The 114649-nt window shown below is 69.7% G+C and carries 100 protein-coding genes and 1 pseudogene (2 of these 101 only partly in view); 53 read left to right on the forward strand and 48 right to left on the reverse strand.

Annotated features, from left to right (window positions below; translation table 11 throughout):
• The 4 genes in view from HDC31_RS05235 to HDC31_RS05250 are tightly spaced (at most 39 nt apart) and all read left to right on the forward strand, a layout consistent with a single transcriptional unit that may run on beyond the window.
• Positions 1–842, forward strand: the 3' portion of a protein-coding gene (locus tag HDC31_RS05235) for a glycoside hydrolase family 1 protein (RefSeq protein WP_046749724.1). It extends 328 nt beyond the left edge of the window; only the last 842 of its 1170 coding nucleotides appear in the window; its start codon lies off the left edge, out of view; the stop codon is at positions 840–842.
• Between the two features lie 19 nt (positions 843–861).
• Positions 862–2403 (forward strand): molybdopterin-dependent oxidoreductase, encoded by a 1542-nt coding sequence (locus tag HDC31_RS05240; protein WP_113680825.1) that lies wholly within the window; start codon positions 862–864, stop codon positions 2401–2403.
• A 39-nt stretch (positions 2404–2442) separates the two neighbouring features.
• Positions 2443–4035: a methionine--tRNA ligase gene (gene metG, locus HDC31_RS05245; protein ID WP_179515876.1), complete on the forward strand. Its 1593-nt coding sequence runs from the start codon at positions 2443–2445 to the stop codon at positions 4033–4035.
• 3 nt (positions 4036–4038) lie between these two features.
• Positions 4039–4932 carry a TatD family hydrolase gene (locus HDC31_RS05250; RefSeq protein WP_179515877.1) on the forward strand — a complete coding sequence of 298 codons (894 nt, stop codon included), beginning with the start codon at positions 4039–4041 and terminating at the stop codon, positions 4930–4932.
• Here the strand turns inward: HDC31_RS05250 and HDC31_RS05255 are convergent.
• Positions 4911–6197 carry an MFS transporter gene (locus HDC31_RS05255; protein WP_258546328.1) on the reverse strand — a complete coding sequence of 429 codons (1287 nt, stop codon included), beginning with the start codon at positions 6195–6197 and terminating at the stop codon, positions 4911–4913. The two genes, HDC31_RS05250 and HDC31_RS05255, sit on opposite strands and share 22 nt — an antisense overlap.
• 53 nt (positions 6198–6250) lie before the next feature.
• Between HDC31_RS05255 and rsmA the strand changes: the two genes are divergently transcribed.
• From rsmA to HDC31_RS05270, 3 genes are read left to right on the forward strand one after another with little or no spacing between them, the layout of a single operon-like run.
• Positions 6251–7132, forward strand: a complete 882-nt coding sequence (rsmA, locus tag HDC31_RS05260; protein WP_046749719.1) for a 16S rRNA (adenine(1518)-N(6)/adenine(1519)-N(6))-dimethyltransferase RsmA — start codon at positions 6251–6253, stop codon at positions 7130–7132.
• Positions 7133–7141: 9 nt separating this feature from the next.
• Positions 7142–8209, forward strand: a complete 1068-nt coding sequence (gene mgrA / locus HDC31_RS05265) for an L-glyceraldehyde 3-phosphate reductase (RefSeq protein WP_058632402.1) — start codon at positions 7142–7144, stop codon at positions 8207–8209.
• 7 nt (positions 8210–8216) lie between these two features.
• The gene (locus HDC31_RS05270) at positions 8217–9149 is read left to right on the forward strand and encodes a 4-(cytidine 5'-diphospho)-2-C-methyl-D-erythritol kinase (RefSeq protein WP_113680828.1); all 933 of its coding nucleotides are present in this window, start codon (positions 8217–8219) and stop codon (positions 9147–9149) included.
• A 15-nt stretch (positions 9150–9164) separates the two neighbouring features.
• Here the strand turns inward: HDC31_RS05270 and HDC31_RS05275 are convergent, their stop codons facing one another.
• From HDC31_RS05275 to HDC31_RS05340, 14 genes are all read right to left on the reverse strand, one after another.
• Positions 9165–9626 (reverse strand): Lrp/AsnC family transcriptional regulator, encoded by a 462-nt coding sequence (locus HDC31_RS05275; RefSeq protein WP_046749869.1) that lies wholly within the window; start codon positions 9624–9626, stop codon positions 9165–9167.
• A gap of 285 nt (positions 9627–9911) precedes the next feature.
• Positions 9912–11582 (reverse strand): helix-turn-helix domain-containing protein, encoded by a 1671-nt coding sequence (locus tag HDC31_RS05280; RefSeq protein ID WP_113680829.1) that lies wholly within the window; start codon positions 11580–11582, stop codon positions 9912–9914.
• A gap of 124 nt (positions 11583–11706) precedes the next feature.
• A complete protein-coding gene (menC, locus tag HDC31_RS05285; RefSeq protein WP_113680830.1) occupies positions 11707–12813 on the reverse strand; it encodes an o-succinylbenzoate synthase in 1107 nt (368 codons plus the stop codon).
• Positions 12810–13712 (reverse strand): GNAT family N-acetyltransferase, encoded by a 903-nt coding sequence (locus HDC31_RS05290; protein ID WP_058632405.1) that lies wholly within the window; start codon positions 13710–13712, stop codon positions 12810–12812. The genes menC and HDC31_RS05290 overlap by 4 nt, the downstream gene beginning before the upstream one ends.
• The gene (locus HDC31_RS05295) at positions 13709–14842 is read right to left on the reverse strand and encodes a M20 family metallopeptidase (protein ID WP_179515878.1); all 1134 of its coding nucleotides are present in this window, start codon (positions 14840–14842) and stop codon (positions 13709–13711) included. The genes HDC31_RS05290 and HDC31_RS05295 overlap by 4 nt, the downstream gene beginning before the upstream one ends.
• Positions 14842–18174, reverse strand: a complete 3333-nt coding sequence (locus tag HDC31_RS05300; RefSeq protein WP_179515879.1) for a serine hydrolase — start codon at positions 18172–18174, stop codon at positions 14842–14844. Before HDC31_RS05300 ends, HDC31_RS05295 begins: the two co-directional genes overlap by 1 nt.
• Before the next feature lie 18 nt (positions 18175–18192).
• Positions 18193–19236 carry an ABC transporter ATP-binding protein gene (locus HDC31_RS05305; RefSeq protein WP_179515880.1) on the reverse strand — a complete coding sequence of 348 codons (1044 nt, stop codon included), beginning with the start codon at positions 19234–19236 and terminating at the stop codon, positions 18193–18195.
• Positions 19233–21239, reverse strand: a complete 2007-nt coding sequence (locus tag HDC31_RS05310; RefSeq protein ID WP_179515881.1) for a dipeptide/oligopeptide/nickel ABC transporter permease/ATP-binding protein — start codon at positions 21237–21239, stop codon at positions 19233–19235. The genes HDC31_RS05305 and HDC31_RS05310 overlap by 4 nt, the downstream gene beginning before the upstream one ends.
• Positions 21236–22234, reverse strand: coding sequence for an ABC transporter permease (locus tag HDC31_RS05315; protein ID WP_113680694.1), 999 nt, complete (start codon positions 22232–22234; stop codon positions 21236–21238). The genes HDC31_RS05310 and HDC31_RS05315 overlap by 4 nt, the downstream gene beginning before the upstream one ends.
• Positions 22235–22254: 20 nt before the next feature.
• Positions 22255–23847 carry an ABC transporter substrate-binding protein gene (locus tag HDC31_RS05320; RefSeq protein ID WP_113680695.1) on the reverse strand — a complete coding sequence of 531 codons (1593 nt, stop codon included), beginning with the start codon at positions 23845–23847 and terminating at the stop codon, positions 22255–22257.
• Between the two features lie 64 nt (positions 23848–23911).
• Positions 23912–24838 (reverse strand): serine hydrolase, encoded by a 927-nt coding sequence (locus tag HDC31_RS05325; RefSeq protein ID WP_113680696.1) that lies wholly within the window; start codon positions 24836–24838, stop codon positions 23912–23914.
• Entirely contained in the window at positions 24835–26223 is a 1389-nt protein-coding gene (locus HDC31_RS05330) for a serine hydrolase (RefSeq protein ID WP_113680697.1), read from the reverse strand. Before HDC31_RS05330 ends, HDC31_RS05325 begins: the two co-directional genes overlap by 4 nt.
• A 142-nt stretch (positions 26224–26365) precedes the next feature.
• Complete coding sequence (locus HDC31_RS05335; protein WP_113680698.1) at positions 26366–27712, reverse strand: serine hydrolase; 1347 nt, start codon at positions 27710–27712, stop codon at positions 26366–26368.
• Positions 27709–29196, reverse strand: a complete 1488-nt coding sequence (locus HDC31_RS05340; protein ID WP_179515882.1) for an amidohydrolase family protein — start codon at positions 29194–29196, stop codon at positions 27709–27711. The genes HDC31_RS05335 and HDC31_RS05340 overlap by 4 nt, the downstream gene beginning before the upstream one ends.
• A gap of 180 nt (positions 29197–29376) precedes the next feature.
• Here HDC31_RS05340 and HDC31_RS05345 point away from each other — a divergent pair, with 180 nt between their 5' ends.
• The 5 genes from HDC31_RS05345 to HDC31_RS05365 all read left to right on the forward strand — a co-directional run bounded on the left by HDC31_RS05345 (position 29377) and on the right by HDC31_RS05365 (position 35090).
• Positions 29377–30390 (forward strand): LacI family DNA-binding transcriptional regulator, encoded by a 1014-nt coding sequence (locus HDC31_RS05345; protein WP_046749709.1) that lies wholly within the window; start codon positions 29377–29379, stop codon positions 30388–30390.
• Positions 30391–30652: 262 nt separating this feature from the next.
• Positions 30653–32173, forward strand: coding sequence for a multiple monosaccharide ABC transporter ATP-binding protein (gene mmsA, locus HDC31_RS05350; RefSeq protein WP_218867587.1), 1521 nt, complete (start codon positions 30653–30655; stop codon positions 32171–32173).
• Positions 32170–33540, forward strand: coding sequence for a multiple monosaccharide ABC transporter permease (mmsB, locus tag HDC31_RS05355; RefSeq protein ID WP_113680700.1), 1371 nt, complete (start codon positions 32170–32172; stop codon positions 33538–33540). The genes mmsA and mmsB overlap by 4 nt, the downstream gene beginning before the upstream one ends.
• 62 nt (positions 33541–33602) lie before the next feature.
• Complete coding sequence (locus HDC31_RS05360; protein ID WP_113680701.1) at positions 33603–34718, forward strand: sugar-binding protein; 1116 nt, start codon at positions 33603–33605, stop codon at positions 34716–34718.
• 123 nt (positions 34719–34841) lie between these two features.
• Positions 34842–35090: a hypothetical protein gene (locus HDC31_RS05365; protein WP_058632415.1), complete on the forward strand. Its 249-nt coding sequence runs from the start codon at positions 34842–34844 to the stop codon at positions 35088–35090.
• Between the two features lie 78 nt (positions 35091–35168).
• On the opposite strand, the gene HDC31_RS05370 is transcribed toward HDC31_RS05365, so the two are convergent.
• The gene (locus tag HDC31_RS05370; protein WP_179515883.1) at positions 35169–36674 is read right to left on the reverse strand and encodes an HNH endonuclease signature motif containing protein; all 1506 of its coding nucleotides are present in this window, start codon (positions 36672–36674) and stop codon (positions 35169–35171) included.
• Between the two features lie 60 nt (positions 36675–36734).
• On the reverse strand, positions 36735–37592 hold the full coding sequence (locus HDC31_RS05375; RefSeq protein WP_058632418.1) for a MurR/RpiR family transcriptional regulator: 858 nt from the start codon (positions 37590–37592) through the stop codon (positions 36735–36737).
• A 119-nt stretch (positions 37593–37711) separates the two neighbouring features.
• Between HDC31_RS05375 and HDC31_RS05380 the strand changes: the two genes are divergently transcribed.
• The 3 genes from HDC31_RS05380 to HDC31_RS05390 are packed head-to-tail and all read left to right on the forward strand — an operon-like array spanning position 37712 to position 40235.
• Positions 37712–38608, forward strand: a complete 897-nt coding sequence (locus HDC31_RS05380) for an N-acetylglucosamine kinase (protein WP_058632419.1) — start codon at positions 37712–37714, stop codon at positions 38606–38608.
• Positions 38598–39533: an N-acetylmuramic acid 6-phosphate etherase gene (murQ, locus tag HDC31_RS05385; protein ID WP_113681730.1), complete on the forward strand. Its 936-nt coding sequence runs from the start codon at positions 38598–38600 to the stop codon at positions 39531–39533. Before HDC31_RS05380 ends, murQ begins: the two co-directional genes overlap by 11 nt.
• 36 nt (positions 39534–39569) lie before the next feature.
• Positions 39570–40235, forward strand: a complete 666-nt coding sequence (locus tag HDC31_RS05390; protein WP_058632431.1) for an SDR family oxidoreductase — start codon at positions 39570–39572, stop codon at positions 40233–40235.
• Positions 40236–40322: 87 nt separating this feature from the next.
• Here the strand turns inward: HDC31_RS05390 and HDC31_RS05395 are convergent, their stop codons facing one another.
• Positions 40323–42308 carry a primary-amine oxidase gene (locus HDC31_RS05395; RefSeq protein WP_113681731.1) on the reverse strand — a complete coding sequence of 662 codons (1986 nt, stop codon included), beginning with the start codon at positions 42306–42308 and terminating at the stop codon, positions 40323–40325.
• A 112-nt stretch (positions 42309–42420) separates the two neighbouring features.
• Positions 42421–43005, reverse strand: coding sequence for a TetR/AcrR family transcriptional regulator (locus HDC31_RS05400; RefSeq protein WP_061015579.1), 585 nt, complete (start codon positions 43003–43005; stop codon positions 42421–42423).
• 81 nt (positions 43006–43086) lie between these two features.
• Between HDC31_RS05400 and HDC31_RS05405 the strand changes: the two genes are divergently transcribed.
• Positions 43087–43638, forward strand: coding sequence for a hypothetical protein (locus tag HDC31_RS05405; RefSeq protein ID WP_127012440.1), 552 nt, complete (start codon positions 43087–43089; stop codon positions 43636–43638).
• Between the two features lie 9 nt (positions 43639–43647).
• On the opposite strand, the gene HDC31_RS05410 is transcribed toward HDC31_RS05405, so the two are convergent.
• The 6 genes from HDC31_RS05410 to HDC31_RS05435 are packed head-to-tail and all read right to left on the reverse strand — an operon-like array spanning position 43648 to position 49717.
• A complete protein-coding gene (locus HDC31_RS05410) occupies positions 43648–44865 on the reverse strand; it encodes a multidrug effflux MFS transporter (protein ID WP_257021949.1) in 1218 nt (405 codons plus the stop codon).
• On the reverse strand, positions 44862–45845 hold the full coding sequence (locus HDC31_RS05415) for an alpha/beta hydrolase (RefSeq protein WP_179515884.1): 984 nt from the start codon (positions 45843–45845) through the stop codon (positions 44862–44864). The genes HDC31_RS05410 and HDC31_RS05415 overlap by 4 nt, the downstream gene beginning before the upstream one ends.
• Positions 45842–46849 carry an alpha/beta hydrolase gene (locus HDC31_RS05420; RefSeq protein WP_113680986.1) on the reverse strand — a complete coding sequence of 336 codons (1008 nt, stop codon included), beginning with the start codon at positions 46847–46849 and terminating at the stop codon, positions 45842–45844. The genes HDC31_RS05415 and HDC31_RS05420 overlap by 4 nt, the downstream gene beginning before the upstream one ends.
• Before the next feature lie 46 nt (positions 46850–46895).
• Positions 46896–47864, reverse strand: a complete 969-nt coding sequence (locus HDC31_RS05425) for an aldo/keto reductase (protein ID WP_179515885.1) — start codon at positions 47862–47864, stop codon at positions 46896–46898.
• Between the two features lie 7 nt (positions 47865–47871).
• On the reverse strand, positions 47872–48972 hold the full coding sequence (locus HDC31_RS05430; RefSeq protein ID WP_179515886.1) for a zinc-binding dehydrogenase: 1101 nt from the start codon (positions 48970–48972) through the stop codon (positions 47872–47874).
• Positions 48973–48982: 10 nt separating this feature from the next.
• Positions 48983–49717: an SDR family NAD(P)-dependent oxidoreductase gene (locus HDC31_RS05435; protein WP_113680985.1), complete on the reverse strand. Its 735-nt coding sequence runs from the start codon at positions 49715–49717 to the stop codon at positions 48983–48985.
• Positions 49718–49817: 100 nt separating this feature from the next.
• Here HDC31_RS05435 and HDC31_RS05440 point away from each other — a divergent pair, with 100 nt between their 5' ends.
• The 10 genes from HDC31_RS05440 (at position 49818) to HDC31_RS05485 (ending at position 60499) form a co-directional block, all read left to right on the forward strand.
• Complete coding sequence (locus HDC31_RS05440; RefSeq protein ID WP_179515887.1) at positions 49818–50780, forward strand: aldo/keto reductase; 963 nt, start codon at positions 49818–49820, stop codon at positions 50778–50780.
• A gap of 25 nt (positions 50781–50805) precedes the next feature.
• Positions 50806–51072: a hypothetical protein gene (locus HDC31_RS05445; RefSeq protein ID WP_218867313.1), complete on the forward strand. Its 267-nt coding sequence runs from the start codon at positions 50806–50808 to the stop codon at positions 51070–51072.
• A 112-nt stretch (positions 51073–51184) separates the two neighbouring features.
• Entirely contained in the window at positions 51185–52540 is a 1356-nt protein-coding gene (locus HDC31_RS05450) for an HNH endonuclease signature motif containing protein (protein ID WP_113680984.1), read from the forward strand.
• Positions 52541–52883: 343 nt separating this feature from the next.
• The gene (locus tag HDC31_RS05455) at positions 52884–54413 is read left to right on the forward strand and encodes an ABC transporter substrate-binding protein (protein ID WP_227750922.1); all 1530 of its coding nucleotides are present in this window, start codon (positions 52884–52886) and stop codon (positions 54411–54413) included.
• A gap of 70 nt (positions 54414–54483) precedes the next feature.
• Positions 54484–55425 (forward strand): ABC transporter permease, encoded by a 942-nt coding sequence (locus tag HDC31_RS05460; RefSeq protein ID WP_046749688.1) that lies wholly within the window; start codon positions 54484–54486, stop codon positions 55423–55425.
• Entirely contained in the window at positions 55422–57227 is a 1806-nt protein-coding gene (locus HDC31_RS05465; RefSeq protein WP_179515888.1) for a dipeptide/oligopeptide/nickel ABC transporter permease/ATP-binding protein, read from the forward strand. Before HDC31_RS05460 ends, HDC31_RS05465 begins: the two co-directional genes overlap by 4 nt.
• A complete protein-coding gene (locus HDC31_RS05470; RefSeq protein ID WP_046749686.1) occupies positions 57224–58057 on the forward strand; it encodes an ATP-binding cassette domain-containing protein in 834 nt (277 codons plus the stop codon). The genes HDC31_RS05465 and HDC31_RS05470 overlap by 4 nt, the downstream gene beginning before the upstream one ends.
• A gap of 47 nt (positions 58058–58104) precedes the next feature.
• Complete coding sequence (locus HDC31_RS05475) at positions 58105–58692, forward strand: TetR/AcrR family transcriptional regulator (protein ID WP_046749685.1); 588 nt, start codon at positions 58105–58107, stop codon at positions 58690–58692.
• Between the two features lie 34 nt (positions 58693–58726).
• A complete protein-coding gene (locus HDC31_RS05480) occupies positions 58727–59437 on the forward strand; it encodes an alpha/beta fold hydrolase (protein WP_113680983.1) in 711 nt (236 codons plus the stop codon).
• A gap of 72 nt (positions 59438–59509) precedes the next feature.
• The gene (locus tag HDC31_RS05485) at positions 59510–60499 is read left to right on the forward strand and encodes a methyltransferase dimerization domain-containing protein (protein ID WP_058632910.1); all 990 of its coding nucleotides are present in this window, start codon (positions 59510–59512) and stop codon (positions 60497–60499) included.
• A gap of 116 nt (positions 60500–60615) precedes the next feature.
• On the opposite strand, the gene HDC31_RS05490 is transcribed toward HDC31_RS05485, so the two are convergent.
• The 3 genes from HDC31_RS05490 to HDC31_RS05500 are packed head-to-tail and all read right to left on the reverse strand — an operon-like array spanning position 60616 to position 62709.
• Positions 60616–61962 (reverse strand): amidohydrolase, encoded by a 1347-nt coding sequence (locus HDC31_RS05490; protein WP_113680982.1) that lies wholly within the window; start codon positions 61960–61962, stop codon positions 60616–60618.
• A 58-nt stretch (positions 61963–62020) separates the two neighbouring features.
• Entirely contained in the window at positions 62021–62344 is a 324-nt protein-coding gene (locus tag HDC31_RS05495) for a multidrug efflux SMR transporter (protein ID WP_058632908.1), read from the reverse strand.
• Complete coding sequence (locus HDC31_RS05500) at positions 62341–62709, reverse strand: multidrug efflux SMR transporter (protein ID WP_046749681.1); 369 nt, start codon at positions 62707–62709, stop codon at positions 62341–62343. Before HDC31_RS05500 ends, HDC31_RS05495 begins: the two co-directional genes overlap by 4 nt.
• A 207-nt stretch (positions 62710–62916) precedes the next feature.
• On the opposite strand from HDC31_RS05500, the gene HDC31_RS05505 reads away from it, so the two are divergent.
• Positions 62917–64365 (forward strand): glyceraldehyde-3-phosphate dehydrogenase, encoded by a 1449-nt coding sequence (locus HDC31_RS05505; protein WP_179515889.1) that lies wholly within the window; start codon positions 62917–62919, stop codon positions 64363–64365.
• 57 nt (positions 64366–64422) lie between these two features.
• Positions 64423–65484, forward strand: a complete 1062-nt coding sequence (locus tag HDC31_RS05510) for a winged helix DNA-binding domain-containing protein (protein ID WP_058632907.1) — start codon at positions 64423–64425, stop codon at positions 65482–65484.
• A gap of 45 nt (positions 65485–65529) precedes the next feature.
• Here HDC31_RS05510 and HDC31_RS05515 read toward each other — a convergent pair whose 3' ends face one another.
• The gene (locus HDC31_RS05515; protein ID WP_058632906.1) at positions 65530–66972 is read right to left on the reverse strand and encodes a helix-turn-helix transcriptional regulator; all 1443 of its coding nucleotides are present in this window, start codon (positions 66970–66972) and stop codon (positions 65530–65532) included.
• Positions 66973–67081: 109 nt separating this feature from the next.
• On the opposite strand from HDC31_RS05515, the gene HDC31_RS05520 reads away from it, so the two are divergent.
• Complete coding sequence (locus HDC31_RS05520) at positions 67082–68944, forward strand: phosphoenolpyruvate carboxykinase (GTP) (RefSeq protein ID WP_058632905.1); 1863 nt, start codon at positions 67082–67084, stop codon at positions 68942–68944.
• Positions 68945–69221: 277 nt separating this feature from the next.
• Here HDC31_RS05520 and HDC31_RS05525 read toward each other — a convergent pair whose 3' ends face one another.
• Positions 69222–71108, reverse strand: coding sequence for an ABC transporter ATP-binding protein (locus tag HDC31_RS05525; RefSeq protein WP_113680981.1), 1887 nt, complete (start codon positions 71106–71108; stop codon positions 69222–69224).
• Positions 71109–71185: 77 nt separating this feature from the next.
• Complete coding sequence (locus HDC31_RS05530; RefSeq protein WP_045262938.1) at positions 71186–71392, reverse strand: hypothetical protein; 207 nt, start codon at positions 71390–71392, stop codon at positions 71186–71188.
• 74 nt (positions 71393–71466) lie between these two features.
• On the opposite strand from HDC31_RS05530, the gene HDC31_RS05535 reads away from it, so the two are divergent.
• The 3 genes from HDC31_RS05535 (at position 71467) to HDC31_RS05545 (ending at position 72779) form a co-directional block, all read left to right on the forward strand.
• Positions 71467–72090 (forward strand): HAD-IA family hydrolase, encoded by a 624-nt coding sequence (locus HDC31_RS05535; protein WP_113680980.1) that lies wholly within the window; start codon positions 71467–71469, stop codon positions 72088–72090.
• A 63-nt stretch (positions 72091–72153) separates the two neighbouring features.
• Positions 72154–72405, forward strand: coding sequence for a hypothetical protein (locus tag HDC31_RS05540; protein WP_113680987.1), 252 nt, complete (start codon positions 72154–72156; stop codon positions 72403–72405).
• Complete coding sequence (locus HDC31_RS05545) at positions 72402–72779, forward strand: type II toxin-antitoxin system VapC family toxin (RefSeq protein WP_218867314.1); 378 nt, start codon at positions 72402–72404, stop codon at positions 72777–72779. Before HDC31_RS05540 ends, HDC31_RS05545 begins: the two co-directional genes overlap by 4 nt.
• Before the next feature lie 18 nt (positions 72780–72797).
• Here the strand turns inward: HDC31_RS05545 and HDC31_RS05550 are convergent, their stop codons facing one another.
• A complete protein-coding gene (locus HDC31_RS05550) occupies positions 72798–74258 on the reverse strand; it encodes an MFS transporter (RefSeq protein WP_046749673.1) in 1461 nt (486 codons plus the stop codon).
• A gap of 150 nt (positions 74259–74408) precedes the next feature.
• Between HDC31_RS05550 and HDC31_RS05555 the strand changes: the two genes are divergently transcribed.
• Genes HDC31_RS05555 through HDC31_RS05565 form a run of 3 tightly spaced genes read left to right on the forward strand, consistent with a single transcriptional unit; the run spans position 74409 to position 75276 of the window.
• Entirely contained in the window at positions 74409–74906 is a 498-nt protein-coding gene (locus HDC31_RS05555) for a metallophosphoesterase (protein ID WP_113680979.1), read from the forward strand.
• On the forward strand, positions 74903–75112 hold the full coding sequence (locus HDC31_RS05560; protein WP_211368729.1) for a hypothetical protein: 210 nt from the start codon (positions 74903–74905) through the stop codon (positions 75110–75112). The genes HDC31_RS05555 and HDC31_RS05560 overlap by 4 nt, the downstream gene beginning before the upstream one ends.
• Before the next feature lie 26 nt (positions 75113–75138).
• On the forward strand, positions 75139–75276 hold the full coding sequence (locus HDC31_RS05565; RefSeq protein ID WP_230979364.1) for a hypothetical protein: 138 nt from the start codon (positions 75139–75141) through the stop codon (positions 75274–75276).
• A gap of 30 nt (positions 75277–75306) precedes the next feature.
• On the opposite strand, the gene HDC31_RS05570 is transcribed toward HDC31_RS05565, so the two are convergent.
• From HDC31_RS05570 to HDC31_RS05600, 7 genes are all read right to left on the reverse strand, one after another.
• Positions 75307–75660: a hypothetical protein gene (locus HDC31_RS05570; protein ID WP_046749662.1), complete on the reverse strand. Its 354-nt coding sequence runs from the start codon at positions 75658–75660 to the stop codon at positions 75307–75309.
• A 53-nt stretch (positions 75661–75713) separates the two neighbouring features.
• Positions 75714–76187 carry a 6,7-dimethyl-8-ribityllumazine synthase gene (gene ribH, locus HDC31_RS05575; protein WP_058632892.1) on the reverse strand — a complete coding sequence of 158 codons (474 nt, stop codon included), beginning with the start codon at positions 76185–76187 and terminating at the stop codon, positions 75714–75716.
• Entirely contained in the window at positions 76184–77452 is a 1269-nt protein-coding gene (locus tag HDC31_RS05580; RefSeq protein WP_058632891.1) for a bifunctional 3,4-dihydroxy-2-butanone-4-phosphate synthase/GTP cyclohydrolase II, read from the reverse strand. The genes ribH and HDC31_RS05580 overlap by 4 nt, the downstream gene beginning before the upstream one ends.
• Positions 77449–78078 carry a riboflavin synthase gene (locus tag HDC31_RS05585; RefSeq protein ID WP_179515890.1) on the reverse strand — a complete coding sequence of 210 codons (630 nt, stop codon included), beginning with the start codon at positions 78076–78078 and terminating at the stop codon, positions 77449–77451. The genes HDC31_RS05580 and HDC31_RS05585 overlap by 4 nt, the downstream gene beginning before the upstream one ends.
• On the reverse strand, positions 78078–79139 hold the full coding sequence (gene ribD / locus HDC31_RS05590; RefSeq protein WP_046749658.1) for a bifunctional diaminohydroxyphosphoribosylaminopyrimidine deaminase/5-amino-6-(5-phosphoribosylamino)uracil reductase RibD: 1062 nt from the start codon (positions 79137–79139) through the stop codon (positions 78078–78080). The genes HDC31_RS05585 and ribD overlap by 1 nt, the downstream gene beginning before the upstream one ends.
• Before the next feature lie 285 nt (positions 79140–79424).
• Positions 79425–80288: an Fpg/Nei family DNA glycosylase gene (locus HDC31_RS05595; RefSeq protein WP_113681746.1), complete on the reverse strand. Its 864-nt coding sequence runs from the start codon at positions 80286–80288 to the stop codon at positions 79425–79427.
• A gap of 77 nt (positions 80289–80365) precedes the next feature.
• Positions 80366–80929: a GNAT family N-acetyltransferase gene (locus tag HDC31_RS05600; protein ID WP_179515891.1), complete on the reverse strand. Its 564-nt coding sequence runs from the start codon at positions 80927–80929 to the stop codon at positions 80366–80368.
• Between the two features lie 78 nt (positions 80930–81007).
• On the opposite strand from HDC31_RS05600, the gene mfd reads away from it, so the two are divergent.
• From mfd to HDC31_RS05620, 4 genes and pseudogenes are all read left to right on the forward strand, one after another.
• Positions 81008–84583: a transcription-repair coupling factor gene (gene mfd, locus HDC31_RS05605; protein ID WP_179515892.1), complete on the forward strand. Its 3576-nt coding sequence runs from the start codon at positions 81008–81010 to the stop codon at positions 84581–84583.
• Positions 84584–84618: 35 nt separating this feature from the next.
• The gene (locus HDC31_RS05610) at positions 84619–85242 is read left to right on the forward strand and encodes a gamma carbonic anhydrase family protein (RefSeq protein ID WP_046749654.1); all 624 of its coding nucleotides are present in this window, start codon (positions 84619–84621) and stop codon (positions 85240–85242) included.
• A pseudogene (locus HDC31_RS05615) lies at positions 85239–88253 on the forward strand (aminotransferase); the annotation flags it as partial. The gene HDC31_RS05610 and the pseudogene HDC31_RS05615, both read left to right, overlap by 4 nt.
• 234 nt (positions 88254–88487) lie before the next feature.
• Positions 88488–89855 (forward strand): APC family permease, encoded by a 1368-nt coding sequence (locus tag HDC31_RS05620; protein WP_113681033.1) that lies wholly within the window; start codon positions 88488–88490, stop codon positions 89853–89855.
• Between the two features lie 64 nt (positions 89856–89919).
• Here HDC31_RS05620 and gdhA read toward each other — a convergent pair whose 3' ends face one another.
• Entirely contained in the window at positions 89920–91290 is a 1371-nt protein-coding gene (gene gdhA, locus HDC31_RS05625) for an NADP-specific glutamate dehydrogenase (RefSeq protein WP_113681030.1), read from the reverse strand.
• 132 nt (positions 91291–91422) lie between these two features.
• On the reverse strand, positions 91423–94116 hold the full coding sequence (locus tag HDC31_RS05630) for a phosphoenolpyruvate carboxylase (RefSeq protein WP_058632535.1): 2694 nt from the start codon (positions 94114–94116) through the stop codon (positions 91423–91425).
• A 106-nt stretch (positions 94117–94222) separates the two neighbouring features.
• On the opposite strand from HDC31_RS05630, the gene nhaA reads away from it, so the two are divergent.
• The 4 genes from nhaA to HDC31_RS05650 all read left to right on the forward strand — a co-directional run bounded on the left by nhaA (position 94223) and on the right by HDC31_RS05650 (position 98367).
• Positions 94223–95392, forward strand: coding sequence for a Na+/H+ antiporter NhaA (nhaA, locus tag HDC31_RS05635; RefSeq protein ID WP_113680147.1), 1170 nt, complete (start codon positions 94223–94225; stop codon positions 95390–95392).
• 131 nt (positions 95393–95523) lie between these two features.
• Positions 95524–96129, forward strand: coding sequence for a MazG family protein (locus HDC31_RS05640; protein ID WP_082682688.1), 606 nt, complete (start codon positions 95524–95526; stop codon positions 96127–96129).
• An 84-nt stretch (positions 96130–96213) separates the two neighbouring features.
• Positions 96214–97464: a histidine--tRNA ligase gene (hisS, locus tag HDC31_RS05645; RefSeq protein ID WP_218867592.1), complete on the forward strand. Its 1251-nt coding sequence runs from the start codon at positions 96214–96216 to the stop codon at positions 97462–97464.
• Positions 97465–97545: 81 nt separating this feature from the next.
• Positions 97546–98367: an SGNH/GDSL hydrolase family protein gene (locus tag HDC31_RS05650; protein WP_374939217.1), complete on the forward strand. Its 822-nt coding sequence runs from the start codon at positions 97546–97548 to the stop codon at positions 98365–98367.
• Here the strand turns inward: HDC31_RS05650 and HDC31_RS05655 are convergent.
• The gene (locus tag HDC31_RS05655) at positions 98336–98878 is read right to left on the reverse strand and encodes a glyoxalase/bleomycin resistance/extradiol dioxygenase family protein (RefSeq protein ID WP_046749648.1); all 543 of its coding nucleotides are present in this window, start codon (positions 98876–98878) and stop codon (positions 98336–98338) included. The genes HDC31_RS05650 and HDC31_RS05655 overlap by 32 nt on opposite strands.
• Before the next feature lie 87 nt (positions 98879–98965).
• Between HDC31_RS05655 and HDC31_RS05660 the strand changes: the two genes are divergently transcribed.
• Complete coding sequence (locus HDC31_RS05660) at positions 98966–99757, forward strand: helix-turn-helix domain-containing protein (RefSeq protein ID WP_179515895.1); 792 nt, start codon at positions 98966–98968, stop codon at positions 99755–99757.
• 33 nt (positions 99758–99790) lie between these two features.
• On the opposite strand, the gene HDC31_RS05665 is transcribed toward HDC31_RS05660, so the two are convergent.
• The 5 genes from HDC31_RS05665 to HDC31_RS05685 are packed head-to-tail and all read right to left on the reverse strand — an operon-like array spanning position 99791 to position 106094.
• The gene (locus tag HDC31_RS05665; protein WP_113681025.1) at positions 99791–101020 is read right to left on the reverse strand and encodes an APC family permease; all 1230 of its coding nucleotides are present in this window, start codon (positions 101018–101020) and stop codon (positions 99791–99793) included.
• Positions 101021–101024: 4 nt separating this feature from the next.
• On the reverse strand, positions 101025–102728 hold the full coding sequence (locus tag HDC31_RS05670; RefSeq protein ID WP_179515896.1) for a CocE/NonD family hydrolase: 1704 nt from the start codon (positions 102726–102728) through the stop codon (positions 101025–101027).
• Positions 102725–104023: an MFS transporter gene (locus tag HDC31_RS05675; protein ID WP_113680800.1), complete on the reverse strand. Its 1299-nt coding sequence runs from the start codon at positions 104021–104023 to the stop codon at positions 102725–102727. The genes HDC31_RS05670 and HDC31_RS05675 overlap by 4 nt, the downstream gene beginning before the upstream one ends.
• A 35-nt stretch (positions 104024–104058) precedes the next feature.
• Positions 104059–105087 (reverse strand): alpha/beta hydrolase, encoded by a 1029-nt coding sequence (locus HDC31_RS05680; RefSeq protein WP_179515897.1) that lies wholly within the window; start codon positions 105085–105087, stop codon positions 104059–104061.
• Entirely contained in the window at positions 105084–106094 is a 1011-nt protein-coding gene (locus tag HDC31_RS05685; protein ID WP_046749645.1) for an alpha/beta hydrolase, read from the reverse strand. Before HDC31_RS05685 ends, HDC31_RS05680 begins: the two co-directional genes overlap by 4 nt.
• A 105-nt stretch (positions 106095–106199) precedes the next feature.
• On the opposite strand from HDC31_RS05685, the gene HDC31_RS05690 reads away from it, so the two are divergent.
• The gene (locus HDC31_RS05690) at positions 106200–107204 is read left to right on the forward strand and encodes a LacI family DNA-binding transcriptional regulator (RefSeq protein WP_113680108.1); all 1005 of its coding nucleotides are present in this window, start codon (positions 106200–106202) and stop codon (positions 107202–107204) included.
• Here the strand turns inward: HDC31_RS05690 and HDC31_RS05695 are convergent.
• Complete coding sequence (locus tag HDC31_RS05695) at positions 107185–107655, reverse strand: PaaI family thioesterase (protein ID WP_046749849.1); 471 nt, start codon at positions 107653–107655, stop codon at positions 107185–107187. The two genes, HDC31_RS05690 and HDC31_RS05695, sit on opposite strands and share 20 nt — an antisense overlap.
• A gap of 108 nt (positions 107656–107763) precedes the next feature.
• Between HDC31_RS05695 and HDC31_RS05700 the strand changes: the two genes are divergently transcribed.
• The 8 genes from HDC31_RS05700 to HDC31_RS05735 form a co-directional block, all read left to right on the forward strand.
• The gene (locus HDC31_RS05700; RefSeq protein WP_113680109.1) at positions 107764–108150 is read left to right on the forward strand and encodes a GntR family transcriptional regulator; all 387 of its coding nucleotides are present in this window, start codon (positions 107764–107766) and stop codon (positions 108148–108150) included.
• Positions 108151–108158: 8 nt separating this feature from the next.
• Positions 108159–109229 carry a DUF1648 domain-containing protein gene (locus HDC31_RS05705; RefSeq protein ID WP_058632520.1) on the forward strand — a complete coding sequence of 357 codons (1071 nt, stop codon included), beginning with the start codon at positions 108159–108161 and terminating at the stop codon, positions 109227–109229.
• A complete protein-coding gene (locus tag HDC31_RS05710; protein WP_113680110.1) occupies positions 109226–110176 on the forward strand; it encodes a CPBP family intramembrane glutamic endopeptidase in 951 nt (316 codons plus the stop codon). The genes HDC31_RS05705 and HDC31_RS05710 overlap by 4 nt, the downstream gene beginning before the upstream one ends.
• Before the next feature lie 31 nt (positions 110177–110207).
• Positions 110208–110867, forward strand: coding sequence for an O-methyltransferase (locus HDC31_RS05715; RefSeq protein ID WP_061015571.1), 660 nt, complete (start codon positions 110208–110210; stop codon positions 110865–110867).
• Positions 110868–110964: 97 nt separating this feature from the next.
• Positions 110965–112245 (forward strand): phosphopyruvate hydratase, encoded by a 1281-nt coding sequence (gene eno / locus HDC31_RS05720; RefSeq protein WP_046749639.1) that lies wholly within the window; start codon positions 110965–110967, stop codon positions 112243–112245.
• A gap of 73 nt (positions 112246–112318) precedes the next feature.
• The gene (locus HDC31_RS20500) at positions 112319–112924 is read left to right on the forward strand and encodes a septum formation initiator family protein (RefSeq protein WP_179515898.1); all 606 of its coding nucleotides are present in this window, start codon (positions 112319–112321) and stop codon (positions 112922–112924) included.
• Positions 112925–112971: 47 nt separating this feature from the next.
• Positions 112972–113514 carry a DUF501 domain-containing protein gene (locus HDC31_RS05730; protein WP_179515899.1) on the forward strand — a complete coding sequence of 181 codons (543 nt, stop codon included), beginning with the start codon at positions 112972–112974 and terminating at the stop codon, positions 113512–113514.
• Positions 113511–114649, forward strand: the 5' portion of a protein-coding gene (locus tag HDC31_RS05735; RefSeq protein ID WP_046749637.1) for a S8 family serine peptidase. 169 nt of this gene lie beyond the right edge of the window; the window shows 1139 of its 1308 coding nt (coding positions 1–1139); its start codon is at positions 113511–113513; the stop codon falls past the right edge of the window. Before HDC31_RS05730 ends, HDC31_RS05735 begins: the two co-directional genes overlap by 4 nt.

Consider the following 114649-nt stretch of genomic DNA (forward strand, 5'->3'; position numbering starts at 1 on the left):
TCATGCACTTCACGGTGCCGCAGTGGTTCCAGAAGGACGGCTTCTGGCGCGCGGACGACGCGGTGGATCTGTTCTCCCGCTACGTCGAGACCGTGCTGCCGATCCTCGACGGCGTCGACTACGTGTGCACGATCAACGAGCCGAACATCGCCGCGATGCTGGCCGGGGGAGAGGACGCCGCGAACCTCGTCGCCTACGGTCTCCCGAACCCCGACCTCGCCGTGGCCGACACCCTGCTGGACGCGCACCACCGCGCGTCCGAGATCCTGCATTCGGTGCCGGGAGTCAAAGCCGGATGGACCATCGCCACGCAGGCGTTCCACTCCACCGGAGAACCGGGAGCGGACGAGATGCTCGCCACGTACGGCGACCCGCGCGACCACTGGTACCTGGAGCAGTCGGCCGGAGACGACTTCGTCGGCGTGCAGGCATACACCCGCACCTTCATCGGCCCGGAAGGTCCGCGTCCGGTGTCGGACGACGTCGAGACGACGCTCACAGGCTGGGAGTTCTTCCCCGATGCGCTCGAACTGGGCGTGCGCAGCGCGTGGGAGCGCAGCGGTGGGGTACCGATCCTCGTGACGGAGAACGGCATCGCGACCGCCGACGACACCCGACGCGTCGCCTACACGCAGGGAGCGCTGGAAGGCCTGCACCGCGCGATCGCCGACGGCGTCGATGTGCGTGCCTATCAGCACTGGAGCGCGCTCGACAACTACGAGTGGGCCAGCGGCTTCCGGCCCACGTTCGGGCTGATCGGCTTCGACCACGAGACCTTCGAGCGGTTCCCGAAGCCCTCCCTCGCCTGGTTGGGAGAGGTCGCGCGGCGCAACGGGCTCTGAGCGGGGTTACCCTCGGGTCATGACGAACGCGCAGCACGCGACGAGGGACGACACGCTCCGCTCGGCTGCGGCCGGACTGAGCGCGTCGTTCCTCGCCGTCGGGCTGGCAGAGCTCGTCGCCGCTGTGGTCGAGCCGAGTGCGAGCCCGTTCGCGGTGATCGGGAGCGGACTCATCGACCTCGCACCGAGCTGGGCGAAGGACACCGCGATCGCGCTCTTCGGCACCGGCGACAAGGTGGCGCTGATCGTGGGCATCGCCCTGGTGCTCGTGGTCGTCGCCGCGCTCGCCGGCATCCTGGAGCGGCGACGGTCCGGTATCGGAGCGGTCATCCTCGGCGCACTCGGTGTGCTCGCGGTCGTGGCCGCGATGATCCGTCCGGGCGCTGGACCGTTCGCCTGGCTCCCGGGTCTCGTCGCCGGACTCGTCGCGGTGATAATGCTGCGTCTCCTCGTCGCTCGACTGCGTCCGGTCGCGGGCCTTGCCCCCGACGGTGAAGACCGCAGGCGGTTCCTGATGTGGACCGCCGGAGTCGCCGCAGCGGGTGCCGTCGCCCTCATCGTCGGTAATGTCGCGCGCGGAGCGAGCCGATCGATCGAGGCGGTCCGCGATGCCCTGCGGCTTCCGAAGGCAGCGGAGACCGCGGCCGCGGTTCCTGCCGGCGCGGAGCTCGACATCCCCGGTCTCGCCACGGTCGTGACCCCGAACGCGGAGTTCTACCGCATCGACACGGCACTGATCGTCCCTCAGGTCGACCCCGCCGACTGGTCGCTGCGCATCCACGGCATGGTCGATCGCGAGGTGCGCATCACCTGGGACGAACTGCTCGCCATGCCGCTGCAGGAGGCGGACGTGACGCTCGCCTGCGTGTCGAACGAGGTGGGCGGATCGCTCATCGGCAACGCGCGCTGGCTGGGGCTGCCGATCCGCGAGCTGCTCGCGCGTGCGGGCGTCGACGCGGAAGCGGACATGGTGCTCTCCACCTCGGCAGACGGCTTCACGGCGTCGACGCCGCTCGAGGCGCTCACCGACGATCGGGACGCTCTGCTCGCGATCGGCATGAACGGCGAGCCGCTGCCGATCGAACACGGCTTCCCGGTGCGGATGGTGGTGCCGGGGCTGTACGGCTACGTGTCGGCCACGAAGTGGGTCACGCAGCTGGAGGTCACGAGGTTCGACCGCGCCACGGCGTACTGGACGAGCCGCGGCTGGTCCGACCGCGGGCCCATCAAGCTGCAGTCGCGCATCGACGTCCCGCGCCGCGGACAGTCGATCCCGGCCGGGGACGCGGTGATCGCGGGAATGGCGTGGCAGCAGCATGTCGGGGTCGCCGGGGTGGAGGTGCGCATCGACGAAGGGCCATGGCGCAGGGCGGATCTCGCCACCGCGATCTCCGCCGACACGTGGGTGCAGTGGAGCCTCGACTGGACCGCCGAGAGCGGTTCGCACACCATCGAATGCCGGGCGCTGAGCGCCGACGGCGAGACGCAGACCTCGGATCCGGCCGCCCCCGCACCCGACGGTGCGCAGGGATGGCACCGCATCGACGTCTCCGTCGCCTGAGCGCGAAACCACCTCTCGTGCGGCACCTAGAATTGCTCCATGCCCGCAGGCGATTCCTTCTACATCACCACGCCCATCTACTACCCCTCCGACGTGCCGCACATCGGTCACGGGTACACGTCGGTGGCCGTCGACACCCTCGCACGGTGGCACCGCCAGGCGGGCGATGACACCTGGATGCTGACGGGCACCGACGAGCACGGTCAGAAGATGCTGCGCGCCGCCGCGGCGAACGGGGTCACTCCGCAGGAGTGGGTCGACAAGCTCGTCAGCGAGAGCTGGTTCCCGCTGTTGGAGACCCTCGACGTCGCGAACGACGACTTCATCCGCACCACGCAGGAGCGGCATGAGACGAACGTGCAGACGTTCTTCCAGCGCCTGTACGACCGCGGCTACATCTACGCGGGCGAGTACGAGGCGCTCTACTGTGTGGGCTGCGAGGAGTTCAAGCCGGAGTCGGAGATCGTCGACGGCACCGGACCTTTCGAGGGCCTGAAGGTCTGCGCCATCCACTCGAAGCCGCTGGAGCTGCTGCAGGAGAAGAACTACTTCTTCAAGCTCAGCGAGTTCCAGGACCGGCTGCTCGAGCTGTACAAGACCCAGCCCGACTTCGTGCGCCCCGACTCGGCGCGCAACGAGGTCGTGTCGTTCGTGAGCCAGGGCCTCAAGGACCTCTCGATCTCCCGCTCGACCTTCGACTGGGGAATCCCGCTGCCGTGGGACGAGTCGCACGTCATCTACGTGTGGGTCGACGCGCTGCTCAACTACGCCACGGCCGTCGGGTACGGCTCCGACGAGGAGACCTTCGCGCGCCGCTGGCCGGCGTACCACGTGGTCGGCAAGGACATCCTGCGCTTCCACGCCGTGATCTGGCCCGCGCTGCTGATGGCGGCGGGACTCGACGTGCCGAAGGGCGTCTTCGCGCACGGCTGGCTGCTGGTCGGCGGCGAGAAGATGTCGAAGTCGAAGCTCACCGGCATCGCGCCGACCGAGATCACCGATGTCTTCGGCTCCGACGCGTACCGCTTCTACTTCCTCTCAGCGATCGCCTTCGGCCAGGACGGCTCGTTCTCGTGGGAGGACCTGTCCGCTCGCTACCAGGCCGAGCTCGCGAACGGCTTCGGCAACCTCGCCTCGCGCACGACCGCGATGATCGAGAAGTACTTCGAGGGTGTCGTGCCGCCGGCGGCCGAATACACCGAGAAGGACCTCGCGATCCAGAAGATCGTGGCGGATGCCGCGTCGAACGCGGATGCGGCCATCGCGAACTTCCGCATCGACGAGGCGATCTCGGCGATCTGGACCATCGTGGACGCGCTCAACGGGTACATCACCGCGAACGAGCCGTGGGCGCTGGCCAAGCAGGCGAACAGCGGCGACGAGGAACAGCGAGAGCGTCTCGCCACCGTGCTCTACACCTGTGCCGAGGGGCTGCGTGCGCTCGCCGTGCTGCTCTCGCCGGTGATGCCGCAGTCGACGGAGAAGCTGTGGATCGCCCTCGGTGCCGTCGAGACCCTGGGCCGTCTGCAGGACCAGCCGATCCGCGAGGCCGGAGCCTGGGGCGTGCTGCGCCCCGGCACCAGCGTCAACGGCCTGGCGCCGCTGTTCCCGCGGGTGGAGTCCGCGGCCTGAGCGATGTCGGATACGTATGTGCAGCGCCGTGACGGTGACGGACGCAAGGATCTGAGGTATCCCGCCGCGCCCGAACCGCTGGCCGTTCCGGTGTACGACAACCACGCGCACCTGGAGATCGTCGACGGCGACGAGCCGCTGAGCCTCACCGAGCAGCTCGACCGCGCGGCGGCCGTTGGCATCGCCGGCGTCGTGCAGGCCTCGGGCGACATCGAGTCGTCCCGGTGGGCGGTCGAGGCCGCGGAGTCGGATCCCCGCGTCCTGGCCGCCGTCGCCATCCACCCGAACGATGCCCCGACCTACGCGGAAGAGGGCCTGCGGGGTGGCGTGGGCCTGGACGAGGCCATCGAGGTGATCGACGAGCTCGCCGCGCACCCCCGCACCAGGGCGATCGGCGAGACGGGACTCGACTTCTTCCGCACAGAGCCCGAGCGCCGCGCGCCGCAGTTCGCCTCGTTCGAGGCGCACATCGCGCTCGCGAAGAAGCACGGCATCGCGATGCAGATCCACGACCGCGACGCGCATGAGGCCGTGCTCGAGACGCTCTCCCGTGTCGGCGCCCCGGAACGCACGGTGTTCCACTGCTTCTCGGGCGACGACGCGATGGCCCGCCTCTGCGCGGACGCCGGTTACCACCTGTCGTTCGCCGGCAACGTGACGTTCAAGAACGCGCAGAACCTGCGGGATGCGCTGAAGGTGACGCCGCTCGATCGCATCCTCGTCGAGACGGATGCCCCGTTCCTCACCCCCGTGCCGCTGCGGGGCCGCCCGAACGCGCCTTACCTCGTGCCGATCACCGTGCGTTTCATGGCCGCCGAGCTCGACATCGAGGTCGACGAGCTGTGCGCCCAGCTGGCCGAGAACACCCTGCGGGTCTACGGCTCGTTCGCCGACTGAGTTTCGGGTTCCACGTCTTCGGGCCCGGTCTCGGCGACGGGCTTCGCGCTCACGATCTGCGAGATCGGCTTCCACACCAGCAGCAGGGTGAGGGCCGCCCCGACGAAGGCGAACCACCAGGGCGCGGTGAGTCCCCACACCTGGGCGATCACGCCGCCGAGCGCCTGCCCGACGACCATGCCGCCGAACACCCCGACCATGTTCACGGAGGCCACCCGGCCCTGCAGCTCGGCGGGCACCAGACGCTGTCGCACGGTCGTGGAGATCGTGCCCCAGACGAACGCGTACGCCCCGAAGAAGAACATGATGATCAGCGCGACCCATCCGGCGGTGGTGAGGGCGAACGCCAGGTGCATGAGCACCTCGAGCGACAGCACGACACGCATCAGGGTGGCGAAGGAGACGTGTCGCTCCAACCAGCCGAAGCTGAGCGTCGCGAGGATGCCACCGGCCGCCGACGCGGTCGTGAGGGCGCCGTAGCCCACCGCGCCCATCTGCAGGTGCTCCGTCGCGTAGAGCACGAGCACACCCCAGGGCGCCGCCCAGGTGATGTTGAACACCAGGATGATGAGCACCAGCGTGCGCACGGGCGGGTTGCGCCACAGCCAGCGGAGCCCCTCGGCGATGTCGGTGTGCACCGGCGTGCGCTCGTCGGTCGCGCGCGGCGGCACCGGGGTGCGAGCCATGCGGGAGATGAGGACGACCGCGAGGCTGACGCACACGACTTCGAGCAGGAACGGCCAGGCGGTGCCGGCGGCGAACAGGAAGGCGCCCAGCGGCGGACCGGCGAACTGGTTCGCCACCAGGTATCCGGCCTGCAGGCGTGCATTGCCGATGCCGAGGTCGGCGGGCTTCACCAGCATCGGCAGCAGCGTGCTGCCCGCCGTGTCGACGAAGACCTCGGCGGTGCCGTAGAGGAAGGCCACAGCGAGCACGATCCAGATGTTCGCGACGCCGGTGATCAGGAAGACGCACAGTGCGAGGAGCACGACAGCCCTGGCGGCGTTCGCGAACATGACCAGGCGGCGTCGGTCGAAGCGGTCGGCGATCGCTCCCGCATGCAGGCCGAACAGGAGCCAGGGGAGGAACTGCAGGATCGCGCCGGCCGCCACCAGGATCGGCGACGAGGTCATCGATGCGATCAGCAGGGGAGCGGCCGCGAGCGCGACGCCGTCACCGACGTTGCTCGTCCACGACGACGCGAGCAACCATCGGAAATTGCGGCCCATGCGACGGGGCGCGACGAGTTCTCCGAGGGAAGGCACCAGAGAAGACTACTGAGGAGGGGCGACATCGGAGTGTGGGGGAGAATGGGGGGATGACCGTCACCCTGCTCGGCGCCTCCGAGATCCGCCGCCTCGCCGCCGAGCTCGACGTCACCCCGACGAAGAAGCTCGGCCAGAACTTCGTCACCGATGCGAACACCGTGCGCAAGATCGTGCAGGCCGCCCGTGTGCAGCCGCACGAGCGCGTGGTCGAGGTCGGTCCGGGTCTCGGCTCCCTGACGCTGGCGATCCTCGAGACCGGCGCCTCCGTCACGGCCGTCGAGATCGACCACCGACTCGCGGCCCGGCTCGCGCAGACGGCCGCCGAGCACGGTGTCGAGGCCGACCGCCTCACGGTCGTCGATGCGGATGCGCTGCGCATCACCGAGCTCCCCGGCGAGCCCACCGTGCTGGTCGCCAACCTCCCCTACAACGTCTCGGTGCCGGTGCTGCTGCACTTCCTGGAGAACTTCGCGTATCTCCAGCGCGGCGTGGTGATGGTCCAGGCCGAGGTCGCCGAACGGCTGGCCGCGAAGCCGGGCTCGAAGATCTACGGCTCGCCCAGCGTCAAGGCCGCCTGGTACGGCGAGTGGAAGCTCTCCGGAAACGTCTCCCGCCAGGTGTTCTGGCCGGTGCCGAACGTCGACAGCCTGCTCGTCGGCTTCGACCGGTCCGAGGGTGAGCGCGGCACGGAGGAGGAGCGCCGTCGCACGTTCCAGATCGTCGATGCGGCCTTCAACCAGCGCCGCAAGATGCTGCGTCAGGCACTGTCCGGGATCTTCGGCAGCTCGGCTGCCGCCTCGGAGGTGCTGACCGCCGCCGGTGTCGCACCGACGGCTCGGGGCGAGGACCTCACGGTCGAGGACTACCAGCGCATCGCGCAGCACGCTCCCGCGCTGGACGTGCTCTCCGACGATGTCGCTTCCACCCAGTAATCTGGCACCGTGACCGACTCCCCCCGCTTCCGTCCCGATGTCCCCGAGCTGCACCGTCCGTATGCCGCGGACGAGAGCCGCTACCAGCAGTTCGCCTACCGTCAGGTCGGCACGTCCGGCCTGTACCTGCCCCCGATCTCGCTCGGGCTGTGGTGGAACTTCGGCGACAACATCCCGCTCGACAACCAGCGCGCACTGCTGCGCCACGCGTTCGACCGGGGCATCACCCACTTCGACCTGGCGAACAACTACGGCCCGCCCTACGGCTCCGCCGAGAAGAACTTCGGCCGCATCTTCGCCGAAGACCTCCGCCCCTACCGCGACGAGCTGATCATCTCGTCGAAGGCCGGCTGGGACATGTGGCCCGGCCCGTACGGCGACTTCGCGAGCCGCAAGTACATCCTCGCGAGCGCCGAGCAGTCGCTGACGCGGATGGGCCTCGACTACGTCGACATCTTCTACTCCCACCGTGTCGACCCGGTCACCCCGATCGCCGAGACGGTCGGCGCGCTCGACACGCTCGTGCGCCAGGGCAAGGCCCTGTACGTCGGTATCTCCTCCTACAGTGCGGAGCGTACGGCCGAGGCCGTGGCCGTCGCCAAGGAGCTCGGCACCCCGCTCGTCATCCACCAGCCCGCGTACTCGATCCTGAACCGCTGGGTCGAAGACGGACTGACCGACACCCTGGAGCAGTCGGGCCTCGGCGCGATCGCGTTCACCCCGCTGGCTCAGGGCCTGCTCACCGACAAGTACCTCGGAGACGGCACGGCCGAGCGTGCGCAGAAGCGCGGCTCGCTGCCGGAGGGCCGGCTCACGGACGAGGCCGTGCAGACCCTGCGTTCGCTGAACGAGGTCGCTCAGGGTCGCGGCCAGTCGCTCGCGCAGCTCGCACTGCAGTGGACCTTGCGCAGCCCCGTCGTCGCCTCGGCGCTGATCGGCGCCTCGCGTCCTGAGCAGCTGGATGAGAACATCGCGGCCGTGAACGGTCCCGACTTCACGACCGAGGAGCTCGCCCGCATCGACGAGCTCGCCGGCGCCATCGACGTCAACCTGTGGGCGAAGTCCTCGGAGCTGTGACCCGATCATGAGCCATGCCGCGTTCGCCGATTCCGTGCACGTGCGCGCCCCGGGGAAGATCAACGTCTTCCTCGGGGTCGGCGGCCGGCACGACGACGGCTATCACGCGCTGGCGACGGTCTTCCAGGCGGTCTCGCTCTACGAAGACGTGATCGCGCGCCCCGCCGACGACTTCTCGGTGACGGTCTCCGGAGTGGAGGACATCGATTCCGTGCCGCTGGACGACCGCAACCTCGCGATGCGCGCGGCCAAGCTGCTCGCCGTCGCGGTGGATCATCCGGGCGGGGTGGCGCTCGAGATCCGCAAGAGCGTGCCCGTCGCCGGCGGCATGGGGGGAGGGTCGGCGGACGCGGCAGCCGCCCTCGTGGCGTGCGATGCGCTGTGGGGCACCGGGCTGTCGCAGGCCCGACTGCACGATCTGGCCGCGCGTCTGGGTGCCGACGTGCCGTTCGCGCTGCACGGGGGAACGGCTGTGGGCACGGGGCGGGGAGACCAGCTCAACCCGGCACTCGCCCGCGGACGCTTCGACTGGATCCTGGTGCCCAGCGAGCAGGGGCTGTCGACGCCCGTGGTGTACGAGCGCCTCGACCTGCTGCGCGAGGACGAGGGCGCCCTGGCCGACGACCCGCAGCTGTCGCTGGACGTGCCCATCCCCGTGCTGCAGGCGCTGCGTTCGGGGGACCCGACCCAGCTCGCCGACACCCTGTTCAACGATCTGCAGGCCGCGGCGCTGTACGAACGGCCCGACCTCGCCGAGACGATCAGCCTCGGGGTCGCCGCCGGTGCGCTGCAGGGCATCGTGTCGGGCTCGGGGCCCACGATCGCGCTGCTCTGCCCCGACCCTGAGACGGCGCAGGACGTGCAGTCGTCCCTGCGGGAGAACGGGCTCGACCCGCTGCACGTGCACGGCCCCGTGCCGGGTGCCCGCATCATCGGCTGAGGATCGCGTGCCGGCTCAGTCGGCTTGCAGGAGCGCGCTCACCCGATAGGGGATCACTTCGCGCAGGAACAGGCTCGTCGACGTGCGGAGAATGCCGGGGCACAGCCGCACGACCTCGGCCACGCGGTAGAGGTCGTCGGGGTCCTTCGCGACGACACGCAGCAGCAGGTCGGTGTCGCCGGCGGGAGCGAAGCACTCCAGCACCTCGGGGACGCGACTGAGCGCATCGATCGCGTCCGTGATCTGATGCTGATCGAGTTCGACCAGGATCGAGGCCGCGACACCGCGCCCGAGGGCCTGCGGCAGCACTCGCGAGCTGTGCGCACGCAGGTATCCTCCGGATTCGAGGCGATCCAGTCGAGCGTGCACGGTGCCGCGGGCGAGGCCGAGATCCTGGGCGATCAGGGCGACCGGACGGCGGGGGTCACCGTCGAGCACGGTGAGGATCCTGCGGTCGGTCGCGTCGAGGTTGGCCATTTCGATCACCGTCGCCTTCTGTGCGGAGTCACGATTGATCGGATCGTTCAATCAGAAATCACTCTATGGTCTGAATGATTGCATTGTGGTCAAATCGGTGTCAGATACGCACGATGTCGGTCACGAGCGGACATCACGCGCACCCGAACGACAGGCCACGAGCCTCACGACCAGGGTGCAGAGGGCGACGGGCCACGAGCCTCGACCGGCCCCGTCCCTGCAGCCGCCTCGTTCAGCAAGGGGGCGGGGCGGGCGCACTCTCCGGATGTCAGGGCCGTCTGCGTCTCAGTCGCGGGGGACCAGCAGCCGCAGCTGCACCATGGCCGAGAACCGGGCTTCCGGGTCGGCGAGGTCGAGTCCGCTGATCTCCGACAGGCGACGCAGCCGGTAGCGGAACGTGTTGGGATGCGTGTAGACGCGGGCTGCGGCGACGGCCACATCTCCGAACGCGTCGAGCCAGGCGCGCAAGGTCTCCACCAGGTGCGTCCCCTTCTCCCTGTCCTGCGCCAGCAGCTGCGCGACCGGACCGGTGGGTTGATCGCCCCTGGCGCGGACGAGGTCGGCGAGTTCGACCAGCAGCGCCTCCATCTGCACCGAAGTGAACCGTGCGACCGGTTCGCCGGAAGGCGCCTGACGGACCACGCGCAGAGCTCGGTCGGCATTCGCGCGCGAGGAAGGGATGTCTGCGACCGCCTCCGCCACCGTGCCGACGCCGATGCGGATCTCAGCGGTCGCACCGAGCCGGCCCAGGAAGTCCGTGGCGACGCGCGCGGCGCGGCTGTCCGCGTCGGGATGCTCCGATCCGGGATCGGCATCGCCCTGCTCTGGGCGGATCCCGACGACGGCGTACACGACATCGCCGATCACGGCCACAGCCGAGCGGAGGTACACGGCCCCCAGGTGCACGGCGAACGCATCGGCGATCCGCTGCCTCTCCGCGACACCTCGTGCCCCGGCGGAGGGCTCGTCGTCGATGTCCTCCGTGGCGGACACGGCGAGCACGACGCACCGATGATCGCTCAGGCGCAGACGAGCCGTCGCATCCGCAGCCCCCGGCCCTCCCTCCAGGATCGTGGAGAGCAGGTCGGCGCGCAGTCGGCGCTCCACGTCGGCGCCGGCGCGCAGACGCAGCATGTGCAGGGCCACCAGCCCGGCAGAGTCCTTCAGCGCTCGCACGCGGTCGGGCGAGAGCGGTTCCTGCACAGCCGCCCAGATGGATCCGAGGATCTCGTCGCCCGCACGCACGGCCAGCGCCACGCGAGGGAACGACGGCAGACCCTCGGTGTTGGACACCGGTCCGACGTGGATCGGATCCTCGCTGCGGTACAGCTCCTGGAAGACGCCGCGCTCCTCGAGCTGCCGCGCGAACCGTTCGGGAACCTGCCGACCGAGCACCGTCTCGATGCGCGCCGGATCGGCCTCGTGCTGGCGACCCGAGAACGCGACGACCCGCGAGTTGCGGTCCTCGATCGTGACCGGTGCGTTCAGCAGCGTGGCGATCGCGTTCGCGAGGGCGAAGAGGTCGCCGGAGGGCATGCCGCCCAGCGTCGTCGTTCCCTGATCGCCGACGTCACCCTCGGCGATGAGCGAGCGCAGCATGGCAGCCAGTTGCGCCCACGACGCCCCGCGGGTGAGCGCGAGCACCGGGATGCCCGTGGCCTCGGACGCATCGCGCACCGGTTGTTCGGCCCGCACCGGAGCGCGCAGCATGAGGGCGGAGGCGTGCTGGGCAGCAAGGTTCTGCAGGAGTTCGGCGATCTCATCGGGATCGCTCAGCCCGACACCGAGCACGAGTGCCCCGCGCATCGGCATCGCGTCGTCGAGGACGTCGTGGATGACCACGGTCTCGATCTCGGCCTCGTCGTCGACGGCGCCGCTCACCACCTCGAGCAGGGTGTTGCCGAGGTCTTCGATGACCCGGCCGAGGCTGGCGCGGGGCCTGGTCGTCACGGACATGAGCACAGCGCCCAGGCTAGGGGGCGACCACGGGTGGGGGAGCTGTGGGGCACGACGAAATCGTATCGACTCTTGGTCGGTCTCGACAGGATCGTCGTGCCCCACAAGGGCCGTCAGCCGGCTCTCAGAAGGTGATCCACTCGGTGCGGACCGTCACGGCGTCCAGCGCATCAGGATCGGGCGTCACGCCAATTCCCGGACCCGTGGGAACGGTGAGAGTGCCGTCCTCGACGACGAACGGCTCGGTGATGTCGTGCGCGTAGTACCGTCCGGATCCCGAGGTGTCGCCGGGCAGGGTGAAACCGGGGAGGGCTGCGAGGGCGACGTTCGCCGCACGCCCGATCCCGGTCTCGAGCATGCCGCCGCACCACACCGGGATGTCGTTCGCCGCGCACACGTCGTGGATGCGTCGTGCCTCCAGGTACCCGCCCACACGGCCAGGCTTGATGTTGACGATCGAGCAGGCGCCGAGGGCGATCGCGTCCGCCGCGGCCCTGGCCGACACGATCGATTCGTCGAGGCACACCGGGGTGGTGATCGCCCGGGCGAGCTGCGCGTGTCCGAGAAGGTCCTCCTCGTCGAGCGGCTGCTCGATCAGGAGCAGGTCGAACGGATCGAGCTTGGCGAGGTGCCGGGCATCGCCACGGTGGTAGGCGGTGTTCGCGTCGACCTGCAGCAGCACGTCATCGCCGAAGCGCTCCCGCACGGCGCGCACCGGTTCGATGTCCCACCCGGGCTCGATCTTGAGCTTGATGCGCACGTACCCCTCGTCGAGGTAGCCGCCGACGGCTTCGAGCAGCTCGGGGATGGAGTCCATGATCCCGACCGAGACACCGCAGTCGACCCGGTCGCGCACGGCGCCCAGCTCGCGCGAGAGCGGCACCCCGGCCGCCCGCAGCTCGGCATCGAGGATCGCCAGCTCGACCGCGGCCTTCGACATGCGGTGACCCTTGAACTTCGCCAGGGCCGGGGCGACGCCGCTCGCATCGAGGTCCTCGACCTGCGCGAGCGCCGGCAGCAGGAACCGGGTGATGACGTCGACGCTCGCCTCCACGTACTCGGAGGAGTACAGCGGGTCGTTCATGGCAACACCTTCGCCCCAGCCCTCCGCCTCGTCCGTGACGGCGCGGACCACCAGGGCCTCGCGCACGGTCTGCACGCCGAACGACGTCCGGAACGGCGACACCAGCGGCATCTCGATCACGCGCAGCTCGAATCCGGTGAGCTTCATCCCTGTTCTCCTCTGTCGATGGTGTAGGCGCCGGAGCGGTCGAACGAGAGCACGCGCCCTCCACCCTCCAGCGATGATCCGAGCGTCTCGCGCAACGCCAGACGCCATGCGGTCGCCCGTGCGGGTTCGGTCAGGCGCAAGGTCTCGATGTCGCGTGGCAGCGCCACCCGTACCAAGCGCGCGTCGGTGCGATGCCGCAGCGGCCCGAGGTCGCCGCCCACGCTGAGCAGCGGCTCGACGGACATCTCCTCGGCGTTGATCTCCTCGGTGTCGATCTCCACGATCTCAGGCACCGGCTCCCCGTGACAGGCGGCGACCACCCTGGGGTCGCGCACGTACCAGGTCACGAGCATCCGATCGGTGTCGTCCGCCCCGTTGAGCGCATCGGCCATGTGTCCGTAGAAGTTGCGGTGATACGACGTCGGGGTCGCGGCGAGCTTCACGAGGTTGAAGTGCGCATTGCGGCTGATGAGGGGATCGAACGTCCAGGAGATCTCGTCCAGACCCTCCTCGAGCGCCCACGCGCGCTGGTGCACCTTGAGGGCGAAGCCGACGCTGCGACCGCGCATCCGCGAGGAGACGCCCGCGATGTGGCTGTGCAGCGCACGCTGCTCGGGAGCGGCGAAGAAGCCGAAGCATGCGCCGACGAGCTCGTCGTGCTCGAATGCTCCGCCCACGTAGCTGCCGGCCTTCGACAGCGCCCGCAGCGTCTCGACGTTCACGGGGGAGGCTTCGCCCTGCTTGGTCCAGATGCTCTGGAACAGCTCGGCGACCAAGGTGAAGTCGTCCACATCCTCCAGCAGACGGATCTCCACCCCCGCTTTCGACGCGGCGGCGTTCGCGGCATCGGCGGCCTCCTCCGGCGACGCGGGGAAGGCCGCGGCGTCCGTCAGGCTCATGCCCGTCCTCCGTTCCGCGCCGGCGTGCGTTCTCTGACGGCGAGGATCAGCTCCTGCAGCAGCACGATGCGCTCCGGGATCAGTGCGACGATCACGTGCTCATCGTCGGCATGGGCGCCGCCGCCGACCGCGCCGAGCCCATCCAGCGTCGGCACCCCGAGCGCGGCGGTGAAGTTGCCGTCGGACGCGCCGCCGACCTCGACGCCGTGGAACGGGGTGAGACCGGCACGCTCGGCGATCTCGAGTGCCAGCGCGAACAGCGGTGCCGAGGATTCGGGCTCGAGTGGCGGACGATTCGCACCGCCGACCACGCGCACGGAGGCACCGGGAAGGGTGGCAGGGATCGCACGGAGGGCGGCATCCACCCTGTCCTGCTCCGCGACCGTGCGCACGCGCACGTCGACGGCGAACTCCGCCTCGGCCGGCACCGTGTTGGTGGTGCTGCCGGCGCGCAGGAGCGTGGGCGTCACGCTGGTCCCCACCGACCGGTCGCCGAGCCTCGCGATCGCGAGCACGAGGTGGGCCGCCTCGACGGCAGCGTTCACGCCACGCTCCGGTTCGAGCCCGGCATGGGCGGCACGCCCCGTGACGCGCACACGGTAGAGCGAGACGCCCTTGCGTGCGATCTTCACGGCACCGCCGTCGGCCGAGGCCTCGAGCACGAGCGTCGCAGCGCAGCCGATCGCCTCCTGCTCGATCAGGGCGCGCGAACTCGGAGAACCGAGTTCTTCATCACCCGTGATCAGGATGCTGATGCCGGTGCGATCGGACAGTGCGGCGACGGCATGCAGCGCCATCACGACGCCCGTCTTCATGTCGAAGCATCCGGGTCCGCGGAGCACACCGTCCTCGACGGTGAACGGCAACCGCCGCAGCGAGCCGAGCGGCCATACCGTGTCGTGGTGGCCGAGGAGCAGCACGACCGGATCGCCGAATCGCCAGCGCAGATGCGTGCGCCCGTCGATGACGATGCGTTCCGGGGCGACCCCCAGCAGCCTCTCACCGAGGGCGGCGACGACGTCGGCGCTGCGGGAGACGGCTTCGAGGTCGCCCGACGGCGACTCGCAGGAGACGAGGGTCTCGATGTCGGCGAGGACCAGGTCGAGGTCCGCGTCCGCCTGCACGCGCATCACGACACCTTCGGCGCTGCGCGCACACCGTGGTGCAGGTAGCGCTCGCCGCTGGGCAGGGAGTAGAAGACCACAGCATGCCACCCCTGCTCGCCCTCCGGTCGCATCACGAACTCGCCGTGACGCACCGGGACCAGCGGGTGCTCCTGCACCGGATCGGGGAGCAGGGCGGCGAGCGGGCCGTTGAGCGTGGTGCGCATGCGCAGGCCCTCGTCGTCGCGGAAGATCTCGGTACGGACCCCTGAGCGGTCGTAGATGCCCTCGAACTCGGAGAAGTCGTCGGCGAACGGCTCCGCAGGCGGGGTGAGGCCCGCCGGCACGTGCACATCCGCGAGCTCGGAGAAGATCTCGTCGAACAGTTCGGCGTACAGGTCGTGCGTGTTGCCGCCATTGGTGAGCATCGTCACCGCGAGCTGCTCGTCCGGCAGGATGCGCAGGAACGCCGCCTGGCCGATGGTGTTCCCGTCGTGGCCGTAGAGTCGGCGCCCGTCCCAGTCGAACAGGATCCACCCCACGGCCCAGGCATCGCCGAGGGAGTACGGGTCGGGCATGTCGACCTCCCGCTGCTGCATCCGTCGCACGCTCTCCTCCGACAGCACCCGCGTGCCGTCGGCTGCGAGTCCCCCCGTGAGGTGCATGCGGGCGAAGGCGAGCACGTCGGCGGTCGTGGAGTTCACCAGTCCCGCCGGACCCATCGCGCGCGGGAGCATCCAGGCAGGGGCGAGGGTCGGTCCGTCATCACCCACTTCGGTGTGGCCGCTGGCGGCACGGAACATGATGGCCTCTTCGGGGAGCGTGCAGGAGTGCGTGAGACCGAGGGGCGTCATCAACAGGTCGCGCATCGCCTGGTCCCAGCTGGTACCCGTGATCTTCTCGATCACCCGACCGGCCAGCACGAATCCGGAGTTGCAGTACGACATCGTGGCACCGAGCGGGTGGTTCTGCGCGATGCCGTCGAGCAGCGCGACGTACTTCTCCAGGGTGTCGTCTCCGCGGCCGGTATCGGTGAACACGTCGCCGTCGATCCCGCTCGTGTGGTTGAGCAGGTGACGCATCGTCACGGTGCGGGTGACCTCGGGATCCGACGAGGCGAACTCCGGGACGTACTCCACGATCGGGGTGTCGAGGTCGAGCCTGCCCTCGTCGACGAGCTTCATCACGACCGAGGTGGTCCACACCTTGCTCATCGAGCCGATCTGGAACACCGAGTCGTCGGTGGTCTCGATCCCCGTGCGCACGTTGAGTATGCCGTGGTGCGCATACACGGGCTCCTCCCCGAGACGGAGGATGCCGAGGGTCGCCCCGGGAACCTTGTGCGCCTCGGCCAGGGCGCTCAGTCGCTGCTGCCAGTGCCGGGCGTCGAGTCGTGCGCGCACCGGCTTCCCCGCTGGCGGGGCGTACTGCTCTACCCAATCGATCACCCGCTGCGAGAAGTCGGCGCGGTGCGACGGCGGCCCGGAGAGCACGAAGAGGTGCGAGCCACCGGGGTAGAGCACGAGACGGGTCGGCACCCCGCGCTCGCGCAGCGCCGTGAACCACTGCTCCGCCTGACCCACCGGGCAGCGGTCGTCGGCTGCGCCGTGCAGGATCAGCGTCGGCGTCTTCACCTGATCGACCCGCGTGAACGGCGACTGCGCGGAGATGCGCTCCTCGTCGCGCCACGGCAGACCGCCGTTCTCCTTGGAGGAGAGGTAGTGGCCGAAGTCCGACGTGCCGCCCATCGAGAACAGGTCGGTGACGACGCCACCGGCGACAGCGGCGGCGAAGCGGTCATCGCGCGAGGTGAGGAAGCACGTCATGAAGCCGCCGTAGCTGTAGCCCGTGACGGCGAGGCGCGCCGGATCCGCGACGCCTTCCGACACGAGAGCGTCGATCGGCTCCAGGAAGTCGTTCGCGTCGTTGACTCCCCAGCCGCCGGATACCGCCGAGAAGAACGCGTCGCCGTAGCCGTCGCTTCCTCGGGGGTTGAGGGTCAGGACCGCCCAGCCGCGTCGCGTGAGCACCTGGTGATAAGGGTGGGCGATGTCCGCTGCCCCGTTCCAGGCGTTGTGCGGCCCGCCGTGGATGTCGAGCAGGAGCGGGAGCGGGCCAGCGGCGTCGGGGTCGCGGCGCAGCCAGCCGGTGACGACCGTACCGTCGGAGATCGTGAATCGGCGCTCCTCCGCGGGCACGAGCTCGAACTCGGGAGTGCCGTAGTCGGTGAGGGTGCGCGCCGTGCCGTCGGAGAGGTCCAGGAGCGCGACATCGCCGAACGACTCCGGTGTGGCGAGCACGATCGCGGCGGACGATCCTGCGACCGACAGCCCCGAGACGTTCGCGGTGCCGTTCACGAGAGGCGCGGCACCGGAGCCGTCCTGCGCGACCCGGTACACGTGCGAGTAGCCGTTGTCGCGAAGGCAGAACACGATGTCGCCGTCCTCCGTGAACTGCGGCATGCCGCCGGGGTAGCCCGGACCACCGGGCATCACGTTGCGGTCGAGGCCGGCGGTGAGGTTCCGCGGGTCTCCGCCGTCGACGGGGAACAGCAGCAGGTCCGCGTTGCCGACCTCGGTGTCGGTGCGCCCGGCCGCGAGCACGTGGCGACCGTCGGGGGTCCAGCCCACCGCCGTCGCCTGCACGTCGGCGGCGCTGACCTGCACAGGGGGGCTGTTCGGGTCGGTGGACGAGCACACGAGCACGGGGATCCGCATCGTCAGGTCCGCATCGTCCTCGACGCTCGCGGAGTAGGCGATGCGGGTGCCGTCCGGCGACCAGAAGGGCTCGGAGGCGTGCGAGCGTCCACGCGTGAGCACGGTGATCTTCCCGGAGGCGACGTCGAGCACGTGCAGCTGCTGCACGAGAGTGGAGAGGTTTCCGGCGCCGTCCGCCTTGTAGCCGAGACGGTCGGTGCCGGTCGGAGCCGAACGACGGGCCAGGATGGTGTCCTTGTCCTCGCCGGGGAGGGCCGCACTGTCGACCGGGGCGGTGAAGGCGATGCGGGCACCGTCAGGGCTCCAGGCCGCGGCGCCGGCGCCGAGGGGGAGAGCGGTCAGACTGCGGGCCTCACCTCCGCCTGCAGGGAGGACCCAGAGCTGCGCGGGTCCGTCCTGTGCCCGCAGGAACGCCAGCTGCGCGCCGTCGGGGCTCCACACGGGGGCAGAATCCCCTGTGCCGTGCGTCAGCGGGGCGGGGGCTCCGCCGGAGGACGCCACCTGCCAGAGCGCGCGGGTGTCGCGGTCGCCGTCGCGGTCGGTCGTCCGCAGCACGTAGGCGATGCGGGTGCCGTCCGGAGACAGCGCGGGCTGCTCCGGTGTGCGGACGGAGAGCAGGTCGTCGACGGTGACGCGGTTCATGAGAGCTCCAATCGATGGTCAGTTCACTGTGTCCGCTGAGAGCGGGGACGGTGTTGTGGTCGCGGCCGAAACCAGGGGGATGCTTTGGGAGGTGGGCACAGTTCCGAGCGCGACGTCCGCGTGCGTGCCGGCGAAATGGCATGCGGCTCCGGCTGAACCGGAGGGCAGGGGAGGATCCGCGATCACGCAGATCTGACGATCGGGTCGTGCCGCGGGACCGATCGGGCACCGCGGGTGGAACCGACATCCGCTGGGAGGCGCATGCGGGTCGGCGGGCTCCACGTCGACCGGGGCGAGCGGGTCGACCGCCAGCAGGTCGCCGTTCCTGGTGGGCGCCGCCTGCAACAGGTCCCTCGTGTACGGGTGCTGCGGGTCGGCGAGCACCTGCTCGGTGGGGCCGAACTCCACGATCCGCCCGAGATACATCACGGCGATGTGGTCGCTCAGATAGCGCACGACCGAGAGGTTGTGCGAGATGAACAGCATCGTGAGGTCGAGTTCACCGCGCAGCTCCCGCACGAGGTTCAGCACCGAGCCCTGCACCGACACATCGAGCGCCGAGGTGATCTCGTCGGCGATCACGACCTCCGGTCGCGCGGCGAGCGCTCTGGCGAGGGCGATGCGCTGTCGCTGCCCGCCGGAGAGCGCTGCCGGAAGAGACGGGGCGCGGTCGGCGTCCAGGCTCACCAGGTCGAGCAGTCTGGCGACCTCCGCGCGTCGGGCAGCGGTGCCGCGGATGTCGCGGGGGAGCGCCTCGGCGATGGACTCGCCGATCGTCATCCGGGGATCGAGTGAGGAGAACGGATCCTGGAACACCATCTGGATGGGGCGTCGACGACGGAAGCTCCGCACATCCGCACCGTCGAGAGTGATCGCTCCCTCGCTGATCGGCGCGAGGCCGATGGCCGCGCGAGCCAGCGTCGATTTGCCCGACCCCGATTCGCCGACCAGCCCGACCACGGAGCCGGACGGCACGACGAGGGAGACGTCGTCGACGGCCGTGAGACCGGCGCGGTGCGTTCCGTAGCGCACGCTGACCCGCTCGAATCGCAGTTCGCTCATCTCAGGACCGTCTCTTCCTCTTCGGTGCTCGTGTCTTCAGTGCTCGTCTCGTCAGCAACCGTCTCGTCAGCAACCGTCTCGTCAGCAACCGTGGCGATGGCCACCGGCACCGGAGCCTCGCCGTCGACCGGGTGCCAGCACGCGACCCGGTGTCCCGCTGCGTCGGCCACCAGTTCGGGGTCGCTCTCGCGGCAGAGATCGGTGGCGAGCGGGCACCGGGCGGCGAACGCGCATCCGACGGGGAAGGCCCCTGGCGCCGGCGGGCGGCCGGGGATCATCTTGAGCGGCTCGCTGCGGTCGGCGTCGAGCTCGGGTACGACCTCGAGCAGTGCCCGGGTGTACGGGTGCCTGGCGTCGGTGTGCAGGGTCGCCGCGGGCAGGTCTTCGACGATGCGGCCCGCGTACATGACGAGCACCCTGTCGCAGGTCTGCGCGACCACGGCGATGTCGTGGCTGATCAGCAGGATCGCGGCATCGGTGTCGCGCCGCACTCCCGCGAGCAGCTGGAGCACCTGTCGCTGCACCGTCACGTCGAGCGCCGTCGTCGGCTCGTCGGCGATGATCAGCCGCGGGTGGTTCATGAGACCCATCGCGATCATCGCGCGCTGCCTCATGCCGCCGGAGAACTCGTGCGGGTACTGGTGGGAGCGGCGGGCGGCCGCGGGCACCCGCACCGACTGCAGCCGCTCGATCGCCCGGTCCATGGCCTGCTTCCGCGTGATGTCCTGGTGCTCGGAGGCTGCCTCGGCGAGCTGCGATCCGATGCGCCTGGTCGGGTTGAACGACGTCATCGGGTCCTGGAAGACCATCGCGAGCGACGTGCCGAGCAGGCTTCGCACCGCCCGATCCGTGCTGGTCAGCAGCGGAGTGCCGCAGAAGTCCAGCTGCGCGGCGGCGACATGGCCGGGACGCTCGATGAGCCGGGCTGCGGCGAGGGCGGTCAGGCTCTTGCCCGATCCGGATTCGCCGACCACGCCGATCGCCTCGCCGCGCGACACGGTGAACGAGACGCCGCGCACCGGGGTGACCCACCCGGCAGGCGTGGGGAAGGAGACGCGCAGGTCGTCGACGAGGAGCACCACTTCTTCACCGTCGACCTGCGCGGGCTTGCTGGCATCGAGTCCGGTCGCTCCGGAGAGCGCGACGGTGGGAAGGCGATGGCGGCGCCGAGCCGACCGTCCGCCCAGGGCTGCAGCCGCCGTCTCTCCGAGGAGGTTGAAGGCGAGGCCGGCGATCACCACGGCCACGGCCGGTCCGAGCGCCGCCGCGGGGTTGAGGTAGATGCGGTTGAGGCCCTCGCCGAGCAGGCGGCCCCAGTCGTACTCCGGCACCTGCACGCCCAGACCGAGGAACGAGAGTCCGGCGAAGGCCAGCAGTGCCGAGCCGGCCGCGACGGTCGCGTTCACGATGAGCGGCTCGCCGATGTTGGGCAGGATGTGGCGGATGAGGACCCGCAGGCGCGAGACTCCGGCGACCCGGGCGGCGGAGATGAAGTCGCGACCGGCGATCGCCGCCGACAGGGTCTGGGTGAGACGGGCGAACTGCGGCGCCATCGCGAAGCCGATCGCGAGCACGGCACCGGTGGAGCCGACGCCGAAGATGACGGCGAAGAACAGGGCGAGGAGGAGGCCGGGGAAGGCCACGGCGATGTTGACGAAGCCGACGATCGGGCGTCCGACCCATCGGGGGAGCACCGACGGTGCCGTGCCGAGCAGCGTTCCGGCGACCACGCCGATGACCACCGCGACCACGGCGAGCACCACAGAGAGTCGGGTCGCGACCAGTACGCGGGCGAGCACGTCGCGGCCGAGGGCGTCGGTTCCCAGCAGATGCTCCGCGCTCGGTCCCTGCGTGATCGCGGTCGGGTCCACCTGCTCGGCCTGGGCGCCCCAGATCATCGGGGCGAAGATCGCGCCGAGCGTGACGAGCAGGATCAGACCGAGGGCGGTGATGCCGAGGGGCGAGCGGACGATGCCGGACCATGCCGTGCGTGCGGACATCATGCCTCCCTGATGGTGGAGCGAGGATCGAGGAGCGCGAGGATCACGTCGATCACGAGGTTCACGACCAGCACCCCCACGCCGTAGACGAGCACGATGCCCTGCACGACCGAGTAGTCCTTGGTGAGGATCGACTGCACGATCATGGTGCCGAGCCCCGGCCAGGCGAAGACGTTCTCGACCAGCACGGTGCCGGCGACCATCCCCGTCAGGAGCAGTCCGGTGAGGGTGAGGGTCGCGGTCATGGCGTTCGGGAGCGCATGGCGGGAGTAGATGCGGCGCGGCGCGAGGCGCTTGGCCCGCGCGGTGCGGATGAAGTCCTGGCCGAGCACGGAGAGCACCTCGACCCTGATGATGCGTGAGAACACCGCGATCGGGCCGACCGCGAGCGCCACGACCGGCAGCACGAGCGCGAACGGAGCGGTGTTCCCGGCGACGGGGAACCACCGGAGCGACACCGCGAACACGTACACGAGGCCGACAGCGAGGAGGAACTCGGGGATCGCGGCGAGGATGACCGAACCGGTCGCGAACGCCAGCTCCAGCCCGCGTCGGCGACCGCCGCGGGTGGCGACGGCCATGGTCACCCCGAGCGGGACCGAGACCAGCAGCACGAGCACGACCGCGAACAGGGCGAGCTGGAGAGTCGCGGGGAGCCGGGTGGCGATGATCTCGGAGACGGGCTGGCTGGTGATCATCGAGGAGCCCATGTCGCCGGTGAACAGCCCCCCGATGTAGCGGAAGTACTGCACGATGAGCGGCTGGTCGAGGCCGAGAGCCGCGCGCCGGGCCTCGACGAGCTCGGCCGGGGCGTTCAGCCCTAGCGCCGCGCGCACCGGGTCGCCCGGCACGAGGTGGATCATGAGGAAGGCAGCCGTGACCAGCACCCACACCGAGAGCAGGAACTGCCCTCCGCGCCGGACCAGGAAGGACAACCAGGGGTTGTCCGACCGGGCGGATCTGATCAGTATCGCCTGCGTGGCGGTGGTGCTGGCCATCGGCTGTCTCCGGTCTCCGATTACTCGTACATGCGGATCGACGTGGGGTCGATGCCGTCGCCCTCGGTGAACGTCGCCTTGGTCGCGAAGGTCGACCGGTCGATGTTCGCGTACGGCATGACACTGGTCGTCGCGTACAGGGCCTGCTCGGCGGTGCCCCAGTCGTCGCACCCTTCGCTGCCGGCCTTCGCGGATGCCGCGGTGACGGCCTCCGTGTACTCCGGATTGTCGATCGAGGCGAAGTTGGTGCCGTTCGGCGGCGTCGGGCCCGAGTAGAACGGCACGAGCATGCTCGGCAGCGAGACGGTGAGCGGCGCGGCCGAGATGTCCCAGTCGCCCGTGGAGAACAGGGTCTCGCTCAGCGTGGGCGAGTCCACGGCGGCGACCGTGATGTCGACGCCCAGCTCCTTCCAGGCGGCCTGGGCGAGCTCCGCTGCGGCGTTGCCGGCGTCGCCGAGCTGCGAAGAGTAGATCATGCGCAGGGTCAGCGTCTCGCCGTCCTTGGTGCGCACGCCGTCGCTGCCGGCCTTCCACCCCGCCCCGTCGAGCGCTGCGGCTGCGGCCTTCGCGTCGAACTCGGGCATGAAGCCCTTCAGCACGTCCGCACGGCAGGGGTTCGGCGACACGGTCACGAGCCCGGTGGGCACGCTGGCGGATCCGCTGCCGAGAACCTGGCGCATCTGGTCGAGGTCGAGTGCCTCGAGCAGCGCCTCGCGCACGGCCTGGTCAGCGGTGGGGCGTCCCTCCGCCTGGTTGAAGATGAACTGTCCTGCCGGGGTCGGGATCTCGGTGTGGAACAGCCCGGCGTCCTTGAGGCGCTTGTTGTCCGGACCGATCACGAGGGCGGCGTTGACCTCGCCGGAGAGCAGCAGGTTCGTGGCGGTCGTCTCGTTCGGGATGACGCGGAAGACCACGGAGTCGGGGAGCCCCTTCTGCTTCGGGTCCCAGTCGTCGGGGCCCCAGGCGAAGTCGTCGCGACGGGTCAGCGTGTACTGGCTGTTGGGGACGACTTCGGCCATGGTGAACATGCCGGTGGCCCCTTCGCCCTTGGAGAGCGCATCCGGGTCGTCGATCACCGATCCGCAGACGATCGAGATGCTGCCGATGTTCTCGATCAGGAACGAGTCCGGTCGTCCGCTGGTGACGGTCACCGTGCCGGCGGTGTCGTCGCCCACGGCACTGGTGCCCGGCTGCACCTGCAGCCCGACCAGGGGCGAGCCGTTGGCCGGGTCTCCGATGTGGGTGATGTTCGCGGCCACGTCGGTGGCCGTGAGCGGGGTGCCGTCCTCGCACGTGAGACCGTCACGGAGCGTGAAGGTCGCGGTCGTGGTGTCCGCCTCCCAGGAGTCGGCGAGGCCGGAGGCGATGCTGCCGTCCTCCAGCACCTCGACGAGCCGCGCGTACAGGAAGCGGTCGATCGAGCGCGCGACGGACATCACGGTGACGAAGGGGTCGAGGCTGCCGGGATCGGTGGAGATCACCGAGGTGAAGGTCTTGCCGTCGGCGAGCACGCCGTCCGTGGCATCCCCGCTGGGCGGGGCGCCTCCGGCGCAGGACGTCAGGGCGAGCGCCGCAGCGCCGAGCAGCGCGACCAGCGGGGTACGAGAACGCATCAGAAGCCTCCAGCAGTGTTCGGGATGGTGCAGGTGGGTGGTGCAGGGGGATACGGGTCGGGGATCAGCGCGCGCGCAGGTCTTCGACGGCGGCGAAGGCGGCGCGTCCGATCGAGGCGTCCACGAGCGGCTGTCGGTCGTTGAGCGATGCTGCTCGAGTGAACACGGCCACCGCGTACTGACGGCCGTCGGGGTAGGTGACCACACCGGCTTCGTTGCGCCAGGTCGGGAGTGTGCCGGTCTTCGCGGCGATGCGCACCTCGGCAGGGAACCCGGAGGTGAGTCGGTGCGGCCAGATCTGCAGTGCCATGATGTCGCGCGCCTGACGACAGGCCTCCGGTGCGGCGGCGGCGTCGGTCCACAGCGCGTTCAGCACGGCGGTCACCTCGCGCGGCGTGGAGTGCGACGTCCGCAGCGGCTGCACGGCGTCGAGGGCGAGGATCTGCTCCGCGTTCGCTCCGGTCAACAGGTCGTCCAGGTCGCTGTCGGCCGCGCCGCCGAGGTCGGCGACCACCGAGGCGAACAGGTCTTCGCAGCACCCCACGAGCTGGGTCTGCCGCAGCGCGAGGTCGGAGATGACGCGATCGATGGCCTCTGCGCCCAGGCGGTGGTAGATGACGTCGGTCGCCGCGTTGTCGCTCATGGTCATCATGTTCAGGGCCAGATCGCGCCAGCTCATCTCCACGTCGTCCGCGAAGCCGGCCGTGCCCACCCCTCCGATGCGGTAGCGCGCCGTCACGGTCGTGCGCGCCGCGGGGTCGAGCTCTCCCGCGGCGACCGCGCGGACGAAAGCGGTCAGCACCAGGATCTTGAAGACCGAGGCGAGCACCACCGGCTCATCGGCGCCAACGGTCACTTCAGGACCGCCCTCGACACCGATCTCCCTGGCATGGAGGAAGCCCGTGGCTCCTGCCTCTGCGAAGATCTCGGCGATCCGTCGTTCGACGCCCGTCGTGTCCGTTTCCGGTACGGCGGCCGCGATGCTGCTCATGCGTCCACCCGGCGGTCGGCTCGTCCGGTGTGCAGGTACAGAGCACGTCCGCTGCCGTCGTCGCCGACGAAGGCGTGCGGCATGCGCATCCCGTTCTGCGCTTCGCGGGGGAGCAGGGTGTCGCCGGCCCAGCCGATCAGCTCGACGGGCTCCGGCGCCGGCCCCAGTTCGGCGAAGATCCCCTTCATGGTGCGTTCCAGCCAGATGCGGCCATCGTCGTCGACCCGCACGGTGGAGTCGGAGACCGACGACGAGTACGTGCCGAGGATCCGCTCGAGGTCGATCGCGACCGGGGAGTCGGGGATCGACGGCAGCTCCGGGACCGTGACCCCGGCGAGGGCGGCAAGCACCTTCGACGTGATGGCATGGTACGCATCGACCGTGCGTCCGCCGTTCGTGAGCACCGCCACCGCGACTCCCGCGCCCGGCACCATGCGCAGGAATGCGTTCTGGCCGATCGTGCCGCCGTCGTGGCCGATCACGGGTCCGCCGTCCCAGTCGAAGATCTCCCAGCCCAGACCCCAGGCGTCGCCCATCAGGCCGAGTTCGGGCAGGTCGACCTGCCGTTCCTGCATGGCCAGCACGCTCTGCTCCGAGAGCACCCTGGTGCCGTCGGCGGCGACGCCGCCGTCCAGATGCATGCGGGCGTAGGTCACCAGGTCTCGCGCCGTCATGGCGAGCATCGATCCCGCGGGGGCGTTCGAGCGCACCAGGCTCCACACCGGCGCCGGCACGGGCTCGTCGCTGCCCTCCGCGGGGATGTGCCCGAGCGCCGCGCGGAACATGATCGCCTCCGCGGCCGTGGTGGCGACGTGAGTGAGCCCCAGGGGAGCGGCGAGGTGGGTACGCAGCGCCTGATCGTAGGACGTGCCGCGCAGCACTTCGACGATGCGGCCGAGCACCACGAACGCGGCGTTGTTGTACGAGAACCGCTCGCCGGGAGCGAAGAGCTGCGGGGCGTCGGCGATCGTCGCGAGGTACTTCTCCACCGCGTCGTCGCCCACCCCGGTGTCGTTGAACAGGTCGCCCTCGAACCCGCTCACGTGGCTCAGCAGCTGACGAGGGGTGATCGCGCTCGCCGCCGTGTCGTCGCCGATCGTGAACTCCGGTACCACCTCGCGCACCGGGGCGTCGAGGTCGAGCAGACCCTCGTCGACGAGCTGCATGATCAGCGTGGCCGTCCAGGTCTTCGTGATGGACCCGATCTGGAAGACCGAGTCCTCGTCGGCTTCGACGCCGGTGTTGCGATTGAGGATCCCGGCTGCGGTGGTGAAGATCTCGCCACCGGCCAGGATCGCGACGGATGCGGCAGGGATATGCGCGTCGGCCAGCATCGTGGGAAGGTTCTCCCGCACCCAGCTGCCGATTTCGTTCAGGTCGGACACGTGCGCTCCTCTTCGTCGAGTAGGCCGTCGTCTTCGGGCGACGGCGATGGGGCCGAGACTATTCGGGCGATCCGACGCCTCGTTGGTTCCCGGCGACGAGACTTGCGCAGACCTTGGTGCGGCCGGACGAACGTTCCCCGAGTCAGCGCCGCCGCACGGCGCGCAGGCCCACATGGAGCAGTTCGGGGCCGCCTTCCGTCTCGTCGAGGAGACGACCGACGGGCTGGGCGGCATCCGTGATCAGGGCGCCGTCGGCACGCACACGCAGTCGCAGGGGCGGCCGCGGAGGGATGCCGAGCGCGGCGATGTCCGCACGCAGCACCATCGCGAACTCGAGAGCATCACCCGCGCGGGTCACGTCGTAGTGCCACTGCCCGGCGTCGTAGATGCCCACCACGTCGTCGAGCCTGTCCGCGGGGCCGAGCTCGACCTTCTCCGGCGCCTTCTCGATGCCGCGAAGGTTGCGGAAGCACCAGTCGACGACGGCCGTCCCCAGCGCTTTCCCGCCACCGCTGTTGGTCAGGACCGTGACCGCGAGGTCTTCGTCGGGGGCGAGGACGAACTCGCTGAGCTGCGTGTCGGCGATGTTCCCTCCGTGCATCACGACCCGCGCCGAACCGTGATGGCCGAGCAGCCACGGCAGACCGATCGCATCGACGGGCGGGCCGGCCGCGAGGTGGGGCTGCTGCATCAGGAGTCGCGTGGCGTCGCTGACCGGCGTCGTTCCCGAGGTCTCGCCGCGCATCTGGAAGCGGGCGTATGCGAGCTGATCGCGTACGGACGACACGATCCCGCCCTCCGGTGCGATGTCACGGGTCAGCGGCCAGTGCGGGAACGTCGTCGTCGCTCCTGACCCATCGGGGACGTGACCCACCGCGTGCGGGCGGGCGATCACATCCCAGGGGAAGAAGAACGTTTCCGACATGCCCAGAGGATCGAACACGACGCGCTGCACGGCACGTTCGAACGTCTCGCCGGTGACCCGCTCGATCACACGGCCGAGCAACCGGATTCCCGCGTTGCTGTACGAAGCGATGGTGCCGGGAGGGAAGAGCTGCGGGAGCTCGGCGAAGGTCGCGACGTTGCGGGCGAGGGCGTCGTCGTCCCACCCGGGGCGCTCATCCGCATCGCCGAGGAAGCCGCCGGAGTGCGTGAGGAGATGCCGGATGCGCAGTTCAGCCAGCGCCTCCTCGTCGGCGAGCCGGAGGCCGGGGAGCACCTCGACCACGCGGGTGTCGAGGTCGATGGCCCCGGTCTCGACCAGATGCATCGCGACCGTCCCGGTGAAGGTCTTCGAGGTGGAGCCGATCTGGAACAGGGTGCGCTCCGTCACGGCTGCGCCCGTGTCGACCGCCGCGACACCGGTCATCGAGACGATCTCCCTGTCCCCGTCGATCACCCCGACGACCGCGCCAGGCACGTTTAGGGCAGCGGCCGTCTCATCGAGGAACCCCTGCAGGTCTGCGCTCGTCCCCTGTGCTGTGCTCATGATGCATCCCCCCGCACGGCGCGCCCCGGAAGCGCAGCGGTCACGAGCTCTCCTTCGTGCACGACGCGAGTGCCGTGCACGAACAGCTCCCGTACGCCCTGCGACGGTCGGGTCGGATCGGCGTAGGTCGCCCTGTCGCTCAGCGTCGTCGGGTCGATCACCACCACGTCCGCGTCCGCTCCGACCGTCAGGTGCCCCTTGCTCCGCATCCCGGACGAGACCTCGTCCAGGACGCGGGCGGGCAGGAAGGAGCAGCGGCGGAAGGCGTCGAGCCAGCTCCACGTGCCGCTCTCGAGCACCATGAGCCGGAGCGACTTGGCGAACGTGCCGGCGGTGCGCGGATGCGTGTGCCCACCGGGAGGGAGCGGCCAGTCGCGCTGCTCGTACAGCGTGCGGCCGTCGATCCCCGTCCAGGAGACCGGCATCGCGTCGCTCGCCACGATCGCGTCGGGGTAGGCGAGTGCGCGGTGCAGGTGCGCGCGGTCGAACGGATCGGCCTCGTCGAGGAACGTCACGATGCAGGTCGCTCCGGGGTCGGTCGCCCGCACCTCCCGCAGCCGGGCTTCGTCGGCGATGCGCTCGCCGGTGTCCACGAGCACCAGCGAGCTCGGGGTGATGCCCAGGCCCGGGAGCTTCTCGGGGGCGAGGAAGAACGCGCCGATCGCGGTGCTGCCCGCGCCGTAGGGGTAGGCCTCGACCGTGACGCGGGACCCGGCGGCGCGGCTGCGGTCGATCAGCCCCAGCACGCGGTCCACGTGCCGCAGCGAGGTGCTGTTCACGTGGCAGTGGTGCATCGCGGCACCCGTCTCGGCGGCGGCGCGGACGAGCTCCTCAGAGCCGTCGATCGGAGTGCGGGGGTCGGCTTCGATCAGCTCTCGCACATGCGTGAAGGTCGGAGCGTGCGCGGCGGCGGCGAGGCGAGAGAGGTCGAGGTACTCGTCCGGATCGGAGCGCGGCGCGTACCCCATGAGCACGCCGATGCCGAGGGCACCGGCCCCCAGCTCGTCCTCCAACAACCCCAGCCAGCGGCGGCGCTCCGCGGGGGAGGACGAGCGCTGCCACTCCGGTTTGCCGAGCAGGTCCATCGACGCGGTGAAGTCGGCGACGGGCACCCGGTCGAGGTGCGCGTACGCCCGCGCCTGCGACCAGGAGGCCGAGAATCCGTAGTTCAGCGGTCGGCCGTCCGCGGCGGCACGGGCGAGGGCTTCGGCGATGGGCATGAGTCCGGCTTCGAGGTCGAGTGCCGTGGTGACGCCGTCCATCGCCTGCAGCCGCTGTCCCGCGATGGAGTGCACGTGGCTGTGCAGGTCGACGAACCCCGGCCCGACGATGAGACCGGTGGCGTCAACCACCTCGGCATCGGCCGGAACCGTGAGTCCGTCGCCGAGAGCGGCCACGCGCCCGTCGGCGAGGAGGAGGTCGGTGATCCGGTCGGTCTCCGTCTTCGGGTCGATGACGCGCCCGCCGCGCAGCAGAGTGTCCACGCTGTCACCCTGCCATGCGGGACGAGGGCGATCCGGTGCGGTGCGACGAAACCGGGTGATGGTTCCGGTGCCGCCGTACAACCCGTTCTGCGCGCCCCGGTCCACGGGGAGGTGCACGGGAAGGCGTCGACAGACATAATGTACTGGGGATGTGACCGTGCACACGCAAGGAGGCAAGTGATGTCCACCGCCTCCGAGCGCGCCCGCCTGCCGAGTATCCGCGACGTCGCCCGCCTCGCCGGTGTCTCGCATCAGACCGTGTCCCGCGTGCTCAACGATCATCCGAGCATCCGGCCGGAGACGAAGGCCAAGGTGCTCGACGCCATCTCGGTCCTCGACTACCGGCCCAATCTCGCCGCGCGCGCCCTGGTCACCAGCAAGTCGAACATGCTGGGGATCCTGTCCGCGACGATCGGCGAGTTCGGACCCACCTCGTCCATCGCCGGCATCGAGGATGCGGCGCGGGAGGAGGGCTATTCGGTCTCGACGCTGAACCTCGCCGACACGACGCCGGAGGCGATCGGCCATGCGGTGCGGCAGCTGTCGCGTGAGCAGGCCGATGGGATCGTGGTGCTCGCCCCCCAGGTGCGGGTCTTCCATGTCCTGCGCGGCATGTCCGTCGACATGCCGTTCGTGACGCTGCAGACGGCGTCCGGATCCGACGGCGTGAGTCTGTCGGCGGACCAGGTGGCCGGTGCGAAGGCGGCAACGGAGCACCTCATCTCCCTCGGACACAGCGACATCCTGCACCTGGCCGGTCCCCAGGACTGGATCGAGGCGGAGTCGCGCATGCGGGGCTATCTCGACGGATTGCGTGAGGCCGATCTGCCCACGTTCCCGCCCATCCGTGGCGACTGGACGGCGGACTTCGGGTACTTCGCGGGCAAGGAGCTCTCGCTTCGACGCGACTTCACGGCGGTGTTCGCCGCGAACGACCTGATGGCCATCGGTCTGATGCACGGGTTCCGGGATTCGGGCGTGCGGGTGCCGCACGACGTGAGTGTCATCGGCTTCGACGACATCCCCGTCGCGGCACACGTCGCTCCGACGTTGAGCACCGTGCACCAGGACTTCCCCGAGCTCGGTCGTCGGGCGGTGCGGATCCTGCTCGCGGAGATCCGCGGCGAGCAGGTGCCGGCCTTCGGTCCGCTGCAGACGATCCTGCGCGCCCGCGAATCCGCCGTCGCCCGCTGACTCGTTCCCTGCGGCGCTGCGCGGAGGCTCGCGAACCCATCGAATCCTTTCGATCCGAGCTGTCGCCTGGGGGCTCGCGATCGCGCGCATCTCGGCAGTGTCACGGTCCGGATTCGAAATGCCGATGCCGACTTGACAGCAGTCCCGACGAAGACGACGATATAGCGATGTGAACGGTCACATCGAAGGTGACCGCACGTCGCGAGGAAGATCCGTGAGCACCACAGCAACGTTGCCTACCGTGTCAGGCCCCATCCTGGAGATGCGCAGCATCACCAAGGAGTTCCCTGGGGTCAAGGCGTTGGCCGACGTCTCCATCACCGTCCGAGCCGGCGAGATCCACGCGATCTGTGGTGAGAACGGCGCCGGGAAGTCGACCCTGATGAAGGTCCTGTCCGGGGTGTACCCCTACGGGACCTACGACGGCGAGATCCTGCTCTACGGCGAGGAGCAGCGGTTCAGGGACATCGCGGCCAGCGAGCAGGCGGGCATCGCGATCATCCACCAGGAGCTCGCCCTCATCCCCGAGCTCTCGGTCACCGAGAACATCTTCCTCGGCAACGAGATCCAGCGCGGAGGCCGCATCGACTGGACGGCCCAGAAGGAGCGGGCCATCGAGCTCCTCGCCCGCGTCGGGCTGAGCGAAGACCCCGACGCGCAGATCAAGACCCTCGGCGTCGGCAAGCAGCAGCTCATCGAGATCGCGAAGGCGCTCAACAAGGACGTCAAGCTCCTGATCCTCGACGAGCCGACCGCCGCGCTCAACGAGAACGACTCGCAGCATCTGCTCGACCTGATCCTCGGGCTGAAGGCCAAGGGCATCGCGTCGATCATGATCAGCCACAAGCTCAACGAGATCGAGCAGATCGCCGACGAGATCACCATCATCCGCGACGGCCGCACGGTCGAGACGCTCGACATCTCGCGCGGAGAGATCAACGAGGACCGCATCATCCGCGGCATGGTCGGTCGTTCCCTCGAGAGCCGCTACCCGGATCGCACCCCCGAGATCGGCGAGGTGTTCTTCGAGGTCAAGGACTGGTGGGTGCAGCACCCGACCGTGCCCGAGCGCATGGTCGTCAAGGGCTCGAACATCAACGTGCGCCGCGGCGAGGTCGTCGGCATCGCCGGTCTCATGGGAGCGGGTCGCACCGAGTTCGCCATGAGCATCTTCGGCCGCTCCTACGGCACCTTCCTCTCCGGCACCCTGATCAAGGACGGCCAGGAGGTCGCCCTGCACGACGTCGCCTCGGCGATCAAGCACGGGCTCGCGTACGTCAGCGAAGACCGCAAGGTGCTCGGACTCAACCTGCTCGACACGATCAAGCGGTCCATCGTCGCGGCGAAGCTCTCCAAGATCGCGCACAACGGCGTCGTCGACTCCCGTGAGGAGTTCTCGGTGGCCGAGCGCTACCGCAAGGCGCTGCGCATCAAGACACCATCGGTCGAAGAGGGCGTCGGCAAGCTCTCCGGTGGAAACCAGCAGAAGGTCGTGCTGGCCAAGTGGATGTTCACCGATCCCGACCTGCTGATCCTCGACGAGCCGACCCGCGGCATCGACGTGGGCGCGAAGTACGAGATCTACGCGATCATCAACGAGCTCGCCGCCCAGGGCAAGGGTGTCATCGTCATCTCCAGCGAGCTTCCCGAACTCCTCGGCATCTCCGACCGCATCTACACCGTCTTCGAGGGTCGGGTCACCGACTGCATCCCGGCCGATCAGGCGACACCCGAGGACCTCATGCGCAGCATGACCTCCACGAACCAGAAAGCATCCGCATGACCACCGACACCACCGCAACGAAGCGCGGCTTCCACTTCAAGGACATCACGAAGATGTTCGGGGGAGGGCAGTCGACCCTCCGTCAGTTCGGCATCCTCGGCAGCCTCGTCGTGATCCTGGTCGTCTTCCAGGTGCTGACGTGGATCTTCAAGGGCACCGGACTGACGCTGTCCTCCGGCAACCTGATCAACGTCGTCAACCAGTACTCGTACATCCTGATCCTGGCCATCGGCATGGTGATGGTCATCATCATGGGTCACATCGACCTCTCGGTCGGATCCGTCGCCGCGTTCACGGGCATCGTCGTGGCCAAGGCCATGCAGGACTGGAACCTCCCCTGGCCGCTGGGCATCCTCCTCGGTCTCGGTGTCGGCGTGCTGGTCGGGGCCTGGCAGGGATTCTGGGTGGCCTACGTCGGGGTGCCGGCGTTCATCGTGACGCTGGCGGGCATGCTGTTCTTCCGAGGCGCGAACCAGTGGGTCGGCGACTCGCAGTCGGTGCCGGTGCCGCAGGGCTTCAAGGTGATCGGTGCCGGGTACCTGCCCGAGTTGCCGTTCATCCCGGTGGACTTCAACGTGCTCACGATGCTCCTCGCCCTTCTCGGGGTGGCCTGGATCGTGTTCTGGGAGTTCCGCACGCGTCGCATCCAGCGCAAGATGGGTGCCGAAATGGCGCCGGCGTGGGTGAGCGTCACCAAGGTCGTGCTGATCTCCGCCGTGATTTTGATCGCGGGCTGGCTGTTCGCCACCGGGCGCGTGGGCACCAGCTTCCCGATCTCCGGCATCATCCTGCTCGCCCTGGTCATCCTCTACTCGTTCATCACGAACAACACCGTCTTCGGTCGCCACATCTACGCGGTCGGCGGCAACCGGCAGGCTGCGCGCCTGTCGGGTGTGAAGGACCGCTGGGTCGACTTCTTCGTGATGATGAACATGTCGGTGCTCGCGTCGCTGGCCGGCATGATCTACGTCGCCAGGGCGACCGCCTCCGGTCCCCAGGACGGCAACGGCTGGGAACTGGATGCGATCGCCTCGGTCTTCATCGGTGGCGCGGCCGTCTCCGGCGGGATCGGAACCGTGATCGGGTCGATCATCGGTGGTCTCGTGATGGCCTTCCTCAACAACGGTCTCGCCCTCCTGGGCGCCGGTGCCGACGTGGTGTCGATGATCAAGGGCCTCGTGCTGCTGTTCGCCGTCGGTGTCGACGTCTGGAACAAGCAGCAGGGACGCCCGTCGATCATCGGATTCCTCACGCGTCGCTTCGGCCGCAAGCAGGACCCGGCGACCGACACGTTCGATCCGACCAAGACGAACTACCCCACCAGCCAGAAGTACGAAGCCCCCGCCGTCGAAGAGACGCGCGGATAGTAGGGGCCCAGGCGCGTACCGCACGCGCACCTGGACCTTCACACACCAGAGAAAGAGATCACATGAAGAAGATTCTTCTGTCGGCGACAGCGCTTGTCGTCGCGGGCGCCTTCGCCCTCACCGGCTGCTCCTCGGAGCGCGGTGGCACCGGATCGGGAGCGGGGGAGGAGACCGCCAAGGGCTTCGCCGCCGACGCCACGATCGGTGTCGCCCTTCCGGACAAGACCTCGGAGAACTGGGTTCTCGCCGGTCAGCTGTTCACCGACGGCCTGAAGAAGGCCGGATTCAAGCCGGACGTGCAGTACGCACCGGCCAGCAACACGGTCGCCGAGCAGCAGAACCAGATCCAGGCGATGGTCACCGGTGGCGCCAAGGTCATCATCATCGGCGCGAAGGACGGCAAGCAGCTCGCCACCCAGGTCGAGGCCGCCCGTGACGCCGGCGTCACGGTCATCGCGTACGACCGTCTGATCGAGAACACCGAAGCCGTCGACTACTACGTGGCGTTCGACAACTTCAAGGTCGGTCAGCTGCAGGGTCAGGCTCTGCTCGACGGTCTCGCCGAGCGCGCGGGTCACGAGGCTCCGTACAACATCGAGCTGTTCTCGGGCTCGCCCGATGACGCGAACTCGGCCGTGTTCTTCAACGGTGCGATGGACGTGCTGCAGCCGAAGATCGATGACGGCACGCTCAAGGTCGTCTCGGGTCAGACCGAGATCGCCCAGACGGCGACCGAGGGCTGGAAGGCGGAGAACGCTCAGCGCCGCATGGACTCGATCCTGACGTCGACGTACAGCTCCGAGACGCTCGACGGCGTCCTGTCCCCGAACGACACCCTCGCTCGCGCCATCATCACCTCGGTGCAGGGTGCGGGCAAGCCGGTCCCGGTGGTCACGGGTCAGGACTCCGAGGTCGAGTCGGTGAAGTCGATCATGGAGGGCATCCAGTACTCCACGATCAACAAGGACACCACGCTCCTCGTCGAGCAGTCGATCAAGATGGTCGGCCAGCTCCAGAAGGGCGAAGAGGTCGACGTCAACGACACCGAGCAGTACGACAACGGCGTGAAGGTCGTTCCGGCCTACCTGCTCGACCCGATCATCGTCACCAAGGAGAACGCGGCAGAGGCCTACGCCAACGTCCCGAGCCTCCTCGAGATCGTGAAGTCGTACCAGTAAGACACATCGCTCCGCGACGCTCGTCGTCGCGGAACACGAGCCGTCCGGACCCTCGGGTCCGGGCGGCTCGTTCGCGTTGCGAGGGTGCTCGCGTCGGGTGGCTCCGATGATTACGGTGAAGGTGTGAAGCTCGCTCTGCGTCCGATGATCCCCGCCGATGCGGAGACGTTCGCGTCGTGGGCCGAGGATCCGGTGTTCCGCGCACACGCGGGGTGGAGCCAGGACATGACGGTCGATCGAGTCGCCTCGTGGTGGCGCGAGATCATCGAACACCCCGACCCCCGCTTTCTCGGCGCCGATTCGCGGTACCTGCGGTTCCACTTGTCACGGGCCGATTGGGTACGCGGCAGTCCGTTCAGGTCGGCACGCTGATCAGAAGCGTGCTCCTGAAGCGTGCTCCTGAAGCGTGCTCCTGAGGCGTGCTCCTGAGGCGTGCTCCTGCGAGGTGTCTCAGAAGCGCGGGCGAACTGGCTCGTCCGGTGCCGGCTCGTCTGGCGGTGACTCGTCGGTGAACACCACCGTGTTCTGGGGCGGTGGGCGGTCGATGTACTCGCGCCCGGTCGGGCTCGTCCATTCCAAGACGCCACCGGGGCGCTGCTCGACATGCCAGGGGGAATGGTGTTTGAGCATGTGATGTCGTCGGCAGAACGCGGAGAGGTTCGATTCGCAGGTGGCACCGCCGCTCGCGGCCGCATGATTGTGGTCGAGGTCGCACTTTCGGGCGACGATCCCGCAGCCGGGGAACCGGCAGCGTTGATCTCGGGCTCGAAGGTGTCGTCGCAGCCGCGCGTTCGGTCGGTAGCGATCCACCGCGAGCATCTCGCCGGAGATCGGATGCGTGAGCACCCGATCCCACCCGGAGGCGAGACCGGCGAGTGCTCGAGCAGTCGCCGTGTCGATCGGAACCACACCGTCGAGCTCGGCCGGCGGCGGCACAACGTCGAGCTCGGCCGGCGGCGGCACGGAACCTGCTCGCGGCGGCACGGAACCGGGCACGAACGGGAGCCCCTGTCGTGTGGCATCGTCGCGGCCCATCAGCGTCATCACCGGAACCGTGACCTCGACGCGGGCCTCGATCTCTCCGAGCAGGCCGTCGGCGGTGTCGTGTCCGGTGGGCGTTCCGGTCAGCACGAGGTCGGTCAGCAGGTCAGTGCGCAGCTGATCGACCGTACGCGCCTCGCGGTCGTGCGCCTCGGTGGTGCTTACATCAGCGGTGCTTACATCAGCGGTGCCTTCATCAGCGGTGCCTTCATCAGCGGTGCCTTCATCAGCGGTGCCTTCATCAGCGGTGCCTTGATCAACAACGGCGCTCTGCTGCTTCACCGCATGAGCCATCTGCGAGAGCCGATCGAACATACCGTGCACGAGCACGGCGGGAGCCTGGACGCCGAGCTCGGCCATGCCGTCTTCGAGGTCGCGCACCCAGACCCGACGCCTCTCCCGCGCATCGAGGTGCCTCTCGGTGAGCGTGCGCTCCTGGAACCGCTCCGCGAGCCGGCGGGCCAGCCTGCGCAGCCGGTTGGGGGATTCCCCCGCGGCCAGTTCCACCGCCTCGTCAGCGAACGCCTGTCGATCCGCCGCGTGCTCGAGGTGCGCGCCCGCATCGACGATGACGCGCGAATGCGCCGCGCTGATGCGCCCCTCGCCCTGGGCCCGCCACACGGCCGGGAAGCGTTCGACCAGCCAGGAGGCGTCGGCCATCCGCCGTTCCACCGTGCGGTCGCTCACGCGCTGTGCGGCCCCGATCTCGGCGGCCACGGCGCGGATCGCCATGTCTCCCCGGTCGGGGTGCTCCGCGGCGCGGGCGATGTCGACGGCGAGGCGCCCTGCCATCGCCAGCATGCCGTCGCGAGCGGCGTGCATGCTGCTCAGCGTGGCCTCCGCCGCTTCGAGCGACGCGACCAGATCGGCGAGCATCGCCATCTGGGTGTCCGTCGCGTCGAGCAGTGCGTTCATGGACTCAGTCCATCATGGGCCACCGACATTCCGACGGCGGCGGCACTCGGGTGAGATCGCTCAGCCGCGAAGCTCTCGGGTCGCCTGGCCGGTGCGCTGCAGCGCGTCGACCGTCTCGGCGTAGCGGCGCTTGGCGACGCCGAGGAACAGGCAGTCCACGAGGGTGAGCTGGGCGATGCGACTCACCATCGCCCCCGCGCGGAAGCTCGACTCGCGCACCTCGGTGAACAGCGCATGGTCGGCCGCGCGGGCGAGCGGAGAGTGCTTGGCGGAGGTGACCGCGACCGTGGTCGCGCCGCTCGCACGCGCGGTCTCCAGGAACCGCACGGTCTCGAGGGTCGAACCCGAGTGCGAGAAGCCGATGGCGACCGTGCCCGCGGTGGGCAGCGCCGACACGGCGACGGCCTCGTGGGGGTCGGCGGGCATGTGGGCGTTGCGTCCGACACGGAGCAGCTTGTGGCTGAGGTCCTCGGCCACGAAGCGGCTGGCACCGAGGCCGTAGAGGAGGACGCGCTCCCCGCGGTCGATCGCGTCGACGGCAGCCTCGAGCACCTCGAAGTCGAGCCGCGCGACGGTCTCCTCGATGGCCAGCAGTTCGAGTGATGCGACCTTCGACACCGCTTCCTGCAGGGTGTCCGACTCCGAGATCTCCGACCCGTAGGCGCCCCGTGCCGAGAACTGGGCGGCCTCCTTGCCGAGTTCGGAGGCCAGGGCCATGCGCAGCGGGGCGTACCCGCTGAAGCCGATCGCCCGGCAGAAGCGCACGACCGACGCGACGGAGGTGTCGCACTCCGCGGCGAGTTCGTTGATGGTGCTGTCGATCACGACGGAGGGGTTCTCACGCACGACGAGGGCGATGCGGGCGAGGGAAGGGGTCAGCGTGGATGCTGCCGCCTCGATCGTCGACTGGATGCTCATGCCGTCCTCCGTCGTGGTGAGTGCGAGGTGTGAGGTGCGAGGTGTAAATTCTTTTTGCCGAGTCTACTTCCGATGTAGGCTCTTTTCACAGACGTTTTCGCCGATCCGGAGGAGGGCCCATGGACGCACGCGTCACGGCATCCGTCGACCTCGGCAAGTCGCGGTGCCGCGTCCTCGTCACCGGCCCCGACCGCCGGATCGAGCGTGACGGCGTCGGAGCGCCCGGACTCGCCGCAGCGGGCGGGGTGAAGAGCGCGCTCGAGGCCATCCTGCGGCTCCTGTCGGGCGACGAGGGTCTGGAGCTGGTCGGGGTGGGTGCGGCCGGCGCATGGCTCGCACCCGATGCTGCGCGGGATCTGGCCTCATCGCTCGCCGCGGCGACCGGAGCGCAGACCGCTGTCGCGTCCGACGTGGTCACCGCTCATGCGGGAGCCCTCGACGGCGGCGCCGGCGTGCTCCTCATCGCCGGGACCGGGGCGGCCGCGTTGGGCATCGACTCCGACGGCGCGCGCCTCGTCGACGGCTGGGGCCCTGAGCTCGGCGACCTCGGCAGCGGCTCGTGGCTCGGACGGGAAGCGCTGCGCGCCGTACTGCGCGCGAACGACTCGCTGGGGCCGAGCACGGTCCTCACCGCGGCGATCGCCGATCCGGTCGGTGACGTCTCCGACATCCAGGCGTGGCTCGCGGGCGGCGAGCCCCTTCCGCGGCGCCTCGCGACGCTCGCGCCCCTCGTGCTCGATGCCGCGCAGAACGGCGATGCGGCTGCCTCCGCGATCGTCGACGAGGGCGTCCGTCTGCTCACGGCGACGGCCACCGCCGCTTCCGCGCGCACCGCCGACACCGTCATCCACGGCGGTCTGACCGACCACGTCTGGTTCCGCCAGCAGCTCACGTCGTCCCTGCAGGCAGCCGAGCGTCGGGTCGTGCCCGCGCGCGGCGACGCCCTCGACGGGGCGCTGCTTCTCGCGCGCCGCACCGACCTCCCCCATGAAAGGTTCGTCCACCGTGCCGAATGACGACTCCCGCCTGACCGCCCTCCTCTCCGTGCTGGAGCGCCTCGACACCGAGGCCTCGACGACGGAGCGGGGCGACCTCGACCTGCTCGGCACGGCCGAGCTCGTGCGACGGATGAACGCGGAGGACCGCCGGGTGCCCGAAGCCGTGGCCGAGCGCGCGGAGGAGATCGCGACTGCCGTCGACGGCATCACCGAGCGGTTCCGTCGCGGCGGACGCCTCATCTACATCGGAGCGGGCACCGCGGGCCGCATCGGCGTGCTCGACGCGAGCGAGTGCCCGCCGACGTTCGGCACGGATCCCTCGATGGTGGTCGGTCTGATCGCGGGTGGTGAGGCGGCCATCCGCTCCGCCGTCGAGAACGCCGAGGACGACGACGCGGCCGCCGAGGCGTCGCTGCGCGAGCTCGGACTCACCGAGCGCGACACGGTGGTGGGCATCTCGGCCTCCGGCCGTACTCCTTACGTCGTCGGCGGCCTGACGTATGCGCGCGGCATCGGCGCGTTCACGGTGGCGATAGCGTCGAACGCCGACTCCGAGATCGGGGCCGCGGCCGAGGTCGCGATCGAGGTCGTCACCGGACCCGAGTTCATCTCCGGGTCCACGCGGCTGAAGTCCGGGACGGCGCAGAAGCTCGTCGTGAACATGCTCACGACGCTGTCGATGATCAACCTCGGCAAGACGTATCGCGGCGTCATGGTCGATCTGCTGGCCACGAACGAGAAGCTGCACGCCCGTTCGATCCGCACGGTGTCGCAGCTGTCCGGCGTCGACACCGCGGGGGCGGCCACGGCGCTGCAGGCGGCGGACGGCTCGGTCAAGCTCGCGCTGCTGATGCTCGCCGCCGACGCGACGGCGGATGCTGCGGCGTCCGCGCTCGACGAGGCCGACGGGATCCTTCGCGACGCCATCACCGCGCTCGCCTGATCGGCGCGCTTCCCGCGCGTCCGATACGGTATGCGGATGCCCCTCGCTCTGATCACCGGCGCTGCGCGCGCCGACAGCATCGCCGCCGGAATCGTCCCCCGACTGCGCGCCGCCGGCTGGACCGTCGTCACCAGCGACCTGCGCGATGCCGACCACCCGGCCGACCTCTCCACGGTCGAGGGACCAGAAGCGCTGATCGCGGAGGTGACGGCGACTCATGGACCGATCACCGCGCTCATCCTGAGTCACGCGCACGATGTGGAGTCAGGAGTGCTCGACACCACAGCGGAGAGCTTCGACCTGCACGTCGCCGTGAACGCGCGAGCGACCCTGCTGCTGATCGCGGCCTTCGCCCGTCAGGTCGGCGACGACGGGGGAGTGGTCCTGGCGTTGACCAGCGACCACGTGACCGGCAACCTCCCCTACGGCGCGTCGAAGGGGGCGCTCGACCGCCTCGTCATCTCCGCGGCGCGCGAGCTCGGCCCCCGGGGGATCTCCGCGAACGTGCTGAACCCCGGACCCGTCGACACCGGCTGGATGGACGACGAGACGCGCACGGGCCTGGCCGGCATGACCCCGCTCGGACGCCTCGGCCGGCCTGCGGATGTGGCGGCCGTGGTGGAGTTCCTCGTGTCCGACGAGGGGCGCTGGATCTCGGGGCAGCTGCTGAAGTCCGACGGGGCCTTCTCGGCGCAGTACTGACTGTCGCCGGGCCTGCGACCTGCGGGCCCGGTGCCTGTGCCTGTGCCTGTGCCGGTGCCCTGCAGGCTCGGCTCCGCAGGCGCAGGATCAGTGCTCGCAGGTGCAAGACCCTCCGCCGCAGCAGGCCGATGCCGCACCTCCGTGCGCCTGCGAGGACTCCGGCACGTCCATGGCCGGGTTCTGATCGAGGAACCCTGCGGGCTTGAACCAGAAGCCGGCGTAGTCGACGGGCATGATTGGCCAGTCCTCGGGGCGGGGGAAGTGCGTCAGGCCGAAGGTGTGCCAGAGCACGATGTCGTGTCCGTCGATGTCACGGTCCGCGGCGGCGTACTCCGGCAGTCCGGAGCCGCCCTGGTGGGCGTTCGGGTAGCGACCGGCCGGCCAGATCTGCCCCGGCTCGAAGCGCGTCGCCCACAGGTGCTTCGTCGCGAAGGCGGCGCGCGCGGCGACGGAGGACTCCGGGTCGGCCATCAGCAGCGCGGTCGGCTCCGGGATCAGGTGGTACGCCGTGGGTCGGCCGACGTGGTTCGTCCGCGAGGCGCTCTGCACCTCCCAGACCCGCGCCACAGAGGAGTCCGCGTCGCGCTGCGCCTCCGACTCCGTGCGCAGCGGTGTCTCCGACCATGTGAAGGCGTTGCCGAAGGGGTTGTCCTCGCCCATCGGGATGCGCTGGGCATCCACCTCGACGAGCCGGTTGTCCTCGCCGTCGATCGCGACGTCGAGGCGCGCACAGAACAGGTGCTGGTGGACCGGGGCGAACACGCCGGGCGCGAGTTCGGTCGCATGCCTCTGCCGCACGCCGGGTTCACCCGCACCGGCGAACACGATGCCCGTGGCTTTGGCGACGACCTCGATCGAGCCGTCGAGGCCGAAGTTCCAGTAGAAGCCGTAGTCGTAGTTGCCGATCGTGGAGAAGTACGACACCACGAACCGACGGGAGCGGCGCACGTCGGAGCGACCGGCGAGGTCGGTGTGCTTCCAGAGGATGCCGTAGTCCTCCTCGTGCATGCAGATCACGTTCGGGATCCGTACCGGGTGGCCGTGGTCGTCGGCGACGTAGCCGTCGACGTACCGGATCACACCGAGGCAGTCGCAGCCGAGCTCGAGGTGGTTGGCGTTCTTGCCGAGCAGGTATTCGCCGGCGTCGAAGTAGCTGATCCAGAAGCGTCCGGGAGCGGTGTCGCCGTAGGGGACCACCATCTCCGGAACGCTCGCCCTGCTCAGCACGGATCGTCCCTGGAACGTGACGTCGTGCAGCACGAGTCCCTCGCGGGCGTTGAAGTCGACGCGCATCGACCAGCCCTCCCACTCCACGAGCGACCCGGTGACGGAGAAGCTGGGCCCCTCCGGCTGGGTGATCTCGATGGGCTTCAGAGTGGTGCGCGCCTCGCCCTGCACTTCGGGGTAGTAGTTGCCGTGTCCGGCCGGCACGGGCACGTCGCCATGGTCCTCGACGCGGATCACGCTGTTCGAGGTGAGGTCGATGTGCACGATGAGGCCTTCGACCGGGTGCGCCCACGGGGAGTCGTGCTCATCGTGCTTGAGGAACGTCAGCGAGCGGATCACCCGGCGGCCCACCTCGTCGGCACGCCCGGTGTATCCGGGGGCGAGGGGGCCGCAGAAGGCGAGAGCCATGTGCTCCTCGAGCCCCCGACGCTTCATCGCGGCCTGCCATTCCGGCGAGGCCTTCGCGATGCTCTCCGCGCGCTCGTACTCCTCGAACAGATACTGCGGCTGTCCGTAGGGCGGGGCGTCGTTCGGCACCCGGTGCGTGCGCAGCACCTCACGACGGGTGATCGAGACCACGACCTCCGTGGCGATCCCGGTGGCGATGTCGAGCAGTGTCACGTCGACGCGGCGGTCGACGGCGGATCCGGCGGTCCACGTCGCGAGCTCGTCCTTGGTGGGCTCGTCGGGGAGCAGCATCGGCACGCGGGTGGTCGCCGTCATCAGACCAGCGGCGTCGAGCACCTCACGGGCGGCGGCGATCTCGGTTCCGGTGAGGGGATCGTGCGGGTGCGGAGCGGCGATCTTCCCGATCGACACGGGCTGCGGAGCATGGTGGGACATCATCGACCTCACTATTTTCGAGCGACTGCTCAATAAACGGGTTGGCACGATGATAGGGCCGACAGCCCGTCCTTCGCAACGGGGCGTCTTCCCGACGAGGCGTGCGGAGGGGGTCTCAGGCGCGCCAGGGGGCGAGCGCGGCGTCGAGCACGGCGAGGTGCGCGGCGGCGGACTGCGGCTCCGTGACCTCGACGATCTGCTGCCCGTAGGTGATGGAGCGCAGCAGCGTCACGATCGTCTCGGTCGGGGTGTCGGTGCGCAGCTCGCCGTCCTCGACCGCCTCGCGCAGCGCGAGCCGGGTGCTCTCCTGCCAGGTGGCGAGGGTGGGTACCGCCGCGTCCGGCGCGGGGGCGAGTGCTGCGAGGCGCCCCCAGAATCCGACCACGACGTGCGCCTCGGTGCGGGTGCGCTCATCGATCGGGAGCACCTCGCGCATGAGTGCGTGGAGGCGGGGGAGGCCGCGAAGTCCTGCCGTGGCCGCGGCGATGCGCTCCTCGGTGCGCCGGGTCACCTCGGCCGCGGCTGCGCGCACGACCTCGTCGAAGCCGTCGAAGTAGTGCCAGAGTGCACCCGTCGCGACGCCCAGCTCCTTCGCGACCGCCCGCGATGACACGCTCTCGTGTCCGTCGCGAGCGGCGACGGCGAGCAGCGCCTCGGCGATCTGCCTGCGGCGCTCATCGTGGTCGACGATGCGGGGCATGACTCCATCCTGGCGCATGGCGTCGAGACCTGCGGCATTGCGGTCTAGCATTATTGAGCGATTGATCAATATACTGCGGCTGTGGATCACCTCCTCCCCGCAGCACCGTGGCTGATGGCCGCGGCGGCGATCGTCTCGGCCGCCGCTACAGCGGCGCTCTGGCGCGCCGTGCCCTGGCAGGGGCGGCAGGCATCGCTCATCATGGCTGCAGCCATGCTCGCGCTCGCGGCGACCGACGGCCGCAACCCGCTGGTCGGGCTCGTCCTGGGTGCGGTGCTGCTGGTCTCGGCCATGGTGGGCACGATGGGGGTGCGCGGCACGGCGGCGGCGGCGAGCTGCTGTCATCGAGCGCTGGTCTCCCTGGTGATGGCGATGTGCGCGTTCGACGGAGCGGTGGCGGCAGATCCGGTCGGAGGAGGCGCCTCGGCATCCGTGTCGTCCGGTCACGGCGGGCACGGGCTGTCGGGAGTGCTGTCGGTGCTCGTGCTGGTCGGAGTCGTCGGGGTCGTGCTGTGGACGGTCGTCGCGGAGTGGTTCGTCGCCCCCGTGCATCGAGGTCGCACGGCGCGTCTGCTCACGGTCGAGTCGTGGGCGATGGCTGCCGGCGTCGCTGTCATGTGCCTCGGATTCTGAGCGGAGCTCTCAGACGACCGCGGCCGGGCGCACGAACGCCCACGCGGCGACCGCGGCGACGGCCGCAGCCACGGTCATCGTCACCGCCATCGTGACCGCGTTCGTGCCGCCGACTCCCGCGGCGATCGGCGCGAGCACGGGGCCGAACAGGAACGTCGACATGCCGAGCAGGGCAGAGGCGGTGCCCGCTCGTGCTCCGTGGTGGGCGAGCGCGAGGGTCTGGCCGTTGGGGCCACCAAGCCCCGAGCACAGCATGAAGCCGATCAACGCGGCGACGATGCCCGTGACGCCGACACCGGAGAGGGCGAGCGCCAGGAATGCGGTCGTCGCGACCAGCGTGGCCGAGATGCCGCCGAGGTACACGCGCAGCGGGCCCCATCTGCCGACCACGAGACGGCTGAGCTGGCTGCCGGCGATGCTGGCCAGCGCTCCGGCCGCGAAAGCGAGGCTGAACGACTGCGGGCTCAGGCCGAATTCGTCCTGCAGCACGAACGACGACATCGACAGGTAGGTGAAGAAGGCGACACCGCCTCCTGCTGCGGCGCACAGCACGGCCACGAACAGACGATCGCGGACGACGGCCCCGGCATGGAGTCCGAGCGTGCGCAGACCTCCGCCGTGACGGGCGGCGGCAGGCAGGGTCTCCGGCAGGGCGAGCACGACGACCAGGAGCAGCACGACACCCACCGCGCTGAGCACGCCGAAGATGCCTCGCCAATCCATGATCAGTGCGAGTTGACCGCCGACCACGGGTGCGACGATCGGCGCGGTGCCCGAGACCAGGAACAACAGCGACAGCATGCGCGACAGCTCGACGCCCTCGAACTGGTCGCGGGCGATCGCGAGGCAGATCACGATGCCGGCCGATCCCGCGAGACCCTGCAGGAAGCGGACCACCAGCAGGACCTCGATCGTCGGGGCGAGAGCACACAGGAGGGAGAGCACGGCGAAGGCCGAGACGCCCACCATGAGCGGGAACCTCCTGCCGAGACGATCGCTGAGCGGCCCGGCGACGAGCTGGCCGAGGCCGAGGCCGATCATGCACGCCGACATCGTCGCCTGAGCGAGCGCCTCGGTGGTGTCGAGGGACGCGGCGAGCTGCGGCAGTTGGGGCAGATACAGATCCATCGACAGCGGACCGAACGCCTCCAGCATGCCGAGCACGAGCATGGCCCGCAGCGTGCCCATCCGCGGGCGCGGGGTCGGTCCGGACGAGGTGATGCTCATCCGTCCAGGCGCAGGGTGCGCCGCAGCCAGCTGTCGCGAGCGGCGACGGCCGCCCGTGAGACCTCCGCTTCGGGGGAGAAGCCGGAGAACCCGTGATAGCCGCCGGCCCAGACGTGCAGCTCCGCGCGACTTCCCGTCGCCCAGATGCGCAGGGCGTAGTCGACCGCCTCGTCTCGGAACGTCTCGGCCGCTCCGACCTCGATGAACGCGGGCGCGAGGCCGGACAGGTCGTCGGCGCGCGCGGGCGAGGTGTACGGGGAGACCCGGTCCGTGCCGCGGTCGGATCCGGTGATGGCGTTCCAGGCCGTGTCGTTGTTGTGGCGATCCCAGGCGCCGAACCCGTCGTACTGGCGACTGGAGACGGTGTCGTTGCGGTCGTCGAGCATCGGGCAGCCGAGCAGCTGTCCTGCCAGGCGTGGGCCGCCGCGGTCGCGTGTCATCAGGGCGACGGCAGCGGAGAGCCCGCCGCCCGCGCTCATGCCGGAGGCGATGATGCGGTCCGGGTCGATGCCGAGCTCGTCGGCGTGCGCGGCCATCCACTCCAATGCCGCGTAGCAGTCCTCCGCCTGTGCGGGACCGGGATGCTCGGGGGCGAGGCGGTACTCGACGGCGACGCCGATCACGCCGTGGCGTTCCGCGAGGTCGATGAGCTCGCCCGTGCCGAAGAACCGGGTGCCGAGGACCATGCCGCCGCCGTGGATCGACAGCACGGCCGGCGCCGGTGCATACGCGGGTGCGGTCGGGCGGACGATCGTGACCTCGATGTCGGGGGCGCCGTCGGGGCCGGGGATGGTCCGGTCCTCCCAGGTGACCGCCCGCCCGGCGGCCTGTGTCGCCATGGGCGGGATGATGGTCGCGAAGTGGTCGCGGTTGGCGTGGATCGTCTCGGCGCGCAGCGGGATCACCTCGACGAGGTCGACGAACGCGGTCAGCCCCGGGACGAGCGCGGGGTCGTACGGCACCGGCGCGGGGGCGGTCATCGGGCTTCCAGCCAGATCCGGCGCAGCCAGGAGGCGCGGGTGGCGAGGGCCGCGCGCGAGATCTCGGCATCCGGCATGTACATGTCGAAGCCGTGCGCGCCACCGCCCCACACGTGCAACTCCGCCTGACCGCCGGTGGCCCAGATGCGCAGCGCGTACTCGGTGTCCTCGTCGCGGAAGGCCTCCGCCTCGCCGACCTCGATGAAGGCGGGTGGGAGGGAGGCGAGGTCGGTCGCACGGCTCGGAGCGGCGTACGCCGGGGCTTCCGGGCTGAAGGCGAGGTCGTCGCCGAGCACGCACGACCAGGCGAGCAGGTTCATCTCCCGCTGCCAGGTACCGATGCCGTCGTACTGGCGGCTCGCGACACTGGTGTTCGTGTTGTCGATCATCGGGCACAGCAGCAGCTGCCCTGCCATGACCGGTCCGCGCCGGTCGCGGGCCATCAGCGCGACGGCCGCCGTGAGGCCACCACCGGCGCTGCCGCCTCCGACCACGATGCGATCGGGGTCGATCCCGAGGTCGGCGGCGTGGGCGTGCACCCAGAGGAAGGCGGCGTAGCAGTCTTCGACTCCGGCCGGGAAAGGGTCCTCCGGCGCAAGACGGTACTCGACGTTCACTGCGACGACGTGGTGCTCGGCGACGATGTCGACCACGCGGCCGGTCTCCCAGGAGCGGTGTCCGACGATCATGCCCCCACCGTGGATGTTCACGAAGCCGGGGAGCACCTCGTGCGCGGTGCCGACGGGACGGAACACCGTGATCTCGATGTCAGGGGCGCCGGCGGGGCCGGGGATGATCCGGTCCTCCCACTCGATCGCACGTCCGGCGATCACGGCGTCGTTGTCGGGGAACATGCGGTCGGTGCCCTCGCGCGGGAGGGTGTCGCGGGTCAGCGCTGGCTGCGGGTTCCTGTCGAGCTCATCGAGCACGGCCTGCACCTCGGGGTCGAACGGCACGGGGGTGAGGGTGGGGCGTCCGGTGGCGGTGGCGGTGGGGGTGGTCATGGGTCTCCTTGCGAGGCTTCGGGCGGGCACGGTCGCGGGGCGGTGTTCAGGGGCCCTCGGGGTCGACGACGTCGCGGTCGGCCCAGAACGGTTCGACGAGTTCGCGGAGCGTCGTGGCGCCGACGCGCTCGACCAGCGCGGCGGCGTCGAGGTTCGCCCGCAGCTGCGCGACGCTCGATGCGCCGAAGAGCGTGGTCGTGAGGGCGGGATGCGTGAGGGTGAACGCCAGGCCGAGCTGTGCGGGCGAGACGTCGAGCGATTCCGCGAGCGCCGTGAACGCGGGCACGTCGGCGATGATCCGCGTTCGGATGTCTCCGGGGTCGCGGCCGATCTGCCGGTCGCCGTTCACCTTTCCGGCGAGCACGCCGCCTTCCAGGCAGTCCGAAGCCTGCAGGGTGAGGCCCTGCTCCCACAGGCGGGCGAACGGGGCGCCGTCGGGGATCGAGCGTCGGGACACGCTGTACTTCAGCTGTGCGATCTGCGGGCCGGCGACCCCCTCTCGTGCGGCGAGGTCGATCAGGGTCTGGATGCTCGAGGCCGACCAGTTGTTCACGCCCCACGCGCGGATGAGTCCGGATTCGGTGAGTCGGGCGAGATCGATCACGAGGTCGCGCAGGTCGAGGTCGTCCCGCCGCAGGTCGCCCAGGATCACGAGGTCGGCGTGCTCGACGCCCACCCGCATCAGGGCGTTCTCGAGCTGCGGGCGGAAGCCGTCGGCGTCGAAGGCCTCGAGCCACAGCTTCGACGACAGCAGCCAGTCCTCACGGGCGAGACCGGCGGCGCGGACCATGGCGGAGAAGATGACATCCGTGAACACGGGCGGGGCGCCGGGCGCGGAGTACACGCCGACGTCGAAGAGGTTGACACCGCGCTCCACGGCCTCCCGCAGCATGGCCACCGCGTCGGCGAAGTCCATGCGGTCGTAAGTGTGCCAGGAGCCCAGGGAGAACAGCGAGGCGTCGATGCCGCTGCGACCGATCTCGCGGCGGGGGACGGTGCGGAGGGGAGTGGTCATCGGAGGCTCACATTCTCGGGTCGATGACGGCCTTGACCTCATCGAGGTGGTGCATGCGGGCGATCTTGTCCGAGGCGTCGGCGAGACCGACGGGGGCGCTGAACAGGGCGTCCCACGGGTAGCGATCGGCGAAGGCGGCGAAGAAGTCGATGGCCCTGGCGTAGTCCGAGATGTCGCCGTTCAACGAGCCGACCACCGTGAGCTCCTTGCCCATGATCGTGCTGAGGGCGAAGCCGTCGCCCGCTGGTCCCGTGGAGCCGACGATCGCGATCGTGCCGCGCTGCGCGGCCATGCCGACGGCGTCGGGGCCGACGCTCGGTGCCCCGGCGAAGTCGAAGACGTGGTCGGCGCCGAGGCCGCCGGTGAGCTCGAGAACCTGATCCACGACGGGTCCGTCGCGGAAGTCGACGACGGCATCCGCACCGAAGCGCGCGGCGAGCTCGAGGCGGACGGCGGGAGCGCCGACCGTGATGACGCAACCCGCACCGGCGATCTTCGCGACGGCGGTGGCGAAGATGCCGAGGGCTCCGGACCCCTGGACCACGACGGTCGAGCCTGGACGGATGCGGCCCGCGCGCTCGAAGGCGCGCAGCACGGTCTTCGCCGCGCATCCCGCCATCGACGCCCACGTGTCCTTGACCGTCGGCGGCAGCAGCAGCTTGGCTGCACCGGGGGTGACGTAGGCGTACTCGGAGAGCCCCGCGGTGGCGAACGGGTGCACATCGGCGCGCTGCAGGAATCCGTAGCCGCGGCGCGAGCAGGCGACGGGTTCGCGCAGCACGACGCAGCCGTGGCACTCCCCGCAGGTCGACTCCGACCAGCCGATGCGGTCGCCGGCGGAGAGCGGTCGACCCAGCGCATCGCGGGTATCCGTGCCGACGGCGACGATCTCGCCGACCATCTCGTGCCCGAGGACCATGGGCAGCATGCCGGGGAAGGTCATCCTCCCCTCCCAGATCTCGATGTCGGTGCCGCAGAGCGTGGTGCAGGCGATGCGCACGAGCGCGGCGCCCGGTTCGACCTCGCTCGGGAGGGGGAGCTCCTGCAGTGTGAGGGGTTCGCCGTGGGCGGTGAGCACGGCGGCGCGGGTGAGGGTGGGTATCGACATGGGGGTCCTCTCAGACCAGGAGCTGGCCGCCGTCGACGGCGACCGAGACTCCGGTGATGTGGTTGGCGGCGTCGCTCGCGAGGAACAGCACGAGCGGCGTGATCTGGTCGACCTCGGCGATGCTCCCGAGGGGGATGCGGGACTCCCAGGCGGCTCGGGCGTCGGGGTCGGAGGCGAAGCCGGCCGTCAGCGGGGTGAGGACCGGACCCGGTGCGACGGCGTTCACGCGCACTCCCGAGGCGGAGAGCTCGAGGGCGGCGGTGCGGGTGAAGGCGTCGACCGCGGCCTTCGTCGCCTCGTAGTGTCCGAGGCCCGCGGTGGGCTGGCGGGCGCCGATCGAGGAGATGTTGACGATCGAACCGTGCCCCGCCTCGGCCAGCAGTGCGCCGAAGACGTGGAGCATGAGGAACGTGCCGCGCACGTTGACGCGGAGGACGGCATCCACCACATCCACCGGTACCTCCTGCAGCGTGCCGCCACCAGCGACGATGCCGGCGTTGTTGACCAGCACGTCGATGCCGCCGGACTCCCTGACCCGCTCGGCCGCTGCTCGCACCGACGCTTCGTCGCCGATGTCGAGGGGGAGCGGGGTGGCGCCGATCTCGGCGGCGACGGCAGCGGCTGCGTCGGCGTCCACGTCGCCGATGAACACCTTGTCGCCGGCCGTGCGGAAGGCGGTGGCGATGCCGCGGCCGAGCCCGGACGCCCCTCCGGTGACCAGGATGCGGCGGGGGGAAACGGTCATGTTCGTCCTCACTGACGGGTGTTCTGACGGGATGAGTCCGTTATATTCTACAAACATAGAAAAACACAACCCCGTGCCACGAGACGGCGAAGGAGCCCTCATGCCCGATCCGACATATCCCCGCACACCCCTGTTCTCGGGCGGGGCGCCGGTGCCGCCGCTCGCCCTGGGGTCGTGGAACACCTGGGATCGCATGGAGCGGGACGAGGCGGTCACCCTCATCCGGCGCGCGGTGGAGCTCGATGCGGGGTTCTTCGACGTCGCGTACTACAACATGGGTCCGCACGCCGAGAACTCCCGCACCGACATCCTGTTCGGCGAGGCGCTGCGGGCGAGCGGCGTCGACCGCGCGGACATCGTGCTGTGCGGGAAGCTCTGGCTGTGGGACTGGCCGAACCAGGGGTTCCGTGCGCAGCTCGTGGAGTCGCTGCAGCGGGCCGGCCTCGACCGGTTCGACACCCTCGTGGTGGGCGACTACGTCGATGCCCCCGACCTGCCGCGGCTCGTGGCCGACGTGAACGCGCTGATCGACGAAGGGCTCGTCGGTTCCTGGGGCATCAACAACTGGCGCATCGAACACACGCGGCAGGCTCTCGCGGAATCCGAGGCTCAGGGGGCGGCCGGACCGGTGTTCGCACAGTTGAAGTACGGCATCGCTCGTCGGTCGATGGCGGAAGGCGACGCCTACGGGCCGCTGTTCGCCGACGGCACGCTCGCCCTCCAGGCCTCGGACGTGTTCGAGGGGGGCATCCTCGCCACCGGACGGATGCCGGAACGGAAGATCGGTGCCGACGTCGGCGGGATCCGTGAGCGGATCGCGGCCGTCTACCCCGAGGTCGCGCGGGTCGCCGAGGGGTTCGGCGTGACGCCGGCAGCACTCGGCATCGCTTTCTGCCTGTCCAACCCCGCGACGGCGAACGTGCTGTTCGGCGCCTCACGCGTCGCACAGCTCGAGCTCAACCATGCCGCCCTCGCGCTGGCGCGCGACCACGGCGACGAGGTGCGCACCGCCCTCGCCGACTGCTGGGTCGACCGCGGAGTGCGGGCGGATGGAGCGTGGTGAGTGGTGAGTGGAGGGGGAGTGCGGGGTGGTGTTCACGACTGGCATGATGCGCATGGCGGGAAGCGGAGAGAGGGTGTCGGTCGAGCTGCAGCTGACGGCTGGCGAAGCGCTGGTGCTCTTCGAATGGCTTGCCGCTGCCAACGGGAGTGGTGAGCTCGTGGTGGATGAGGCGGAGCGGCGTGTGCTCTGTGATCTGGAGTCGCAGCTTGAGACGAAGCTCGTCGAGCCGTTCCTCCCCGGGTATCGTGCGCTCGTCGATGAGGCGAAGAGCATTGTGCGGGATACGCCCTGACGGTCGGGTCGGACGTGTGGCGGCCTCGGCCTTGGAGGCGACGGCAACGGAATGCTGTAATGAGATCGAACATAACTTCGAATGTCGAGCGCTGATTCGGTAGAATCGAGGCATGTCGAAGTTGGCCGTGTTGCACGAGGCGATGTCCCGCCTCGATGCGGCGTGGGCCGACGCCGAGAGTTCGGGAGACCTCTCGCGTGAGCAGCTGATCGCGGTGAGCACGTCGATCGGCGTGCTGCAACGCCGGCTGGACGCGGTGCACATCGAGGTCGCCGCATGCATCTCGCGGGAGTCGCGTCCGGAGCTGGGGGCGGAGAGCCTTGCGAAGCAGCAGGGCTTCCGGAATCCGGCGACCTTGATCGCGGCGACTGTCGGGGTGTCGCGCGGTGAGGCGCATCGGCTGGTGAAGGTCGGAGAGGCGGTCGCACCACGCGCCGATCTCCTCGGTGTACCGCTGCCGGCGAGGTATCCACTGATTCGGGAGGCTCTCGACGCGGGCGCACTCAGCGCTCAGGCGGCAGCGGTGATCATCGCGCTGCTCGACCGATGCCGCGTGGTGGTCGGTGTCGAGCGTGTCGCCGAAGCGGAGCGTGTGCTGGTCGAGAAGTCGGCGGGGCTCGCGATCGACGACGTACGGAAGCTGGTCGTGCGGGCGGAAGCCTGGTTGGACCCGGATGGGGTGGAGTCGCGTCTCGAGGAGCAGCGTTCCCGACGATCCCTGACCATCCACGAGCGCGGCGGGATGGTGCATCTGAACGCCGTCCTCGATGCGGAGACTGCCGCACCCGTCGTGACCGCCATCCGCGGCTACGTGAGCGCCGCATTCGCCGCCCGGAAGGATGCGACGGCCCCGGACGCGCCCGATGCCGATCGTCGCACCGTGCCGATGATCCAGGCCGATGCGCTCGCGGTGTTCGCCGGGCATGTGCTCGACTGCGAGGCTCGCGTGCCGTTGGCGGGCGCGACCGTCATCGTGCGGGTGGATCTCGACGCGCTGGAAGCGGGTGCGGGATCGGCCGAGATCGACGGAATCGAGCAGCCCGTCAGCATCGGAGCTGCGCGGCGGATGGCTGCGGGCGGGGGAGTGATCCCGTGCGTGCTCGGTACCGTGAGCGAGGTGCTCGACTGGGGGCGGGAGAAGCGCCTCTTCACGCGGTCGCAACGACTGGCCCTCGTGGAGAGGGACGGCGGCTGCGCCATGTGTGGACTCCCCCCGGAGATGACGAAGGCGCACCATATCCGCTGGTGGAGACGCGACCAGGGGCCGACCGACCTCTCGAACGGCGTGCTGCTGTGCGAGACCTGTCATCACCGCATCCACGACAACGGGTGGGGCATCCGCATCGGTGGCGGTGGCGGTGGCGGTGGCGGTGGTCGCGAAAAGGTGTGGTTCCTGCCGCCCGCCTCGGTTGATCCGGCGCGCACTCCGCGGCTGGGTGGGCGAGCACGCTTCGATGTCGCTGCCTGAGAGGGGCGCTGCCTGAGAGTGGTGCTGCCTGAGAGGGGCGCTGCCTGAGGGTGGTGCTGCCTGAGAGGGGCGCTGCCTGAGGGTGGTGCTGCCTGAGAGGGGCGCTGCCTGAGGCGGGCGTCGGCTGAACGGGGTGCCGATCTGCCGCTATGCCTGCGCGCTCGGACAAGCCCGGTGCGCCCCCGGGCATGGGGTGGGGCATCCGTGGCAAGAATCACCCTTGCGCTCTTTTTCCACACCTGTAGACTAACCAGCGCGACACATCGAGGTGACGCCGGATCCGGCTACCGGCCAGCGGCACTCCGAGCCTTCTTCACCACCCTTGCACCCGAGAGAAGGAACCATGAAACGAATGCCCCTCGCGCTCGCCGCAGCCGTGGCCGCGACCCTCGCGCTCACCAGCTGCAGCGGCGGCGCAACGCCCTCCCCGTCCGACGGCAGTGCTGCCGAAGGCCCCGACGCCCTGAACATCGGCAACTTCCTCGACATCACGTCGTGGGATCCCTCCCTCGCCGACATCGGCTTCGACGGTCCGTACCTCTCCGCGGTCTACGACGCCCTGATCGCCCTCGACGCCGACGGCGAACCGATCCCGTCGCTGGCCACAGACTGGACGGTCGCCGACGACGACCTGAGCATCGACCTCGACATCCGCACCGACGCCGTGTTCAGCGACGGCACCCCGGTCGACGTCGACGCCGTCATCACCAGCCTCGAGTACCTGAAGGCCGGAGCGCGCTCCGGGGAGGCCTACGTCAACGTCGCCTCGTTCGAGAAGGTCGACGACGACACCGTGCGCATCGTGCTCACACAGCGCGATGACACGATCCTCTACTTCATGGGCCTCGGCCGCAGCTACGTGGCCTCGCCCGCGGCCATCGAGGCGGGAACACTCGGCAGCGAGCCGATCGGCTCCGGCCCGTACGTCCTCGACAGCGCCACGAGCGTCGCCGGTGCGGAGTACCACTTCACCAAGACCGCCGACTACTGGGATGCCGAGACCTATCCGTTCTCCGAGCTCGCGATCTACCCGATCACCGACGCCACCGCCCGACACAACGCGATGCTCAGCGGCCAGATCAACGTGCAGTACGGCGACGTCGCCAACCTCGAGCAGGCGAAGCAGCAGGGCTGGAACACCGCGGAGCGCGTCTCCGGCTGGGCCGGACTCGTCATCACCGACCACACCGGCGCGAAGAGCGAGCCCCTCGGCAAGCTCGAGGTGCGCCAGGCCCTGAACTACGCCTTCGACGGCGCCGCGATCCTGGCCGCCGTCGGCAGCGGCGCCGGCGTCGCCACGAACCAGGTGTTCCCCGACGGCGGCACAGTCAACGACCCCGCCCTCAACGAGACCTACGCCTACAACATGGACAAGGCCAAGAAGCTGCTCGCCGACGCCGGCTACCCCGACGGGTTCGCGATCTCGATGCCCATGTCGCCGATCTTCGAGATGTGGAAGCCCTCCGCGGAGCAGGCGCTCAACGAGCTGGGTGTCACGGTCACCTGGGACAACATGCAGATGCCCGACTACCAGCTGAACGCGCCGAACTACCCGATGTTCATCTCGTTCCTCGCGATGGACGGCAACGACGTCGCGACGGTGGCCCGTCAGGTCACCAGCGTGCAGTGGTTCAACCCCGAACCCGACTACGCCCAGAACGAGGTCATCGCCCCGCTCGTCGATAAGGTGCAGAAGGAACGCGGCGACGCGCAGACCGACGCCGTCAAGGAGCTCAACAAGGCCCTCGTCGATCAGGCGTGGTGGTCGGTCTGGTACCAGGCCAACAACATCTACTACACGGCACCCGGCATCCAGCTGCAGCCCGTGGTCGGGATGATGTTCCCCACCCTGCGCTACATCACCCAGGGCTGATGCCCTCCGGGGGCGGCCACGACACGGCCGCCCCCGGGTCCTGCCCCCTCCGACCCCTCCCGAGGTTCTCATGCTTGTGTTCACGGCGAAGCGGGTGCTGTCCGGCATCCTCCTGCTCGTCGCGGTCTCGATCGGCACCTTCTTCCTGGCGCACCTGGCCATCAGCGACCCGACCGCATCCCTGCTCGGCACCACGGCGAGCCCAGCGCAGCAGGCGGCGTTGGCCGAGAAGATCGGTCTCGACCGTCCGCTCCTCGTGCAGTTCTGGGACTGGCTCTCACACGCCGTGCTGCTCGACTTCGGCGTCTCCTGGCGCAACTTCCAACCGGTGAGCGCGCAGCTCGCGATCAAGGTCCCGGTGACGCTGAGCGTCGTGACCTTCGCGACGCTCATCACCGCGGTCGTCGGCATCGGGTTCGGCATGATCACCGGACTCCGACCCGGCACCTGGTTCGACCGCATCATCAAGGGCATCTCCGTCGTGCTGTTCGCACTCCCGGGATTCTGGGTCAGCCTCGTGCTGGTGATGTGGCTCGCCGTGCAGCTGAAGTGGTTCCCGGCCGTGGGCTACGTGCCCCCGACGCAGTCCGTCGACGGCTGGCTGCGCTCCATCACCCTTCCGGCGATCTCGCTCGCGCTGGGCGGCATCGTCGCGGTGTCGGAGCAGCTGCGCAACGCCGTCATCGCGCAGAGCCGACAGGACTGGGTACGCACTCTCCGCAGCCGAGGACTCTCCGCCGCCCGCGTCAACCTGCACATCCTCCGAAACGCCTCGCCGGCGGCCCTCACTGTGATCGCGCTCATGTTCGTCGGCCTCCTTTCCGGCGCGATCGTGGTCGAGCAGATCTTCAGCCTCCCGGGGCTCGGCCAGCTCACGAACCAGTCATCGCAGAACGGCGACATCCCCATGCTGCTCGGCATCACGGTCGTCTCCGTCGTCTTCGTCGTCCTCATCAACCTCCTGCTCGACCTCGTGCTCGGCTGGATCAATCCGAAGGTGCGCGTCGCATGACCACGACAGACATCAGGGTCGCGTTCGACCGCGCGGCGCAGAAGCGGAGGTCGAGCCTGTTCCGGCGGTTCCTCCGTCACCCCGGCGGGTACATCCCGCTCGCGATCTTCGTGCTCATCGTGCTGGTGGGCGTGTTCGCCCCGCTGCTCGCACCGATGGACCCGAACTTCGTCGACCTGTCCGCCGCGAAGGCCGCACCGGGACCGGAGCATCTGCTCGGTGGCGACTCCACGGGGCGGGACATCCTCAGCCGCCTCATCTACGGCACCCGCACGACGCTGTGGGGCGCGCTCATCACGATCGTCACCGCACTCGTGATCGGTGTGCCCGCCGGTGTCGCCGCCGGTTACTTCGGGGGAGCGTTCGACCGGGTCTCCACATGGATCAGCGATGCCCTGCAGTCGATCCCCGGCATGATCATCCTGCTCGTCGTGGCCGCAGGGTCTCGCAACAATTTCGAACTGCTGATGGCCACCGTCGGCGTGTTCATGGTGCCCGGCTACTTCCGCATCGCCCGCTCGCAGACGCTCGCCGTGCGCAGCGAGCCCTACATCGACGCTGCGAGGGTCTCCGGACTCTCCGACGGACGGATCATCTTCCGCCACGTGATCAAGGCCGTCTATCCGCCCGTGATCATCCAGACGGCGCTGACCGCCGGTATCGCGATGGGCATGCAGGCAGGCCTCCAGTTCCTCGGCATCGGCGACTCCAACGTCCCGAGCTGGGGAGCCATGATGCTGGAGGGCTTCCGCCTCATGCTCACGTATCCGCTCATGCTGCTGTGGCCGTCGGCGGCCCTCGGGCTCACGATCGCGGTGCTCGCGATCATGGGGTCGACGCTCGCCGAGCTGGTGCAGGTGCGCACGCCACGGGTGTCCCGTCGTCGGAAGGACGTCGCCGTCTCCGCTGCCGGGTCCGCCGCCCTCTCCGGACCGAATTCCCCGTCCGGCACGGCGCAGCACGCCGCGGAGGCCTCGGCTCTGCGCGTGGAGAACCTCCGGGTCGTGCACGCCACACCGAACGGCGAGACCGAGGTGGTGCACGGGGTGACCCTCGACGTCGCCCCCGGCGAGGTCGTCGGCATCGTCGGCGAGTCGGGATCCGGGAAGTCGCAGACGGTCTTCTCGGTGCTCGACCTGCTTCCGGCCACCGGGCGGGCGACCGCCGACGCGATCTGGGTCGGTGGTGTCGACGTCACGCAGGCGACACCCGCGCAGCGCCATGCCCTGCTGGGGCGCTCCATCGGCTACGTGCCGCAGGAGCCGATGAGCAACCTCGACCCCTCGTACACGATCGGCCATCAGCTGGTCGAGCCGCTGCGCCGCACGCATGGGCTCAGCAAGGCTGCGGCGAAGGAACGCGCCAGGGCGATGCTCGTGCGAGTGGGCCTCACCGACCCCGACCGGGTGATGCGCAGCTACCCCCACCAGGTGTCGGGAGGCATGGCGCAGCGGGTGCTGATCGCGGGGGCTATCGCAGGCAAGCCGTCGCTCCTCGTCGCCGACGAACCGACGACCGCGCTCGACGTCACGGTGCAGGCCGAGGTGCTGGAGCTGCTGCGCGAGCTGCAGGCGGAGTACGGGATGGCGTTGCTCATCGTCACGCACAACTTCGGCGTCGTGGCGGACATCTGCGATCGGGTGATCGTGATGCGCGGCGGCGACATCGTGGAGTCGGGCCCTGTCGACGACCTCTTCGCCGCCCCTGCCGTCGACTACACGCGAGAACTGATCGCCGCGTCGCTCGACGACGCCGAGGGCAGAGCCGAGCTCGACCGCCGCACGACGGGAGTCCCCGCATGAACCCGCTGCTCGAGGTGAACGACCTGGTCGTGGAATACGGTCGCGGACGGCAGGCCTACCGGGCACTGCACGGCGTCTCGCTCGACATCGCACCCGGGGAGTGCCTCGGTCTGGTCGGAGAGTCCGGGTCGGGGAAGTCGACGCTCGGCAAGGCCATCCTCGGGCTCGCTCCCGTCACAGCCGGCAGCATCCGGTTCGACGGGCGCGAGATCAGCCACCTCGGCACCCGTCATCGCCGAGCGCTCGCCGATGACGTGCAGGTCGTCTTCCAGGACCCCTACGGCTCGCTGAATCCCGCCATGACGATCGGCGACATCCTCGCTGAGCCGCTGCTCACCACCGGCATCGGTGCCAAGGCCGCAGAGGCGAAGGTACGGGAGATGCTCGATCGCGTGCGGCTGCCGTCGACGTCGGTGGACCGGTATCCGAGCGAGTTCTCCGGCGGGCAGAGGCAGCGGGTCGCGATCGCCCGCGCGCTGGTGCGGGGCCCTCGCCTGATCGTGTGCGACGAGCCGGTGAGTGCGCTCGACCTCACCACGCAGGCGACGATCCTCGACCTGTTCATCGAGCTGCAGCGCGACACCGGTGTGGCCTACCTTTTCGTCTCCCACGACCTGGGCGTCGTGCGACGGGTCTGCCATCGGGTCGCGGTGATGTACCGCGGTGAGCTGGTCGAGGTCGGGGAGGGCGAGCAGGTGACCCGTGCCCCCGAGCATCCTTACTCCGAGCGCCTTCGGCTGGCCTCGCCTGTCGCCGACCCGCGCGCCCAGCGCGAACGTCGCGCGCAGTGGCTCGCTCTGCGGGAGGTGCGCGATGCGGCGGTACGGTAGCTCCAGGCCGGAACACTCCACGCAGCAGAATCGGCCGGAAGGACGACATGCCGAAGATCATCGACCACGACCAGCGTCGACGGGACATCGTCGAGGTGGCGAAGAGCATCATCCTGAAGGGCGGATTCGAGGCGGCGACCATGCGCAGCATCGCCGCCGAGGCCGGATTCGCGAACGGTGCCCTGAAGCACTATTTCCCCGGGAAGGAGAGCATCGTCGCCGCCACCTTCGAGACCGTGCTGCTCGAGCACGACACCTGGCTCCAGGAGTCGATCTCCGAGGGCGCGACGCCCGAGCGGATGCTGCAGCAGGTGCTCGAGGGTACGCTGCCGAGCAGTGTCGGGGAGATCGCGAGTGGGCGTGTGCTCCTCGCCCTCTGGGAGTACGCGATGTCGAACGATCAGCTCACGGTGCTCTACCGCACGCATCTCGCGCGGTGGCACGCGATGCTCGTCGAGCGGATGGAGGCGGCGCGCGATGCCGGATCCATCCGGGATCAGGACTATGCGGCCCTCGCGAACGAGTTCATCTCGGTCGCCGTCGGAGCGACGGTGATCAACCTCATGTATCCCGAGGGCGAGCGCATCGCCGACTACGAGGACTACATCCGGAAGTTCCTGGCGCGACTCCGCTGACCGCGAGGCGCCGCATTCGAGAGGAAGGCGCCTCATGACCGCACCACTGTCCGTCTCGCACCATCCGGGAGCGGGGCGTCCTGTCGTGTTCCTGCACGGCCTGGCCTCGAGGGGGCGTCTGGACTGGCCCGAAAGCGAGTGGGACGCCGTTCTCGGCGATCGACCGCGTGTGGTGATCGACCTTCCGGCTCACGGCGACAGCATCGCGCTCGGGACCGCGACGACATCGGCCGTGACCGACACCATCGCCACATCGATCCGTGCGGCCGTCGGTGAGCAGGAGGTCGACCTCGTCGGCTACTCGCTCGGGGCGCGGCTGTCATGGGACCTCGCGTCCCGTCACGACATCGCCGTTCGGCGGCTCGTGCTCGGCGGGCTCAGCGCGGGGGAGCCCTTCTCCTTCGTCGACCTCCCGGCCGCGCGAGCCTCCCTCGCGGACGGCAGCGCGCCGAGGGATCCGCTCACTGGCATGATCCTCGGCATGGTGTCGATGCCGGGCAACCGTCCTGCCGACCTGCTCGATCTGATCGAGGGTCTGGCGGCGGAGCCCTTCGTCGCCGATCGCGGCGGGCCGGGCGTTCCGGTCCTCCTGATCGGTGGAGTCGACGACGGGATGGCGGCGGGGATCGACGACCTCGCGGCGCTGCTACCCGATGCACGGACACGGCGCGTTCCCGGCGACCATCTCGCGGCCCTGCACGCACCGGGGTTCCGGACCGCGGTGCGGGAGTTCCTCGCGGATTGAAGCCCCCTCGACATCCGGCTTCAACCATGATCTTTATTTCCAACATTCGTAGATAATTCGAAAGGCTCGCTCATGACCGAAACCCCCACCGCCGACGCGGCGCGGATCCTCGACATCGCCACCGGCTACATGGCCTCCAAGCAGCTCTTCCAGGCCAGCAGGATCGGCCTGTTCGCCGCGATCGCCGACGGGGCGGACACGGCGGCCGCGATCGCCGAGCGGTGCGCGGTCAGCGAGCGCATCGCGACGCTGCTCGCCGATGCGATGACCGCCAAGGGCCTGCTCACCAGGACCGGCGGACGCTACGCGCTCGCCGAGGATGCCGCCGCGTACCTGGTCGGCGACGAGGCGGCGATCGACCTCGCTCCCTTCCTCACGTTCCTCGACGAGATCAGCTACCCGCACTGGCTGCAGTTCGCGCATACGGTCGACACGACCGAGCCGGGCGACCTGCAGATGGACGACGCCCGCTGGGCGACCTTCATGGCCGGCGTCATGACGTACAACCGTCTGCACGCGCAGGAGTTCGGCCGTCACGTCGACCTCGACGGTGCGACCAGGGTGCTCGACTTCGGCGGCCTGTCCGCCGAGTTCGCGCTGTCCGTCATGGCGGACAACCCCGAGCTGCACACCACGTTCCTCTACGCTCCCGGCTTCGAAGACGGCATCGCCGACGCGGTCGCAGCTGCGGGAGTGCAGGAGCGTGCCACGGTCGAGGTCGGCGACACGGCGACCACCGCTCCCGAGGGAGAGTACGACGCGGTCTTCGCGAACCACGTGATCCACCGCTTCTCCGCCGAGGAGAATGCGCAGATCTTCCGCAACCTGCGGGCGGCTGCCGTCGACGGCGCGACCCTGACCGTGCTCGACTTCTTCCTGGACGAGGATGTGGAGCAGCGCGGGCTCGACGCCCTGCACGCGGGCGAGTACCTCGTGATCGACGGCACCGTCGTCTATCCCGAGACCGAGGTGCGCGGATGGCTCGCCGACGCCGGCTGGTCGGTGCGCGACAAGGTCGCGCTGCCCGGCAGCCCGCGGGTGCTCGTGGCGACTGCGGTGTGAGACTCGTCCCGGCGCCGGGTGACCGGCGCCGGGGCACACGACTGGTCCGAGGGGGATCAGAGGCGGGCGGCATGCGTGAACATGCCGCCCGCCGTTTTCGTGCATCGCTTTCGAGATCAGCCGCGCGAGAAGACCGTGCGCCCGTCCACGATCGTGCGGGCGACGCCGATCGTCGCGAGGTCGCGGCCGGGCGTCAGGGGGTCCTCATCGAGGACGGTGACGTCGGCGACCATGCCGATGGCCAGCGAGCCCTTCCATGTCGAGGCGCCATCCTGTCGAGCAGGGTCGACGGTGACGGAGCGCAGCAGCCGGTTCCTGGTGCCCGCGTCGTCCGTGGCGCCCGTGGCGGTGAGCAGCGCGAGGGACGCGTCGAGACCCAGCCGCCAGTCCGGGCTCGCGACGGGGGAGTCGCTCGTGATCGTGGTCAGCGCGTCCGAGGTCAGCATCTCGGCGAGCGGCCATGCGGAGGCGAGTCTGGCTTCTCCCAGTTGCATCGCCGCCCAGGAGTGCGTGTGCGCCGCGATCAGCGGCTGCACCGCGAACCCCGCGCCGATGCGCCCCATCCTGGCGATCTGCTCGGTCGTGGCGAGATCTCCGTGCACGACATAGTGCGGACCCGACGGCGTGGGGTGCTGTGCGTGCAGGCCCTCCAGCACGGACAGGAACTCGGCGATCGAACGGTCTCCCGTCGCGTGCACCGCGATCTGCAGCCCGCGGGCAGAGGCCAGTTCGAGCATGCGTCGGAAGGCGGTGCGGGCGTCGGGCTCGCCACGGGTGAGCAGTCCGCCGGTGGTGCCGTCGGCGTAGGGTTCATCGACCCAGGCGGTCGCCATCGGGGGGATGCCGTCCGCGAAGATCTTCACGCCGGGGATCGCGAGCCATCGAGGGTCGGAGGGCGGTGCGGGGATGCGCACCCCGCGCTCGAAGTCGTCGAGCGTGCTCTCGCCGTCGATCGTGCCGAACAGTCTCAGCAGGGTCACGCGGGAGGTCTGGGCGCGCTCGCGATGCAGCTCGAGGTAGGTGTCGAGCATGTCGGAGCCGAAGCATCCGGTCTCGCCGTCGTCCTCGCCGGGGCCGATCCCCGGCTCGGTGTAGCTCGTGATGCCGAGCTCGGCGAGCAGTGCCCATGCGCGTCGCAGCGCCGACCGGCGTTCCCCCGACGTCGACACGAGCCGTCCGGACGGCTGCTCCTCCGGCGGTGTGTCGGAGAAGAAGAGATGCGGCCACCGTGCCCCCAGCCATGCGGCGTGCAGGTGGGCGTCGTTGATGCCGGGGATCGCGGTGCGCCCGTCCAGCTCGATCACCGCGCGCGAATCCAGAGCCTCCGCCTCCGCACCCAGAGCGACGATCACCCCGTCGCGGACGGCGAGCGACTCCGTGATCGTGTCGGAAGGGTCGAGGGTGCGGATGCGGCCGCCGCGGATGATCAGGTCGGCATCGTCGCCGTGGAGTGACTGTGTCATTATTCTACCAGTGTAGACGCAAAACTGCTGCCGAGGAGAAGCTCATGGCGCGTTGTCGTCAGTGGCCGCCGCCGAACTCGATCATCGCGACTCCGACCGCGATCAGCGCGACGCCGATCGCCATCATGGCCGAGAAGTGATCCTTGAAGATCACCCGCCCGAGCACCGCGGTCAGCGCGACACCGGCGGCGGCCCAGATCCCGTAGGCGACACCCACCGGCATCCCCATCGCGAGGATCGTGCCGAGCAGGGTGAAGGCGGCGAGATAGCCGACGACGATCACGGGGATCCAGCGGCGACGGCGCAGGCCCTCGGATGCGCGCAGGCTCAGCGTCGCCGTGACCTCGCTCGCGATCGCGAGGGCGAGGAACACCCAGGTCACGACGTCGCCTCCGTCGTATCGCGCGTATGGGATCCGAGTTCGACGAGCAGCACGCCGACCACGATCACGCCGACGCCGACGATCTGCACCGGTCCCAGCAGCTCGCCGAACAGCACCGTGCCGAGCGCGGCGGTGAGCACGACGCCGATCGCCGACCAGATGCCGTATGCGACGCCGACGGCCATGCCGCGGTCGAGCACGACCGACAGCAGCCAGAGCGACCCCGTGTAGCCGAGCACCACGACGACGAGCCAGAACGGATGCGTGAACCCCTCGGCGGCGCGGAGGGAGAGGGTCGCACTCACCTCGAGGGCGATCGCGAGCAGCAGGGGCGGCCATGCCGAGCGGCGGGGGCTGGGGGTCATCGCGAGCCTTTCGTGGAGCGTCCGAGGGGGAGAACGCGACGGGTGACCGGGGGATTCCCGCGAGAAGCCGGGCCTGCTCGACCCCGGTCCGCAGCCGTCGGATTCGGCACGTGTTCCTGCGACTTGTACGCTGGATGCATCCCCCGATCCACCCGGCAACTCGCGCGCCGGCGACCTCGGCGCGCGCTCACACATGCAAGGACGCAGATGAACGATTCCGCGGCACACCGCGACGACTGGACAGAGAGCGAAGAGCTGGCGGAGCGGATGATCCCGCTCATCGGGGCACTCCGACGGGAGCACGAGGTCGTCACGTCGCTCCACGGGCATCGTCTGCTCGGCCTGTCGGCGACGGGGCTGGTCGAGGTGCACGAGCGTGTCGCCCAGCTCGGTCACGAGCGTCTGCCGATCGAGGACAGCCTTGCGGTGCTGGAAGCGATCCATGCTCTCGCGCCCGGGGCATCCTCCCTCGACGTCGCCCGCCTGGTCGCCGGCCACGCGGAGAGCGGTCAGCCGTTGGAGGCCTATCTCGCAGATGTGCTCGCTCCGGCCATGGGAGCTGTCGCCGCTGAGGCCACCGACGTCGTGCTCTACGGGTTCGGGCGGATCGGCCGCCTCCTCGCTCGTATCCTCATCGCCCACACGGGAGGCGGGAGCGGGCTGCGTCTGCGTGCCATCGTCGTCCGCCGCGGTGCCGAGAACGATCTCGTCAAGCGCGCGTCGCTGCTGCTGCGCGACTCCGTGCACGGCCGCTTCGCCGGTTCGGTCACGGTCGACGAAGATGCCGAGCAGATCATCGCGAACGGCACCCGCATCCAGGTGATCTACTCCGACGACCCGGCGACCATCGACTACAACGCGCACGGCATCCACGACGCGATCGTCGTGGACAACACCGGACGCTGGCGCGACGAGGCGGGGCTCTCCCAGCACCTGCAGTCGAAGGGCGTCGCCCGCGTGCTGCTCACGGCCCCCGGCAAGAGCCCGCTCAAGAACATCGTCCACGGCATCAACGACGACACCATCGCCGACTCCGACCGCATCATCTCGGCCGCGTCCTGCACGACCAACGCCATCACTCCGGTGCTCGCGGCGATCGATGAGGCGTACGGCGTCGTCAAGGGGCACGTGGAGACCGTGCACTCGTTCACGAACGACCAGAACCTGATCGACAACTTCCACAAGGGCGACCGACGCGGACGTTCGGCCGTGCTCAACATGGTCATCACCGAGACGGGGGCGGCCAAGGCCGTGGCCAAGGCGCTCCCGCAGCTCGAGGGCAAGCTCACCGGCAGCTCGATCCGCGTCCCGACGCCCGACGTGTCGCTCGCGGTGCTGCACCTGACCATCGAGCGTCCCGCGACCAAGGACGAGGTCAACGACTACCTGCGCCGCGTCTCGCTGCACTCCAAGCTCCGTCAGCAGATCGACTACGTGGAGAGCCCCGACGTCGTCTCCACCGATTTCGTCGGCTCGCACCGTGCCGGCATCGTCGACGGCCTCGCCACCATCGCCGACGAGGACACCCTCATCCTGTACGTCTGGTACGACAACGAGTTCGGATACTCCTGCCAGGTCATCCGTGTGCTCGAGGTCATGGCGGGCTCGCACCCGATCGTGCTGCCGGAGCGCCGCGAGGTGACCCTGCAGGGCTGAGTCTCGCCGTTCGCCGGGTTTCGTCGTATCGTCCGGAGTACCCGGCATGATGAGGTCATGAAAACCGCGGCTCAGCGCACCGATCGTCTCCGTTCACAACGCCTCCGTTCGCATCGCCTGACCGCTCCGGCGCGCACCGTGACGGATGCGGCGCAGCACATGCTCGCCGTGCAGAGTCAGGACTTCACGGCCGGTCGGTGGGCGCTCGCCGTGCGTACCCGCGGTGAGCCGACACTGCGCGACGTCGACCGGGCCTTCGACCGCGGCGACATCGTGCGCGCGTGGACGATGCGCGGCACCCTGCACACCGTCCCGGCGCGAGACCTCGGTTGGATGCTCCAGGTCACCGCTGGGCGGCAGCGGCAGCAGGCAGCCACCCGTCACCGTGACCTCGGCATCGACGACGACATGGTCGCCGCTGCCGTTCGCGCCCTGACGCCGCGCCTGCGCGATGGCGGGTGCACGCGTGCGGAGGTGTTCGAGGTGCTGGAGGGGATCGGCATCGACCCCTCCGGTCAGCGCGGCATCCACCTGCTGTTCACCCTCACGATCGCCGGGCTGATCTGCCAGGGACCGGTCGTGGCCCGCGCCGGTGTCGCCCGCGAACAGCGCTTCGTCCTCGTGGAGGAGCACATCCGCGAGCACGCAGCACCCGACGATCCGCTCGCCGAGCTGTTCGTCCGCTACGTCGACGGCCATGGTCCTGCCGGGGTCGCCGACTTCGCGTGGTGGTCGGGCCTCACTCTGGGTCAGTCGCGTGAGGCGGCAGAGCGGGCGGCCTCCAGCGTCGAAGAGGTCGACGAAGGGCTCTTCGTCGCGTGCCGGCCTCCGCGTCGGGCGAGCGGCGCCGCATCGGTCCATGCGCTCGGCGCGTTCGACGAGTACTACATCTCCTACGCCGATCGCACGGCCGTATGCGACCCGGCGTATCTGGCGGCGATCGGGCCGGGGAAGAACGGCATGGTGCGTCCGACGATCGTCGAACAGGGCCGCGTCATCGGCTCCTGGTCGCATGCGAGCGCGACCAGGAGTGCACCGCCAGAGCTCTTCGAGGCGCCAGAGGATCCCGAGGTCGTGGCCGCAGCCCTCGCGCGGTTCGCCCGCTTCGCCGACGACTGAGACGCCTGCCCGAGCCCGACCCGCCCCTACTCGCTGGCGTGGCGCCTACTCGCTGGCGTGGCGGGCGAGGAAGCTGTAGACCTCGTTGTCGTCGACGCCCGGGAACGCGCCGCGGGGGAGAGGGGAGAACATGTGCGTGTGCACGCGCGCGCTCGGCCAGGCCCGTCCGCTCCACCGATCGCTCAGCTCGGCCGAGGGGCGACGGCAGCACGACTCGTCGGGGCACGTCGATACCGCGCGGTCGTTCGTCTCGCGTCCACGCCACCACCGTGCGTCGTCGAAGGGCACCCCGACCGTCACCGAGAACTCGCCGTCGGTCGACGACCCGGTCTGCGTCGAGCACCAGAAGGTGCCGGACGGGGTGTCGGTGTACTGGTGGTGCTCCACCGTGCGGTTCTGCTGCGTGAACGCGGCGCGGGCCTGGAACTTGCGACACACCCGCTGTCCCTCCACGGCACCGGTCACATCCATCGGCAGCGGCAGGTCGTCGTTCTCGTACACACGGGTGATCGCCCCGGTGGAGTCGACGCGCAGGAAGTGCAGCGCCATGCCGAGGTGCTGTGTCAACAGGTTCGTCATGCGCATGCCCGCCGCCTCGTGCGTGACGCCGAAGCCGTCGCGGAAGTCCTCGACGGCGAGGTTGCGGTCCTTCTTCGCCTGTTGCAGGAACGCGACGGAAGCCGTCTCCGGCATCAGGCAGCATGCGGCGAAGTAGTTGATCTCCAGGCGCTGCTGCAGGAAGTCGGCGTAGTCGGTCGGCGGGGTGTGTCCGAGAAGTCGATGCGCCATCGCCTGCAACGCCATCGAGCGCAGGCCGTGACCGCCGGGGATCGAGGCCGGCGGCAGGTAGATCCGCCCGTTCTCGAGGTCGGTGACCGACCGTGTCGAGTGCGGGAGGTCGTTGACATAGATCAGTTCGAACCCGAGCTTCTCGGCCATGATGCTCACGGTGCGGTGGGTGAGTGCACCCTGCACGTGTCCCGCAGCCTTGAGGTGCTTCTCGGCGAGCTTCTCGATCTCGGGGAGGTAGTTGTTCTGGGCGCGCATCCGCAGCCGCAGCTCGGTGTTGGCGCGGCGTGCTTCCTCCGGGGTCGCGATGGCCTCGCGCTCCCGCCTCTCCAACTCCCGGTGCAGGCCGAGAACGGATTCGATCGTCTCGTCGCTCATCCCCTTGGTGACGCGCACGGGGGCGACGCCGAGCTGCCGGAACACCGGGCTCTCCTGCGCGCGCTCCAGGGCGATCTCGAGCGCGGCACGCCGGTTCGGCGGCTCACCGGAGATGAGATCGGTCACCTCGGTCTTGGTCGCTTGCGCGATCGCCTGAAGGAGGGAGAGCTTGGGCTCGCGCTTGCCGTTCTCGATCAGGCTCAGCTGCGAGCCGGCGACGCCGACCAGCGCGCCGAGCTCATCGAGCGTGTAGCCGTTCTCCAGTCGGTGGTGACGGATGCGGTGGCCGAGGGTCGTGAGGTGGATGCCGGAGGACGCCATTCCTTGAGTCTAGCGAAAGAATTCCAGTTCTTATCGCTTGAAATGGCCGAAAGTCGCGTTCGAACCGGAAGAAGATAGGTGCAACGCCCCACACTTCTAAGGAGCAGTCATGGCCATGGCCGAAGTCCTCACCCCTCGCACGTCTCCCGTCTCCCCGACGCGCACGTTCGGGGCGGCTCCGACGTATGACACTCCTGCCATGGCCGAGCTGGCCGCCTGGGTCGAGGAGATCCGGGCGCTCACCCAGCCCGACTCCGTGCACTGGGTCGACGGCTCGCGGGCCGAGAACGACTGGCTGCTGCGCGGACTGGTCGACGAGGGCAAGCTGATCAAGCTCAACCCCGAGTGGCGACCCGGCTCGTACCTCGCGCGCTCGCACCCCAGCGACGTCGCTCGCACCGAGGGGCGGACGTTCATCGCCTCCGAGCGCGAGGAGGACGCTGGCCCCACGAACAACTGGGCGGCTCCGGCCGAGATGCACGCCAAGATGGATGAGATCTTCGAGGGATCGATGCGTGGGCGCACCATGTACGTCGTCCCGTTCTCGATGGGACGCGTCGGCGGCCCGCTCTCGCACATCGGCGTGCAGATCACCGACAGCGCCTACGCGGTCGCCTCGATCGGCATCATGACCCGCGTCGGCGATGCCGTCACGCGTCAGATCGCCGAGGGTGCGCCGTGGGTCAAGACCGTGCACACGGTCGGTGCCCCGCTCGCGCCGGGTGCGCAGGACGTGGAGTGGCCCTGCAACGACGACAAGTACATCGTGCACTTCCCGGAGACGCTCGAGGTCTACTCGTACGGCTCGGGCTACGGCGGCAACGCGATCCTCGCCAAGAAGTGCTTCGCGCTGCGCATCGCCTCGGTGATCGCCCGCGACGAGGGCTGGCTCGCCGAGCACATGCTGCTCATCCGCGTGATCGACCCGCAGGGCAAGGCCTACCACGTGGCTGCGGCCTTCCCTTCGGCATGCGGCAAGACGAACCTCGCCATGCTGCGTCCGACCATCCCGGGCTGGCGCGTCGAGACCCTCGGCGACGACATCGCCTGGATCCGTCCTGGTGAAGACGGTCGCATGTGGGCCATCAACCCCGAGGCGGGCTTCTTCGGCGTCGCACCTGGCACCGGCGAATCGACCAACGTCACCGCGGTCGAGACGCTCTGGGGCAACACCATCTTCACCAACGTCGCGCTCCGCCCCGACGGCGACGTGTGGTGGGAGGGCCTGACCGACGAGGCGCCGGCGAACCTGATCGACTGGGAGGGCAACGACTGGACCCCCGAGTCGGGACGCCCTGCCGCGCACCCCAACTCCCGTTTCACGGTGTCGGCGGCCCAGTGCCCGCAGATCTCCGAGGACTGGGAGGAGGCCGTCCCGCTCGACGTCATCCTGTTCGGCGGACGCCGCGCGAGCAACGTGCCCCTCGTCGTCGAGGCAACCGACTGGACGCACGGCGTGTTCCTCGGCTCGAACATCTCGTCCGAGCGCACAGCTGCCGCTGAAGGCACGGTCGGGGAGCTCCGCCGCGACCCCTTCGCGATGCTGCCGTTCTGCGGCTACAACATGGCGGACTACTTCGGCCACTGGCTCAAGGTGGGCCGCGGTCTGCGCTTCGACCGCGCACCGCGCATCTTCCAGGTCAACTGGTTCCGCCGCGGCGACGATGGCCGGTTCCTGTGGCCGGGCTTCGGCGACAACTCGCGCGTCGTCGACTGGATCATCCGCCGCATCGCCGGTGACGTGCCCGCGGTCGACAGCCCGATCGGACGCCTGCCGCGCGTGGAAGACCTCAATCTCGACGGACTCGACATCCCCGCCGCCGACCTCGACGAGCTGTTCTCCGTCGACGCCGAGGCGTGGAAGACCGAGGCCGATCTGACCGAGGAGTTCTACGACACCTTCGGCGACAAGGTTCCGGCGGCGCTGCGCGCCGAGCTGGCCTCGCTGCGCTACCGCCTCGACAAGGCGTAGCTCCCCAGACCGGTGCCGGTTCGGGGGAGCCGGCACCCTCAGGGCCTCGTGCCCTGCAAACCCGCGAAGGCGGGACATCAGAGACGAACCCATGGCTGAGTGGTCTCCGACGTCCCGCCTTCGTGTTGTTCGGGCGCTGGTCGAGACCCACGCTCGTCGTCGAGACCCACGCTCCCAAGCGTGGGGGAGGATGGGTCTCGACGAGCACGATGGGTCTCGACGCCGCGGGGGCGGGGTGGGGCGAGGGGGCGAGGGTGGGGCGGGGGTGGGGTGGGGATCAGGTCAGCAGCTGGTGCCGGGCGAGATCGCGGTACAGCGGTGTCGACTCCACGAGCTCGGCGTGCGTGCCCTGGCCGACCACGACGCCGTCCTGCAGGACCACGATCAGGTCGCTGTCGACGACCGTCGACAGGCGGTGGGCGATGACCACGAGCGTGCGGTCGGTGGAGACCGCATCGATGGCCTCGCGCATGCGCTGCTCGTTCACACCGTCGAGCGACGACGTCGATTCGTCGAGCAGCAGGATCGGGGCGTCGGTCAGCAGCGCGCGGGCGATCGCGAGTCGCTGACGCTCACCGCCGGAGAGCATCACGCCGTCCTCGCCGACGGGCGCCTCGATCCCGAGGGGGCTGCGCTCGAGCACGTCGCCGAGATTCACGGCGCGCAGCACGCGCTCGCAGTCGGCATCGGTCGCCTCGGGAGAGGCGAGCCGCAGGTTCTCGGCGAGAGTGCCGGCCAGCGTCGGCGCGTCCTGCTCGACGTAGCCGAAGTGGGCGCGCAGCTCGTCGCGCGGATACGTGCGCGCGTCGTGGCCGTGCAGGCGGATCGAGCCGCCCGTCGGGTCGTAGAAGCGCTCGATGAGCGACAGGATCGTGCTCTTGCCGGCGCCGCTGGGGCCGACGAGTGCGACGCGGGAGCCGTGGGGCACGGCGAAGGACACGCCACGGAGCACCTCGTGGTCCTGCACGGTGGCCGTCGCTTCCTCTGCGGACTCCAGGTGTGCATCCGCGAGCAGGGTCCGGGCCTCCTTGGCTGCGGCCGCACGGGCAGCGACGACGTTCGCGGGGTAGTGGAAGCGCACGTCGCGGAACTCGATGGCCGGTGCGTCGGGGGTCGGCGTCTCGCGAGGCAGCGACGCGGCGATTTTCTCGTCGTCCTGCGACTCGGTCGGCAGATCGAGCACTTCCTGGATGCGACCGAGCGCACCGAGGGCCTGGTTCACCGAGGTGATGGCGCCGAACGTGGTGGCCAAGGGCATCACGAGCAGGAACAGGAACATGATGAACGAGATCAAGGAGGCGATCGTGATCGCTCCGGCCGCCACACGGAAGCCGCCGACGCCGAGGACCACCAGCAGCGAGAGCTGCAGGGCGATGCCGGAGACGGGCACGACCATGGAGGAGATCTTGGCGATGCGCACGCCGATCCCGTAGGCGTCTGATGCGAGGGCGGTGACGGCCGTGGTCTCGCGTTCGGTCGCCCCGGAGGCGCGGATGGTGCGGATCGAGCCGACGGCACGCTCCACGCCGGAGGCGAGCTCACCCACCTTCTCCTGCTGGGCGGTCGATGCGGTGCGGATACGTCCGCTCAGCAGCACGACGACCGCGACCGAGATGCCGATCACCACGACGATGAGCAGCAGCAGGATCGGGTCGATCACGAGCATCGCGATCAGTGCTCCGGCGAAGAGCACTGCGCTGCCGACGGCATCGGCGAGGCCCTGGGTGAGCACGGCGTAGAGCAGCGTCGTGTCCGTGCCGACGCGTGAGACGAGGTCACCGGTGCGGCGGGCGTCGAACTCGGAGGTCGGCAGGTGCAGGATGCGGGCGATCAGCTTGCGACGGCTCGAATACACCACGGCGGTGCCGGTGCGCTGGAGCAGGTAGTGCTGGAAGCCGGAGATGATCGACGACACGATCACGAAGCCGACCAGGAGCCAGACGAGGATCCCGATCCCCGTATCGGACTGCACGGCTTCGATGACCTGACCCACGAGGAGCGGCTGCACGAGCGACGTCGCTGCGCCGATGACGCTGAGCACGGCGACCACGATGAGGGTGCGCTTGTGCTCGAAGAGGAAGGGGAGGAGCTGGCGGAACGTCGCGCGGGGGCCTTCGGGCTGTGCGCCACGTCCGCGACGGCGTGCTGTCGCCGAACCGGACATGCGGGACCTCTATCTGGAGATGGTACTTCGACCGTACTTCGTTCGCGGTCGGATCCTATGGAGTGGCTGTAAGAGCTTCAGGAGCGGCCGAAACGGCGGTGGGCCGCCTGTTTGCTCACACCGAGAGCGCTGGCGATGGCCTGCCACGAGTAGCCGAGGTTGCGTGCGCGACGCACGTTCGCCTCCTCGGCGCGGGCGACCTCCTTCCGCACCTCGGCGAGGCGGTGCAGGGCGGCCAGCGGCTCGCTCCCGTCGTCCTGGGCGATTGCCGTCGGCAGTGTCATGATGAACCTCCTGCGTCAATATTTGTTGACGCGGGCCGGGAAGTCAATACATGTTGACGTGACAGTCTGGGGCGATGACTTCGAAGAAGTGGGTCCTGTTCGACATCGGTGGAGTTCTCGAGGTCGTCGACGACGACGCATGGCAGCAGGAGTGGTGGGATCGCTGGCAGGTGGCGAGCGGTCTCGACCGCGGTGTCTTCGATGCGCGCATCGCGGCCGCCCATCTTCCCGCGATCGACGTCACCACGGGGACGGAGTCGGATTTCTGGGACGCGGTGAGCACAGCGCTCGACCTCGATGCCGCGCAACGCAGCGCCATGCGCGCCGACTTCTGGGACGCGTACTGCGGCACCGCCAACGGGGAACTGATCGAGTACGCGCGAACCCTCTCGTCGCGCGCGGGAACCGCGATCCTCTCCAACTCGGCCGATGGCGCGCGAGAGGAGGAGGAACGCCGCTTCGGGTTCTCCGAGATCTTCGATCCGATCTGCTACAGCCACGAGCAGGGCGTCAACAAGCCGGAACGTGAGGCCTACCTGCGTGCGCTCCAGCGCATGGGGGCGAAGCCGGGAGACGTGCTGTTCATCGACGACCACCAGGTGTCGGTCCACGGAGCCGAAGCGGTCGGGATCCGCGCCGTGCGGCATGTCGACAACGCGACGACGATCGCCGCGATCGAGGGATTCCTCGCCGGCTGAAGTTATCCACAGATTGCTCTTTACCGCATGTGCTGAACATGCGACGCTGGAAAAATGGGTCGGATGCTGCAGGTGAGAAACCTTCCGGACGACGTTCACGCACGGCTCAAGGAGCGAGCCGCCGCAGAGCGCATGTCCCTCTCCGACTATGTCGCCGCTCAGCTCACGAGCCTCGTGCAGTACAGGACGAACGCGGAGATCGTCGCGGCGGCCCGAGCAAGGGCTGCCGCGTGCGGCAGTGCCCTCACCCGAGACCAGGTCCTCGAGGCGCGGGACGCGGCGCGCGCCGACCGGGATGCTGAGCACGATCGGTGAGCGCCGGACCGGTGCTCGACGCCTCGGCTGCGATCGAGGCGGTGATCGGTACTGAGGAGTGGCTGGGCGGCGATATTTTCCATGCGCATGCCGGTCTCGACATCGAGGTGCTCTCCGTCCTGCGGCGGCAGGCAATCCACCATCGTCTCCCAGCGCACATCGCGCGCGAGGCGCTGGATGCCTTCAGCGAGTTGGAGATCACCCGCCATCCTCTGCGTCGTCTGATCCCGAGGGTCTGGATGCTGCGCGACGAGATCTCCGCCTACGACGCCGGGTACGTCGCACTGGCGGAGGCGCTCGGCGTGCCTCTGCTGACGCTCGACCGTCGACTCGCGAAATCGGCCGCACGCTACTGCGACGTCATCGTCCTCTGATCCCCGCCCTCGGGTGGACTAGAGCTCGACGGCTGCGGCCACGCCGAGGTCGTCGTCGTAGTCGTGGTCCTTCGTCTCCGGCGAGAGGATCAGCGCGATGAAGGTCAGCACACCCATCGCCGACAGGTACAGACCGACCAGCCATGGCGCCCCGCCGGCCACCTCCCACAGCTTCAGAGCGATGAGCGGGGCCACCGCCGCGCCGAGGATGGAGGAGACGTTGTAGGCGATGGCCGACCCCGTGTACCGGACGTTCGTCGGGAACAGCTCGGGCAACAGGGCTCCCATGGGCCCGAACGTGGCGCCCATCAGCATGAAGCCGAACACCAGGAACGCCTGCGTGAGCGCACCCGTGAACTTGGGGTCGATCGCCGGGAGCAGGAACGCGTTGAAGGTGAGACCGAACACGATGATGGTTCCCGTGACCCACAGCAGCAGCTTGCGCCGGCCAACCGCATCGGCGATGGGACCCGAGAGCAGGGTGAAGACGCCGAAGAACACCACGCCGATGATCTGCATCAGCACGAAGTCGGTGTAGCCGAAGCCGAGTCCCGGATAGAACTGCGCTGCGAACTTGGTGGGATCGAACGAGGCGCCGGTCGCCTCGGCCGCCGCCTTCGCCGCAGCCGAAGCCGTCTCCAGCGACGCGGGCTTGGTGCCGTAGGCGAGGGTGAAGTTCGTCATCAGGTAGAACAGCACGTACGTCGCCAGCATGATGAACGTGCCGAGGATGAGCTGCTTCCAGTGGTGGCGGAACACGGTCGCGAGCGGGAGCTTGCGGATCACGCCCTTCGTCTCGGCCTTCTTGAAGGTGTCGGACTCGACGAGCTTGAGCCGCACCCACAGGCCGATGATGACCATCACGGCGGAGAACAGGAACGGGATGCGCCAGCCCCAGGCGAGGAACGCCTCGGACTTCAGTGCCGGGTTGTCGGCGTGCGGCAGCAGCCAGTTGATCGCGAGGAAGAGGAAGTTCGCGATGATGAACCCGAGCGGGGCTCCCAACTGCGGGAAGGTGCCGTACCAGGCGCGCTTGCCCTTCGGGGCGTTCTCGGTCGCGACCAGGGCCGCCCCAGACCACTCGCCGCCGAGCGCGAAGCCCTGCGCGAGGCGGAGGATCAGCAGCAGCAGTGCCGCCCACCAGCCGATGTCCTGGTAGGTCGGCAGCAGACCGATCACGAAGGTCGCGATGCCCATCGTCAGCAGAGATGCCACGAGAGTGGCCTTGCGTCCGAACTTGTCGCCGAAGTGGCCGAACACCACAGCGCCGATCGGTCGGGCGACCATCGCGGCGCCGAAGACGGCGAACGAGGAGAGGAGCGATGTCGTGTCGTCGCCGGTGGGGAAGAACAGCACCGGGAACACGAGCACGGCCGCCGTCGCATACGCGTAGAAATCGTAGAACTCGATCGTGGTGCCGACCAGGCTCGCGGTGATGACGCGCGAGCGGGGATTCGCCGGCGCAGTGGCAGTGCTCATGTGTGTTCCTCCGATCGAGTCCCCGGTATACCAAGGGACTCGGGCGAGTTTACGCCTTCCTGAGTGTTTGCTGTACGCGCATGTCGCGTGTCATCCCGGAGAGCGCGTGCGGTGCGTAGAGTCGGGGAGGCGGAACGCGGGGAGGACACCATGGCGACGAGGATGCTGCTGCTCGCTGACACGCATGTCCCGAAGAGGGCGAAGCGGCTGCCGGAAGCCGTCCTGCGGGCGGTCGACGAGGCGGACATCGTCGTGCATGCGGGCGACTGGGTGGACGAGGCGACGCTGGACCTGCTCGCGTCCAAGGCACGCATGCTGCAGGGCGTGTTCGGCAACAACGATGGCGATGAGCTGCGCGCGCGGCTCCCCGAGATCGCCCGCTTCGCCGTCGAAGCCGTCGCCGTCGCCGTCGTGCACGAGACGGGGCCGTCGCGGCAGCGCGAGAGTCGCATGGACGAGGCCTTTCCCGACGTCGACCTGCTGGTCTTCGGGCACTCCCACATTCCGTGGGACACCGTGTCGCCGGCGGGCATGCGGCTGCTGAATCCCGGGTCGCCGACCGACCGTCGACGACAGCCCGCCCGCACGATGATGTGGGCCGAGATCGACGGTGCCGCGGTGAAGGTCACGCTGGTGACGCTGCCGTGAGCGATGTTCCCGTGTACCGCGCGCCGATGCGTTCGCGTGACGACCGGGTTCCCGCAGGAGCCGCGGTCGAACGTGCTCTCGTCCTCGGCGTGTGCGGGCTGGGTGGACGCCTCGATGCCGCCCCCGAGGGGCTGACGGACGCGCTCGTCGCGGTCGACCTCCGCCACGGCGAACGCCCGATGCTGCTCAGCTCTGGCCGCCGCTGACCACCGTGCAGCAGCACCCCGAGCGCGTGGGCGCACTCGCGGTGGACGCTCTGCTCGCGGAACTCGAGGGTGCCGGGTCGGCCGGTCTCGACCGACCGCAGACGCCGCTGGTGGGAACGGAGCTCATCGTGAGAGGGAGCACAGCGCCTCCCCGGAAGCGTTGAGCGCTCCGGGCGTCATGTCGACGTGTGCGGTCAGCGCCAGATGACGGCGAGTCCCGCGTTCAGGAGTGCCAGGATGCCGATCAGCCAGAACACGGCCGGCGGCACGGCGTCTCCGCGCTTCTGTCGCGCCGAACCGATGCCGAGGAGCGCGCCGATGATGACCAGCACGACCAGCTTGACGCCGATCTTCACGTAGTTGAGGTCGTAGTCGATGCCCCACGGCGCGGCGAGGGCGAGACCTGCGACACCGGCGATCGCGAGACCGTAGTCCATGATCTTCGTGATCTGGCGCTTACCGCCGAAAGCCTGAGCGGCCCAGGCGCCGAACAGCACGGCGAAGCCGATCAGGTGGATGAACACGACGATATGACGCAGGGTCTCCATGCCCTCACCGTACGAGCGTGGAGCCCTCCTGCGCTAGCAAGGGCAGGCTGACCTCAGCCGCGGAGCTCCCTCGTGACGAGAGCGGTGCGCAGGGCGGCATCGGCCGCCTCGGCGCCCTTGTCCTCCTTGGAGCCCGCCAGCCCCGCGCGGTCCAGTCCCTGCTGCTCGTCGTCGAGAGTCAGCACGCCGAAGCCGACGGGCTTGCCGGCATCCAGTGCGACCCGAGTGAGGCCGTCGGTGGTCGCCGCCGAGACGTACTCGAAGTGCGGGGTTCCGCCGCGGATGATCACGCCCAGCGCGACGACCGCGTCGGCTCCCCCGGCGAAAGCGGCCTGCGCGGCGATCGCGAGCTCGAAGGAGCCGGGCACGCGCACGAGCCGGTGCGTGGCGTCGGCGGCGTCGAGCACGCGCTCCGCCCCGGCGATCAGGCCGTTCGAGATCGTCTCGTGCCAGGTGCCGGCGATGATGACGACGTTCAGACCCCGCCCGTCGATGTTTCCCGTCTCGGGTGCTCCTGCGCCGCTCATTCGTCGTCCTTTCCGTGGGCGAGTGCCTCTGCGAGGTCTGCTTCGCCGATGATGTGACCCATCCGGTCACGCTTGGTCTCCAGGTACTGGTGGTTGTTCGGGCCGACCCCGACGATCAGCGGCACCTGCTCGATCACGTCGAGGCCGAGTTCGCGCAATTGCGCGACCTTGTCGGTGTTGTTCGTCAGCAGACGCACCTTCGATACGCCGAGGTCCGAGAGGATGCCGGCCGCCGCGGCGTAGTCGCGCGCATCTGCGGGCAGGCCAAGAGCGAGATTGGCATCGACCGTGTCGAGGCCCTCCTCCTGCAGGCTGTAGGCGCGCAGCTTGTTGATCAGGCCGATCCCTCGCCCCTCGTGGCCGCGCATGTAGATGACGATCCCGCCCTCCTTCTCGATCGCGTCGAGTGCGGAGTCGAGCTGTGGGCCGCACTCGCACTTCAGCGACCCGAACGCCTCGCCGGTCAGGCACTCCGAGTGCACGCGTACCAGCGCGGTGTCGCCAGGCTCGCCGGAGACGACCGCGATGTGGTCGGTGCCGGTGATGCGGTCCTTGTACGCGAGGAAGCGGAACGTGCCGTGCGTGGTCGGGACGGTGGCGTCGGCGCGCAGGCTCACGCGGCGTCCGCGGTGCGCACTGGGCGTCGCGCCATCGGGGTCGATCTCGTTCAGGTGGGCGATCAGCTGCTCGATCGTGATCACGGGTACGCCGTCTCGCGCACCGAGCTCGATGAGTCCGGGCAGGCGCATCATGCTGCCGTCCTCCGCGACGACCTCCGCGATCGCTCCGACCGGGCGGAGCCCCGCCAGCTTCATGAGCTCGACGGCGGCCTCGGTGTGGCCGCTGCGCTCGCGCACGCCGCCGTCGACCGCCCGCAGAGGCAGTACGTGGCCCGGGCGGATGATGCTGGTCGACGTCGACTCCGGGTTCGACAGCACGTTCAGCGTGTGGGCGCGGTCATGGGCGCTGATGCCGGTGGTGACCCCCTGCGCGGCGTCGACGCTCACGGTGTAGGCGGTCGAGCGGGCGTCTTCGCTGGCGGCGACCATCGGCGGCAGGTTGAGGTGGTCGGCGAGGTCGGCGGGCATCGGGGCGCAGATGAAACCGGACGACCAGCGCACGGTCCACGCCACCCACTCCGGCGTCGCGAGCTCTGCCGAGAGGATGACATCGCCCTCGTTCTCGCGGTTCTCATCGTCGGCGACGAGGACGGGTCGCCCGGCGCGCAGGGCTTCCAGGGCTTCGTCGATCGTGGAAAGGCTCATCGCGAGCCTCCTTCCGGTGCAGCCCGGAACGCGAGGAGGCGTTCCACGTGGCGGGCGAGGATATCGGTCTCCAGGTTCACGCGGTCCCCCACGGCGCGGACGCCGAGGGTCGTCGCGGCGAGGGTCTCGGGGATCAGCGAGACCTCGAACCACGGAGAGGGGTCTGCAGGGGCGGTGACGGCGCTCACCGTCAGCGAGGTGCCGTCGACCGAGATGGAGCCCTTGTCGACGACGAGTGGGGCGAGATCGGCGGGCAGACTGATCCGGAGCACGCTCCACTGCGCGCCGGGCCGCACCTCGAGCACCTCGCCGACCCCGTCGACGTGGCCCTGCACGATGTGTCCGCCGAGTCGGGCGCCCACCGGCATGGCCTTCTCGATGTTCACGCGGGTGCCGATGGTCGCCGACCCGATCGCGGCCACATCGAGCGTCTGCTTCATCACGTCGGTGTCGAAGGTGTCCGCGGTCGAGCCGACCACGGTCAGGCACACGCCGGAGACGGCGATCGACTCGCCGTGCACGGCATCCGCAGCGGCGCGGGGCGCGCGCACGGTGAGTCGCCAGCCGTCGCCCGCGGGGGTGATCGCGGTGATCTCGCCCATCTCCTCGATGATTCCGGTGAACATCAGGCGGCTCCTTCGCTCTGGGGGTTCGTGGTTTGCGCAGGGTCCGCCGCGTCCGCGGGGTGTGCGACGGCGAGCAGGTCCTCGCCGAGAGGTACCCATTCGTCGACGACGAGGCGGCGCGCCTCGCCGATGGATCCGACGCCGATCTCCGTCAGGGCGAGCCGGCGTCCGCCCAGCAGCACGGGCGCGATGTAGGCGAGCACCCGGTCGGCCAGCCCCGCCGCGATGAAGGCGCTGGCGAGCGTCGGGCCGCCCTCCACGAACACGCTCTGCACGCCGCGGGCATGGAGGTCGGCCGCGACGGCATGCAGGTCGCGGGTGTCGAAGAACAGGGGCGTCTGCGGGTGGCGATGCACCGCTGCCGCGGCGGGTGTGGGCCGCGTTCCGATGATCACGGGGATCGGCTGATGCGGGTGCAGAGCTTCACCGTCGCGGGCCGTGAGAGCGGGGTCGTCGGAGAGCACCGTTCCCGTGCCGACGACGATCGCATCGGCCGCTGCCCGGCGACGGTGCACGTCGGTGCGGGCTGCGGATCCGGTGATCCACCGGCTCGACCCGTCATCGGCGGCGGCGCGGCCATCGAGGCTCTGCGCCCACTTGACGGTGATGTGCGGACGGCCGAGTCGCTGGGCGGTCAGCCATCCGGCGATGAGGGCGTGCGCGGCATCCGCCTGTTCGCCGGACTCGACCTCGACGCCGGCAGTGCGCAGACGTTCCGCGCCGCCCCCGGACACCGCGCCGGGATCGTCGAGAGCGTAGACCACCCGTGAGATGCCCGCCTCGATCAGGGCGACGGCGCAGGGGCCAGTGCGGCCGGTGTGGTTGCAGGGTTCGAGTGTGACCACGGCCGTCGCGCCTTCGGCTTCGCCGGGAGCGAGTTTCGAGAGAGCGTCGACCTCGGCGTGCGGAGTGCCGGCGCCGTGGTGCCAGCCCTCGGCGAGCACGGTGCCGTCGGGGGAGAGGATGACCGCGCCGACCTGCGGGTTCGCCCCGCGGGGCCCGCGTGCGGCGAGATGGAGAGCGCGGTCCATCGCGGTGCGCTCTGCCGCGTTCACTGCCATCCGTCGTCCTCCTCTGAGGCTCCGGATTCGGGCAGGGATGGCGGAACGGACGCACGTATGCGTCTCGTGCTGCCTCCCTTCCGGACTAGCGAGGTCTCCCTCGCATCACCGTCGGTCCCGGAATTCCACCGGATCGGCATCTCGATCTCTCGAGACGCTCGCGGACTGTCACCGCCGGTTCGGATTCCCACCGACCCCGGAGCACGTTGTTGATCTGAGTGTAGTCAACGCATCTGCGCAGATTTCATTCCAAGACATGCATCCGGGTGCGCCACGCGCTCGCCGTCACTTGAGAAGCCGGGACAGTCGCCGGTCGGTGAGCACCTTGCCGCCTGTCTGGCAGGTGGGGCAATACTCGAGCGAGCGGTCGGCGAAGAACACGCTGCGGACCGTGTCGCCGCACACCGGGCAGGCCTCCCCCCGGCGGGCGTGCACCTGCATCCCACGGCGCTTCGCATCCTTCAGGTCGGCCGGTGGCTTGCCGGAGGCTTCGGCGACCGCTTCGGTGAGCGTCTCGCGCATGGCATCGAAGAGGCGATCGATCTCGGCACCGTCGAGCGTGTCGGCGATCGCATACGGCGACATGCGAGCGGCATGCAGGATCTCGTCCGAGTACGCGTTGCCGATACCGGCGATGACCGCCTGGTCGCGCAACAGCCCCTTGATCTGCATGCGGCGGCCGTCGAGCAGGGCGGCGAACGTCTCGCGCGTGAACGCCTCGTCGAGCGGATCGGGTCCCAGCCTGGCGATGCCCGGCACCTCCTGCGGATCGCGGACGACATACACCGCGAGCGACTTCTTCGTGCCCGCCTCCGTGAGATCGAACCCGCTCCCGTCGTCGAGCGCGACGCGCAGGGCGATCGGCGACTTGCCCGGCTTGATGAGCGTCGTGGGGAGGGACTCGTACCAGCGCAGCCAGCCGGCCTTCGCGAGGTGGAACACCAGGTGCAGTTCGTCGCCGCAGGAGAGCACGACGAACTTGCCGAGACGGGTGGACGCCGTGATCGCCTGCCCCTGAAGCGCATGGATCGGCGGATCGTACGTCTTCAGCGCGGCGATCGCCGAGACGGTGGCGCGCGTGATCGTGTGCCCCACGGCGCGCTCGCCGAGGAAGGTGGACAGCCCCTGGACTTCCGGCATCTCCGGCATGCGTTCATCCTGTCATCGGCCGCCGACACTGTCACCCTCGGCTGCCGAGGTCATCGCTCGCCGCGCGGTCACGAACCTCAGAGGATGGGCCAGTCCACCGGCGTGCGGTCGTCGCTCGGCAGCAGCCCGGCCATCCAGCCGTCGTCCCGGCCGCGCGGGCCCGTGAGCGCTTGCCGTTGCAGTCCCTCGTACCGGAAGCCGAGTGCGCGCGCAGCGCGGGCGGAGGGGACGTTGCCCGCGACGGCCTGCCAGCGGATGCGCACCAGCCGGAGTCCGACGAACCCCCAGTCGACCACGGCCCTCCCCGCCTCTGCGAGATAGCCCTTGCCCCTGGCCGCCTCCGTCACCCAGTAGCCGAGCTCGGCAGTCGCGCCGGTGAAGTGCTCGGTCATGTTGTGCAGACCGATCATGCCGACGAGTTCGCCATCCGCGTACATGCCCCAGACGACCTCCGACCCGGTGTCCCACTGCGCGGCGACCATGCGCACGAACTCTGCGGCGTCCTCGCGACCGTACGGACTCGGAACGGTCGTCCAGCGCGGGATCTCCGGGTCCTGGCAGGCATCCGCGATCGCATCGATGTCCGCCTCCGTCGGGGCGCGGAGGACGAGGCGTTCGGTGGTGAGGACGACGAATTCCATCCCGACAGCCTAGGGAGAACGATGCCCCTGCGAACGCGGAGCGGCCGGAGTGTCGGTGGGCGCGACTAGTCTTGTCCGGTGACTGTTCCGGGGATTCTGCGCGCCTTGGAAGAGGCGTCTCTGTACCGCGATGCCCTCAGCTGGGCGCGCACCGACGCCGATCTCGGCCTGGTCGACGGGCTCGATGCGCCCGCGCTCGCCGGGCTGCTCGAGAAGCGCGCCGCGGCAGGGCACCCCGCCGCCCTGCTCGCCGTCGTCCCCACGGGCAGGAGGGCGGAGAGCCTCGCGCTCGCGATGCACGCCTACCTTCCGGAGGCCGATGTCCTGACCTTCCCGGCCTGGGAGACGTTGCCGCACGAGCGGCTCAGCCCGAGCCCCGACACGGTCGGCCAGCGGCTGCAGACCCTGCGCCGGATCGCCGAGTGGTCGGGCGATCACCCGCTCGTCGTCGTGGCGTCCGTGCGCGCCGCGCTCCAGCCGATCGCGGGCAACCTGGGAGAGATCGCCCCGCTCGAACTCGCCGTCGGCAGCAGGGGGAACGAACTCGACCTCGTGGTGGAGCAGCTGGTCGAGCGCGCTTATTCGCGCGTCGACATGGTGTCCCGTCGCGGAGAGTTCGCGGTGCGCGGCGGCATCCTCGACGTCTTCCCTCCGACGTCGGAGCATCCGTATCGCGTCGAGTTCTTCGGCGACGAGATCGACCAGATCCGCGCGTTCTCGGTCGCCGATCAGCGCTCGTTGCCCGGCGACGTCACCGGTGTCGATCTGCCTCCCACCCGCGAGCTGCTGCTCACCGCCGAGGTCCGAGATCGTGCCCGTGCCCTGGTCGAAGGCTTCCCCGCGATCTCGGGAATGCTCGAGAAGATGGCTGAGGGTATCCCGGTCGAGGGCATGGAGTCGTTGCTCCCCGCCGTCGCAGGGCCGCTGAAGTCGCTGGCCGAGTACCTGCCCGTCGGCAGCGCCACGGCGATCATCGACCCGGAGCGTTCGAGTGCGCGTGCCATCACCCTCGGCGACACGAATCGCGAGTTCCTCGATGCCGCGTGGAGCGCCGCGACCTCGGGGGCGTCGGCTCCCATCGACCTCGGTGCCGGCGACTTCCTGACGATCGCCGAGCTGCGCGAGGTCGTGCGGGATCGGGACGGCGTGTGGTGGCGGCTAAGCCCGTTCGGAGCCGGGCTCGGCGAGGGCGACGCGGACGCCACGAACCTCGGCGCCGCCGTCATCCCGTCCTTCCACGGCAACGTCGACGGCGCGATCTCCTTCGTCGAGGCGAAGCTGACCGACGGGTGGCGCGTCGTCGTGATCGCGGCCGGTGGCGGTCTGGTCGACCGCGCACGCGACGTGCTCGCCGACCGCGGCCTGGCCGCCCGAGTGGTCGAGACGCTCGGCGATGCACCGGAGGGCGGCGTCGCGACGCTGGTCACCGGGTCCGTGGAAGCCGGCTTCCAGGTGGCGGAGGCGAAGCTCGCGGTCCTCACCGACAACGAGTTCTACGGCCGCACGATCGGCGGCGACCAGCGCGTGGTCAAGAAGCTCGCATCGCGCCGCAAGAACGTGGTCGACCCGCTGCAGCTCAAGCAGGGCGACTTCGTGGTACACGCCACCCACGGCATCGGCCGCTTCGTCGAGATGACCAAGCGCGAGGTGTCCACCGGCGGACGCAACGCCACGAAGTCCATCCGCGACTACCTCGTTCTCGAGTACGCGCCCTCCAAGCGCGGGTACCCCGGCGACAAGCTGTTCGTTCCGACGGATCAGCTCGACCTGCTCTCGAAGTACGTCGGTGGCGAGGCCCCCACGCTCTCGAAGATGGGCGGCAGCGACTGGTCGCAGGCCAAGGGCAAAGCACGCAAGGCCGTCCGCGACATCGCCGTCGAGCTCGTGAAGCTCTACTCCGCCCGGATGAGCGCGAAGGGCCACGCGTTCGGCCCCGACACCCCGTGGCAGCGCGAACTCGAAGAAGCCTTCCCGTTCGCCGAGACCCAGGACCAGTTGCAGACCATCGACGAGATCAAGGCCGACATGGAGCGGCCGATCCCGATGGACCGTCTGCTCTCGGGCGATGTGGGCTTCGGCAAGACCGAGGTCGCCGTCCGTGCCGCGTTCAAGGCGATCCAGGACGGCAAGCAGGTCGCCATGCTCGTGCCGACGACGCTGCTCGTGAAGCAGCACCTCGAGACGTTCACGGAGCGCTTCGCGGGCTTCCCGGTGAAGGTGCGGCCGCTGTCGCGCTTCCAGACCGACAAGGAGGCGCGCCTCACCCTGCAGGGCCTGCTGGAGGGCTCGGTCGACATGGTGATCGGCACCCACCGCATCCTCACCGATCAGGTGATCTTCAAGGACCTGGGCCTGATGATCATCGACGAGGAGCAGCGCTTCGGCGTCGAGCACAAGGACGCGCTCAAGAAGATGAAGACGAACGTCGACATCCTCGCTATGAGCGCGACCCCGATTCCGCGCACACTGGAGATGGCGGTCACCGGCATCCGCGAGATGTCGACCCTGGCGACGCCACCGGAGGACCGGCATCCGATCCTCTCGTTCGTCGGTCCCCGCAGCGACAAGCAGATGGCGGCGGCGATCCGACGCGAGATCCTGCGCGAAGGCCAGGTGTTCTTCGTGCACAACCGGGTGCAGTCGATCCAGCGGGTCGCGAGCGAGCTGGCCGAACTGGTGCCGGAGGCCAGGATCGCGGTCGCACACGGTCAGATGGCCGAGCACCAGCTCGAACAGGTCGTCGACGACTTCTGGGAGCGCAAGTTCGACGTGCTCGTGTCGACGACCATCATCGAGACCGGACTCGACATCGCGAACGCGAACACGATCATCATCGACCGCGCTGACAAGTACGGACTCAGCCAGCTGCACCAGCTGCGCGGCCGCGTCGGTCGTGGGCGAGAGCGCGCCTACGCCTATTTCCTGTACGACGAGATGAAGCCGCTGAGCGAGACTGCCGCCGACCGTCTGCAGACGATCGCGGTCAACAACGAACTCGGCTCGGGGATGCAGGTCGCGCTCAAGGACCTCGAGCTGCGTGGTGCGGGCAACATGCTCGGTGCCGAGCAGGCCGGTCATATCGCCGGCGTGGGCTTCGACCTGTACCTGCGCATGATCGGCGAGGCCGTGGCGACCTTCCGCGGCGACGAGGTCGAGACCGGGCAGGAGCTGCGGCTCGAGCTGCCCCTCGACGCGCGCATCCCCGAGTACTACATCGACAGTGAGCGGTTGCGCCTCGAGGCGTACCAGAAGCTCTCCGCCGCATCCGCTGCGACCGCGAAGGACGATGCCATCGACCTCGTCGTCGAAGAGCTCGTCGACCGCTATGGCACTCCGCCGGAAGAGGTCGAAGGGCTGCTGGCCGTCTCGCGCCTTCGTCGTCGTGCGGCACGGGCGGGGCTGACGGACGTCGTGGTGATGGGGTCGAACCTGCGCATCGCGCCCGCGCGGCTCGAGGACTCGATCAAGGTGCGGCTGCAGCGTCTGTACCCGAAGGCGAAGCTCGTCTCCGGGGGAGAGGCTCTGGTCGTGCCGATGCCCACGGTCCCTGCTGCAGTCGGCGTGGGGCTCGAACCCCTGCCCGATGCGCAACTGCTCGAGTGGGTCGGACAGCTGTTCACGGCGATCTTCCCCGAACCGGTCAAGGCCGAGTAGCGCGGGGCCCCGGGCCGCAGTACTAGTCTGGCCGCATGTTGTACGAGCACCTCGGGGCTCGCCCCCGCATCCATGACACCGCCGTCATCGCCCCCACCGCCGTCGTCTCCGGAGACGTGGAGATCGGGCCGGGCTGCCAGGTGCTGCACGGCGCCGTGATCACCGCCGAGGGAGGCGCGATCACCCTCGGTGAGCACGTCATCGTCATGGAGAACGCGCTCATCCGGGCGACTGCGGCGAACGCGGTGCACATCGGATCGCACACCCTGATCGGCACGCTGTCGAGCATCGCCGGTGCGACCGTGGGGGAGGAGACGTTCCTCGCCTCGGGGTCGCGGGTGTTCAACGGCTCTCTGATCGGATCGCGCTGCGAGGTGCGCGTCAACGCGATCGTGCTCCGCCGCGCGGTGCTGCCTGAGGGCACCGTCGTGCCGATCGGCTGGGTGGCCGTCGGCGACCCCGTGCAGCTGTTCTCGCCCGACCGGGAGGAGGAGATCGCGGCGGCGCAGCCCGACCTCGACTTCCCCGGGCACGTCTTCGGGGTCGACCGGGACACCCCCGACCTGATGGTGCAGCTGACGGAGCGCTACGGCAGCTCGCTGGCACGGCATGCGCAGGATGTGAGCCTCGACGCGCACCGCGGGCAGTCCCACGCATGACGGGCGACGTGGGCCTGGTCCGCCCCGCCGTCAGCACGGCCGACGCCACGCGTATCGCCCTCGACTGCTGGGGGATCGCGGCGACCGCGGAGGAGCTGGGCAGCAACCAGGATCGGAACTTCCTGCTCACCACGCAGGATGGGGCGAAGAGCGTGCTCAGGATCGACAACCCGGTGTTCGGCGATGACGAGCGCGAGGCGCAGCACGTCGCACTCGATGCCTACCGTGACGCAGGCGTCGAGGTCCCGGCGGTCCTCCCGGGGCTCGACGGCGCGCTCACCCAGCGCTGGAACGGCTTTGCCGCGCGGCGCAGCGAGTGCGCGCCGGGCGAGCCGATGGTGGATGCCGGATACCTCGCACCCGTCGTGCTCGCGGAGTTCGGGGCGCTGGCCGGCGCATCCGTGAACGCGCTGTCGGCGCTGGATCATCCCGGCCTCGACCGTCGGCAGATGTGGGACATGCGCGTCGCGTACGAGCAGATCGATGCGCTCGCGCCGTCGATCGCCGATGCCGCGCTCCGGGGACGGGTGCTGCGCGCCGCGGCCAAGGCGCATGCCGCCGTCGAGCCTCTCGCCGACCGGCTCCCCGTGCAGGCGATCCACGGCGACCTCACGGACGACAACGTGATGGGGGAGCGCGGCGACGACGCACGGCTGCACCCGCGCACGGTGCTCGATCTCGGCGACCTCGGGCTTGGCTGGCGCGTCGCCGAGCTGGCGGTGTGCGCGGCATCGATGCTGCACCACGAGCCCGAGCGGCCGTTGCGGGTGCTCGAGACGGTCGCCGCGTTCCATCGCCATGCGCCGCTGAGCGACACGGAGGCGAGAGCGGTCTGGCCGCTCGTGGTGCTGCGTGCTGCCCTGCTGGTCGCGAGCGGGTGGCGTCAGCTGGAGATCGACGGGGACAACGACTACGCGCGTGAGAGGGTCGCGGGCGAGCAGGCGATCTTCGACGCCGCGACACTGCTGCCGCTCGTCGAGATGACAGAGCACGTGCTCGCCGCGGTGGGCGTCGATGAGGGCCCCGGCTTCGATGCGGCGGATGTGGTGACCGATCCTGACGCCGCTCCGCTGGCCGCGCTCCTGCCGGATCTCACCGGTCGCGTCGCCGTGATCGATCCGGGTGTCGAGTCGGCGGACCTCGACGGCGGACGCTGGCTCGAGGAGACGTCGGAGCGGGAACTGGTCGCCGAGGCGATCGAGCTCGGGGTCGCCGTAGCGGTGCTGCCGTACGGGGTGTTCCGACTCACCCGGGCGCGCATCGACGAGGCCGAGTCGGGGGAGACGTGGGCGACGGCGTGTGAATTGCATCTCCCTCCGGGCCCTCGCGTGAGGGTGGCGGCTCCGGCGAGCGGGCGGGTGACGCAACGGGGCGGGGTGGCCCGTCTCGTCCTCGATCTCGACGGTGTTGGAGACGACGGTGTTGGCGACGACGGTGCTGGCGACGGTGCAGGCGACGACGGTGCTGGCGACGGTCACGACTGGGTGCTGCAGATCTCGGGGCTCGACGCGGAGGAGCGGCGCGAGCGCCCCGTGGACATCGGCGAGACCGTGGGCTGGATCGCTGCCGCATTCGAGCCGCGGCGCCTGACCGTCGGCATCCACAGCGATGATGCTCCGGAGCATCAGGCGGACGGTGCGCCACTCGTCGCGCCCGAGCGCGTCCCGGCGTGGAGCCGTCTTACCGCCGACCCCGCACCGCTGCTCGGGCTGCCGTCGTTCGTGCAGCGCGACGACGCGGCCGCGGAACTGCGGCGACGTGAGCGGATCTTCGCCTCCGCGCAGGAGCGCTACTACGAGCGTCCTCCGCAGATCGAACGCGGATGGCGGCACCACCTGATCGACACCACAGGGCGCACCTACATCGACATGGTGAACAACGTCGCCGGCCTCGGGCACGCGCATCCGAAGGTCGCGGAGGCGGCAGGCCGCCAGCTACGCACCCTGGCCACGAACTCCCGCTTCCTGTTCCGCGACCTCGCGGAATACAGCGAACGGCTGCTCGCCCTGATGCCGGAAGGAAGCGGACTCGACACCGTGCTGCTGGTCAACAGCGGCTCCGAGGCGGTCGATCTGGCGATCCGTCTGGCCCAGGCCGCGACCGGACGACGCACGGTCGTCGCACTGCGCGAGGCGTATCACGGCTGGACCGCGGCGAGCGATGCGGTCACCACCAGCGCGTACGACAACCCCTCCGCGCTCGAGACGCGTCCCGACTGGGTGCACGTCGCGGATGTGCCCAACCGCTTCCGCGGCACGTATCGAGGGGCGGATGTCGCCGCCGACTACCTCGCCGACCTCGCGAGCGATCTCGACCGGCTGCAGGACGAGGGGCGGGAGGTCGCAGCGTTCCTCTGCGAGTCGATCCTCGGCAACGCGGGCGGAGTGGTGCTCCCCGAGGGCTACCTGGATGGTGCCTATGCGCAGATCAGGGCGGCGGGCGGGCTGTGCATCGCCGACGAGGTGCAGGTCGGCTTCGGGCGGATGGGGTCCGCCTTCTGGGGGTTCGAGCTCGCAGGCGTCGTGCCGGACATCGTCACGATCGCGAAGCCCATGGGCAACGGTTACCCGATCGGTGGTGTGATCACGTCGAAGCGCATCGCCGACGCGCTGTCGACGCAGGGGCAGTTCTTCTCATCGGCCGGTGGGAGCTCGCTCAGCTGTCGTGTCGGACTCGCGGTGCTCGACGCCATGGTCGAGGACGACCTGCAGCGCAACGCCGCCGTGATCGGCGCCCGCCTCGCCGAGGGGCTTCGCGGCCTCGTCGATCGGCATCCGCTGGTGGCCGTCGTGCATGGGGAGGGCCTGTATCTCGGCGTCGAACTCGTGCGTGACCGCGACACGATGGAGCCGGCGGCCGCCGAGGCCGCGGCGATCTGCGAACGGATGCGGGAGCTCGGTGTGATCGTGCTGACCACCTCCGAGAGATCCAACGTCCTGAAGATCAAGCCGCCGCTGTGCCTCACAGCCGAGAGCGCCGACCATGTCGTCGCGATGCTGGATCGGGTGCTCGCCGAAGGATGGAGACCGCGGCGCGGATCTTCGAATCCCGCGGTACGTCCGATTGTTAAAAGCGCATTTCGAACCGAATTCGCCGTAGCGCAGATGATTCCCTCCGGTCCATACTGTTGCTCAGCGTCGGACGACCCGAAGTCCGACCCATGCGCTGTCCCCCGAGGAGTACCCATGGCCACGAAGACGAAGCCGCTCGCGCAAGGTGGAGGAACGCTGAAGAGAAACCTCGGGCTGTGGGCGATCGTCGGCCTCGGTCTCGGGTACATGACGCCGACCGTCGTGTTCGACACCTTCGGCATGGTCGCCCGAGACACCGACAACGTCGTACCGGCGGCCTACCTCGTGGCCCTGGTCGTGATGGTCTTCACCGCGATCAGCTACGGCAAGATCTCCAGTGCGATCCCGAGCGCCGGGTCTGCATACACCTACGTGCGCGAGTCGATCCACCCGAACCTCGGGTTCATGGTCGGCTGGACGTCGCTCATCGACTACGTGCTGCTGCCGATGGTGAACTGCCTCATCATCCGCAGCTACCTCGAGGCGCTGTTCCCCGAGATCCCCGGGTGGATCTGGGTGGTGCTCTACTGCATCCTCGTCACGAGCATCATCTACCTGACGATGCGCGGCACCTCGAACATGAACATGATCCTGCTGGTGTTCTCGATCGTCGTGATGGCCGTGTTCGTCGTGATGGTCATCGCACAGCTGATGCGCGGCGACGGTGCGGGCACGGTCGCCTCGCTGACGCCGATCTTCCACGACGGCGCCACCATGGGGGCGGTGCTGATGGGAGCCACGATCGTGTGCTTCTCGTTCATCGGCTTCGATGCCGTCACCATGTACGCGGAGGAGGCGAAGGATCCGAAGATCATGCCGAAGGCGATTCTCCTCACCGTGCTGCTGGGTGGGGCGATCTTCCTGATCTCGGGCTACCTCACGCAGCTGCGTTTCCCCGACTGGAACGAGTTCGCCCCCGGCGGCGACATGCAGTTCGTCGAGGACTCGACGCTGCCGATCATCGGCAACCTGGTCGGCGGCCCCGTGCTCATGGCCGTGCTGACCGCGGCCGGTTTCTGCGCGACCCTGGCCTCCGGTCTCGCCTCGCACGCCTCGGTGTCTCGCATGCTGCTGGTGATGGGGCGCAACAACGTGCTGCCGCAGCGGGCGTTCGGCTACATCAACCCCCGCACCCACACCCCGACGTTCAACATCGTGCTGGTGGGCGCCATCTCGCTGCTCGCGATCCCCTTCACGCTCGAGCTGATCGCGGCGTGGATCAACTTCGGCGCGCTGATCGCCTTCACGTTCGTCAACATCTCGGTGATCGCGTGGTTCGCGATCCGCAAGGGCCGCCGCAAGACCCCGGGCGACATCTTCAGCTTCATCGTGATGCCGGGGATCGGCATGATGCTCACCGGCCTGTTGTGGGCGAACCTGCACGAGGACGCGCTGCGCGGCGGTCTGGTGTGGACCGCGATCGGGGTGGTCTACCTCGCGATCATCACCAAGGGCTTCCGCAAGAAGGTCGTCGCGTTCGACGAGAACCAGGCGGTGACCGGGTACAACAAGGTGGTCAAGGTGCCGGTCGACGAGAGTTGACCCGCTCCGGTCGCGATATGTCAGCTCAAAAGGTGGAAACAGCTGACATATCGCGACCGGAAGGTCAGATGACGCCCTGAGCGAGCATCGCGGCGGCGACGCGCTCGAAGCCGGCGATGTTGGCCCCGGCCACGTAGTCGCCGGGGACGCCGTGCCGCTCTGCGGCGTCGAAGGCGGCGCCATGGATGTCGCCCATGATCTCGCGGAGCTTGTTCTCGCTGTCGCCGAAGCTCCAGCGCTGACGGGAGGCGTTCTGGCTCATCTCGAGCGCCGAGGTCGCGACGCCACCGGCGTTCGCGGCCTTGCCGGGGGCGAACAGCACTCCGGCCTTCTGGAAGGCGTCGACGGCGTCGGGCACGCAGGGCATGTTCGCACCTTCCGACACCGCGCGCACGCCGTTGGCGATCAGGGCCTCCGCATCGGCCAGGGAGACCTCGTTCTGCGTGGCGGAGGGCACCGCGATGTCGACGGGCACCTCCCATACGCTGCCGCCTTCCACGAAGCGGGCGCTCGGGCGACGGTTGGCGTACTCGACGATGCGGGCGCGCTCGACCTCCTTGATCTGACGCAGCAGGTCGAGGTCGATGCCGGCGTCGTCGACGACGTAGCCGGACGAGTCGGACGCCGTGACCGCGGTCGCACCGAGCTGGGTGGCCTTCTGGATCGCGTAGATGGCCACGTTGCCGGAGCCCGAGATGCCGACGCGCTTGCCGTCGAGGGAGTCGCCGTGCACGGCGAGCATCTCCTGCGCGAAGAACACCGCGCCGTAGCCGGTGGCCTCGGTGCGCACCTCGGCCCCGCCCCATCCGGTGCCCTTGCCCGTGAACATGCCCGACTCGTGGCGGTTGGTGACCTTGCGGTACTGGCCGAACAGGTAGCCGATCTCGCGGCCGCCGACGCCGATGTCGCCCGCGGGGACGTCGGTGTGCTCGCCGAGGTGCCGGTAGAGCTCGTTCATGAACGACTGGCAGAAGCGCATGACCTCGGCGTCGGAGCGGCCGTGCGGGTCGAAGTCGGACCCGCCCTTGCCGCCGCCGATGCCCTGACCGGTGAGAGCGTTCTTGAAGATCTGCTCGAAGCCCAGGAACTTGATGATCGACAGGTTCACCGAGGGGTGGAAGCGCAGCCCGCCCTTGTACGGGCCGAGCACGGAGGAGAACTGGATGCGGTACCCGCGGTTGACGTGCAGCTTCCCGGCGTCGTCGATCCACGGCACACGGAAGAGGATCTGACGCTCGGGCTCGACCAGGCGCTCGAGGATGCCGCCGTCGACGTATTCCGGGTGACGCTCCAGGACGGGTGCGATCGAGTGCAGCACCTCGTGGACGGCCTGGTGGAACTCCGGCTCGTGCGGGCTGCGGGAGAGCACCGTGTCGAAGACAGGCTGCACGGAGTCGGCGAGCGGATGGAAGTCGGCGGGAGACGTAGCGGTCACGCGGAAGGGCTTTCTGGTGGGGGATGGGGTGCGGGCGATCGTGTCGCGCGCGAAAGCAGAGCCGGGTGAGGCGGAGGTTTCACTCTAGCGTCGGCCACAGCCGCGTCAGCGCACCCGGCGGGAGGGCTCGGGTCACCCGGTGTTCTGCAGCCCGGCGGCGACCCCGCTGACCGAGAGCAGCAGCAGCCGCTGCTGCTCCGCGTCGGCTCCGGAGCCGGTCGGGCCGTGATCCGCCGAACGCAGGGCACGCAGCGCCCGGAGCTGGAGGAGCGAGAGGGCGTCGACGTAGGGGCTGCGCAGCTGCACGGCCCGCTGCAGCACGGGCTTGTTCTCGAGGAGTCCGGTGCCGCCGGTGAGACGGATCACCCAGCGCCGCGTGAGGGCGAGCTCGTCCAGCACGAGCTGGGCCAGGTCGTCGCGGTCGCCCAGGGCGAGGTACTGGCGGGCGATGCGCTCGTCGGTCTTGGCGAGGCTCATCGCGACGTTGTCGATCATGGTGCGCAGCAGCGGCCACTCCCGGTACGCCTCGACAAGAAGTTCCTCGTCGCCGACGGCTTGCAGGGCGGAGCCGAGTCCGAACCAGCCGGCGAGATTGATGCGGGCCTGCGTCCAGGCGAACACCCACGGGATGGCGCGGAGGTCCTCGAGCGACTCGACCGACAACCCGCGTCGTGCCGGGCGCGAGCCGAGCGCGAGCAGACCGATCTCCTCCATCGGGGTCACGGTGGCGAACCACGATGCGAACCCCTCGGCCTTCACCAGCGAGAAGAAGCGCTCACGGGAGGCCGCGTCCATCGCCGAGGCGACTTCGGCGTAGCGCTCTGCCGCACGGCTGGTGCGCTCCTCCTCGGTGGGGGACGACGCCAGCAGGGTGGCCGCGGCGACCTGGTCGATGTGCCGCATCGCGATCGCGGGCTCGCCGTAGCGCGCGAAGATGACCTCGCCCTGCTCGGTGAGCTTGAACCGGCCGTCGACGGAGTGCGGCGGCTGCGCCAGGATCGCCGAGTTGGCAGGGCCGCCACCTCGTCCGAGTGCGCCGCCACGACCATGGAAGAGCGTCAGCTCGATGTCGTTGTCCTGCGCCCAGCGGGCGATCTTCTCCTGGGCTTCGTACAGCGCCAGGTTCGCGGCGACGGGGCCCACGTCCTTCGACGAGTCCGAGTAGCCGAGCATGACCTCGAGCCGGTTGCCGGTCGCGGCCATGCGCTCGCGGAACTCCGGGAAGGTCACGGCCTCGGCGAGGATGCCCGGGGCAGCCTGGAGGTCGGCGAAGGTCTCGAACAGCGGCACGACGTCGAGCACAGGCGCATCGTCGCCGAGCGCGTATCGGGCGAGACGGTGCACGTTGGCGAGATCGGAGGCTGCCTGGGTGAAGGAGACGACGTACCGCCCGGCCGCACGCAGACCCCGGTCGTGCTGGATGTCCGCGATCGCGCGGAAGACGTCGAGCACCTCTTCGGTCTGTGCGCTGACGGCTTCGCCCGCATCGAGCTCGGCAAGAGCCTTCGCGTGCACCTGGGAGTGCTGACGCACCTCGAGCTCGGTCAGGTGGAAGCCATAGGTCTCGACCTGCCAGATGAGGTGCTGCACCCCGCCGAACGCGTGGCGCTTCGCGCCGGCATCCGCGAGCGACGCCTGCACCGCCCGCAGGTCGGCGAGCAGTTCCTCGGGACGCGCGTAGGGCTGGCCGCCGTCTCCGCGGCGGGTGTCGGCGACGCGGCGCGCCAGCACGAGCAGCACGCGACGGTGCGGCTCATCGGGGGAGCGGGTGGCGAGCTCGGCCGCCAGGTCGGGCTCCGTCTGGGCGAAGCGCTCCCAGAGCGCCGTGACCTCGGCGCTCGGCGGCGTGTCGTCGGCGGCGAGAGTGAGGGTCCGGCCGATGCGCCCCAGCGCGCGCTCGAGGCCGCGGAGCACATGGTCCGCCGCGATCTGCGACGCCTCCCGCGTGACGGAGGCCGTGACGAACGGGTTGCCGTCGCGGTCACCGCCCACCCAGGAGCCGATGCGCACGAACGCGGGGACCACCGGAGCGCTCGCACCCGAATCGTCTCCGCGGAGGGCATCGTCGATGCGGCGGTAGACGTGCGGCACCGTGGTGAAGAGCGTCTCGTCGAACACACCCATCACGGTGCGCACCTCGTCGGTCGGAGTCGGCTTCTGCGACCGCAGCGGGGCCGTGCGCCAGAGCGTGTCGATCTCCTCCAGCATGCGCCGGCGCGCACGGTGCTCCTCCGCACCGCCTTCGCTCGCCGCATCGTGTTGTGTGAGCAGCTCGGACAGACGGCGGATGCTCGACGACACCGCCCGACGGCGCGCTTCGGTCGGGTGCGCGGTGAAGACCGGGTGGAAGCGGAGCCCCTCCAGCCGACGTCGCGCCTCGTCGTCGCCCACCTCGGTGCGCAGGCGCGCGTATGCGGTGGCGACGGTGTCCGCGGCGTCCTCGCGACCCGGCTGGCCGGCGCGCTCGCGCAGCACACGCACGCGCTGATGCTCCTCCGCGAGGTTCACGAGGTGGAAGTAGCAGGTGAAGGCGCGGGCGACCTCATCGGCACGGGCGACCGTGAACGACTCGGCGATGGCCGCGGCGCGCTCGAAGGCGTCCGAGGTCTCGTCCTCATAGGCCTGGATCGTGGCGAGGCGCAGACGTTCGACGTCGTCGAACAGGTCGTCGCCACCGGCCTCGCGCAGCACCTGACCGAGCAGCTGGCCCAGCATGCGGACGTCGGTGCGCATGGCATCGGGGATGCCCTGGCCCGCCTCGAATCGGCCGATCACGCGGATGGCCTCGGTGTTCGTGGGTTCGGAGAAGGAGTGTGCGGGGGTCACCCCTCGAGAGTATCCCGCGTGCGAGGGGTCGCCTGCACGCATGACGACGTACTCCGTCACCGCGCCGTCCGGGTGCGCGGCACGCGCGCGACCTACGATGGACGGGATGCGCATCTCAGCGAACCCCCTCCGCGGACAGCAGTTCCCCGCCGTCCTCCTCCTTCTCGCGGCCGGGCTCGGCCTGCTGCTCGCGAACCTCCCGACGCATGATGCGCTCGCCGCCCTCCTCGACGTCCACATCGCCGTGCCAGGCACCGCCCTCGACCTGTCGATCGCGCACTGGGTGTCCGACGGTCTCCTCGCCGTCTTCTTCCTGGTCGTGGCCATCGAGCTGCGCCACGAGCTCACCCACGGTGAACTCGATTCCCCGCGCAAGGCGGTGCAGCCTGCCATCGCGGCCACCGGAGGAGTGCTCGTCCCGATCGCGGTCTACCTGCTGATCGCCGGTGGGGACAGCGTCACGGCACCGGGCTGGCCTATCCCGACGGCGACCGACATCGCCTTCGCGCTCGGGGTGCTGGCGATGTTCGGCAAGGGACTCCCGTCGCGGGTGCGCGTCTTCCTGCTCGCCCTGGCGATCCTCGACGACATCATCGGGATCGTCTTCATCGCCGTGCTGTTCGCCGTCGATGTGCAGTGGCTGCTGTTCGGACTCGCGATCGTGGGCGTGGCCGTGTTCTGGGCGCTGAGCCGACTCCTGCATGCGAAGGGCCACCCCCTGATCGCCGTTGCCATGGTCCTGGTCGGCGTCGTCACCTGGGGTCTGGTCGCCTCCTCCGGCATCCACGCGACGATCGCCGGCGTGCTGCTCGGACTCGTGATGGCACCCGTCCCCGCCGAGCGCACGAGACATGCGCTCGAGCCGACGGTGAACGGGGCGATCCTGCCGCTGTTCGCCTTCGTCGCGGCGTTCGTCGTGATCCCCGCCGTCTCGATCACGCAGCTGTCCCCGGCATTCTGGGCGATCGTGGTCGCCCTGCCGGTGGGCAAGATCATCGGCATCTCGCTGTTCGGCTGGATCGCGATGCGCATCCGCCCGAAGGGATCGGACCCGGCGTTGCCGTTCGCCGACATCCTCTCGGCCGGCGCTCTCGGCGGCATCGGGTTCACGGTGTCCCTGTTGTTGGCGAACCTCGCTTTCGCGGAGGACGGCGGCATCAGGGATCAGGCGATCCTCGGTGTGCTGGTGGGCTCGCTGATCGCGCTGGTGCTCTCCGGCATCATCGTGTCGCTGCGTGCGCGCTGGTACCGTCGGCTCTCATCCGCGGCGTCGTGATCCGGCGTCGTGATCGCGCGTCGTGATCGGTCGCCGTCGTGAACCGGTCATCGGGAGAAGGAGGAACCGTGAGCGTTGAATCCGAGGTCCGCTCGCCCGGGGAGGACCCGCTGCGCGAGGCTGCCGAGACCATGCGCGCGGTCAGGGAGCGCTGCGTGTGGTCGCAGCAGATCACGCATCGCGACCTCGTGCCCTATCTGATCGAGGAGTCGCACGAGGTGATCGATGCCGTCGAGGTCGGCTCTCGCGACGACCTGCGCGAGGAACTGGGGGATCTGCTCTGGCAGGTGCTGTTCCACGCGGCGATCGCCGCGCAGGACCCGGACGATCCGTTCGACATCGACGACGTGGCGCAGACGCTCACGGAGAAGATGGTGCGTCGTCATCCGCATGTGTTCGCCGGGGAGGTGGCTGAGACTCCCGAGCAGGTGCTGGTGCACTGGAACGCCGCCAAGGCCGCGGAGAAGCGCACCCGACGCAGCGTGCTCGACGGAGTGCCGCGCGGGATGCCGGCGCTCGCGCTCGCGCAGAAGATCGCCGGGCGGGCCATCGGCGCAGGAGTGCCCGTCGAGCGGGTCGCCTCTGCCGCCGCCCCCGCCTCGGAGGAAGAGCTGGGGGACGCGCTCCTCGCGCTGGTGGCGACCGCCCGCGAGCAGGGGTGGGACGCCGAGCGCGCCCTCCGCGAGCGGCTGCGTGCGCTGGAAGACGACGTGCGCGCCGCCGAAGCCGCGCGCTGATCCCGGCGCGACCCCATCCCGGCACGACCGAGTCGGCAGACCTGGGAAGATGGAACCGTGGCTACCGTGAACCCGCCGCGCGGCATGCGCGACATCCTCCCCGCCGACAAGGCCCGCCGCGAGCGTGTGCTCTCCGTCATCCGCGAGCGCTATCTCGCGCATGGATTCGACGAGATCGAGACGCCCGTCGTCGAGGAGTACGACCGTCTGCATGCCGGCATCGGTGGCGACAACGAGAAGCTCTCGTACAACATCCTCCGCCGTGGCCTGGATGCCGACGCGATCCGCGCCGCCGCCGACGACCCCGCAGCGCTCTCCGACCTCGGCCTCCGCTACGACCTGACAGTGCCGCTCGCGCGTTTCTACGCGAGCAACCGCGGTCAACTGCCGACCGTCTTCCGCTCGATCCAGATCGGACCGGTCTGGCGGGCGGAGCGCCCGCAGAAGGGCCGCTACCGCCAGTTCGTGCAGTGCGACATCGACATCATGGGGGACGACACCGCACGCGCCGAGGCCGAGCTGATGGTCGCCTCGCTCGACGCGGTCGACGCTCTCGGCCTCGACGGGGCGACCGTGCGCATCAACGATCGCCGGGTGCTGGAGTGGATGCTCGACAGCTTCGGGTTCACCGCCGAGGAGCGTCCCGGCGTGCTCATCACGATCGACAAGCTCGACAAGATCGGTCCGGAGGGAGTGGCGACCGAGCTCCGTGAGCGCAGCGCATCGACCGCAGCCGCCGACGCGTTCGACGCCTTCCTCCGCCGCCCGCAGACGCTGGAGTACAACCCCTTCGGCGAGCGGCAGATCCGCAAGGCGCTGCCCGACGGAGCTCCGGCCGACTTGATCGAGCACCTGGTCGGCATCGGCGAGGCCGTGGCTGCGGGACGGGGACAGTCCGACATCCCGCTCGTCTTCGACCCGTTCCTCGTGCGCGGCATGGGGTACTACACGGGCACGATCTTCGAACTCGCGCATCCGTCCGTCAGCTACTCCCTCGGCGGTGGCGGACGCTACGACGGCATGATCGGTCGGTTCCTCGGGCAGCAGGTGCCCGCGGTGGGCTTCTCGCTCGGCTTCGAGCGCCTCGTCGACCTGATCGCAGAGGAGTCGGACGTCACGACGAACGCGGTCGTGCTGATCCACGACGCCGACGTTCCGGTGCACGAGCTCGTCACGCACAAGGCCGCGCTCATCGCGGACGGCGCCAGGGTCCGACTCGAGCGCCGCACCAAGAACGTCAAGGCGCTGCTCGAGCGTTCGGCGGTCGACGGCTACACCTCGTTCGCGATCGTGTCCGCCGGTGCCGCAGACCTGGAGCTCAAGCCCCTGTCCTGAGCCTCCTGCGGCCGGCCTCCGGAACCTCCCGGGCCGATGCGCGTTCACGCCGCGTTCACGCCGACGGGGTGCAATCGTGGGGTGAGTCGCATCGGCACCGCGTTCGTCGTCCGCATCGCCCTGGCGGGTGCCGCTCTGGCCGTCGTGCTCGGTGTCGTCCGCGTCGTGCTGGTGCAGCAGGCCGCGCTCGCCCGACGGCGGATCGGGAAGCCGCTGGGGGAGCACTCCCTCGACGCGGATCGTGTCTGGCGCCGGTCCCTCAGCGGCGAGCCGCTCGAGCTGCTGATGCTCGGCGACTCGATCGCGGCCGGTCTCGGTGCCGAGCGCCGCAAGGAGACTCTCGGCGCTCGGCTCGCGAAGGCGACGGGGCGCCGGTTGCAGCGACCGGTGCGGTTGCGCACGGTGGCCGTCGTAGGGTCGGAGTCTCCCGATCTGCCGCGCCAGTTCGATGCGCTCCCCGAGGGATATCTTCCGCACGTCGCCGTGATCGTCGTCGGCGGCAACGACGTGACGCACCGACTGCCTCCTGCGCTGTCGGCACAGCATCTGCATGAGGCGATCCGCAGGCTGCGCGGCATGGATGCCGAGGTCGTCGTCGGCACGTGTCCCGACCTGGGCGCGCTCCGCGCCGTGCCGCAGCCGTTGCGGCGGATCGCCTCCGGTCTGTCGCGCCGCCTGGCCGAGATCCAGGCCGAGACGGCGCGGCGGGCGGGCGCGGAGCCGGTCGATCTGCGTCGAGCGGTGGGCCCGATGTTCTTCGACGAGCCCGAGGCGATGTTCAGCCTCGACCGCTTCCACCCGAGCGCCCTGGGCTACCGCCGTACGGCCGAGGCACTGCTTCCGGCGGTGTGCCGCGCGGCGGAGCGGTCGCTCAGCTCGCCTCGTCCGCAGGAGACCCGCTGAACGACGCCGCCCACTCCGCCACTCGACGACTGCTCTCCTCGTCCGAGATGTCCTCGACGCGCGTCATCACAGACCAGCGCACCCCGAACGGATCGCGGATGCTGGCGAAGCGATCACCGGAGACGAAGGGTGCGGGTGCTTCGCGCACGGTCGCTCCCGCGGCGACCGCCTTCTCGACGACCGCATCGACGTCCGCGACGTACAGCCCCATCGAGTAGCAGTCGTCGTCGCCACCGGGGGAGCGCACGAGGTGGTACTCGGGATTGGGCTCCCCGAGCTGGAGCAGGCCGAGGCCGAAGTCCAGGTCGGCGTGCGCGACCACGCCGCCGAACTCGGTCACGTCGACGACTCTGGCCCCGAACACGTCGCGGTAGAACGCGATGGCCTGCTTCGCGTCGGGGATGGCGAGGAAGGGGGTGAGCGAGGTGGCGCTGTGCGGGCGCCCGTTCGTCGTGTACGTGCCGTTCGCGCCGGCCGTGGGGGTGTGCGTCGTGGTGTGGTCTGTGCTCATGACGCCACGGTAGAACGGGCGATGCGGCGGCGGCTTGAAGATCCGCGACAGCCTCGCCCTGTCGGCGTCGGGGCCTACGCTGGGCCGATGGTGAACCCGACCCGCGGGGTGCTCTACCCCGCTCGCCTTCCGCAGTTCCACCGGCTGCCACCGCCGCCGGCAGCCGCGGAGCTGGTGGAGTGGTTCTGGATCCCGGAGTGGGACATCGAGCCTGGGCGCTCGTCACGGCAGGAGATCGTGGCGTATCCGGCGCTGAACCTGGTCGTCGACGCGAACACCGTCACGCTCGCCGGAGCGACGACGCGGGCGTCGCACCGCGATCTGCGGGGGAGCGGCTGGGCCGTCGGGGCGCTGCTGCGTCCGGCAGCGGTCGCCGTGCTGATCGACGATCCGGCGTCTCTCGTCGACGACGAGTGGGAACTCGACGACGGGAGCGGTACCGGCGCGCTGCGCGCTGCCGTCGTGTCGACGATGAGCTCGGGCGAGGGGCGACGCGAGCGGGCGGTCGAGGCCTTCTCTCAGTGGCTCGAGGATCGTGCGGGGCCGGTCGGCGAACCGGCACGCCAGGCCAACGCGTTCATGGACGTCCTGATGGGCGATGGCGCCGCGCTCACCCCCGAGGAGGCCGCCACGAGGTTGGCCGTCTCGGTGCGCACCCTGCAGCGGATGACCCACCGCCACGTGGGGCTCTCGCCCGCCGCGATGATCCGACGTCGGCGGCTGCAGGAGGCGGCGCAGCGAGTGCGAGCGAACCCGGAGACCGACCTGGCCTCGATCGCCACCGAGCTCGGCTACGCGGATCACGCGCATCTCACGCGCGACTTCCAGGCGGTCCTCGGCATCGCACCGCGCATGTACCGCTCCCAGGCGCGGGGCTGACCGCGGCGCGTCGAGCTCAGGCGTGCGCGGGGCTCAGGCTCTTTCGAACCGCAGCCGCAGCAGCCGGTATCCGACCCCGAGGAGGACGACCCCCGCACCGATCAGTGAGGCCAGCACGGGAAGAGTGTTCACCAGCACCAGGCAGCCGAGCGCTCCGAGCACGTGCAGCACCCGTGGATACCGACGCGCGGACCCGCTCTGACGGAATGCGGCGGCGTTCGCGATCAGGTAGTACAGCAGCACGCCGAAGGAGGAGAAGCCGATGGCGCCGCGCAGGTCGGCGATGAGGACGATCGCGACCACGATGAGCGCGATGGCGATCTCCGCGCGCTGCGGGACCTGATGGCGCCGATCGATCTTCGCGAGGAATCGAGGGACGTCACCCTCGCGAGCCATGGCCAGGGCCGTACGACCGATCCCGGTGAGCAGAGCCAGCAGGGCACCGAGGGAAGCGGCGGCAGCAGCGATGCGGATCACGGGCGCCCAGGTAGATGCCCCGGCGGCCACCAGTACATCGACCAGAGGAGCGGTCGAATCGGTCGCACCGGCGCCGAGCACCAGGACGACGACGAGTCCCACCAGCGCGTACACGACGACCGTGCCGCCCAGCGCCAGCACGATGGCACGGGGGATCGTGCGTCCGGGATCGACGACCTCCTCACCCATGGTCGCGATCCGGGCGTATCCCGCGAATGCGAAGAACAGCAGGCCGGCCCCCTGGAGCACTCCGTAGGCCGTGGCATCGGGGAGGGGGGTCGGGTTCGCCGCCGCAGCGCCGGCGAACCCGAAGACCACGACGACCGCGAGGCCGAGCAGGGAGCACACCACGAGGATGCGGGTGACCAGGGCGGTGCGGGTCACGCCGAGGCAGTTCACGGCGGCGAGCAGCACGACAGCGGCGACCGCGACGGGCAGCTGCCAGCCGGCCGGTGCCGCGTAGGCGGCGAACGTCATGGCCATCGCCGCGCAGCTCGCGATCTTGCCGATCACGAAGCTCCATCCCGCGATGAAGCCCCACCAGGGGCCCATCTCCGCGCGGGCGTAGGCATAGGTGCCACCCGCGACCGGGTGGGCGGCGGCGAGCTGCGCTGATGAGGTGGCATTGGCGTATGCGACGACCGCGGCGATCGCGAGGGCGATGAGGACGCCGCTGCCAGCGACCCCGATCGCGGGAGCCCACACGGAGAAGACACCGGCGCCGATCATCGAGCCGAGACCGATGGCGACCGCGTCTCCGAGCGTCAGACGACGGGCGAGGGGCATCCCGTCATCGTGTCACGCGCCGGTGAACAACGGGTGAAGAGGCGTGCGAGCGTGACGGCACGACGGCCAGTGCGGGCAGCGTGAGGGTCGCCGGCGCCGTGCCGCCGACGCGGACGGTCTGATCGCTGGGGATGAGCCGCGAGTGGTCGCGCACCGGGTCCTCGGTTCCGGGGTTGCGCAGGTGCAGCGGGTGCGCGCCCGACGACACCTGCACGCGCAGGCGTGACCCCGCCGCGAACCGGTGGGCGAGAGGCGCGAGTTCGAGACGGATCCGGCCCGCCTCGTCTGTGTGCGTCTCGTCCGTGTGCACCTCTTCCGGCCGAAGGCGCCGGTACCCGTCGGTGAGCGCCCGCGAGACCCCTCGCGCGTCCACCTCGCACAGACGCACGAACAGATCGGCACGCGGGTTCGAGGACGCGAAGGACAGCGTGATCGTGGGCGTGCCGATGACGAGGAGGTCGTCGGGAAGCCGGTCGCCCGTGAAGACGAGCACATCCGCCCGGCGTTCGCGGGTGTGCTGGGGGCGGCGCCCGGCGGAGAACGGATTGAGGGTCCTGCCGCCCGCATCCGGGGTCGGGGCCGCCGGATCGTAGCGGTACGTGAGGTCGGCCGCGGGGCTGGCGACGCCCGTGCCGTCGAGGCGCCCGTCGCGGGTGAGCTCCAGCTCCACGGCCGTATACGGCGGGGGCCAGCTGTCCAGCTCCCGCCAGCCGCCGCCACCTGTCACGTCGATGCGCACCCCTTCGGTCTGCGCCGTTCCGGTGAACGAGCGCAGCACCTCGCGGACGCCGATGACGGTGATGTCGGGCGCCCCGTGCACCCAGTCGCCGACGATGAGGCGCACCGGACGACCCGCATCGCGCAGGGCCGCGTAGTCGTCGAGCTGGCCCACGAGGAACAGATCCTGCCAGCCGGCGACCAGCGTGACGGGCGGGATGGAGTCGACGTCCTGCGCGAAGTGCATCGGCTCCCACCAGGGGTCCCCCTGATCGCTGTGCTCGACCCAGTCGCGGTAGAACTGCGGATCGGCGCCTCGGGCCACGCGCACGGCATCCGCCGGCGGGACGGCGAGCGCGCCGCGACGGAATCCGCGCCGGGCACGCAGCAGCGCCCAGGCCTTCGACGGCAGCGCCCGCTCCTGGATGTCGAGGGCGTATGCCCACGTGAGCGGGGTGTCGATCGAGAATCCGCCGCCCGGGTAGAGGATGGCATCGTCGAAGCGCCGCGCGGAGATGGCGATGCCGAGAGCGTCGGGGCGGTCGTCGCCGTCGCAGTACGCCCACTGGGTCACCCCGAAGTAGCTCCCGCCCCACGAGTGCACGCGTCCGGTCGCCCACGGCTGCGCGCGCAGCCACCGCATCGTCGCCTGCCCGTCGGCGACCTCGTCGTGCAGCGGATCGAACGTCCCGCCGGAGCCGAAGGTGCCGCGACAGCTCTGCACGACCACATGGTGCCCTCGCTCGGCCAGGAAGAGCGCGACGCCGGCGATCCCGTCGCGGCCGTACGGCGTGCGGATCAGGATCGTGTCGCCTCCGGATCCTTCCGCGTGCCAGTGGTCGGTGAGGAGCGCGGCGCCGTCGTCCGACGCCACCCGGATGCCGGTCGTCCGGACGACGTCCTGGTGCGTCTTCGCCGGCATGTCGGCGACGCGGGCGAGCCGCCGGTACTCGCGCCGCGCGGCGCCGCCCAGGCGGGGAGCATCGGTCATCGCACGCCCTTCACTCGGGTGACCGCGAACGCGGCGATCACGGCCATCACGACCGCGCCGATGTAGAGGGCCGCGAAGTTCTCACCTGTGGGCGAGCCTATGCGGGTCGCGAAGAATCCGAAAACGGGGACGAGGATGCCCGGCAGCAGGTAGGCGAGAGCCACGATGCCGAGGTCCTTGCCTGCGTCTTCGACCGAGGGGAGGCACTCCGTCATCAGCGCGACATCGGCGGCGATGTAGGCGCCCTGCCCCGCCCCGACGATCGCGATGCCGACGAGGAAGAAGGCGATGTCGCCGAAGGAGATCGCGAGGATGAGCCCTCCGGCGCTCGCGAGGGCGCCGATGATGACGCTCGGCTTGCGGCGACCCGTGCGATCGGAGATCACGCCGAACACGAACGCCATGACCAGGTTCATCAGCGTGAAGGCCGCTGTGGCCTGAGTCTGCAGGGCGGCTATCTCGGTCGGGTCGTCGATGCCGAAGCGGCCGGAGATCGTGAGGTAGAGATAGCTCGTGACCGAGACGATCGACGCGGTCATGAAGAAGCGGCACACCCACGCCCACGCGAAGTCCGGGTAGCGACGCGGACTCAACCAGAAGGTGGCGAGCACCCCGCTCCAGTCGAGCGGCTCGGCGGGCAGCAGTCGCCGGATGTCCTTCAGCGTGAAGAACAGGGTGAGCGCGAGGACCACGGAGAGGCCGCCGGGGATCAGGAACATGCCGATCTGGCCCATGGGCGCGACGATGCCCGCGAGGGAGACTCCGCCGAGGATGCCGATGGCGGTGGCCGCTCCGGTGACGGCGGACATGATCGCGCGGATGCTGCGGCGGATCTGATCCGCGAACAGGGTGTGGACGGTCATCGACACGGCGCCCCATCCGACGAGGACCAGGATCGTGCCGACGCCGAGCACGAGGAGGTTCGGCGCGGTCGCCTGGATCACGTAGCCGATCAGGGCGATCAGCGCGCCGGAGAGGATCCAGGGGCGGCGGATGCCGAGGCGGGACATCGAGCGGTCGCTGAGCCGACCGAAGATCGGCGTCGTGATGAGGATGGCGGCGCCGCCGAGGGTGAGGATGATGCTGAGGTTGCCCGTCGCCTGGTCGGGGTCCCATTCCTTGAGCAGCTGCGGGATCGCGACACCGGCGACGCCCTGGGCGATGCCGGAGCCGAACCACGCGAGCACGAAGGTGATCCAGAACAGGCGCGTCTGGCGCTGTCCGGGGATCGCGTCGGCGGTGAGCGGGGGAGCGGGATCTGCGGGGAAAACGGGATCGACGGCGTGGGTGGACATCTTCGTCTCCTGGTCTCGGTCGGGGTGGGAACTGTTCATGGCCGCGTGCCGGTGGTGGTCGCGGCTCCGGCCGACGGTCGGGGCATCGGATGGGAGTCGGCGCGGTAGGCACCGGCGAGCTCTTCGACGAAGGCGTCGCGCCATTCGCGGGCTCCCTCCCAGCATCCGGTGAGCCCGGGAGACGCGTGGTCGTGCCCGAGTCCGATGTGCAGCACGACGGGGACGCCTGCTTCACGCAGGCTGTCGGCGTACGCGATGGCACCGTCGCGGAGCGGGTCGTACTCGGCGGCGAGGATGAGTGCGGGCGCGAGTCCGCGGTGATCCGGCGCATCCAGTGGTGAGGCCTCGGCGAGCGGCGCTCCCGCGCGATACAGCCCGGCGAGGTGCTCGATGCCCGTGCGCTCGGAGGGCCGAAGGCGGCGGTGCATCGAGTCGCCGAACAGCCGCAGTGCCGCGGGCAGCACTTCGAGCGCCTGGTGATGCAGCGGCTCTCCGGCGTCGCGCAGGCGTAGAGCGGTGGTCGCCGCGATCGTCGCCCCCGCGGAGTTGCCTCCGACACCGAGCCGGTCGGCATCGACGTCGAGTTCGGCGGCGCGCTCGCGGAGGTCGGCGAGAGCGGCCACGGCGTCGTCGACGGGGGCGGGGAACGGGTGCTCGGGAGCCAGACGGTACTCGAGCGCGACGATCTGCACTCCTGACCGCAGCGCGCGATCCGCGCACAGGCGGTCGTTGAGGATCTCGTCGATCGTGCCGCCCGTCCACCCGCCGCCGTGCAGCCACAGCATCGTCGGCATCGCCCCGATCGCCGACGTCGGGCGGAACCGACGGGCACGCAGCGGTCCCGCTCCGCCCGACACCACGAGATCGTCGATCTCCACCTCGGCGGGAACGGGAGCGGTGAACTCGACGGCGAGGCGGTCGCTCAACTCGCGCTGCGCCCGGCGACGGGCTGCCATCTCGCGAGACTCGAGGTCGGGGAGCGCCGCGGAGAGTTCGCCGATGCGCTGGATCCATTCGCGGATCTCGGGACCCAACGGCGGCTCGAGGTACTCGGGAGCGCTCATGCGGTCGCTCCTGGGTGGAGCGTGCGCAGCTCGGAGACGACGAGACGGTGTGCGACGTCTGCGGAGGGCACGAACCCGGTCGATCCCAGCGAGCCGTGGGTCTGTCCGATGAAGCGCATCGCCGTCACCGGCACGCCGGCCGCCGAGAGTGCGCGCGCATAGGCTTCCCCGTCACCACGCAGGGGGTCGAGCTCCGAGGTGAGGATCAGTGCCGGCGGCAGGCCTTCGTGAGAGGCGGCCCGCAGCGGGGAGGCGTACGGTCGGCGTGCCGCCGCGGCATCGTCTCCGACGTACTGACGCACGAGCGTCCGGCCGACCGCGCGCACGATGACGCCAGGCATGCGGGCATCGATGCCACTCATGTCGGCATGTCCCATGGTCAGATCGAGGGCGGGATTCTCCAGCAGCTGCAGCGCGATCGGATGCGCGGAGCGATCACGGTTCATGAGCGTCACGGCCGCGGCGAGGTCGCCTCCCGACGATGCTCCGCCGATGGCGATCCTCTCGGGCGACGCCCCCAGCTCCTCCGCGTGCGCGTGGGTCCATTCGAACGCCGACCAGCACTGCTCCGGCTGCGTGGGGAAGCGCTCCTCCGGCGCATGGGCGTAATCGGCGGCGACGATCACGATGCCGGCGTCGTGTGCTCTGACCCGGAAGCGCGCATCCCAGGAGACCCAGTCGATGCCCGCGATGGTGAACCCGCCGCCGTAGAAGTACACGAGCACGGGGAGCCCCGACCCTGGCGGTGTACGCTCCTCACCGGGCCAGTAGACCCGCACGCGCACGTCGGGGTGCCCGTCGACCGGGACGATGTGGTCCTCGGTGGCGGTCGGCAGCGGGGTGATACCCAGCGCGGCGCTCACGGCGTCGTCATTCTGAGCCGCGACCCGGCGGCGGCCCGCGGGGTCTGCGGGCTCCGGGGCGAGCAGCGGTGCGACGCGTTCCTCCCACGCCGCCACCGCGCTGTCGAGCGCGGGGCGTCGGAACCGGGACCGTGCTGTCGGCATCGGGCATCTCCTTCGATGGGTTCGCGTCTCGGCGGGGTTCCCGCAAGACGAGTTCCGACCTAGTCTGGGCAATCGAAGAACTTCGATGAAGAGAGAACACGGGCGATGCGCGCACGACCAGGCAGGGTCACCATCTACGACGTCGCGGAGCGCGCCGGGGTGAGCATCTCCACCGTCTCGCTGGCGGTGAGCGCCCCCCACCGGGTACGACCGGAGACCCGCGAACGCATCGTCGCGGCGGCCACGACCCTCGGTTATCGGATGACGCAGGGCCGCCGGGTCGGTGCCGCCCGCATCGCGGTGGCCGCGCCGTTCACGACCTACCCGTCGTATCTGCGCCGCCTCTCCGGAATGCTCCGGCGGGCCAGGGACGCAGCGGTGGACATCATCCCCTACGACCTCGATTCCGCGGCAGCCGCGGATGAGCCGCTGCTCGACGTGCTGCCCACGCGCACGGACGCGACCGGTCTGGTGGTGATGGGGGTTCCGCTCGGGGGAGCAGCGCGGCGGGCGAGCAAGGCGGCGCGCATCCCGGTCGTCTATGTCGACGTGGTGCCGACGCGGTCCGACGTGGGCGGTCCGGTCGTCCTCGTCGACGACCGCGACGGCGGTGCGCAGATCGGCCGCCACCTCGCCGGGATCGGGCATCGCCGTGTGCTCTTCGTCCATGAGCCGCAGCGCTCGCCGGCGTACGTGTCGGCCGGGATGCTCCGCATCGAGGGGCTGACGCAGCACCTGGGGGTGACCGACCTGGCGGTGGCGCATCCGTCCTCGGTCGACGATCGCGTGATCGCCGCAGCCCGAGCCGCAGGAGCGACGGCGATCGTCGCGAATCACGACCAGTTCGCCGTCGCCGTCCTGTCCGCCCTGCGCTCCGACGTCGACACCCCGCCACTGGCGGTCGTCGGCTACGACGACGGCGAGGTCGCCGAGGCGCTCGACCTCACCACCGTGCGCCAGCCGTTCGAGGAGAGCGGACGCACGGCCCTCGAGCTCGTCCTCGGACTGGTGTCGGGGGCGTCGACCGCGCGCGAAACCGTGCGACTCGCCCCGACGCTGATCGCGAGGTCTTCGACGCTCGGCGCCGGGTTCAACCCCGCGAGGCGGTGACGCGCTTCTTCTCCCGGATATAGACCTCGCGACGCACCTTCGCCACGACGTCGCCCTCCCGGTCGGTGATGACCGTCTCGAACCACTCGAGCACCTTGGCGCCCCCGTGCGCCCGCTCCCGGATCTCTGCGGCCTTCTCTTTCGACACCTCGAACTCGGCCGTCAGCACTCCACGTCCCGGCTTGAGGAACTCGATCTCGCCTCGGGTGTCCCACACGACGTAGTCGCGTCCGAGCTGATGCATGACCAGCATGAAGAAGTAGGGATCGGTCATCGCCGACATCGATCCGCCGAATGCCGTCTTGACGTAGTTGCGGGTGAAGACGTTGACGTGGAGCTCGACGGTCGCGTGCGTCCAGTCCTCGCGGAAACGACGGACGCGGATCCCGCTGAAGAGGTTGGGGATCCAGAGGCTCATGCCGATCGCGAGTCGGCGGGGAGTGATGCGCATGAGGTCAGTGTGGAGCACCCGACCGAGTCCGACAAAGCCGTCTGGAGGGTTGTCACAGTTGTTATAGTTTGCATAGAATAAGTAGAGATTCGAGGAGAGGGGGGCCGGATGCTGATCCGCGTCGATCTCGACAGCCCGCGGGCGCTGTACGACCAGGTGGCGGCTTCGGTGCGCTCCGACATCCTCGCCGGCGTGCTGGCGCCCGGCGATCGTCTTCCCGCGGCGCGCGACGTCGCCGAAGCGCTGGACATCAACCAGCACACCGTGCTGCACGCGTACCAGCAGCTGCGCGACGAGGGCCTGGTGGATCTCCGTCGCGGCAGGGGAGCGGTCATCGCGGCCTCGGCCGCGCCCCTGGCCGAACTCGCGCACGACATCGACGACCTGGTGCGTCGCGCCGCAGCGCTCGGCGTCTCCGCCGACACGCTCGCCGGCATCGTCCGCGCACACCGCGATGCCGACACAGGTATGCGCCCGATCGAGAACCCCGAGTAGGATTCGCCATGAGCGATCACGAAACCACCCACGACCTCACGCGCACACCGCCTCCGCTGCTGCGACGCGCCCGGCTGGCCTTCTTCCTCGTCGCGGTGATCCTGCCGGTCGTCATCACGGCGATCGCCGTCGTGGTCCTGCTGACGTGGTTGCCCGCGCTGCCGCCGGAGGTCGCGACGCACTGGGGGCTGAACGGTGCCGACGGCTTCGGAGCTCCGGCCACGTACCTCTGGATCCTCCTCGGTGTCGGCCTCGGGCTGCCCGTGCTGATGGCCATCGTGACACTCGCCGCGGTCGGTGCGCACTGGGGCGGCGCTGCACGGATGATGGGCGCGCTCGCCGCCGGCATGTCGTCCCTCGCCGCCGTCATGAGCCTCGGTTCGCTCGCGATCCAGCGCGACCTCGCCGACCCGGCTGACGCTCCGGGGATCGGCGGCGTCATGGCCCTGGCCTTCGGGGCGCTCGCGGTGGTCGGTGCCATCGCGTGGGTCGTGCAGCCGCGAGTGCGAGCGGAACAGGGACGCACACTCGAGCCTCGGTACGCCGTGCACGTCGCGAAGGGGGAGCGCGTCGTGTGGGTCGCCACGACCACGATGCCGCGCGGGGCGCTCCTGCTCCTTTTCGTCGTGCTCTTCGGCCTCGTCGTGGTCGCCGCGTTCATGCTGGGCACCGGCGTCGAGGGCGGCTGGATCGTCGCGGTGGTCGCGCTCGTCGTGGGCTTCGCGGTGGCGGCGACCACGTCCTTCCGTATCAAGGTCACGCCCGAAGGCTTCTCCGCCCGCTCCCTGCTGGGGTGGCCGCGTGTTCGCATCCCTCTCGATGAGGTCGAGTCCGCCCGCGCCGTGGACATCTCGCCGTTCGGTGAGTTCGGCGGATGGGGATGGCGCATCGCCGTCGACGGCCGCACGGGCATCGTCATGCGACGTGGCGCGGCGATCGAGGTGTCCCGCCGCGGTCGACGGCCCTTCATCGCGACGATCGACGGTGCGGAAGAAGCTGCCGCACTGCTGCAGTCCTATGTCGACCGCTCGCGAACACCGGATTCCCCCTCGACCGACGACGGAAAGGCGACCTCATGAACGACCGGATCCTGCACGCGCGTCGCGTGCCCTGGGCCGCGGTGATCGTCTTCGTGGCGGTGTCCTTCGCCCTCGCCTGGCTCGTGGCGCTGCCACTGTGGCTGGGCGACGGTCTCGCCGAGCCGATGTCGGTCTTCCTGCTGCCGATCATGATGTTCACCCCCGCGATCGCCGCGCTGGTGGTGACGTTCCTGATGCGCGTCCCCGCGCCAGGGCGGCGCGCCCGCTTCCTCGGACTGTGGCCGTTGCGCCCCGCGAAACGCGTGATCTGGCTCATGGTGGCTGGCTGGCTCGCGCCGCCGCTCCTGGTGGCACTGGGCATCCTGTTGTCCGCGGCTCTCGGCTTCGTGCAGCTCGACCTGACGTTCGCGGCCTTCGCCGCCGAGCTGGAGAAGGCCGTCCCGGCCGGTACGCCGCTTCCTCCCGTCCAGGTCATCGTGTTCGCGCAGCTGGCGATGATCCCGGTCGGCGGGCTGTTCAACAGTCTCTTCGCATTCGGAGAGGAGCTCGGGTGGCGGGGCTGGCTGCTGCCGGCGCTGCGCCCGCTCGGGACCTGGCCTGCGCTGATCCTCAGTGGCGTGATCTGGGGCCTCTGGCACAGTCCGGTCATCCTGCTCGGCTACAACTTCGGGCGCACTGACATCACCGGGGTGCTGTTCATGGTCGGCGGATGCGTGGCCTGGGGCATCCTGCTCGGCTGGCTGCGTCTGCGGTCGGCCTCCGTGTGGCCGGCCGTGATCGCGCACGGCTCGTTGAACGCGGCTGCGGGGATGGTCATGATCTTCGCCGCTGCGCAGCCGGACCTCGCTCTCGCAGGTCCCCTGGGGGTCGCCAGCTGGGTCGTGATCGCCGCGGTCGTGCTCGTGCTCGTGTCGACCGGCCAGTTCCGACGGCAGCCCGAGCTCGCTGACGCGCCCGGTCGTCTGCTCTCCACGCCGCGCCCTTGACGGAGGGCAGCGGCGGGGGTTGGCTGAGGCCATGGAATCCACCCCCGCCGCCTGGTCCGATGCCGACTCCTACCTCGCCGACCTGCTCGTCGGTCCCGACCCCGACCTGGAGTCGGCGCTCGCCGCCCAGCGTGACGCGGGCATGCCCGAGATCGAGGTCGCTCCGGTGGCCGGCAAGCTCCTGCATCTGCTGGCCCGGATCAGCGGCGCGCGCAGGGTGCTCGAGATCGGCACCCTCGGCGGGTACTCCACGATCTGGCTCGCCCGCGCGGTGGGCTCCGATGGACGCGTCGTGACGGTCGAGGCGGAGGCGGACAACGCGGCGGTCGCACGCGCCAGCATCGACGCCGCGGGCGTCGGAGACCGCGTTGACATCCGGGTGGGCAGGGGAGCGGACGTGCTTCCGACCCTGGTCGGCGGATTCGACCTGGTGTTCATCGACGCCGACAAGGAGTCCAACACGATCTACCTCGACTGGGCGGCGAAGCTCGGTCATCCCGGCACCGTCATCGTTCTCGACAACATCGGGCGCGAGGGCGAGATCGTCCGTGACGACTCCGACGACCCCAAGGTCGTCGGCACGCGCGAAGGTCTGCGCATGCTGGGGGAGGACCCGCGCTTCGATGCCACGGCACTGCAGACCGTGGGAGCCAAGGGATGGGACGGCTTCGCGATCGCGGTCGTCGTCTGACGGGCGGGTCCTCGGAGCCGTCGGGAGGCCGGGCTAGACTGGGCGCGGATCGACGACGCTCCACACAACGTTTTCCCCCTGAGCAAGGAGCACATCAGTGGCACTGATCGAGGCTGTAGGCGCACGCGAGATTCTCGACTCGCGCGGAAACCCGACCGTCGAGGTGGAGGTCCTCCTCGACGACGGCATCGTGCAGCGGGCGGCCGTGCCGTCCGGTGCATCCACCGGCGCGTTCGAGGCGTACGAGCTCCGCGACGGCGACAAGAGCCGCTACGGCGGCAAGGGCGTGCTCAAGGCCGTCGAGGCCATCATCGACGAGCTCGGACCGGCGATCGAAGGCGTCGAGGCCAGCGAGCAGCGCATCGTCGACGAGATCCTCATCGAGGTCGACGGCACCGAGAACAAGAAGCGCGTCGGCGCCAACGCCATCCTCGGCGTGAGCCTCGCGGTCGCGAAGGCCGCGGCCGACTCGGCCGACCTTCCGCTGTTCCGCTACCTGGGCGGTCCGAACGCCCACGTGCTCCCCGTTCCGCTGTTCAACGTCATCAACGGTGGCGAGCATGCAGACAACGGCATCGACATGCAGGAGTTCTTCCTCGCGCCGATCGGTGCGGAGACCTACTCCGAGGCACTGCGCTGGGGCGTGGAGACCTACCACGTGCTGCGCGCCGAGCTGAAGGCCGCGGGCTACGCGACCGGCCTCGGCGACGAGGGCGGCTTCGCCCCCGACCTGCCCAGCAACCGCGAGGGTCTCGACTTCCTGGTGAAGGCGATCGAGAAGGCCGGCTTCACGCCGGGCACCGACATCGCGCTCGGCCTCGACGTCGCAGCCACCGAGTTCTTCAAGGACGGCGTCTACCGCCTCGACAACAAGGACTGGGACGCCGCCGCTCTCACCGAGTACTACGTCGGACTCGTCAACGACTTCCCGATCGTCACGATCGAAGACGCTCTGGCAGAGGACGACTGGGACAACTGGAAGCACCTGACCGAGGCGCTCGGCTCGAAGGTGCAGCTGGTCGGCGACGACCTGTTCGTCACCAACCCGCAGCGTCTCGCCGACGGCATCAAGCGCGGTGTCGCCAACTCGCTGCTCGTGAAGGTCAACCAGATCGGCACGCTCACCGAGACGTTCGACGCGGTCAGCCTCGCACAGCGCTCGGGCTACACCGCGATGCTGTCGCACCGTTCGGGTGAGACCGAGGACACCACGATCGCCGACCTGGTCGTCGCGACCAACGCCGGTCAGATCAAGGCCGGCGCGCCCGCTCGCAGCGAGCGCGTCGCGAAGTACAACCAGCTGCTGCGCATCGAGGAGGAGCTGGGCGACGCCGCGGTCTTCGCCGGCCGTTCCGCGTTCCCGCGCTACCAGGCCTGAGCGCACACACGCACGCAGAGCCGCCCGCGGGCGGTGAACACCGCCGCTGATGCGGCACGACGAAGGAGGAGCCGTGGCACGACGACCGGCTCCTCCTTCGCCGTCTCCGGGAGCGCACACGCCGAAACCCGCGGCGAAAGGCAAGGGCAGGGCGACGCCGAAGGCCCGCGCGACCTCGCCGTCGACCGCGCGCGCGGCGGCGCCTTCGACCGCGCGCGCGGCGGCGGGGAGCCGAGGCGGAGCCCCCCGCGTCGATGTGCGCGAGTGGGCTTCCGGCATCCGCCTCTCCGCCTTCTCCGTCATCATGCTCTCGCTGGTGGTGCTCGGTGCGTGGGTGCTGGTGCCGACGCTCGGGACCTTCATCGACCAGCGCCAGAAGATCGCAGCCCTCGAGGCCTCCGTGCAGGTGAGCGAAGACCAGATCGCGGCGCTCGAAGCCGAACGCGAGCGCTGGAACGACCCCGCGTACATCACGACGCAGGCCCGCGAGCGCCTCTATTACGTGAAACCAGGCGAGGTCGTCTACCTGATCGACAACGACCTCGATCCTGCTGCACTCCCGCGGGAGCAGGAGCCGGTGAGCGACACGCTCGTCGAGAAGCCGACGGACTGGATGCCGCAGCTGCTGCGCACCCTCGTGTCGTCCGGGCTCAGCGACACCGCCGCCGTCACTCGCTGAGCATCCGCTCCGAGCATCTTCCCCGCAGCCTCCCCTACGCTGGTGGGGTGACCACGCCGCCCTTCCCCGCCCCCACGCCCGCAGAACTCGCCGTCGTATCGGCCCAGCTCGGCCGTTCCGCCCGGGGTGTGGTGGGTATCGCGGCCCGTTGCGACTGCGGCAACCCGACGGTGGTCGCCACGACGCCGCGCCTGCCGGACGGCACGCCGTTCCCCACGTTCTACTACCTCACGCACCCTGCGGCGACGGCGGCGATGTCGACGCTGGAAGCCACCCAGGTGATGCCCGAGCTCGCCGCACTCATCGCCGAGGACGAGGACATGGCTGCGGCCTATCTCGCAGCCCACGAGGCCTACCTGGCGGATCGTGCCGAGTTCGGCGAGGTCCCCGAGATCGACGGCATCTCCGCGGGTGGCATGCCCACGCGCGTCAAGTGCCTGCACGCCCTGGCCGGGCATGCCCTGGCCGCCGGTCCTGGAGTGAACCCGATCGGCGACGCGGCGCTCGCGCGTTCCTCCTGGTCGCCCGCCGTCTGCCGCTGCGAAGACCCCGGCGCTGCCACCCGCGACGCGGCGGCCTCCACGGCATGACCGTGCGCCGGACGCTGCGCAGCGCTGCCGCCATCGTGGTGGTCGCAGCTTCCGTGCTGCTCATCGGGGCCACGGCCACCCCGCCACCGGTCCCGGACGACCCGGCCGACCCGGTCCGGGCCTCGGAGTACTGGCTCGACGGCGCGCGTATCCGCGAAGCCTGGCAGACCACACGTGGCGAGGGCGTGACGATCGCCGTGATCGACACGGGTATCGCCAAGGTGCCCTCCGTCTTCGGCGACGCCGTGGTCGGCGGAACCGACGTATCGGGAACCGGAACGCCGGATGGCCGCACCCCTCTGGGTGCCGTCGACGGCAATCACGGATCCTGGGTGGCGTCGCTCGCGGCCGGACGAGGCGCTCCCGACGGCACCGGGATGATCGGCGTCGCTCCGGAGGCGAACCTGCTCTCGATCTCCGTCGGATTCGGCGCCGCCGCGGCCGTGCCGTTCACGGAGCAGGTCGCGAAGGGCATGAAGTGGGCCGTCGACAACGGCGCCGACATCATCAACCTCTCCTTCACCACGAACACGCTCGATTGGGATGAGAGCTGGGATGAGGCATTCCTCTACGCGTTCCAGCACGACGTCGTGGTGGTCGTCGCGGCGGGGAACAGGGGGAGCGGCACGAACATCATCGGTGCTCCCGCGACCATCCCCGGGGTGCTGACGGTCGGCGGCGTCGACCAGACCGGCACGGCCAGCATCGAGGCCTCGACACAGGGCATCACGATCGGCATCTCCGCGCCCAGCGAAGGACTCATCGGAGTCTCCGCCGACGGGACCGTCACGCCGTGGCGCGGCACGAGCGGCGCAGCCCCGATCGTCGCAGGGGTCGCTGCCCTGATCCGCTCGGCGCACCCCGAGATCAAGGCGATCGACGTGATCAACCGCATCATCAAGACCGCCATCCCCGTCCCCGACGCGGTCAAACCGCAGGACCCGCTGTACGGGTATGGGCTGGTCGACGCCGCTGCCGCGATCTCCGCGAACCTTCCGGCGGTGAGCGAGAACCCGATGGGGGATCTCGCCGAGTGGATCCGCGTCTTCCGCCGTGCACAGACGGAGCCCGAGACGGCCGCGCCCGTCACGCCGGTAGACATCCCGCCTCTGCCGGCGGCCGACGCACCCACCGA

Origin of the sequence: Microbacterium sp. JAI119, assembly GCF_013410135.1 — a bacterium.
GTDB lineage: Bacteria > Actinomycetota > Actinomycetes > Actinomycetales > Microbacteriaceae > Microbacterium > Microbacterium oxydans.

Coding starts and splice junctions, on each gene's coding strand:
- HDC31_RS05240 (WP_113680825.1), top strand. CDS start 862: ATGACGAACGCGCAGCACGCGACGAGGGACGACACGCTCCGCTCGGCT.
- metG (WP_179515876.1), top strand. CDS start 2,443: ATGCCCGCAGGCGATTCCTTCTACATCACCACGCCCATCTACTACCCC.
- HDC31_RS05250 (WP_179515877.1), top strand. CDS start 4,039: ATGTCGGATACGTATGTGCAGCGCCGTGACGGTGACGGACGCAAGGAT.
- rsmA (WP_046749719.1), top strand. CDS start 6,251: ATGACCGTCACCCTGCTCGGCGCCTCCGAGATCCGCCGCCTCGCCGCC.
- HDC31_RS05270 (WP_113680828.1), top strand. CDS start 8,217: ATGAGCCATGCCGCGTTCGCCGATTCCGTGCACGTGCGCGCCCCGGGG.
- HDC31_RS05275 (WP_046749869.1), bottom strand. CDS start 9,626: ATGGCCAACCTCGACGCGACCGACCGCAGGATCCTCACCGTGCTCGAC.
- HDC31_RS05280 (WP_113680829.1), bottom strand. CDS start 11,582: ATGTCCGTGACGACCAGGCCCCGCGCCAGCCTCGGCCGGGTCATCGAA.
- menC (WP_113680830.1), bottom strand. CDS start 12,813: ATGAAGCTCACCGGATTCGAGCTGCGCGTGATCGAGATGCCGCTGGTG.
- HDC31_RS05290 (WP_058632405.1), bottom strand. CDS start 13,712: ATGAGCCTGACGGACGCCGCGGCCTTCCCCGCGTCGCCGGAGGAGGCC.
- HDC31_RS05295 (WP_179515878.1), bottom strand. CDS start 14,842: ATGCGCGTGCAGGCGGACGCGGACCTCGACCTGGTCCTCGCCGACATC.
- HDC31_RS05300 (WP_179515879.1), bottom strand. CDS start 18,174: ATGAACCGCGTCACCGTCGACGACCTGCTCTCCGTCCGCACACCGGAG.
- HDC31_RS05305 (WP_179515880.1), bottom strand. CDS start 19,236: ATGAGCGAACTGCGATTCGAGCGGGTCAGCGTGCGCTACGGAACGCAC.
- HDC31_RS05310 (WP_179515881.1), bottom strand. CDS start 21,239: ATGATGTCCGCACGCACGGCATGGTCCGGCATCGTCCGCTCGCCCCTC.
- HDC31_RS05315 (WP_113680694.1), bottom strand. CDS start 22,234: ATGGCCAGCACCACCGCCACGCAGGCGATACTGATCAGATCCGCCCGG.
- HDC31_RS05320 (WP_113680695.1), bottom strand. CDS start 23,847: ATGCGTTCTCGTACCCCGCTGGTCGCGCTGCTCGGCGCTGCGGCGCTC.
- HDC31_RS05325 (WP_113680696.1), bottom strand. CDS start 24,838: ATGAGCAGCATCGCGGCCGCCGTACCGGAAACGGACACGACGGGCGTC.
- HDC31_RS05335 (WP_113680698.1), bottom strand. CDS start 27,712: ATGAGCACAGCACAGGGGACGAGCGCAGACCTGCAGGGGTTCCTCGAT.
- HDC31_RS05345 (WP_046749709.1), top strand. CDS start 29,377: ATGTCCACCGCCTCCGAGCGCGCCCGCCTGCCGAGTATCCGCGACGTC.
- mmsA (WP_218867587.1), top strand. CDS start 30,653: ATGCGCAGCATCACCAAGGAGTTCCCTGGGGTCAAGGCGTTGGCCGAC.
- mmsB (WP_113680700.1), top strand. CDS start 32,170: ATGACCACCGACACCACCGCAACGAAGCGCGGCTTCCACTTCAAGGAC.
- HDC31_RS05360 (WP_113680701.1), top strand. CDS start 33,603: ATGAAGAAGATTCTTCTGTCGGCGACAGCGCTTGTCGTCGCGGGCGCC.
- HDC31_RS05370 (WP_179515883.1), bottom strand. CDS start 36,674: ATGAACGCACTGCTCGACGCGACGGACACCCAGATGGCGATGCTCGCC.
- HDC31_RS05375 (WP_058632418.1), bottom strand. CDS start 37,592: ATGAGCATCCAGTCGACGATCGAGGCGGCAGCATCCACGCTGACCCCT.
- HDC31_RS05380 (WP_058632419.1), top strand. CDS start 37,712: ATGGACGCACGCGTCACGGCATCCGTCGACCTCGGCAAGTCGCGGTGC.
- HDC31_RS05390 (WP_058632431.1), top strand. CDS start 39,570: ATGCCCCTCGCTCTGATCACCGGCGCTGCGCGCGCCGACAGCATCGCC.
- HDC31_RS05395 (WP_113681731.1), bottom strand. CDS start 42,308: ATGATGTCCCACCATGCTCCGCAGCCCGTGTCGATCGGGAAGATCGCC.
- HDC31_RS05400 (WP_061015579.1), bottom strand. CDS start 43,005: ATGCCCCGCATCGTCGACCACGATGAGCGCCGCAGGCAGATCGCCGAG.
- HDC31_RS05410 (WP_257021949.1), bottom strand. CDS start 44,865: ATGAGCATCACCTCGTCCGGACCGACCCCGCGCCCGCGGATGGGCACG.
- HDC31_RS05415 (WP_179515884.1), bottom strand. CDS start 45,845: ATGACCGCCCCCGCGCCGGTGCCGTACGACCCCGCGCTCGTCCCGGGG.
- HDC31_RS05420 (WP_113680986.1), bottom strand. CDS start 46,849: ATGACCACCCCCACCGCCACCGCCACCGGACGCCCCACCCTCACCCCC.
- HDC31_RS05425 (WP_179515885.1), bottom strand. CDS start 47,864: ATGACCACTCCCCTCCGCACCGTCCCCCGCCGCGAGATCGGTCGCAGC.
- HDC31_RS05430 (WP_179515886.1), bottom strand. CDS start 48,972: ATGTCGATACCCACCCTCACCCGCGCCGCCGTGCTCACCGCCCACGGC.
- HDC31_RS05435 (WP_113680985.1), bottom strand. CDS start 49,717: ATGACCGTTTCCCCCCGCCGCATCCTGGTCACCGGAGGGGCGTCCGGG.
- HDC31_RS05440 (WP_179515887.1), top strand. CDS start 49,818: ATGCCCGATCCGACATATCCCCGCACACCCCTGTTCTCGGGCGGGGCG.
- HDC31_RS05450 (WP_113680984.1), top strand. CDS start 51,185: ATGTCGAAGTTGGCCGTGTTGCACGAGGCGATGTCCCGCCTCGATGCG.
- HDC31_RS05455 (WP_227750922.1), top strand. CDS start 52,884: ATGAAACGAATGCCCCTCGCGCTCGCCGCAGCCGTGGCCGCGACCCTC.
- HDC31_RS05460 (WP_046749688.1), top strand. CDS start 54,484: ATGCTTGTGTTCACGGCGAAGCGGGTGCTGTCCGGCATCCTCCTGCTC.
- HDC31_RS05465 (WP_179515888.1), top strand. CDS start 55,422: ATGACCACGACAGACATCAGGGTCGCGTTCGACCGCGCGGCGCAGAAG.
- HDC31_RS05470 (WP_046749686.1), top strand. CDS start 57,224: ATGAACCCGCTGCTCGAGGTGAACGACCTGGTCGTGGAATACGGTCGC.
- HDC31_RS05475 (WP_046749685.1), top strand. CDS start 58,105: ATGCCGAAGATCATCGACCACGACCAGCGTCGACGGGACATCGTCGAG.
- HDC31_RS05480 (WP_113680983.1), top strand. CDS start 58,727: ATGACCGCACCACTGTCCGTCTCGCACCATCCGGGAGCGGGGCGTCCT.
- HDC31_RS05485 (WP_058632910.1), top strand. CDS start 59,510: ATGACCGAAACCCCCACCGCCGACGCGGCGCGGATCCTCGACATCGCC.
- HDC31_RS05490 (WP_113680982.1), bottom strand. CDS start 61,962: ATGACACAGTCACTCCACGGCGACGATGCCGACCTGATCATCCGCGGC.
- HDC31_RS05500 (WP_046749681.1), bottom strand. CDS start 62,709: ATGACCCCCAGCCCCCGCCGCTCGGCATGGCCGCCCCTGCTGCTCGCG.
- HDC31_RS05505 (WP_179515889.1), top strand. CDS start 62,917: ATGAACGATTCCGCGGCACACCGCGACGACTGGACAGAGAGCGAAGAG.
- HDC31_RS05510 (WP_058632907.1), top strand. CDS start 64,423: ATGAAAACCGCGGCTCAGCGCACCGATCGTCTCCGTTCACAACGCCTC.
- HDC31_RS05515 (WP_058632906.1), bottom strand. CDS start 66,972: ATGGCGTCCTCCGGCATCCACCTCACGACCCTCGGCCACCGCATCCGT.
- HDC31_RS05520 (WP_058632905.1), top strand. CDS start 67,082: ATGGCCATGGCCGAAGTCCTCACCCCTCGCACGTCTCCCGTCTCCCCG.
- HDC31_RS05525 (WP_113680981.1), bottom strand. CDS start 71,108: ATGTCCGGTTCGGCGACAGCACGCCGTCGCGGACGTGGCGCACAGCCC.
- HDC31_RS05530 (WP_045262938.1), bottom strand. CDS start 71,392: ATGACACTGCCGACGGCAATCGCCCAGGACGACGGGAGCGAGCCGCTG.
- HDC31_RS05535 (WP_113680980.1), top strand. CDS start 71,467: ATGACTTCGAAGAAGTGGGTCCTGTTCGACATCGGTGGAGTTCTCGAG.
- HDC31_RS05540 (WP_113680987.1), top strand. CDS start 72,154: ATGCTGCAGGTGAGAAACCTTCCGGACGACGTTCACGCACGGCTCAAG.
- HDC31_RS05550 (WP_046749673.1), bottom strand. CDS start 74,258: ATGAGCACTGCCACTGCGCCGGCGAATCCCCGCTCGCGCGTCATCACC.
- HDC31_RS05555 (WP_113680979.1), top strand. CDS start 74,409: ATGGCGACGAGGATGCTGCTGCTCGCTGACACGCATGTCCCGAAGAGG.
- HDC31_RS05570 (WP_046749662.1), bottom strand. CDS start 75,660: ATGGAGACCCTGCGTCATATCGTCGTGTTCATCCACCTGATCGGCTTC.
- ribH (WP_058632892.1), bottom strand. CDS start 76,187: ATGAGCGGCGCAGGAGCACCCGAGACGGGAAACATCGACGGGCGGGGT.
- HDC31_RS05580 (WP_058632891.1), bottom strand. CDS start 77,452: ATGAGCCTTTCCACGATCGACGAAGCCCTGGAAGCCCTGCGCGCCGGG.
- HDC31_RS05585 (WP_179515890.1), bottom strand. CDS start 78,078: ATGTTCACCGGAATCATCGAGGAGATGGGCGAGATCACCGCGATCACC.
- ribD (WP_046749658.1), bottom strand. CDS start 79,139: ATGGCAGTGAACGCGGCAGAGCGCACCGCGATGGACCGCGCTCTCCAT.
- HDC31_RS05595 (WP_113681746.1), bottom strand. CDS start 80,288: ATGCCGGAGATGCCGGAAGTCCAGGGGCTGTCCACCTTCCTCGGCGAG.
- HDC31_RS05600 (WP_179515891.1), bottom strand. CDS start 80,929: ATGGAATTCGTCGTCCTCACCACCGAACGCCTCGTCCTCCGCGCCCCG.
- HDC31_RS05610 (WP_046749654.1), top strand. CDS start 84,619: ATGTTGTACGAGCACCTCGGGGCTCGCCCCCGCATCCATGACACCGCC.
- nhaA (WP_113680147.1), top strand. CDS start 94,223: ATGCGCATCTCAGCGAACCCCCTCCGCGGACAGCAGTTCCCCGCCGTC.
- HDC31_RS05640 (WP_082682688.1), top strand. CDS start 95,524: ATGCGCGCGGTCAGGGAGCGCTGCGTGTGGTCGCAGCAGATCACGCAT.
- hisS (WP_218867592.1), top strand. CDS start 96,214: ATGCGCGACATCCTCCCCGCCGACAAGGCCCGCCGCGAGCGTGTGCTC.
- HDC31_RS05655 (WP_046749648.1), bottom strand. CDS start 98,878: ATGAGCACAGACCACACCACGACGCACACCCCCACGGCCGGCGCGAAC.
- HDC31_RS05660 (WP_179515895.1), top strand. CDS start 98,966: ATGGTGAACCCGACCCGCGGGGTGCTCTACCCCGCTCGCCTTCCGCAG.
- HDC31_RS05665 (WP_113681025.1), bottom strand. CDS start 101,020: ATGCCCCTCGCCCGTCGTCTGACGCTCGGAGACGCGGTCGCCATCGGT.
- HDC31_RS05670 (WP_179515896.1), bottom strand. CDS start 102,728: ATGACCGATGCTCCCCGCCTGGGCGGCGCCGCGCGGCGCGAGTACCGG.
- HDC31_RS05675 (WP_113680800.1), bottom strand. CDS start 104,023: ATGTCCACCCACGCCGTCGATCCCGTTTTCCCCGCAGATCCCGCTCCC.
- HDC31_RS05680 (WP_179515897.1), bottom strand. CDS start 105,087: ATGAGCGCTCCCGAGTACCTCGAGCCGCCGTTGGGTCCCGAGATCCGC.
- HDC31_RS05685 (WP_046749645.1), bottom strand. CDS start 106,094: ATGCCGACAGCACGGTCCCGGTTCCGACGCCCCGCGCTCGACAGCGCG.
- HDC31_RS05690 (WP_113680108.1), top strand. CDS start 106,200: ATGCGCGCACGACCAGGCAGGGTCACCATCTACGACGTCGCGGAGCGC.
- HDC31_RS05695 (WP_046749849.1), bottom strand. CDS start 107,655: ATGCGCATCACTCCCCGCCGACTCGCGATCGGCATGAGCCTCTGGATC.
- HDC31_RS05700 (WP_113680109.1), top strand. CDS start 107,764: ATGCTGATCCGCGTCGATCTCGACAGCCCGCGGGCGCTGTACGACCAG.
- HDC31_RS05705 (WP_058632520.1), top strand. CDS start 108,159: ATGAGCGATCACGAAACCACCCACGACCTCACGCGCACACCGCCTCCG.
- HDC31_RS05710 (WP_113680110.1), top strand. CDS start 109,226: ATGAACGACCGGATCCTGCACGCGCGTCGCGTGCCCTGGGCCGCGGTG.
- HDC31_RS05715 (WP_061015571.1), top strand. CDS start 110,208: ATGGAATCCACCCCCGCCGCCTGGTCCGATGCCGACTCCTACCTCGCC.